Annotated in this window: 102 protein-coding genes, 2 tRNA genes and 7 pseudogenes (1 of these 111 only partly in view); 42 read left to right on the top strand and 69 right to left on the bottom strand. The window is 64.3% G+C overall.

The genetic code is table 11. From position 1 onward, the window contains the following. The 9 genes in view from ACTHQV_RS06285 to arsH are tightly spaced (at most 59 nt apart) and all read left to right on the top strand, a layout consistent with a single transcriptional unit that may run on beyond the window. On the top strand, positions 1-243 hold the end of the coding sequence (locus ACTHQV_RS06285) for an efflux RND transporter periplasmic adaptor subunit (RefSeq protein ID WP_440489005.1). 990 nt of this gene lie to the left of the window's left edge; the window shows 243 of its 1,233 coding nt (coding positions 991-1,233); its start codon lies off the left edge, out of view; its stop codon occupies positions 241-243. Positions 244-254: 11 nt separating this feature from the next. Next, a complete protein-coding gene (locus ACTHQV_RS06280; RefSeq protein WP_145147269.1) occupies positions 255-3,392 on the top strand; it encodes an efflux RND transporter permease subunit in 3,138 nt (1,045 codons plus the stop codon). Between the two features lie 9 nt (positions 3,393-3,401). Continuing rightward, on the top strand, positions 3,402-3,752 hold the full coding sequence (locus ACTHQV_RS06275; protein ID WP_145147267.1) for a DUF3147 family protein: 351 nt from the start codon (positions 3,402-3,404) through the stop codon (positions 3,750-3,752). Positions 3,753-3,811: 59 nt separating this feature from the next. Continuing rightward, positions 3,812-4,144, top strand: coding sequence for an ArsR/SmtB family transcription factor (locus tag ACTHQV_RS06270; RefSeq protein WP_145147265.1), 333 nt, complete (start codon positions 3,812-3,814; stop codon positions 4,142-4,144). 11 nt (positions 4,145-4,155) lie between these two features. Continuing rightward, a complete protein-coding gene (arsC, locus tag ACTHQV_RS06265) occupies positions 4,156-4,584 on the top strand; it encodes an arsenate reductase (glutaredoxin) (protein ID WP_145147263.1) in 429 nt (142 codons plus the stop codon). Further along, positions 4,584-5,870, top strand: a complete 1,287-nt coding sequence (locus ACTHQV_RS06260; protein ID WP_145147260.1) for an arsenic transporter — start codon at positions 4,584-4,586, stop codon at positions 5,868-5,870. Before arsC ends, ACTHQV_RS06260 begins: the two co-directional genes overlap by 1 nt. After that, positions 5,867-6,190, top strand: a complete 324-nt coding sequence (locus tag ACTHQV_RS06255) for a YnfA family protein (RefSeq protein WP_145147258.1) — start codon at positions 5,867-5,869, stop codon at positions 6,188-6,190. Before ACTHQV_RS06260 ends, ACTHQV_RS06255 begins: the two co-directional genes overlap by 4 nt. After that, on the top strand, positions 6,187-6,621 hold the full coding sequence (gene arsN2 / locus ACTHQV_RS06250; RefSeq protein WP_338062054.1) for an arsenic resistance N-acetyltransferase ArsN2: 435 nt from the start codon (positions 6,187-6,189) through the stop codon (positions 6,619-6,621). The genes ACTHQV_RS06255 and arsN2 overlap by 4 nt, the downstream gene beginning before the upstream one ends. Beyond that, complete coding sequence (gene arsH, locus ACTHQV_RS06245) at positions 6,621-7,364, top strand: arsenical resistance protein ArsH (protein ID WP_145147256.1); 744 nt, start codon at positions 6,621-6,623, stop codon at positions 7,362-7,364. Before arsN2 ends, arsH begins: the two co-directional genes overlap by 1 nt. Positions 7,365-7,496: 132 nt before the next feature. On the opposite strand, the gene ACTHQV_RS06240 is transcribed toward arsH, so the two are convergent. Together ACTHQV_RS06240 and ACTHQV_RS06235 are read right to left on the bottom strand one after the other, a co-directional pair. Further along, positions 7,497-9,653 (bottom strand): NAD(+) synthase, encoded by a 2,157-nt coding sequence (locus ACTHQV_RS06240; protein ID WP_145147254.1) that lies wholly within the window; start codon positions 9,651-9,653, stop codon positions 7,497-7,499. A 62-nt stretch (positions 9,654-9,715) separates the two neighbouring features. Continuing rightward, positions 9,716-10,981: a sodium:proton exchanger gene (locus ACTHQV_RS06235; RefSeq protein WP_440489004.1), complete on the bottom strand. Its 1,266-nt coding sequence runs from the start codon at positions 10,979-10,981 to the stop codon at positions 9,716-9,718. A 129-nt stretch (positions 10,982-11,110) separates the two neighbouring features. Here ACTHQV_RS06235 and ACTHQV_RS06230 point away from each other — a divergent pair, with 129 nt between their 5' ends. The 3 genes and pseudogenes from ACTHQV_RS06230 to ACTHQV_RS06220 form a co-directional block, all read left to right on the top strand. Next, positions 11,111-11,509 (top strand): MerR family transcriptional regulator, encoded by a 399-nt coding sequence (locus ACTHQV_RS06230; RefSeq protein ID WP_145147252.1) that lies wholly within the window; start codon positions 11,111-11,113, stop codon positions 11,507-11,509. A gap of 67 nt (positions 11,510-11,576) precedes the next feature. After that, positions 11,577-12,350, top strand: coding sequence for a transporter (locus ACTHQV_RS06225; RefSeq protein ID WP_162527094.1), 774 nt, complete (start codon positions 11,577-11,579; stop codon positions 12,348-12,350). A gap of 165 nt (positions 12,351-12,515) precedes the next feature. Next, a pseudogene (locus tag ACTHQV_RS06220) lies at positions 12,516-12,875 on the top strand (retropepsin-like aspartic protease); the annotation flags it as partial. Positions 12,876-13,403: 528 nt separating this feature from the next. Here the strand turns inward: ACTHQV_RS06220 and ACTHQV_RS06215 are convergent. The 13 genes and pseudogenes from ACTHQV_RS06215 to ACTHQV_RS06155 form a co-directional block, all read right to left on the bottom strand. Next, a pseudogene (locus ACTHQV_RS06215) lies at positions 13,404-14,984 on the bottom strand (efflux RND transporter permease subunit); the annotation flags it as partial. Next, complete coding sequence (locus tag ACTHQV_RS06210; RefSeq protein WP_440489002.1) at positions 14,981-16,450, bottom strand: efflux RND transporter periplasmic adaptor subunit; 1,470 nt, start codon at positions 16,448-16,450, stop codon at positions 14,981-14,983. The pseudogene ACTHQV_RS06215 and the gene ACTHQV_RS06210, both read right to left, overlap by 4 nt. Next, the gene (locus ACTHQV_RS06205) at positions 16,447-17,661 is read right to left on the bottom strand and encodes a TolC family protein (protein WP_440489399.1); all 1,215 of its coding nucleotides are present in this window, start codon (positions 17,659-17,661) and stop codon (positions 16,447-16,449) included. The genes ACTHQV_RS06210 and ACTHQV_RS06205 overlap by 4 nt, the downstream gene beginning before the upstream one ends. A gap of 107 nt (positions 17,662-17,768) precedes the next feature. Then, complete coding sequence (locus ACTHQV_RS06200; protein WP_440489000.1) at positions 17,769-18,128, bottom strand: hypothetical protein; 360 nt, start codon at positions 18,126-18,128, stop codon at positions 17,769-17,771. 38 nt (positions 18,129-18,166) lie between these two features. Continuing rightward, the gene (locus ACTHQV_RS06195; RefSeq protein WP_440488999.1) at positions 18,167-18,613 is read right to left on the bottom strand and encodes a DUF411 domain-containing protein; all 447 of its coding nucleotides are present in this window, start codon (positions 18,611-18,613) and stop codon (positions 18,167-18,169) included. Between the two features lie 58 nt (positions 18,614-18,671). Further along, positions 18,672-19,046, bottom strand: coding sequence for a DUF305 domain-containing protein (locus ACTHQV_RS06190; RefSeq protein WP_145147241.1), 375 nt, complete (start codon positions 19,044-19,046; stop codon positions 18,672-18,674). Between the two features lie 81 nt (positions 19,047-19,127). Then, positions 19,128-19,718: a DUF305 domain-containing protein gene (locus ACTHQV_RS06185; RefSeq protein ID WP_203234455.1), complete on the bottom strand. Its 591-nt coding sequence runs from the start codon at positions 19,716-19,718 to the stop codon at positions 19,128-19,130. Beyond that, positions 19,718-20,428: a PepSY domain-containing protein gene (locus tag ACTHQV_RS06180; protein WP_440489397.1), complete on the bottom strand. Its 711-nt coding sequence runs from the start codon at positions 20,426-20,428 to the stop codon at positions 19,718-19,720. Before ACTHQV_RS06180 ends, ACTHQV_RS06185 begins: the two co-directional genes overlap by 1 nt. A 35-nt stretch (positions 20,429-20,463) precedes the next feature. Next, positions 20,464-21,609 carry a copper resistance protein B gene (locus ACTHQV_RS06175; protein ID WP_440489396.1) on the bottom strand — a complete coding sequence of 382 codons (1,146 nt, stop codon included), beginning with the start codon at positions 21,607-21,609 and terminating at the stop codon, positions 20,464-20,466. A 62-nt stretch (positions 21,610-21,671) separates the two neighbouring features. Continuing rightward, positions 21,672-23,648, bottom strand: coding sequence for a copper resistance system multicopper oxidase (locus tag ACTHQV_RS06170; protein ID WP_440488998.1), 1,977 nt, complete (start codon positions 23,646-23,648; stop codon positions 21,672-21,674). Positions 23,649-23,695: 47 nt separating this feature from the next. Next, a complete protein-coding gene (locus ACTHQV_RS06165) occupies positions 23,696-24,289 on the bottom strand; it encodes an RNA polymerase sigma factor (RefSeq protein ID WP_440488996.1) in 594 nt (197 codons plus the stop codon). Further along, positions 24,286-24,726: a periplasmic heavy metal sensor gene (locus ACTHQV_RS06160; RefSeq protein ID WP_440488994.1), complete on the bottom strand. Its 441-nt coding sequence runs from the start codon at positions 24,724-24,726 to the stop codon at positions 24,286-24,288. Before ACTHQV_RS06160 ends, ACTHQV_RS06165 begins: the two co-directional genes overlap by 4 nt. After that, entirely contained in the window at positions 24,723-24,995 is a 273-nt protein-coding gene (locus ACTHQV_RS06155; RefSeq protein WP_440488993.1) for a hypothetical protein, read from the bottom strand. The genes ACTHQV_RS06160 and ACTHQV_RS06155 overlap by 4 nt, the downstream gene beginning before the upstream one ends. A 119-nt stretch (positions 24,996-25,114) precedes the next feature. On the opposite strand from ACTHQV_RS06155, the gene copC reads away from it, so the two are divergent. Continuing rightward, positions 25,115-25,486, top strand: coding sequence for a copper homeostasis periplasmic binding protein CopC (copC, locus tag ACTHQV_RS06150; RefSeq protein ID WP_440488992.1), 372 nt, complete (start codon positions 25,115-25,117; stop codon positions 25,484-25,486). A gap of 2 nt (positions 25,487-25,488) precedes the next feature. After that, positions 25,489-26,418 (top strand): copper homeostasis membrane protein CopD, encoded by a 930-nt coding sequence (gene copD, locus ACTHQV_RS06145; RefSeq protein WP_440488991.1) that lies wholly within the window; start codon positions 25,489-25,491, stop codon positions 26,416-26,418. A gap of 34 nt (positions 26,419-26,452) precedes the next feature. On the opposite strand, the gene ACTHQV_RS06140 is transcribed toward copD, so the two are convergent. Beyond that, a complete protein-coding gene (locus tag ACTHQV_RS06140; protein ID WP_145147227.1) occupies positions 26,453-26,785 on the bottom strand; it encodes a four-helix bundle copper-binding protein in 333 nt (110 codons plus the stop codon). Between the two features lie 415 nt (positions 26,786-27,200). Between ACTHQV_RS06140 and ACTHQV_RS06135 the strand changes: the two genes are divergently transcribed. Both ACTHQV_RS06135 and cueR read left to right on the top strand, forming a co-directional pair. Continuing rightward, positions 27,201-29,462 carry a heavy metal translocating P-type ATPase gene (locus tag ACTHQV_RS06135; protein ID WP_238995164.1) on the top strand — a complete coding sequence of 754 codons (2,262 nt, stop codon included), beginning with the start codon at positions 27,201-27,203 and terminating at the stop codon, positions 29,460-29,462. After that, positions 29,459-29,854 carry a Cu(I)-responsive transcriptional regulator gene (cueR, locus tag ACTHQV_RS06130; protein ID WP_145147225.1) on the top strand — a complete coding sequence of 132 codons (396 nt, stop codon included), beginning with the start codon at positions 29,459-29,461 and terminating at the stop codon, positions 29,852-29,854. Before ACTHQV_RS06135 ends, cueR begins: the two co-directional genes overlap by 4 nt. 341 nt (positions 29,855-30,195) lie before the next feature. On the opposite strand, the gene ACTHQV_RS06125 is transcribed toward cueR, so the two are convergent. The 5 genes from ACTHQV_RS06125 to ACTHQV_RS06105 all read right to left on the bottom strand — a co-directional run bounded on the left by ACTHQV_RS06125 (position 30,196) and on the right by ACTHQV_RS06105 (position 37,535). Continuing rightward, positions 30,196-30,804, bottom strand: coding sequence for a cation diffusion facilitator family transporter (locus ACTHQV_RS06125; RefSeq protein WP_145147222.1), 609 nt, complete (start codon positions 30,802-30,804; stop codon positions 30,196-30,198). After that, on the bottom strand, positions 30,801-34,028 hold the full coding sequence (locus ACTHQV_RS06120; RefSeq protein WP_440488989.1) for an efflux RND transporter permease subunit: 3,228 nt from the start codon (positions 34,026-34,028) through the stop codon (positions 30,801-30,803). The genes ACTHQV_RS06125 and ACTHQV_RS06120 overlap by 4 nt, the downstream gene beginning before the upstream one ends. Positions 34,029-34,031: 3 nt before the next feature. After that, positions 34,032-35,192, bottom strand: coding sequence for an efflux RND transporter periplasmic adaptor subunit (locus ACTHQV_RS06115; protein WP_440488988.1), 1,161 nt, complete (start codon positions 35,190-35,192; stop codon positions 34,032-34,034). Further along, positions 35,189-36,454, bottom strand: a complete 1,266-nt coding sequence (locus tag ACTHQV_RS06110) for a TolC family protein (protein WP_440488987.1) — start codon at positions 36,452-36,454, stop codon at positions 35,189-35,191. Before ACTHQV_RS06110 ends, ACTHQV_RS06115 begins: the two co-directional genes overlap by 4 nt. 418 nt (positions 36,455-36,872) lie before the next feature. Next, positions 36,873-37,535 carry a cation transporter gene (locus ACTHQV_RS06105; RefSeq protein ID WP_440489395.1) on the bottom strand — a complete coding sequence of 221 codons (663 nt, stop codon included), beginning with the start codon at positions 37,533-37,535 and terminating at the stop codon, positions 36,873-36,875. Between the two features lie 69 nt (positions 37,536-37,604). On the opposite strand from ACTHQV_RS06105, the gene ACTHQV_RS06100 reads away from it, so the two are divergent. Continuing rightward, a complete protein-coding gene (locus ACTHQV_RS06100) occupies positions 37,605-38,024 on the top strand; it encodes a MerR family transcriptional regulator (protein ID WP_440488986.1) in 420 nt (139 codons plus the stop codon). Positions 38,025-38,215: 191 nt separating this feature from the next. Here ACTHQV_RS06100 and ACTHQV_RS06095 read toward each other — a convergent pair. The 6 genes from ACTHQV_RS06095 to ACTHQV_RS06070 form a co-directional block, all read right to left on the bottom strand. Continuing rightward, a tRNA-Lys gene (locus ACTHQV_RS06095) sits at positions 38,216-38,291 on the bottom strand. Between the two features lie 114 nt (positions 38,292-38,405). Further along, the gene (gene rodA / locus ACTHQV_RS06090) at positions 38,406-39,542 is read right to left on the bottom strand and encodes a rod shape-determining protein RodA (protein WP_440488985.1); all 1,137 of its coding nucleotides are present in this window, start codon (positions 39,540-39,542) and stop codon (positions 38,406-38,408) included. Further along, complete coding sequence (gene mrdA / locus ACTHQV_RS06085) at positions 39,539-41,575, bottom strand: penicillin-binding protein 2 (RefSeq protein WP_440488984.1); 2,037 nt, start codon at positions 41,573-41,575, stop codon at positions 39,539-39,541. Before mrdA ends, rodA begins: the two co-directional genes overlap by 4 nt. Beyond that, a complete protein-coding gene (gene mreD, locus ACTHQV_RS06080) occupies positions 41,572-42,072 on the bottom strand; it encodes a rod shape-determining protein MreD (RefSeq protein ID WP_440488983.1) in 501 nt (166 codons plus the stop codon). Before mreD ends, mrdA begins: the two co-directional genes overlap by 4 nt. Next, complete coding sequence (gene mreC, locus ACTHQV_RS06075; protein ID WP_440488982.1) at positions 42,069-42,968, bottom strand: rod shape-determining protein MreC; 900 nt, start codon at positions 42,966-42,968, stop codon at positions 42,069-42,071. The genes mreD and mreC overlap by 4 nt, the downstream gene beginning before the upstream one ends. 17 nt (positions 42,969-42,985) lie before the next feature. Continuing rightward, positions 42,986-44,026 carry a rod shape-determining protein gene (locus ACTHQV_RS06070; protein ID WP_056451917.1) on the bottom strand — a complete coding sequence of 347 codons (1,041 nt, stop codon included), beginning with the start codon at positions 44,024-44,026 and terminating at the stop codon, positions 42,986-42,988. A gap of 140 nt (positions 44,027-44,166) precedes the next feature. On the opposite strand from ACTHQV_RS06070, the gene mutL reads away from it, so the two are divergent. From mutL to ACTHQV_RS06040, 6 genes are all read left to right on the top strand, one after another. Next, complete coding sequence (gene mutL, locus ACTHQV_RS06065) at positions 44,167-45,951, top strand: DNA mismatch repair endonuclease MutL (protein WP_440488980.1); 1,785 nt, start codon at positions 44,167-44,169, stop codon at positions 45,949-45,951. Between the two features lie 10 nt (positions 45,952-45,961). Continuing rightward, positions 45,962-48,130 carry an aldehyde oxidoreductase molybdenum-binding subunit PaoC gene (paoC, locus tag ACTHQV_RS06060; RefSeq protein WP_440488979.1) on the top strand — a complete coding sequence of 723 codons (2,169 nt, stop codon included), beginning with the start codon at positions 45,962-45,964 and terminating at the stop codon, positions 48,128-48,130. Between the two features lie 103 nt (positions 48,131-48,233). Then, positions 48,234-48,632, top strand: a complete 399-nt coding sequence (locus ACTHQV_RS06055; RefSeq protein ID WP_440488977.1) for a DUF2946 family protein — start codon at positions 48,234-48,236, stop codon at positions 48,630-48,632. Positions 48,633-48,685: 53 nt separating this feature from the next. Further along, on the top strand, positions 48,686-50,881 hold the full coding sequence (locus ACTHQV_RS06050) for a TonB-dependent receptor (protein ID WP_440488976.1): 2,196 nt from the start codon (positions 48,686-48,688) through the stop codon (positions 50,879-50,881). Positions 50,882-50,895: 14 nt separating this feature from the next. Next, positions 50,896-51,969: a PepSY-associated TM helix domain-containing protein gene (locus tag ACTHQV_RS06045; RefSeq protein ID WP_440488975.1), complete on the top strand. Its 1,074-nt coding sequence runs from the start codon at positions 50,896-50,898 to the stop codon at positions 51,967-51,969. 420 nt (positions 51,970-52,389) lie between these two features. Continuing rightward, positions 52,390-53,103: a hypothetical protein gene (locus ACTHQV_RS06040; RefSeq protein WP_440488974.1), complete on the top strand. Its 714-nt coding sequence runs from the start codon at positions 52,390-52,392 to the stop codon at positions 53,101-53,103. Between the two features lie 39 nt (positions 53,104-53,142). Here ACTHQV_RS06040 and ACTHQV_RS06035 read toward each other — a convergent pair whose 3' ends face one another. The 5 genes from ACTHQV_RS06035 to ACTHQV_RS06015 are packed head-to-tail and all read right to left on the bottom strand — an operon-like array spanning position 53,143 to position 58,073. Next, the gene (locus ACTHQV_RS06035) at positions 53,143-53,292 is read right to left on the bottom strand and encodes a hypothetical protein (RefSeq protein ID WP_440488973.1); all 150 of its coding nucleotides are present in this window, start codon (positions 53,290-53,292) and stop codon (positions 53,143-53,145) included. 6 nt (positions 53,293-53,298) lie between these two features. Further along, positions 53,299-54,138 (bottom strand): DUF4336 domain-containing protein, encoded by an 840-nt coding sequence (locus ACTHQV_RS06030; RefSeq protein ID WP_440488971.1) that lies wholly within the window; start codon positions 54,136-54,138, stop codon positions 53,299-53,301. 31 nt (positions 54,139-54,169) lie between these two features. Further along, positions 54,170-55,777 (bottom strand): HAMP domain-containing sensor histidine kinase, encoded by a 1,608-nt coding sequence (locus tag ACTHQV_RS06025; protein ID WP_440488969.1) that lies wholly within the window; start codon positions 55,775-55,777, stop codon positions 54,170-54,172. Beyond that, positions 55,774-56,499, bottom strand: coding sequence for a response regulator transcription factor (locus tag ACTHQV_RS06020; RefSeq protein ID WP_440488968.1), 726 nt, complete (start codon positions 56,497-56,499; stop codon positions 55,774-55,776). Before ACTHQV_RS06020 ends, ACTHQV_RS06025 begins: the two co-directional genes overlap by 4 nt. Then, positions 56,496-58,073 carry a DUF4153 domain-containing protein gene (locus tag ACTHQV_RS06015; RefSeq protein WP_440488967.1) on the bottom strand — a complete coding sequence of 526 codons (1,578 nt, stop codon included), beginning with the start codon at positions 58,071-58,073 and terminating at the stop codon, positions 56,496-56,498. Before ACTHQV_RS06015 ends, ACTHQV_RS06020 begins: the two co-directional genes overlap by 4 nt. 147 nt (positions 58,074-58,220) lie before the next feature. Between ACTHQV_RS06015 and ACTHQV_RS06010 the strand changes: the two genes are divergently transcribed. Then, positions 58,221-58,781 (top strand): YkgJ family cysteine cluster protein, encoded by a 561-nt coding sequence (locus tag ACTHQV_RS06010; RefSeq protein WP_440488966.1) that lies wholly within the window; start codon positions 58,221-58,223, stop codon positions 58,779-58,781. Positions 58,782-58,795: 14 nt separating this feature from the next. Here ACTHQV_RS06010 and ACTHQV_RS06005 read toward each other — a convergent pair whose 3' ends face one another. From ACTHQV_RS06005 to ACTHQV_RS05950, 12 genes are all read right to left on the bottom strand, one after another. Then, the gene (locus ACTHQV_RS06005; RefSeq protein WP_440488964.1) at positions 58,796-59,593 is read right to left on the bottom strand and encodes an NIPSNAP family protein; all 798 of its coding nucleotides are present in this window, start codon (positions 59,591-59,593) and stop codon (positions 58,796-58,798) included. Positions 59,594-59,788: 195 nt separating this feature from the next. Beyond that, a complete protein-coding gene (locus ACTHQV_RS06000) occupies positions 59,789-60,379 on the bottom strand; it encodes a hypothetical protein (RefSeq protein WP_440488962.1) in 591 nt (196 codons plus the stop codon). Between the two features lie 57 nt (positions 60,380-60,436). Then, positions 60,437-61,213 (bottom strand): nucleoside triphosphate pyrophosphohydrolase, encoded by a 777-nt coding sequence (mazG, locus tag ACTHQV_RS05995; protein WP_440489393.1) that lies wholly within the window; start codon positions 61,211-61,213, stop codon positions 60,437-60,439. Between the two features lie 70 nt (positions 61,214-61,283). After that, positions 61,284-61,889 (bottom strand): retropepsin-like aspartic protease family protein, encoded by a 606-nt coding sequence (locus tag ACTHQV_RS05990; RefSeq protein WP_440488961.1) that lies wholly within the window; start codon positions 61,887-61,889, stop codon positions 61,284-61,286. Continuing rightward, the gene (locus ACTHQV_RS05985) at positions 61,886-62,650 is read right to left on the bottom strand and encodes an MBL fold metallo-hydrolase (protein ID WP_440488959.1); all 765 of its coding nucleotides are present in this window, start codon (positions 62,648-62,650) and stop codon (positions 61,886-61,888) included. Before ACTHQV_RS05985 ends, ACTHQV_RS05990 begins: the two co-directional genes overlap by 4 nt. Beyond that, positions 62,647-63,426, bottom strand: coding sequence for a TatD family hydrolase (locus ACTHQV_RS05980; RefSeq protein WP_440488958.1), 780 nt, complete (start codon positions 63,424-63,426; stop codon positions 62,647-62,649). Before ACTHQV_RS05980 ends, ACTHQV_RS05985 begins: the two co-directional genes overlap by 4 nt. Next, positions 63,423-64,970: a methionine--tRNA ligase gene (gene metG, locus ACTHQV_RS05975; RefSeq protein ID WP_440488957.1), complete on the bottom strand. Its 1,548-nt coding sequence runs from the start codon at positions 64,968-64,970 to the stop codon at positions 63,423-63,425. The genes ACTHQV_RS05980 and metG overlap by 4 nt, the downstream gene beginning before the upstream one ends. Before the next feature lie 11 nt (positions 64,971-64,981). After that, positions 64,982-65,968 (bottom strand): AAA family ATPase, encoded by a 987-nt coding sequence (locus tag ACTHQV_RS05970; protein ID WP_440488956.1) that lies wholly within the window; start codon positions 65,966-65,968, stop codon positions 64,982-64,984. Continuing rightward, positions 65,965-66,591: a dTMP kinase gene (gene tmk / locus ACTHQV_RS05965; RefSeq protein WP_440488954.1), complete on the bottom strand. Its 627-nt coding sequence runs from the start codon at positions 66,589-66,591 to the stop codon at positions 65,965-65,967. The genes ACTHQV_RS05970 and tmk overlap by 4 nt, the downstream gene beginning before the upstream one ends. Beyond that, positions 66,588-67,754 carry a D-alanyl-D-alanine carboxypeptidase family protein gene (locus ACTHQV_RS05960; RefSeq protein WP_440488953.1) on the bottom strand — a complete coding sequence of 389 codons (1,167 nt, stop codon included), beginning with the start codon at positions 67,752-67,754 and terminating at the stop codon, positions 66,588-66,590. The genes tmk and ACTHQV_RS05960 overlap by 4 nt, the downstream gene beginning before the upstream one ends. 17 nt (positions 67,755-67,771) lie before the next feature. After that, positions 67,772-68,521 carry an SPOR domain-containing protein gene (locus ACTHQV_RS05955; protein WP_440488951.1) on the bottom strand — a complete coding sequence of 250 codons (750 nt, stop codon included), beginning with the start codon at positions 68,519-68,521 and terminating at the stop codon, positions 67,772-67,774. Then, a complete protein-coding gene (locus tag ACTHQV_RS05950; RefSeq protein ID WP_440488949.1) occupies positions 68,518-69,540 on the bottom strand; it encodes a lytic murein transglycosylase in 1,023 nt (340 codons plus the stop codon). The genes ACTHQV_RS05955 and ACTHQV_RS05950 overlap by 4 nt, the downstream gene beginning before the upstream one ends. Positions 69,541-69,656: 116 nt before the next feature. Here ACTHQV_RS05950 and ACTHQV_RS05945 point away from each other — a divergent pair. Beyond that, positions 69,657-69,746, top strand: a tRNA-Ser gene (locus ACTHQV_RS05945). A gap of 493 nt (positions 69,747-70,239) precedes the next feature. Here the strand turns inward: ACTHQV_RS05945 and ACTHQV_RS05940 are convergent. The 6 genes from ACTHQV_RS05940 to ACTHQV_RS05915 form a co-directional block, all read right to left on the bottom strand. Beyond that, on the bottom strand, positions 70,240-71,310 hold the full coding sequence (locus ACTHQV_RS05940; RefSeq protein ID WP_440488948.1) for a LacI family DNA-binding transcriptional regulator: 1,071 nt from the start codon (positions 71,308-71,310) through the stop codon (positions 70,240-70,242). Beyond that, positions 71,310-72,791, bottom strand: coding sequence for a tryptophan halogenase family protein (locus ACTHQV_RS05935; protein ID WP_440488947.1), 1,482 nt, complete (start codon positions 72,789-72,791; stop codon positions 71,310-71,312). Before ACTHQV_RS05935 ends, ACTHQV_RS05940 begins: the two co-directional genes overlap by 1 nt. After that, positions 72,788-73,795, bottom strand: coding sequence for a cupin-like domain-containing protein (locus tag ACTHQV_RS05930; protein ID WP_440488946.1), 1,008 nt, complete (start codon positions 73,793-73,795; stop codon positions 72,788-72,790). Before ACTHQV_RS05930 ends, ACTHQV_RS05935 begins: the two co-directional genes overlap by 4 nt. Further along, the gene (locus ACTHQV_RS05925; RefSeq protein ID WP_440488944.1) at positions 73,788-74,495 is read right to left on the bottom strand and encodes a SapC family protein; all 708 of its coding nucleotides are present in this window, start codon (positions 74,493-74,495) and stop codon (positions 73,788-73,790) included. Before ACTHQV_RS05925 ends, ACTHQV_RS05930 begins: the two co-directional genes overlap by 8 nt. Further along, on the bottom strand, positions 74,488-76,023 hold the full coding sequence (locus ACTHQV_RS05920) for a tryptophan halogenase family protein (protein ID WP_440489391.1): 1,536 nt from the start codon (positions 76,021-76,023) through the stop codon (positions 74,488-74,490). Before ACTHQV_RS05920 ends, ACTHQV_RS05925 begins: the two co-directional genes overlap by 8 nt. A 71-nt stretch (positions 76,024-76,094) precedes the next feature. After that, a complete protein-coding gene (locus ACTHQV_RS05915) occupies positions 76,095-79,073 on the bottom strand; it encodes a TonB-dependent receptor (protein ID WP_440488943.1) in 2,979 nt (992 codons plus the stop codon). A gap of 372 nt (positions 79,074-79,445) precedes the next feature. Between ACTHQV_RS05915 and ACTHQV_RS05910 the strand changes: the two genes are divergently transcribed. After that, a protein-coding gene (locus tag ACTHQV_RS05910; RefSeq protein ID WP_440488941.1) for an IS5 family transposase occupies positions 79,446-80,272 on the top strand; the annotation gives its coding sequence in 2 pieces (ribosomal slippage) (positions 79,446-79,656 and positions 79,656-80,272; 828 coding nt in all). A 430-nt stretch (positions 80,273-80,702) separates the two neighbouring features. On the opposite strand, the gene ACTHQV_RS05905 is transcribed toward ACTHQV_RS05910, so the two are convergent. From ACTHQV_RS05905 to ACTHQV_RS05895, 3 genes and pseudogenes are all read right to left on the bottom strand, one after another. Continuing rightward, entirely contained in the window at positions 80,703-81,011 is a 309-nt protein-coding gene (locus ACTHQV_RS05905; protein ID WP_440488940.1) for a hypothetical protein, read from the bottom strand. 18 nt (positions 81,012-81,029) lie between these two features. After that, positions 81,030-81,366 (bottom strand): annotated as a pseudogene (locus ACTHQV_RS05900) (IS110 family transposase); the annotation flags it as partial. Positions 81,367-81,791: 425 nt separating this feature from the next. After that, on the bottom strand, positions 81,792-82,712 hold the full coding sequence (locus ACTHQV_RS05895; protein WP_440488938.1) for a VOC family protein: 921 nt from the start codon (positions 82,710-82,712) through the stop codon (positions 81,792-81,794). A gap of 267 nt (positions 82,713-82,979) precedes the next feature. On the opposite strand from ACTHQV_RS05895, the gene mgrA reads away from it, so the two are divergent. From mgrA to ACTHQV_RS05870, 5 genes and pseudogenes are all read left to right on the top strand, one after another. Further along, positions 82,980-84,059, top strand: coding sequence for an L-glyceraldehyde 3-phosphate reductase (mgrA, locus tag ACTHQV_RS05890; protein ID WP_440488936.1), 1,080 nt, complete (start codon positions 82,980-82,982; stop codon positions 84,057-84,059). Between the two features lie 261 nt (positions 84,060-84,320). Next, on the top strand, positions 84,321-85,058 hold the full coding sequence (locus tag ACTHQV_RS05885; protein ID WP_440488935.1) for a chromate resistance protein ChrB domain-containing protein: 738 nt from the start codon (positions 84,321-84,323) through the stop codon (positions 85,056-85,058). Between the two features lie 84 nt (positions 85,059-85,142). Further along, a pseudogene (gene chrA / locus ACTHQV_RS05880) lies at positions 85,143-86,536 on the top strand (chromate efflux transporter). A gap of 452 nt (positions 86,537-86,988) precedes the next feature. After that, positions 86,989-89,136, top strand: coding sequence for a hypothetical protein (locus ACTHQV_RS05875; RefSeq protein WP_440488933.1), 2,148 nt, complete (start codon positions 86,989-86,991; stop codon positions 89,134-89,136). Next, entirely contained in the window at positions 89,133-90,080 is a 948-nt protein-coding gene (locus tag ACTHQV_RS05870) for a hypothetical protein (protein ID WP_440488931.1), read from the top strand. The genes ACTHQV_RS05875 and ACTHQV_RS05870 overlap by 4 nt, the downstream gene beginning before the upstream one ends. A gap of 472 nt (positions 90,081-90,552) precedes the next feature. Here ACTHQV_RS05870 and ACTHQV_RS05865 read toward each other — a convergent pair whose 3' ends face one another. Continuing rightward, complete coding sequence (locus tag ACTHQV_RS05865) at positions 90,553-91,149, bottom strand: hypothetical protein (RefSeq protein WP_440488929.1); 597 nt, start codon at positions 91,147-91,149, stop codon at positions 90,553-90,555. Positions 91,150-91,160: 11 nt separating this feature from the next. Between ACTHQV_RS05865 and ACTHQV_RS05860 the strand changes: the two genes are divergently transcribed. The 3 genes from ACTHQV_RS05860 to ACTHQV_RS05850 are packed head-to-tail and all read left to right on the top strand — an operon-like array spanning position 91,161 to position 93,126. Then, complete coding sequence (locus ACTHQV_RS05860) at positions 91,161-91,751, top strand: toll/interleukin-1 receptor domain-containing protein (RefSeq protein WP_440488927.1); 591 nt, start codon at positions 91,161-91,163, stop codon at positions 91,749-91,751. A 36-nt stretch (positions 91,752-91,787) separates the two neighbouring features. After that, a complete protein-coding gene (locus ACTHQV_RS05855) occupies positions 91,788-92,159 on the top strand; it encodes a TIR domain-containing protein (RefSeq protein ID WP_440488925.1) in 372 nt (123 codons plus the stop codon). 13 nt (positions 92,160-92,172) lie between these two features. Beyond that, on the top strand, positions 92,173-93,126 hold the full coding sequence (locus ACTHQV_RS05850) for a caspase family protein (RefSeq protein WP_440488924.1): 954 nt from the start codon (positions 92,173-92,175) through the stop codon (positions 93,124-93,126). A gap of 35 nt (positions 93,127-93,161) precedes the next feature. Here the strand turns inward: ACTHQV_RS05850 and ACTHQV_RS05845 are convergent, their stop codons facing one another. The 3 genes from ACTHQV_RS05845 to ACTHQV_RS05835 are packed head-to-tail and all read right to left on the bottom strand — an operon-like array spanning position 93,162 to position 96,490. Further along, positions 93,162-94,205 (bottom strand): ComEC/Rec2 family competence protein, encoded by a 1,044-nt coding sequence (locus ACTHQV_RS05845; protein WP_440488922.1) that lies wholly within the window; start codon positions 94,203-94,205, stop codon positions 93,162-93,164. A 49-nt stretch (positions 94,206-94,254) separates the two neighbouring features. Further along, positions 94,255-95,406, bottom strand: coding sequence for a S8 family peptidase (locus ACTHQV_RS05840; protein ID WP_440488921.1), 1,152 nt, complete (start codon positions 95,404-95,406; stop codon positions 94,255-94,257). Positions 95,407-95,437: 31 nt separating this feature from the next. After that, positions 95,438-96,490, bottom strand: a complete 1,053-nt coding sequence (locus ACTHQV_RS05835) for a patatin-like phospholipase family protein (protein WP_440488919.1) — start codon at positions 96,488-96,490, stop codon at positions 95,438-95,440. Between the two features lie 374 nt (positions 96,491-96,864). On the opposite strand from ACTHQV_RS05835, the gene ACTHQV_RS05830 reads away from it, so the two are divergent. The 4 genes and pseudogenes from ACTHQV_RS05830 to ACTHQV_RS05815 all read left to right on the top strand — a co-directional run bounded on the left by ACTHQV_RS05830 (position 96,865) and on the right by ACTHQV_RS05815 (position 100,160). Then, positions 96,865-97,278: a TIR domain-containing protein gene (locus ACTHQV_RS05830; RefSeq protein WP_440488918.1), complete on the top strand. Its 414-nt coding sequence runs from the start codon at positions 96,865-96,867 to the stop codon at positions 97,276-97,278. A gap of 27 nt (positions 97,279-97,305) precedes the next feature. Then, entirely contained in the window at positions 97,306-98,259 is a 954-nt protein-coding gene (locus ACTHQV_RS05825) for a caspase family protein (protein WP_440488917.1), read from the top strand. Between the two features lie 608 nt (positions 98,260-98,867). Beyond that, positions 98,868-99,278 (top strand): DUF4383 domain-containing protein, encoded by a 411-nt coding sequence (locus ACTHQV_RS05820; RefSeq protein ID WP_440488915.1) that lies wholly within the window; start codon positions 98,868-98,870, stop codon positions 99,276-99,278. Positions 99,279-99,301: 23 nt separating this feature from the next. Beyond that, positions 99,302-100,160, top strand: a pseudogene (locus ACTHQV_RS05815) (glucose 1-dehydrogenase). Between the two features lie 565 nt (positions 100,161-100,725). Here the strand turns inward: ACTHQV_RS05815 and ACTHQV_RS05810 are convergent. Continuing rightward, positions 100,726-101,235: a MucR family transcriptional regulator gene (locus tag ACTHQV_RS05810; protein WP_440488914.1), complete on the bottom strand. Its 510-nt coding sequence runs from the start codon at positions 101,233-101,235 to the stop codon at positions 100,726-100,728. A gap of 303 nt (positions 101,236-101,538) precedes the next feature. On the opposite strand from ACTHQV_RS05810, the pseudogene ACTHQV_RS05805 reads away from it, so the two are divergent. Beyond that, positions 101,539-101,628 (top strand): annotated as a pseudogene (locus ACTHQV_RS05805) (IS5 family transposase); the annotation flags it as partial. 713 nt (positions 101,629-102,341) lie between these two features. Here ACTHQV_RS05805 and ACTHQV_RS05800 read toward each other — a convergent pair. The 9 genes from ACTHQV_RS05800 to ACTHQV_RS05760 all read right to left on the bottom strand — a co-directional run bounded on the left by ACTHQV_RS05800 (position 102,342) and on the right by ACTHQV_RS05760 (position 108,699). Next, positions 102,342-102,593 (bottom strand): hypothetical protein, encoded by a 252-nt coding sequence (locus ACTHQV_RS05800; protein WP_440488912.1) that lies wholly within the window; start codon positions 102,591-102,593, stop codon positions 102,342-102,344. Between the two features lie 21 nt (positions 102,594-102,614). After that, complete coding sequence (gene tnpC / locus ACTHQV_RS05795) at positions 102,615-104,225, bottom strand: IS66 family transposase (protein ID WP_440488911.1); 1,611 nt, start codon at positions 104,223-104,225, stop codon at positions 102,615-102,617. A gap of 59 nt (positions 104,226-104,284) precedes the next feature. Next, positions 104,285-104,632, bottom strand: a complete 348-nt coding sequence (gene tnpB, locus ACTHQV_RS05790) for an IS66 family insertion sequence element accessory protein TnpB (RefSeq protein WP_440488910.1) — start codon at positions 104,630-104,632, stop codon at positions 104,285-104,287. Beyond that, positions 104,629-104,922 carry a transposase gene (locus ACTHQV_RS05785; protein WP_440488909.1) on the bottom strand — a complete coding sequence of 98 codons (294 nt, stop codon included), beginning with the start codon at positions 104,920-104,922 and terminating at the stop codon, positions 104,629-104,631. Before ACTHQV_RS05785 ends, tnpB begins: the two co-directional genes overlap by 4 nt. Positions 104,923-105,010: 88 nt before the next feature. Then, positions 105,011-105,304 (bottom strand): hypothetical protein, encoded by a 294-nt coding sequence (locus tag ACTHQV_RS05780; RefSeq protein ID WP_440488908.1) that lies wholly within the window; start codon positions 105,302-105,304, stop codon positions 105,011-105,013. A gap of 166 nt (positions 105,305-105,470) precedes the next feature. Next, complete coding sequence (locus ACTHQV_RS05775) at positions 105,471-106,031, bottom strand: recombinase family protein (RefSeq protein ID WP_440489389.1); 561 nt, start codon at positions 106,029-106,031, stop codon at positions 105,471-105,473. A gap of 122 nt (positions 106,032-106,153) precedes the next feature. Then, positions 106,154-106,486 carry a hypothetical protein gene (locus tag ACTHQV_RS05770; RefSeq protein WP_440488906.1) on the bottom strand — a complete coding sequence of 111 codons (333 nt, stop codon included), beginning with the start codon at positions 106,484-106,486 and terminating at the stop codon, positions 106,154-106,156. 42 nt (positions 106,487-106,528) lie between these two features. Then, the gene (locus ACTHQV_RS05765) at positions 106,529-107,053 is read right to left on the bottom strand and encodes a hypothetical protein (RefSeq protein ID WP_440488905.1); all 525 of its coding nucleotides are present in this window, start codon (positions 107,051-107,053) and stop codon (positions 106,529-106,531) included. 2 nt (positions 107,054-107,055) lie between these two features. Further along, positions 107,056-108,699 (bottom strand): hypothetical protein, encoded by a 1,644-nt coding sequence (locus ACTHQV_RS05760; protein ID WP_440488904.1) that lies wholly within the window; start codon positions 108,697-108,699, stop codon positions 107,056-107,058. Between the two features lie 449 nt (positions 108,700-109,148). Here ACTHQV_RS05760 and ACTHQV_RS05755 point away from each other — a divergent pair, with 449 nt between their 5' ends. The 3 genes from ACTHQV_RS05755 (at position 109,149) to ACTHQV_RS05745 (ending at position 112,377) form a co-directional block, all read left to right on the top strand. Beyond that, a complete protein-coding gene (locus tag ACTHQV_RS05755; RefSeq protein ID WP_440488902.1) occupies positions 109,149-109,997 on the top strand; it encodes a glycoside hydrolase family 19 protein in 849 nt (282 codons plus the stop codon). Positions 109,998-110,043: 46 nt separating this feature from the next. Beyond that, positions 110,044-111,540 (top strand): pYEATS domain-containing protein, encoded by a 1,497-nt coding sequence (locus ACTHQV_RS05750; RefSeq protein ID WP_440488900.1) that lies wholly within the window; start codon positions 110,044-110,046, stop codon positions 111,538-111,540. 519 nt (positions 111,541-112,059) lie between these two features. Further along, positions 112,060-112,377: an IS110 family transposase gene (locus ACTHQV_RS05745; RefSeq protein WP_440488899.1), complete on the top strand. Its 318-nt coding sequence runs from the start codon at positions 112,060-112,062 to the stop codon at positions 112,375-112,377. On the opposite strand, the pseudogene ACTHQV_RS05740 reads toward ACTHQV_RS05745, so the two are convergent. Then, positions 112,318-113,278: pseudogene (locus tag ACTHQV_RS05740) on the bottom strand (IS481 family transposase). The gene ACTHQV_RS05745 and the pseudogene ACTHQV_RS05740 sit on opposite strands and share 60 nt — an antisense overlap. Positions 113,279-113,680: 402 nt before the next feature. Beyond that, positions 113,681-113,937 (bottom strand): hypothetical protein (locus ACTHQV_RS05735; protein WP_440488898.1); only part of this gene is annotated, 257 nt, incomplete at its 5' end.

The raw sequence follows: 113,937 nt of genomic DNA, 5'->3' as shown, positions 1-113,937 counted from the left end.
GTCGACCAGCGCACGGTGCCGCTGGCGGTCCGAACGGAAGCGCTCCAGCAGTTCCGAGATTTTCGTGTCGTCTTTGCCAAGGTGGGAAACACCTATGAGGTCCGGATGCTGGAACTTGGTCGGGAAGGGCCGGAGTGGACGGAGGTGCTGGGTGGGCTGAAGCCCGGCACGACCTACGCTGCGAAGAACAGCTACGTCATCAAGGCTGATATCGAGAAGTCCGGCGCGAGCCACGATCACTAGGACGACAGCCCATGCTCGAACGCATCATACGGCTGTCGATCCGGCAGCGCTTCGCGGTTCTCGCGATAGTCCTTCTCCTCGCCGCACTCGGCGTCTGGGCGTTCGGTCGCCTCAAGATCGACGCCGTACCGGACATCACCAATGTCCAGGTTCAGATCAACACGGAAGCGCCCGGCTTCTCCCCGCTCGAAGCCGAACAGCGGGTCACCTTTCCGGTCGAGACCGCCATCGCGGGCCTGCCGGGGCTGCAATATACCCGCTCGGTCTCGCGCTATGGCCTCAGCCAAGTGACGGTCGTGTTCGAGGACGGGACCGATATCTACTTCGCCCGCCAGCTCGTGAATGAGCGGCTGCAAGGCGTCCGCGGCACGTTGCCTGCCAACGTCGAGCCGGAGCTGGGACCGATCGCCACGGGTCTCGGCGAGATCTTCATGTACACGGTCGAGGCTCGCCCTGGTGCGGTGAACGACGCGGGCAAGCGTTACACGGCGCAGGACCTGCGCACGCTTCACGATTGGGTTGTGCGCCCCCAGCTCCGCACCGTTCCAGGCGTTACCGAGGTCAACTCGGTCGGGGGCTATCGGCGCGAATATGTGGTGGCGCCCATCCCGGCGCGGCTCTCCGGATTCGGACTTAGTGTCCAGAACCTCGTCGCCGCGCTGGAGAAGAACAACGCCAATGTCGGCGCAGGCTATATCGAGCAATCCGGCTCGCAATATCTAATCCGCGTTCCCGGCCAGGCTGCAAACGAACGCGATCTGTCTGGCATCATCGTCGCCTATCGGCAGAACACGCCCATTCGCGTCGCCGATGTGGCCGATGTTGAGATTGGGTCAGAGCTACGGAACGGTGCCGCAACCAAGGACGGCCGCGAAGTGGTGCTTGGCACCATCTACATGCTGGTCGGCGAGAACCCGCGCAACGTGAGCCTCGCGGTCGCCGAACGCCTGGAGGCGGTCAACCGCTCGCTGCCAGGTGGGGTGGTGGTCAACACCGTCTATGATCGCTCGAAGCTGGTCGATGCAACGGTCGGCACGGTCGAGAAGAACCTGGCCGAGGGCGCGTTGCTCGTCATCGTCGTGCTGTTCCTGCTGCTCGGCAATATCCGCGCCGCGCTTATCACCGCGGCCGTGATCCCGCTCTCTTTCCTGATGACGATCACCGGCATGGTGGCGTCCGACACGTCGGGCAATCTAATGAGCCTCGGCGCGCTCGACTTCGGCCTCATCGTCGATGGCGCGGTCATCATCGTGGAGAACTGCCTGCGCCGCTTCGGTGAGGCGCAACATCGGCTCGGCCGCCTGCTCGAGCGCGACGAGCGGTTTGACCTAGCGGCGTCGGCGAGCGCGGAAGTGATCCGGCCCAGCCTGTTCGGCATCGCGATTATTACCATCGTCTATTTGCCGATTTTCGCGCTCGAGGGGGTGGAGGGGAAGACGTTTCACCCGATGGCGTTCACCGTCGTGCTGGCGCTCTGTGCCGCAGCGCTGCTTTCGCTTACCTTCGTTCCCGCCGCGGTCGCGACCTTCGTCACCGGCCGGGTGAATGAGAAAGAGAACCGCGTGATGCAGGCGGCGGGGAGGAGCTACCGCCCGCTGCTTGCATGGGCGCTGCGGATGCGCGTGGCTGTGGTAGCCGGAGCGGTCGCATTGGTCGTGATCAGCGGCATCGCCGCGACGCGGCTGGGATCGGAGTTCATTCCCAACCTCGACGAGGGCGACATCGCTCTCCACGCGCTTCGTATCCCCGGTACGAGCCTCAGCCAGGCAGTGGCGATGCAGTCGGCGCTGGAGCGGCGGATCAAGCAGTTCCCAGAAGTCGAGCAGGTGTTCGCCAAGATAGGCACCGCTGACGTCGCGACCGATCCGGTGCCACCGTCGGTCGCGGACACCTTCATCATCATGAAACCTCGCCGCGAATGGCCCGACGCGCGCAAGCCGAAGGCGCAACTCGTCGCGGAGTTGGACGCGGCAGTGCAACAAGTGCCTGGCTCGCGCTACGAGTTCATCCAGCCCATCCAGATGCGGTTCAACGAACTGATCGCCGGTGTCCGCTCGGACGTGGCGATCCGGGTCTATGGCGACGATCTGGAGAAACTCGCGAGGGTGGCCGCCGATGTGTTGGGCCTCGTCTCGGGCATCGAGGGATCGCAGGACGCGCAGACTGAACAGGTGACCGGACTGCCGCTCATTCAGATTCTGCCTGATCGGTTCGCACTTACTCGACTCGGCCTCAACATCGCCGATGTACAAGCGGTGGTTGCCGCCGCGACCGGCGGGACTCGGGCAGGGCAGATATTCGACGGCGATCGGCGCTTCGATATCGTCGTGCGCTTGCCCGAGCGACTGCGCCAGGACCCGTCCGTGCTCCAGCGCCTGCCGATCCCGTTGCCGAACGGCGCAGGGTCGGTGCCGCTATCTGAAGTCGCCACGATTGAGCGCACGACCGGCCCGAACCAGATCAGTCGCGAGGACGGCAAGCGCCGGGCGGTCGTCACCACCAACGTGCGCGGTCGCGATCTCGGCTCTTTCATCGCGGAGACGCAGGCGAGGATTGCCGCCGAGGTCGATCTGCCGGCGGGATACTGGATCGACTATGGCGGCACGTTCGAGCAGCTTCAGTCCGCTTCCACCCGGTTGAAGGTCGTCGTTCCGCTGGCGCTGCTGCTGATCTTCGGGTTGCTCGTCGCGCTACTCCGGTCGGTCAAGGACGCGCTCATCGTGTTCTCGGGCGTGCCGCTTGCGCTTACCGGCGGCGTCGCCGCGCTGCTGATGCGGGGCATTCCGTTCTCGATCTCGGCCGGCGTCGGCTTCATCGCGCTGTCGGGCGTGGCGGTCCTGAACGGGCTCGTCATGCTCACCTTCATCCGCCAGCTTCGCGAGCAGGGTGAGCCGCTTGACGAGGCAATCCGCCACGGCGCGCTCACCCGCTTGCGGCCGGTACTGATGACGGCGCTGGTGGCGAGCCTTGGCTTCGTGCCGATGGCGCTTAACGTCGGGCTCGGTTCCGAAGTCCAGCGCCCGCTCGCCACCGTTGTCATCGGAGGCATCATTTCGTCGACACTGCTGACGCTGCTCGTGCTGCCGGCGCTCTACCGGATTGTCCATGGCAGCCGACGAGCCGCCGTTCCACAACCCGCGGCGGCCTGAGAGGAAAACATGCTGTACCTCGCGATCAAGGCTCTTATCTCGGGCATCATCATCGCGGCCGTGTCGGAGATCGCGAAACGGAGCCCCGGCTTCGGCGCGCTGGTTGCCTCCCTGCCGCTTGTTTCCGTGCTCGGCATGATCTGGCTGTGGCGTGATACGCATGATCGGGTCGGCATGGCTGCTCATGCGCATGCGACATTCTGGTTCGTGTTGCCGTCGCTGCCGATGTTCTTGCTGATCCCGGCGCTGCTCAATCGAGGAGCGCCCTTCTGGATAGCACTCGTTGTCAGCTGCCTGCTTACGATCGCGCTATATGGCGCAATGATCTGGTTGGCACCGCGTATCGGACTGCGGCTCTGAGATGGCAGGACCGTCCGGTTCAGACTAGTCATTTTCCACATATCCGCTAAGCTGGATGTATGGAAAACAAGTTTGCCATCTCTGCCCTAAGAGCGCTCGCGCAAGGCACGCGCCTTGATGTGTTCCGGCTGCTCGTGCGACACGAACCGGACGGCATGGCAGCGGGTGACGTCGCCCGTCAGCTCGACGTGCCGCAGAACACCATGTCCGCACACCTCGGCATCCTCGCGCGCGCCGGCCTCGTGCGATCCGAACGACGCAGCCGCTCGATCATCTACCGCGCTGACCTGGACGGGCTGCGCGCGCTCACCCTGTTCCTCGTCAAGGACTGTTGCGCCGGCAATGCCGAGCTGTGCGCGCCCCTCGTCGCCGAACTCGCCCCCTGCTGCTGAAAGGACGTTTCGTGCCGGTCGACATCGTTATCTACCACAACCCCGAGTGCGGCACGTCGCGCAACACCCTTGGCCTGATCCGCAATGCCGGCATCGAGCCGCATGTTGTCGAATATGTGAAGACTCCGCCAGCGCGCGCGCTGCTGGTCCAGCTCATCGAACGCGCCGGCATCACTCCGCGCGACCTGCTGCGTGAGAAGGGGACTCCTTACGGGGAGCTGGGCCTAGGCGACACGTCGCTGCCCGACGATGCGCTGGTTGATGCGATGATGGCACACCCGATCCTCATCAACCGGCCGCTGGTCGTTTCTCCCCTTGGCGTGAAGCTATGCCGTCCTTCCGAAGCCGTTCTCGATCTGCTGCCAGCCGACCAGCTCGGTGCGTTCGCCAAGGAAGACGGAGAGCAAGTCGTCAATGCCTCGGGCCAGCGCCTCGCCTGATGCTCCTTGCCGTCCTGATCTTCGTCGCCACGATCGCGCTCGTCATCTGGCAACCCAAAGGCCTCGGGATCGGATGGAGCGCAATGGGTGGGGCTGTCGTGGCGCTCCTCGCGGGCGTCGTCACGCTATCCGACGTGCCGGTAGTGTGGGGCATCGTCTGGAATGCGACCGCTGCGTTTGTTGCGATCATTGTCATCAGCCTGCTGCTCGATGAAGCCGGGTTCTTCGAGTGGGCAGCGCTCCATGTCGCACGCTGGGGCCGGGGACATGGCCGCCGGCTCTTTGTCCTCATCGTTTTGCTCGGCGCGGCGGTGTCCGCGCTGTTCGCCAATGACGGCGCGGCGCTGATCCTGACGCCGATCGTCATCGCCATGCTGCGAGCGCTGGGCTTCAAGGACAAGGCAACGCTAGCATTTGTCATGGCCGCTGGTTTCATTGCCGACACCGCGAGCCTGCCGCTCGTCGTGTCGAATCTCGTCAACATCGTGTCGGCAGATTTCTTCAAGATCGGCTTCGGCGAATATGCGTCTGTGATGGTGCCTGTCGATCTGGTGTCCATCGCGGCAACGCTCGGCGCACTCCTGTTGTTCTTCCGGCGCGATATCCCGGAGACGTACGACGTGGGGGCACTTCGGTCCCCGTATGAGGCGATCCGCGACGCGCCGACGTTTCGGGCGGGATGGATCGTCCTGGCGCTGCTGCTCGCCGGATTCTTCCTGCTCGAGCCTTTGGGCGTGCCCGTCAGCGCCGTCGCCGCTGCCGGCGCAGTCCTACTGCTGGTGATCGCGGGGCGCGGCCATGTGATCGAGACACGGAAGGTGCTGCGAGGCGCGCCATGGCAAGTCGTGATCTTCTCGCTCGGCATGTACCTCGTCGTCTACGGCCTGCGGAACGCCGGCCTGACCGATCACCTCGCCGCGCTGCTCGATCGCACGGCACAAGGCGGTGTGTGGGGTGCGGCCTTCGGAACGGGCATCATTGCAGCCGTCCTCTCGTCGGTGATGAACAACATGCCGACCGTACTCGTCGGGGCGCTGTCGATCGACGCGGCGCACGCGACCGGCGCGGTCAAGGAAGCAATGATCTACGCCAACGTAATCGGTTGCGACCTCGGCCCGAAGCTCACGCCGATCGGCTCGCTTGCAACGCTCCTGTGGCTCCACGTGCTTGGTCAAAAGGGCGTGCGGATCGGATGGGGCTATTACTTTCGCGTAGGCGTCACACTGACCGTTCCGGTGCTGCTGGTTACGCTCGGCGCCTTGGCTTCAAGGATCGCCATCGGATGACAGCCTTGATCTATATCGGTGCAGCGCTTGCCGAAATCGCCGGATGCTTCGCGTTTTGGGCGTGGCTCCGGATGGGCAAGGCGCCCCTCTGGTTGGTCCCCGGCATTGCGTGTCTGATCCTGTTCGCCTGGCTTCTGACCCGCGTCGACAGTGATGCAGCGGGGCGGGCCTATGCCGCTTATGGCGGCATCTACATCTGTGCCTCCCTGCTTTGGCTGTGGAGCGTGGAGGGCATCCGTCCCGATCGCTGGGATGTCGGCGGCGCTGCCCTGTGCCTGATTGGAACCTGTGTGATCCTGCTCGGGCCGCGTGCTGCGTGACGGCGCTGATCGCCACACGCCTCGATCCGAACGAGCTGACGGGACTGGCATGGCTCCTCAATACCGCAAGCCTCCCCAGTGCCGATCTCGCGGAGACTGACCGCGTCTTCTTCCGGTTCGATGCGGATAGCCTCGTCGGTTATGGCGGTCTCGAAGGCGAGGGAGCCGACCGCCTGCTCCGCTCCATTCTCGTCGTCCCCGATCGTCGAGGCGCCGGCATCGGCCGAACGCTGGTCGCGGCGCTGGAACAAGAAGCGCGCGGACTGGGCGTGGAGCGATTGCATCTGCTGACCACGACCGCGGCCGTGTTCTTCCGCGCGCTCGGCTATGCGGCTGCCGATCGGCATGCGGCACCCTCGGCCATTGCCGCCACGCGCGAGTTCACCTTGCTCTGCCCCGCCTCGGCTACTTACCTCGTGAAAGCTCTCTGATGCCGCTTCGCACCCTTACCGATCCCGACATTCTGCCTGCGCTCGATCCGGCATTTATCCGCCATCGCCCTGCTGAGGATCTTGGGCCGACCGAGCCTGCCCCACGCATCCTGCTACTCTATGGGTCGCTACGCGAGCGCTCCTTCTCCAGGCTTGCCGTCGAGGAAGCCGCTCGCCTGCTGCACCTGCTTGGTGCCGAAACGCGCATCTTCGATCCATCTACGCTGCCGCTTCCCGACCAGGTAGCCGGCGACGATCATCCCGCCGTCCACGAACTGCGAGAGCTGTCGATGTGGTCGGAGGGTCAGGTCTGGTGCAGTCCAGAGCGGCACGGCCAGATCACCGGCATCATGAAGGCCCAGATCGACCATCTGCCGCTCGAGATGAAGGGCATGCGCCCGACGCAAGGACGCACGCTAGCCGTCATGCAGGTGTCGGGTGGGTCGCAGTCGTTCAACGCGGTCAACACTCTGCGCCTGCTCGGTCGCTGGATGCGGATGTTCACGATCCCAAACCAGTCTTCGGTCGCAATGGCTTACAAGGAGTTCGACGAAGCGGGACGCATGAAGCCGTCGAGCTATTATGACCGCATCGTCGACGTTATGGAGGAACTGGTGCGCTTCACCGTCCTCCTGCGCCCCCATGCGGTCCAACTCGTGGACCGCTATTCGGAGCGAAAGCAGGCCGGCGTTCCCGTCGATGCCGCAGCCGATCTGTCGGGCATCGCCATTGCCCGAACCTGAGGCCCTGATCGCGCATCTCCTGGCCCCAGCAGCGGTGCGCTCGCAGTAGCGAATGACGCACACCGCTCTGTATCCAATTATCCAGCCTTGCGGAGCGCTCCAGCCCTGATCCTCGATTAGGAAGTGCGGACGTCATCGGACAATGGGCTTGGCCTCGGTTGCCACCGGAGTGGATGCTTGCGTCGCGAGATCCTCTCCCACAGCGTCAAGGCCTTCGGGCACGTTGCGACGCAGCTCGTCGATCCAAACCTGTCCAGGTGCATCCGAAGGCATGCGCCAGTCGCCACGCGGCGACAGCGATCCGCCGGTCGTGACCTTGGGTCCATTCGGCAGAGCAGAGCGCTTGAACTGGTTAGCGAAAAAGCGGCGTAAGAACACCTCAAGCCACGCGCGAATGGCGCCCAACTCGTAGGCGCGCTTTTGCTCCTCGGGAAACCCCGGCGGCCAGCTTCCCGCACCGACGTCCTGCCAAGCGTGGAGTGCCAGAAAGGCGATCTTCGAGGGTGGTAGCCCGAACCGGGTGAAATAGTAGATCCAGAAATCGTGGAGCTCATACGGTCCGATCTTGCCTTCGGTGCTCTGCGATTCTCCTTCGCTCGCCTGCGGGATGAGCTCGGGCGAGATCGTAGTCCCGAGAACGTCCAGAAGGACGTCTGTGACATTGGTATCGAACAGCCGGTTCGACGCCGTCCACCGGATGAGGTGCTGAATGAGAGTCTTCGGAAGCGAGCCATTCACGTTGTAGTGGCTCATCTGGTCGCCCACACCGTAGGTGCACCAGCCAAGTGCAAGCTCCGACATGTTGCCGGTGCCGAGCACCAAGGCGTTACGCTGGTTGGCAGCTCTGAACAGAAGATCCGTCCGGAGTCCTGCCTGCACATTCTCGAACGTCGTGTCGTAGACCGGTTGCCCCATCGCGAACGGGTGCTGCAAATCCGCTAGCATCTGGTTGGCAAGCGGCTTGATGTCGATCTCCTCGGCGGTCACACCGAGTCCGCTCATCAGGGCGTGGGCATTGAGCTTTGTCCTGGCGCTGGTGGCAAACCCAGGCATCGTGAAACCGAGGATGTCGGTCCGAGGACGCCCGAGCAGATCGAACGCCTTTGCCGCGACGATCAAGGCATGGGTTGAATCCAACCCACCGGATACGCCGATGCAGATCTTGGCTATACCGGTTGCTTCCAGCCTCCTCGCAAGCCCGCTGACCTGGATGTTGAACGCCTCGTAGCAGTCCTGGTCGAGACGGGCCGGGTCGTCGGGTACGAAGGGGAAACGATCGATATGTCGTCGCAGCCCGAGATTGCCCAACGGCGGATCAAGATGGAAGGACACGCGACGGAAACGCCGGTCGGGCATCCCGTTTGCAATAGCGGCCTCGTTGAACGTGCCGGTCCGCATGCGCTCTAGTTGCAGCCGCTCGACGTCGATGTCCGCAACGACCATCTGGGAGTCAACGCTGAAACGGGGTGTCTCCGCGATTTGAGCTCCCAGTTCGTATATGCAGGCCTGTCCGTCCCAGGCAAGATCAGTGGTCGACTCGCCATATCCGGCCGCGGAGTAGATGTAGGCTGCCCAGCAGCGTCCGGACTGCAGCTCGCAGAGTCGCCGCCGTGTGTCCGCCTTGCCCACTACGATGTTGCTTGCTGACAGGTTCGTCAGGATCAGCGCGCCGGCGAGCGCAGCAAAGTCGCTTGGGGGCGCAGGAGCCCAAACGTCCTCGCAAATTTCAATGTGGAAGATCAGGCCATCGACGTCATCAGCCTGAAACAGCAAATCCATGCCGAAAGGAACCGGATCGCCGCCAACGGAGATTTCGCCACGCACGTCACGCCCGGAGGCGAACCACCGCTTCTCATAAAACTCACGGTAGTTGGGCAGGTGGCCTTTTGGTACCACGCCAAGGATCCGGCCCCGGTGCACGGCGACAGCACAATTGTAGAGCCGCCCCTCACGACGGAGCGGCGCACCCACCAGAAGCACCGGATGAAGATCGCAACTTGCAGAGACCAGGTCGAGAAGCCCTCGCTCAACCTCGTCGAGCAGCGCCCGCTGCAGGAAGAGGTCATCGATCGAGTAACCTGACAGCCCGAGCTCCGGGAAGACCATCAACGCAACGCCTGCATCGCTTCCCTCCCGAGCGAGCGCCAGCGTCGCTTCAAGATTAAACGCGGGATCGGCAATCCTGCAGGTGGGACGGCAGGCAGCCACCCTCACAAAACCTTGTTGGTAGATCGACAGGAAGTCGGCTGCTTTACGAGCTCCCTGCCTATGTCGGCTCGTATCGAACATCACTTTTCTCCGCGACGAATGGGTCGAAACCGCGATTTGCGGCTGGGCAGGGCGCAGCTGGCTTAGCCATACGGACGGGCTCGCCCCAACCCTCTGAACAGCGCGGCAAGAGCTTGGATGTTCGTCAGCATCAGGATCGCCGCCAGCGCCAGATAGCCCCAGCCCAGCCATGTCAGACTGCTGATGATGCGAGGCTCGTCACCTTGCCAGATTATCGCCAGTGCCACCTGAATGACAAAAAGGATCGCGAGGGCGGCCGCGCCCATCCAACTAAGCCGAAGGCGGAGCAGTAAGCCGATCCCGAACAGGGATTGAGCTGCCGTCAGAAAAAACTCCTCATGCTGACGTGCATCGAGTGGCAAGCTGGTGAGATGCCCTGCACCCAGACCGACCGCCAGCGGCAGCATGCCGACGAGGAGAGTCCACTGATTGATCTTGTCGGACATCATGGTTGCGAGCCCGGATTCAGCCCGAGCTGACATTACGAACAATGCTGCAACCACGACGGCAGGTGCTTCGCTCGCAAGCGGCGCAAGCCACTGTATCAGCAAGAACTCATCGAAGCCCAGCAGGCGGCCCGAGTCGATCATGGACTCGGCAAAGGGCTCTGCTGAGGCAAGGATGATTACGGCGGCAACGAGCGTCAGTGCCCCCATCGCAAGCCACTGACGCGTGGGCGAAAGCAGCAGCAGCGCAGCGGCCGGGCCTGGCTCGTCATCTTCGTCCTCCTCCTCGCCAGACTCCTTCCTGCTGGCCTGCCACATATACAGCCCGAACATCGCGATCAGGACGACGGTATCGATCGGGGTGATCCGACCCTTGGCCACGATCCAGAAGGCGTAGATGCTCGGAAGCAGAAGGAAGAGAATTTCGGTGCGATTGGCGGGGAGGAGCTGGATGGCGCGTTCCCGCGTGCGATACCAATGAAGTAGCACAAGTAGCGGCCAAGCAAGACCGACGAGCAGTCGGTTCGCGCCCGTCATGTTTGCCGCCGCATAATGTACGTAGTTGGAGCCCGGACTCGCACCTGCCGAGTAGGCGTAATAGAAGTCCACGGCATATTCGGGGAGAACGGTGATCAGGGCGATGATCGCTACGATCAGCCCCGCCGATATGCGCTTTTCAGCGGCTTCCGCCCCCCATGACAGAAGAAAGCCTGACGCAAGAATGGCAGCACCGAACGCTGCAGTGTCGAGCAGCGGATCAGGGCGCCAGCCTTCTATCCGCAAAATAACCGCCGGGACCATCGCTGCGCCGGCAATTGCTAGCAACACCACGAAACGGCCCAGGGACGGCGTGCGCTGGGCGCTGATCAGATCGCTTGGCACGGGCACCTCATTGTCAGAATTTTACAACCGCAGGCATCGCCTGTGCCGCATCATCAACCTTCCCTACATTCTACAGTAGCTGTAGAAGCAAGCGCATTGTAATCCCGGCAGCAGAAAGCGGGCATTCGAATGCAAATTGGCGAACTGGCGAAAGCCACCGCGACCAAGGTCACGACGATCCGCTTCTATGAGGGCATCGGCCTACTCGGCCGTCCCGCTCGCACGACCTCAGGCCGGCGCACTTACGGGGCGTCGGACACCGATCGTCTCAACTTCATACGAAACGGTAGGCGTCTCGGTTTTTCTATCGACGAGATCCGCTCCTTGCTCGCACTCGCCGATCAGCCAGACCGCGACTGTGGGGAAGCCACTGAGATCGCATCACGTCATCTCGCCGACGTCGAGGAGCGCCTTCGCCAGCTAGGCGCGCTGCGCGATGAACTGGCTGCAATGAGCGCAGCCGGATGTTCCGCCAAAACGATGGCCGAGTGTCGGGTTATCCAGGCTATCGCTGGACCAACCGCCTAACCCTGAACCGAGAACGGAAAATCACGTGATGCCACTACGGAGCCTCTGCGCCTCAACAGCCCTCCTGATGGTGGCGACAATCGGGATGGCAACGCCCGCTATGGCGGATCCGTCCGATGACTACATCAACGCCGATCGGCCTGGCATTGCGGACGGCAGCACAACCGTTGGAAAGAATCGCTTCCAACTGGAGACCGCAATCCAGGCCGAGTTTCGTCATGATGGCGATGAACACGAGCGGACAATCTTCTTTCCGACTCTGCTCCGCCTCGGCTTTGCCGATAAGGTCGAAGTGCGGATTGAGGGAAACACCTATTCATGGATGAGGCAGAAGGACCCCACCGATACATCACATTCGGATGGCTTCGCTCCCACGTCGATTGGGCTCAAGTACAACTTCGTTGATGCTCCGGAAGGCTCGAGGCAGGTCTCGCTCGGCGCAATTGCTCGAATCTTTCCACCGTCTGGCTCTGGAGAGTTCCGGAACAGCAAGACGACGGGAGATTTCAGGATGGCAGCCGACTGGGCGTTTGCCGACAACTGGTCGCTGAACCCCAACATCGGCGTTGGTGTCTTCCAGGACGACTCCAACCGCACCTATACGGCAGGGCTTGCGGCTGCCACGTTGAACTTCAATCCCAGTAAGACGCTGAACTTCTTCGTGGATACCGGCATCCAGGCTCCGGAGGAGAAGGGTGGCAGAGCGTCGGTCATCATCGATGCAGGCGTGGCTTACATCATCGGCCACGACATCCAGCTAGATCTCAGCGTCGGAACCGGCGTTGCCGGTTCAACGACGCCACATCCATTTCTCGCCGCTGGCTTCTCGAAGCGGTTTTAGGTGACCTCGCACCTCTCTCACATCGAGGCTTGCTCCTCCAGTGACTGTAGCATGTAAGTGAGACTGAACGCGCTACGAGAAGTAGGAATCGATTGAATTGTGGTGAAACGCAGCGTCGAAACGGCACCAAGCGGGCTGGTTGGTCGGCGGACTGCACTGGCTCGCATGGGTAGCGGAGTGATCGCGACATTGATGCCGTTTCGATCGTGGGGGCAGCCGGCCAACCGCCAGCAGCCTTGGCGAGGCTTCGCTGCGAAGCCGATTTGGCGCACCCTGAATATCGGAACAGGCGACACCCTGATCGCGACGGCAACCGTGTCCGGCGCCGTGATCGAGGCGGTCCTGGACAGCGGCAGCGGCGCAACGATGATCAGCAAACCGCTAGCCGCCAGGCTCGGCATGACCAAAATGGAACCGCGAAGGATCAACGGTCTGGGTGGCAAGGCCGAAGTTGGCCTGGTTCGCAACGTCGAGGTGGTGCTCGCCGGCCAGGCGCGTGTCCTGCCGTTCGCAATCGTGGCCGATCTCGGGGCGATCTCGGCCGCTTTCGGTCGACCGATCGATATGATGCTCGGAGCCGACGTCCTTGCCGGCGGCTGCGTTGCCCTGGACTTCGCAACCAGACGTTTCGCTTTTGAGAAATCGGGCAGCTTCGCTCCCAGCCCTGATTGGACGCCTTTGGTGCTCGGTCACGGCACCAGAAAAGAGCTGTTCGTGTTCGCGTCGGTTGCTGGTCTGGACCCGGTTCCGTTGATGCTCGACTTTGGCAGCTCGTCAGCCTTGATGTTGTCTGGGGCGTATGTTGAGGCCCAATCCCTCCTGGCCGGAAAGGCCAACTCGACAGCCGCTCTTGGCGGCGTCGAGGGGGTGCACATCGTCAAGACCTTCACCGCCGATAAGGTCAATCTGGGCACGCTCCAGGTAGCCTCCGTGCCGGCGATTGCCCATGATCGCTGGACATCCGAAAGCACCGTGGGAAACATCGGCATGCCGCTGTTGGGGCAATTCGATATCGTGCTCGACATTTCTCAGGGGCGATTGTGGTTGCGGCCTAGGGCGGTAGAGGCGGGTCAGGCTACGGTTGATGACATTATCCTGCTCGGCAGGAATGCGCCCACGGATCAGCCAGCCCATCAGCACCGGAACCAGCGTGATCGACAGAATGGCGGCTGCCGCCATCGCATAGCTCTTGGTGAAGGCGAGCGGTGCGAACAGCCGGCCTTCCTGAGCTTCCAGGGTGAAGACGGGCACGAACGAGAGCGTGATAATGACCAGGCTGAAGAACAGCGCCGGACCGACTTCCGCGGCAGCGTCTGTGATGACCTGCCACCGCTCCTCGCCGGCGAGCGCTCGGCCAGGGTGGTCATGCTCCCAATGCTCGATCCGCTTATGCGCGTTCTCGATCATGACGATGGCCGCATCCACCATCGCGCCGATTGCAATGGCAATACCGCCGAGAGACATGATGTTCGCGTTCACGCCCTGAACCCGCATGACGAGCAAGGCCGCGAGCACACCCAGCGGCAGGGTCACGATCGCGACCAAGGCCGATCGGACGTGCCACAGGAACAGCCCGCACACGATCGCGACGACAACAAACTCCTCGAGGAGCTTGCTAGACAGATTCTCGACCGCGCGATCGATCAGTTGCGACCGGTCGTAGGTGGTGACGACCTGCACGCCGGGGGGAAGGCTTCGCCTCAGCTCGACCAGCTTGGTTTTCACCGCCTCGATCGTCTCCCGGGCGTTCTTGCCTTGGCGCAGGATGACGACACCGCCCGCTACCTCTCCCTCGCCATTGAGATCCGCGATGCCCCGTCGCATCTCAGGGCCGATCTGGATGGTGGCGACGTCGCCCAACGTCACCGGGACACCGGCCCCGGCGACCCTCAGCGGAATTGCGCGGAAATCATCGACGGTACGAAGATAGCCCGACGCGCGAACCATATACTCCGCCCCACCCATCTCCAGCACCGAACCGCCCGCCTCCTGATTGGCGCGGCGGATGGCTTCCACCGTCTGGGCGTGGGTGACGCCTAGCGAAGCAAGCCGGGTCGGGTCGAGCAGCACCTGGTACTGCTTCACCATGCCCCCGATGCTGGCCACTTCAGCGACACCGGGGAGGGTTTTCAACTCGTAGCGCAGGAACCAGTCCTGCAGCGATCGAAGCTGAGACAAGTCGTGGCGGCCGCTGCGGTCCACCAACGCATATTCGTAGATCCAGCCCACACCGGTGGCGTCCGGGCCGAGGGCGGCCTGTGCCCCTTGTGGCAGCCGACCTTGAACCTGGCTCAGATATTCGAGCACGCGGGAGCGTGCCCAATACAGGTCCGTGCCCTCGTCGAAGATCACATAGACGTAGCTGTCGCCGAAGAAGGAATAGCCGCGCACGGTCTTGGCGCCGGGCACGGAGAGCATGGTAGTGGTCAGCGGATAGGTAACCTGGTTCTCCACGATCTGCGGCGCCTGGCCCGGCCAGCTTGTCCGGATGATGACCTGGGTATCCGATAGATCGGGCAAGGCATCGACGGGCGTGGCCCGCAGCGCGAACACGCCGGCGATGGCAAGTGCGAGCGCTGCCAGCACAACAAGGAACCGGTTGGCGACGGACCAGCGGATAATCTTGACGATCACCGGCTGCGCTCCTGCATGATGCGGCGCAGGGTCGGGCCTTCCGATGGCTGGTCGAAACCGAACCGAACACGATCTCCCTTCTTGTAGCCGCGCAGCAGGGCGGGATTGGCAACGCGGAAGCTCATCGTCATCGCCGGCCACCCGATCGCCGGCACTGGCTCATGAGACAGCGTTATCGAACTCGCGTCCAACGTCTCCACACGCCCGACTGTCTCATAGACTTGACCAGTCGCAGCCGACGGCTGTTTTGGTTGCGGCTTCGCTTCACCGCCGATCGGCCGCGCATCGAGGCCTGCAAGGCTGGCCTCGGAATCGATCAGGAACTGGCCGGATGCCACGACCTTCTCGCCCTCGGCGAGCCCCGCAAGAATTTCTGTTTTCCCGCCACCTTCGGTGCCTGTTCGCACTTCAGCGGGTCGGAACCGCCCGCCGGGGCCAGCGAGCATGACGAGCATGCGGCGACCGGTGCGGATCACGGCCTCGCTGGGCACGAGCAGCCTATCGCGTGAATCCTGCCCGAGTGCGACGCTGGCGAACATGCCCGGCCGAAGCCTGCCGCCTCTGTTGGCCAGTTCGATCCGCACGGTGATCGTGCGGGTTTCGGCCTGCGCCTGAGGCAGAATGGCAGTGATCCGGCCTGCGAAGGTCTCCCCCGGGAAAGCCGCAAGCGTGGCGGTTACGGGAGTACCGACGCGCAGCGTGCCGGCGCCCGCCTCGGGGACGGCCGCGTTCAGCCAGACAGTGCCGAGCCCGTTCACCTCGGCGACGGTCTGCCCCTGGGCCAAGGTCATCCCCTGCCGCACGCTCAGCGTTTTGATAACACCGCTAATCGGCGTGCGGATCGTCGTGCGTCCGCCGGTCGAGCCGGTCATGCCGAGGAGAGTCATGCGTTGGCGCGCAGCCCGTGTCAGGGCGGCATCGCCCGTGCGCCGAACCGCCTCGTACTCGGCTTGCGCACCCACCCACTCGGGGACGAGAAGGTCAGCGAGCGGCGCTCCGGCGGGTACCACGTCACCCGGTGCGCGTGAATAGACGCGTTGAACGAAGCCGGCGCTACGCACTTGGACGACGGCGAGGGTGCGCTCGTTGAAGTCGATGCTGCCCGTCACGGTCACTGAATTGCTGAGCGTCCCTCGCTCGGCCGACACGATCCGCGCTCCAAGGCGCTGGATGCTGCCAGCGTCGATGGTGACTCCCGGCGTGGCATTCGCGACGGCGCCATCATCGGCGTATCGGGGGATCGTCTTCATCCCCATCGACGAGAGACCCGGACCGTCATGATGCTCGGCCGGGATCATGGGGTCATACCAGTAGAGAATCTTGCGCTGGTCCGGTTGGGCCTGCTGCGCTGGCGAGCTGGCTGTGTTCCCAAGCCGCGCGATACCGAAACCGATGCCGCCCGCCAAAAGGGCAAGCGCACCCGCAGCAGTTGCGAGGCGGGCGCGGGTCATGTTCGTGCCGCTCATCGGTCGTCGCTCCCGAAGGTGATTGTGAGCCGGACCGCATCGGAAGCGACATCCGCCTCGCGATCGAGCGCCGTCAGTTCGGCATCTGCAAACGCAGCCTTGGCATCGATGACGTCGGTGAGGCTTGCCCTACCGGCCGAGTAGCTGGCCGTCTCTAATTCGGCTCGCTCCCTAGCGAGTGGAAGAAGTACGCGTTGCGCCCGCTGCCACTGACTGTGATGCATCTCATGGTCAGCCAGAGCGGCCTCGAGGTCGGCCGCGAGAGTACGTCGCGTTTCCTCGCGCTGCGCCTCCGCCTGCGCTTCAGCAGATTGCCGCGCCGCTATGCGCGGGTTCTGGCGTGACCGTGCGAAGAGCGGCAGGCTCATCGACACGCCGGCCGATATCATATCCCCATAGCGAGGATCGCGGCGCTGATACGCTACCTCGGCACCCCAATCCGGACGCTTCTCCGCCCGTGCTGCGTCCACATCGGCTTGGGCGCGACGAATGCCAGCGTCGGCAGAAACCATTTCGGGATGCTGCTCAAGCGCTGCCCGCAGGCGTACCGGCGCCAAGTCGATCGCCGGCACGTCTCCTGCGATCTCGGGAGCCTGTACGCCCGTCCAGCGGGCCAGCATGGCGCGGGCACGCGCAACTGCGGCTACCAGCTCGTCGCGTCGATCCTCTAGACCGGCAATGGCCTGATCGATCCCCAAGCTCTGAGCCGGCCGCGACGTGCCGGACGCAACTGCCGTTCGCGCGGCAGGTGGGAGTGCGCGCAGCGACCTGATGATCGCATCGATCGCTGCCAACCGTCGGCCGGCATAGGCAAGGTCGATCCATGCTTGTCCCGCGCCCAACCGGATCTGGCGGAGCTTGATCTCCTGGGATGCTTGAGCGGTAACGATTGCCGCCCGGGCCTGCGCCTGCGCGGCGTGGCGCTTCGCAAGGTTGGGCAAGTCCTGCTGAAAACCGACCCGCCCCATCGTCATGTCGTCACGCGACAGCGAAAAGGCGGGAGGTCCCGAAATGGGATAGTTATCGATCCCGATCGATAATCGGGGATCGGGAAGGCTCCCGGCAGCGCCGGCCTCCGCTTGGGCAGCCGTGACCCCCGCGCGTCCTGCGGCTGCTCCGGGGGCGTTTGCAACCGCCCCGCGTATCGCTTGGTCGTAAGTAAGAGATTCTGCGTGTGCGGCACTCGTTGAAAGCGCCGCCACGGCCAGCATCAAGGATGCGCGCATGGCTAAGTCCGTCTGGTGGGAGTGATACGATCACGCGCTCTCGCCCACGCCCCTTTGTGGGGACGCAGATGCAAGACCGCGATCGGGTCAGCTCAGACGGTGGGCGGTTGGAGTTCCGGCATTAGGTCGCGCCCGGCCAGGGGTGCATCCACGGCGCGGTAGGCGACGGGAGGCAGGGGAACGCGTGGTGCCGGCAAAGGGAGGCGGTCCTGGATGGTCATGGGGATCATGCATCCCATCTGAGCGATGCATGCGAGCGTAAGCCCTTTGCAGGGCTGCTCGTGCACGGCCTTCGGCATTCCCTCCATGCCGGCGCAGTCCATGCCGGACGGCATGGCATGGCTCGCTTCCATCTTCGGCGCGAGCGCCGGTCCCCCGGCATACGCAGCCTGCTGACCGAACAGGCCAAGCAGTGCTCCCAAGAGGAGGAAAAGGGAAAGATGACCTTTCACAGTCATACGGTCGGGCGTGGACGTGTGGGTGTCAACGACTATCCGCCGTGGTGGGCGAATACTCGCCGGCCACTCGGTCCGAACGCAACGACGTCGTAGGGCTGGGCCTTAAAGCCCGGCATTTCCATGCCCGGCGAGCCCATCGGCATCCCGGCAACCGCGAGCCCCGTCACACCCTTCGGGTGCGTTGCCAGAGCCCGCTTCATATCGGCGATCGGCACATGACCCTCGAAAGTCATGCCGTCGATGATGGCCGTGTGGCACGAGGCTAAGTCCGCAGGTACGCCCCGGGCCTTCATGAACGCGGGCCGGTTCGCGTCGTCGACGACGCGGACCGCGCGACCGAACTGAGCCTTCACCTGCTGCGCCCACTTCTCGCAACATGGGCAGCCCGGATCGCGATGCATCAGAACCGGCCCGGCAGCCACGGCTGCAACCGGCATGGCGAACGCTACAACAGCGGCGAGAAGGCGGGTGCGGGTCATATCTGTTCCTAGATGGCCGCGCCACGGCAGGCCAGCCCTGCGGTGAAGTGGTGGCCGATCACTGTGCAGCCTTGCCGTGCGCCCGCAGCCAGGTGTTCAGCTCGCCGACTTCCTTGTTCTGCTCGGCGATCGTCTTGGTCGCCATCATGCGAACCTTTGCGTCCTTGGTTTCGCGCAACACAATCTGCGACATGGCAATGCCACCGCGATGATGCTCGACCATTTTGCGGACCCAAGTCTCGGTCGCATCGGCACCCATGGCCGACATCATCTTCTGATGCATCTGCATTTCAGAGGGCGGATAGGGGTTCGCCGGCGTCGGCTGCATCATCTGACCGTGGTTCATGCCAGAATGATCCATGCTCTGCATCTGGGCGATGGCCGGGGCGGCGCCGAGTGCGGCCGCGAGGGCCAAAACAGTCATCTTCTTCATCGTGTCGCTCCTGTGTAAACACCCCCACTCACAGGAGAGATACGGGCGCGGCGACCGTATCCCTCACGCCCGTGATCGAATTCAGCGGATCGGCTGAAGGGTATTAACTCCTACGCTCTCATCAGTTTCAGGCGGGGGAGGGGGAACCTGCTTGTCACGATAGGAGGGTAGGTCGGGCGCATTCGCAGGCGTAGGATTTGCCTCGAGCCTGGCAATGGCCCGCTTCATCTGCGTGATCTCACGAACCTGGGCATCGATGATTCCGTCGGCCAGCTTGCGCACCTCGGGGTCTTTGATGTGCGCGCGCTCGCTCGTCAGGATCGCGATCGAGTGGTGCGGGATCATGGCTTTCATCCAGCTCACGTCGTCCACCGTTTCCTGGCTGCGGACGAGCCACAGCGCGAGCGCGAACACCACGATGCTACCCCCGATGATTGCGGCATTCGTCCGCTTGTTCTTGTACATCGACCACATGAAGAGGAGCATGATGATCGCCATCGTGGCGCCCATCACGAACGCCATCCAGAACCGTGTCTGGCTAAATTCGATATGCCCGAGGGCATAGACGTTCACGTACATCAACCCGAACATGACAACGGTCGAGGTCGCCACCATCGCTGCGAAGCGACCGTAGCCCATCTTCATGTCCATCTTGCCTTGGTGGTCATCCATCATGCGACTCCCTGTCTGGAAATATGCCCCCCGGCTTTGCGGCGCGCCCGTCTCGGCCAGCGCATGAAGAGAAGGATCGCGCCCGACACTGCGAAGACGAGACCGCCTGCGGCAAAGGCGTTGAGCCACGGCGTGTTGAACCGCTCGTGCTCGGTCCAATCCATGATGTGGAGGCCCCAGAAGAAGTCGTACAGCCGCCACGTTCCTGTCCGGACCGACGTGAGCCGTCCCGTGTCGGCCGCTACATAGATGCGGGTGGCGTCATCGTCGGCGAACGTGACACGCCAAGCTGGCAACGCCCCGCGATACTCGGTGCTGGCTCGTTCGACCCGCTCGATGGTGGGCGCAGGCACACCAGCCCCCCGATACGCCTTCTGAGCGATCGTCCTGGCTACCCTAGCATCCAATGGTGGAAGTGGTGCAGCCGTGCGAGCGTCCAGCAGACGGATGTGACCATCCACAAGCTGTGCCTCGACGATCGGCCGCCCGAGCAGCATGCGGTGCTGAAGCTGGCGGACCGGCGCTCCGGCCGAGGCGAGCAAGGCAGGCAACGGTGCGAAGCCTTGTGTGCTCGACAGCGCCGGCTCGGCGTTCCGTTCGATCCGATGATCGCCGTGCACGGTGTCGATTGGGAGCAGGCTCATCACAAGGCCGCTGGTGAACCAGACGATCGCCTGCGCACCAATCAGGAGAGCAAGCCAGCGGTGGATCTTGCTCGCTCCGAGGTGGAGGCGAAGCCGCGGGCTCAGAACCAGGTCCTCACGCCGGCGACGAAGCTGAAGCCGCCCGTGTCGTCACGCCGCGACCGCGAGAAGCGCGCCGTGTCGCCGAACTGCCGTTCCCACGACACGCCGATATAGGGCGCGAACTCACGGCGGCCCTCGTAGCGAAGCCGCAAACCGGCCTCCAGGTCCGTCAGCCCCGAGCCGATCCCGGTCTCCCGCACGTCCTGGGCCGCGAAGTTGGCCTCCACCCTGGGCTGGAGAACGAAGTAGTTGGTGATGCGCTGGTCGTAATAGCCCTCGGCGCGGGCGAGCACGTCGCCCTTGTCGGAGAGGAACAGCGCACCCTCGACCTCGAATTGATAGGGTGCCAAGCCCTCGATCCCGATCGTCGCATAGGTGCGCGAGGGATTGGGCTTGAAGTCGTAGCGGACGCCGGCCTGGAGGTTCCAATAGGGATCGAGGGCGTGGCTGTAGAGCGCCTGCAGCTCGGCGCTTTCCAGCGCCTTGCCGAAGCTCCCTTCGCCTTCCGACTTCAGCCAGAGCCGGTTCACATCGCCTCCGATCCAAGCCTCGCCATCCCAGCGATAGCCATCGCTTCCCTTGCGGGCCTGATACTCCGCGAGATTGAAGAGCACCTGATAATAGGTCATCCCGCCATGCTCGCGCCGCAGATCGTTCTCGCGCGAGCTGGCCATGGCATCCGCCCCCCAGAAGCGATCGGCGAGATGATCGCCGGACGGCGCGGGAGCGGGCTTGTTGCCCGGAGGAAGGTCGGTCCCGACCTTGGCGCCTGCCTGGCTACCCTCCATCGCCATACCGGGCATCGCGCTCATGTCATGCCCGGCATGCGGGTCCTGCCCCGCTGCTGCCGGGGAGCCCATACCGGGCATACCGGACATATCGTGGCCGGCGTGCGGGTCCTGGGCGGGCGCGGCCTGCTGCCCGCCCATGTACATGCCCTGCATCCCGCTCATGTCGTGACCGGCGTGCGGATCGGCCGTCCGAGCCGGTGCGGTCGGCGCACGACGGGGGGCCGCGCGCCGAACAGGGGCCTTCCGTTTGGCCGCAGGTTTCGCGGCTGCTTTCCGCGCGGGCTTGGGGGTCGCCTTGGCGGCGGGCTTCGCCGGCATGGTCATCCCCGGCATGTTGTGCATGGAATGATCCATGCTCTGCCCGAACACTGGGCTGGCGACTGCCGATGCGAGGCCGACAAGGAGGAGCGACCGCTTCACGCTGCTGCCTCCCCGGCCTTGCGGACCTGGACGACGCGCATCATCCCTGCGTGCATGTGGTAGAGCATGTGGCAGTGGAACGCCCAATCGCCTTCCTCGCCGGTCACGTCCCAGCTCACCGTGCCGCCTGGCTGGACGAGCACCGTATGCTTCCGGGGCGCGTATGCGCCTTTCCCCGTCACCAGATCAAAGAAGTGACCGTGGATGTGAATGGGGTGGCCCATCATCGTGTCGTTGATGAGGGTGACGCGCACCCGCTCGCCGTGCAGCAGGGTGATCGGATCGGGGCTCTCGGACAGCTTCTCGCCATCGAAGCCCCACATGTACCGTTCCATGTTGCCGGTCAGGTGGAGCTTGATCTCGCGCTCGGGTGCCCGCGTGTCGGGATTGCGGTCTAGGGCAACCAGATCGCGATAGGTCAGCACGCGGTGACCGACGTTCTCCAGTCCCTGACCTGGCTCGCCGGTGCGATCGACCGGCATGCCCGAAATGGTCTGGACACCCGGACCCTTCTTCACGCCCGGGGCCTTCGAAAAATCGCGCATGTTCATGCTGCCCATGTCCATGCCGGCCATCGACTGCCCATCCGTCATGCCCGGCATCGCACTGGACCCGTGATCCATCCCGGCCATCGCGCCACTCTGAGCTTGGGGCGCTGTCATCCCGGCCATGGCGCCAGCAGCAGCGCCGGCCCCGCCATGGTTCATCTGGGAATGGTCCATGCCCTGCATCGAACCGGCACCCGCTCCATGGTCCATCGTGCTGTGGTCCATGCCCGCCATTGATCCGGCCTGCGCGCCAGTCACACCGCTCTCCATGCCCTGCATGGAGCCGTGATCCATGGTGCTCATATCATGACCGCCCATGCCCATGTCTTTCATGGTCGCGAGCGGGCGCTTGCGCAGCGGTGGGACTTCGGCCGCCATGCCCTCGCGGGGTGCGAGCGTCGCGCGCGCCATGCCGGAGCGATCGACGCTTTCGCCCACTAGCGTATAGGCGCGCATGTCGGGCGGCGTGACGATCGCGTCATAGGTCTCGGCAGGACCGAACTGGAACTCGTCAATCTCGAGGGGGCGCACGTTCAAGCCATCGGCCGCGACGATCGTCATCGGCAGGCCGGGGATGCGGACGTTGAAGGTCGTCATGGACGATGCGTTGATGAAGCGGAGCCGCACCCGCTCACCCGGCCGGAACAGCGCTGTCCAATTGTCCTTGGGACCATGGCCGTTGACCAGATAGGTGTAGGTCGAGGCGGTCACGTCGGCGACGTCGGCGGGGTCCATCCGCATCTTGCCCCACATCAGCCGCTCTTTGAGCGGCTGATCCTTGCCCGCCAGCAGCCCGCTTAGGGTCTGGCGCTGGCGGTTGAAGTAGCCCGACTCCTTCTTGAGGCGGTCGAACAGATAGTGCGGGTGCTGGAAGCTGTGGTCGGACAGCACGATCACGTGCTCGCGATCGAACTGCACCGGGTCGGGGTTTTTGGGATCGATCAGGATCGGCCCGTAGTGCCCCTCCTGCTCCTGGAGCCCCGAGTGGCTGTGATACCAGTAGGTGCCGCTCTGGATGATCGGGAACTCGTAGGTGAAGGTCGAGCGCGCGGGGATGCCCGGGAAGTTGATGCCGGGCACACCGTCCATCTGGAAGGGCACCAACAGCCCATGCCAGTGGATTGACGTCTCCTCGTCAAGCTCGTTCATGACATGAAGGCGGACCTTCTGCCCCTCGCGCAAGCGAATGAGCGGCGCAGGCACGGTGCCGTTGATGCCGATCGCATGGCTCTGCCGCCCATCGATCATCATCATCTGATGCGCGACCTTCAGCGTGATGTCGTCGCCCGAGACCGTCGGCAATGGCTTGGCAATGCCCGCGGACACCGGCTGCGCCCACGCCGGCATGTACGCCGACAGCGCAAGGCCGCTTCCGGCTAAGGTGGCACCGCGCAGCACTTGGCGGCGGTCGAGTACGCGCGACATGGAAGCTCCTCGTAGGGTGGGACCGCTATCGGCCCGTCTCACCCCTTCTACGCGTCCCGCACGCCTATCCCTTGTCCGGCACCCAACTTTTCGAGGAGGCGCGAGCGGGCACGGTAGAGGCGGGTTTCGACAGCCTTCTGGCTGATCCCCAGCACCTCGGCGGTTTCGGCTTGGCTCATACCCTCGATGGTGCGCAGCACTAGAGCCTCTTTTAGATTCATGGGCAGAGCGGAAATGGCATCTGCTACCCGGTCCAACTCCTGGCGGTCGGCTGCGCCGTCGTCGATCGCCACCTGGTCGTCCACCACAGCTTCGGCCCGATGATCGATGGGGCCCGCAAAGGAGAAGAACCGGCGCACCGTGCGCTTTCGCGCCCAGTCACGACACTTGTTGATGGCGATCGTCGAAAGCCACGCCTTCATGGCGCGCTGCCCGTCGTAGCGCGAAAGAGCCTGGTGTGCGGCGACGAACGTCTCCTGCACGAGGTCGAGCGCTTCGTCCGGTTCGCCGACGCAGGCCCGCGCGAGCCGGAACACCGGCTGTTGGTAGCGCCGCACGATTTCGGCAAAAGCGGCGTGCCGACCTGCAATGCTGAGCGTCGCCAGCTCGCCATCGGACAGCGTGGTCCAGTCGAGGCTCACCCCTGGCCGTCGGTGAGCGCCTTCACCACCGCAGCATCGAATTGGGAGGTCTGATCGGCCCGCAGAAGCTGCCGCATGGCGAAGATGTGCGCCAACGTGGCCTTCTGCAGCTCGCCCATAGCGGCATGGCTCTGATCGACCGCGGCCGTGACCCGTGGGCCGTTGCCGTGCTCGGCCTCGATCGCCTCGGCGAGCCGGGCATTGGTCGCGCGCAGCTCCAGCTCGAGAGCGCGCCGTTGCACCGCGAACCGGTCCTCCAGAACCTTCAGCTTAGCCTGCTGATCGGCATTGAGTGCGAGCTTGTGGTGCAATACCTCGTGCAGGGCGGCACCCGGCTGCTTGGGATGGGGCAACAGCGCACGTCCGACGAACACGCCCCCGATCGCAGCGAGAAAGGCGAGCACGACACACAGAACGACGCGCTTGGTCGAGGTCACGGCTCGCCTATCAGCAAAGTCGAGGGTGCGAGCGGCGAGGCCCCGCCGAGCGGTGCGAGCGACACCGCTGGGCTCGCGGTCGCGGGAAGCTCCGCGCCGATCATGCCGATCGCCAATGCCGCAACCGTCACCACACCGATGCCGAGCCCGGTCTGTCGCACGACCGGCCGGGTGCCGATGCGCGCGAGAACACGTGCTTCGACGTCGTCCAGAGCGGCCGGAACAGGTGCTCCCGCCAACCTCGCCAACGCTCTGTCCAGATCATCCATGTTTTCCACTCCGCCCCTCTAACACTGGTTACGCAGCGCTGCCCATCATCCCTCACCGGTCGCGTGAGGGGTGCGCACCTGTGCCGCGTAGAATGGACAGAACACCACGGAGTAACCTCATGCGTCGCGCCCTAGTCCCTGCCGCCCTTGCCATTCTCGGGCTCGCCAGCGCCGCCCAGGCTCACCCTAAGTTGCTGTCCGCCTTACCGGCGCCGAACGCGACGGTCGCCAAGCCCGCGCGTCTCGCGCTTCGGTTCAGCGAAAAGCTTATGCCGAAGTTCTCGGGCGCGGATCTCATGATGACCGCGCATGGCGGCACCTTGCACCCGCCGATGAAGGTCGCAGCTGCAGCCGGAATTGCCAAGGATGGCCGCACGCTCATCGTCACACCCAAGGCGCCGCTCGCCGCGGGGCGCTACAGCGTCGCATGGCATGTGGTCTCGGCCGACACGCACAGGATCGCCGGGAACTTCGCCTTCGCGGTAAAGTAAGGGTGAACACCGACTGGCCGTTGATCGCAGTCCGCTTCGCGCTTTATGCGACGCTGAGCGGACTGTTCGGCCTGTCGGCATTCTGTCTCTACGGCCTCAAAGCAGGCGAGCGCGTCAACGCGCTCGCATTGCGCCCTTGGCTCCTCGGAAGCGGCGTGCTCGGCCTCCTGTTCTCCGGGATCGCCCTTGCGCTGCTCGCGGCATCGATGGCCGGGGCGCCGCCCTGGCCGATCGATCAGGAGGCGATCGGGATGCTCCTCTCCGGGTCCGCAATGGGCACAGCGTGGGAAGTGCGCGTGGCTGCGCTCGCGGTGGCCTCGATCGCGGCCCTCGTGGCAGCCGGTCGCGTTACTTTGCTCGGCCTAGTGGCGTTCGCTGCGGGCGTGGCGCTCGCCACGCTTGCCTGGACAGGGCACGGCGCGATGGACGAGGGCGCAGTCGGCTGGGTGCATCTGGGCGCGGACATTCTCCACCTGCTCGCTGGCGGGGCCTGGGCCGGAGCCCTGCTCGGGCTCGTGCTTCTCGTCGCCCGGCCGGTTGGCCGCATCGATGCCACCCATCTGACGCTGACGCACCGCGCACTGCAGAGGTTCGGCTTGGTGGGCACGATCCTGGTCGGCACGATCGCCGTCACCGGTATGGTCAATGCCTGGTTGCTGGTCGGCCTTGCCAATCTGCCGAACGTCACAGCTACGGTCTACGGCCAGCTTCTGATCGCCAAGCTCGCCCTCTTCGGCGCGATGCTCGCGCTTGCGTCGTTCAACCGCTTTCGGCTTACGCCGGCGTTCGAGCGCTCGATCACCGCGGTCGATCATCATGGCGCGCTTCGCGGCCTGCGGCGCAGCCTCGCAGTTGAGGCGAGCTGCGCAGTGGCGATCCTGGCGCTCGTCGCATGGCTGGGAACACTCGAACCGCCTGCTTCGGCGATGTGAGGGGCGGGCGGCCGAATGCCGCCCGCCTCGCCGCTCAGGCGGCCATCTTCTCGCATTCCTCGGCGCAACGGTTACAGGCCGCGACGCAATCCTCCATGCCGGCGAGCCCTTCGCAACTCGCCGCGCACGCCCGGCAAATCTCGGCGCACTCGCGGCAGATATGACGATGGTGTTCGGATTTGCGGGCCATGAAGTCGATCGCGACTGCGCAAATCTGCGCGCAATCGGCCATAATTTTCATGTGCTGCGGCTCGGCGTGCTTCCCACCTGCCTCAAGGCAGTGGTTCATCGCCATATAAAGACAGGTGATATGGCATTCGTGGCAGGCGTCCATGCACGCCTTCATCGCCGGGTCCATCTGATGCATCGGTCATTCTCCGTCTTATCCCCGCCCTAAAGGAGATACGCGCCAGATCGCACTTTCCCTCGCCTGCTTGGCCCTTTTCGAGGGGCAACGCCTTCGGCCGCGTAGCTCATATTAGGCGGCTTGGCCGCACGGTCGCGGGTTAAGCTCGACCTGGCCTTGACCCTGACACGGTGTCAGACCCTACATGCCTCCGGGTCGAAGGAGTTACGCCATGAACGATCCTCATTCTCATGCCCATACCGGGGGTTGCGGCAGCTCAGCAAAGTCAGCCGAGCCGGCTGCCGAGCCCGCTTCATGCTGCTCTGGGGCCTCTACCGCGTCAGTGCCAGTCGAACAGGCCGGCAAAATGGGTGGCTGCTGTTCGGGACCCAAGGTGCCCGGCGACGCGACCAAGGTAACGGACCCGGTGTGCGGCATGGCGGTCGATCCAGCGAAAACGGCGCACCATGCCGAGCACGCCGGCCATGAATATCATTTTTGCAGCGCCGGGTGCCGGACCAAGTTCTTGGCTGATCCGAACGCCTATCTCGGCGATAAGCCAAAACCTGAGCCAACAGCGACGCCAGGGGCGATGTGGACGTGCCCGATGCACCCGCAAGTCCGCCAGGAAGGGCCGGGGACGTGCCCTATCTGCGGCATGGCGCTCGAGCCCGAAGAACCGTCGCTCGACGACACACCCAACCCCGAGCTGGTCGACTTCACACGCCGGCTGTGGGTGGCCGGCGCACTGACGATCCCGCTCCTCGTCGTTTCGATGTTTGCCGAGATGCTCGGCATCAATGTCGTCAGCCCCACGGTCTCGCCGTGGGTCCAGCTCGCGCTAACCGCACCGATCGTGCTGTGGGCGGGCTTGCCGTTTTTCGAGCGAGGGTGGACCTCGATCCACACCCGCCATCTCAATATGTTCACGCTGATCGCAATCGGGGTCGGCGCGGCCTTCCTCTACAGCGTGGTCGCGACGCTCGCGCCAGGCCTGTTCCCCGCGACGTTCCGGATGCACGGTGGGATGGTTCCGGTCTATTACGAGGCGGCCGGCGTCGTGGTGACGCTGGTGCTGCTCGGGCAAGTGCTCGAGCTGCGCGCCAGGGCGGCAACCGGGCGCGCGATCCGAGCCCTCCTGGATCTCGCTCCCAAGACAGCTCGGCGGTTGCGGACTGACGGCTCCGAGGAAGAGGTCGGTCTTGCTGACGTCGCCGCTGGCGATCGGCTGCGGGTCCGTCCCGGCGAAGCGATTCCGGTCGATGGCGTGGTGGTCGAAGGCCGTTCGTCGGTCGATGAATCCATGCTCACCGGCGAACCCGCGCCAGTCCTCAAGGGCGTCGAAGCGGCTGTCACCGGGGGAACGGTGAACGGCACGGGCAGCCTGGTCATGGAAGCTCGCGCGGTCGGCTCGGATACGATGCTGGCGCGGATCGTCCGCATGGTCGCGGAAGCGCAGCGGAGCCGCGCCCCTATTCAGGCGGTCGCCGATCGGGTTTCGGGATGGTTCGTACCGCTGGTCGTGCTGATCTCGGTGGTGACGTTCGTGGTATGGTCGCTAGTCGGCCCTGAGCCGCGCATGGGCCATGCCCTGCTCAACGCTATCGCCGTGCTGGTCATCGCCTGTCCGTGCGCGCTCGGGCTCGCCACACCCATGTCGATCATGGTCGGCACCGGGCGGGGCGCGGCAGCCGGGGTGCTGGTCAAGAATGCGGAAGCCTTACAGGGGTTAGAGAAGGTTGATACGCTCGTCATCGACAAGACGGGCACGCTCACGGAAGGCAAGCCTAAGCTGGTCGCGATCGAGACTGTCGGCGCAGTCGCGGAAAACGACATGCTCGCGCTTGCCGCGGCCGCCGAAGGGCAATCCGAACACCCGCTCGCTCACGCGATCGTCGTTGCCGCTAAAGAGCGGGCATTGCAGCTCCGCACGGTAGCGGACTTCGCCTCGCAAACCGGCCTGGGTGTCAGCGCCACGGTCGACGGCCGCTCGGTCGTCATCGGCAATCCCGCGCAAATGAGCCGGATCGGCGCTGATCCCAAGCCGGTCGATGCCGCGGCTGATCGTCATCGTAGCGAGGGCGCAGGTGTCATCCTGGTCGCGATCGATGGGGCGCTCGCTGGCTTGCTGGCGGTCGCCGACCCGGTGCGGGCATCGGCACGCGACGCCATTGCCGCACTTCGCAAAAAGGGCTTGCGCGTCGTCATGCTCACCGGCGACAATCGTGGGACCGCGGATGCGGTCGCGCGCGCGGTAGGCGGTCTCGATGACGTGCGCGCCGATCTGCGGCCGGAAGACAAAGCGCGCATCATAGGCGAGCTGAAGGCAAGCGGCGCCAAGGTCGCGATGGCCGGCGACGGCATCAATGACGCCCCGGCGCTTGCCGCTGCGGACGTGGGCCTGGCGATGGGCACCGGAACGGACGTGGCGATCGAAAGCGCCGGCATGACGCTCACGCGCGGCGATTTGTCGGCGATCGTTCGGGCGCGCAAGCTCGCACACGCAACGATGCGCAACATCCGCCAGAACCTGTTCTTCTCGTTCTTGTTCAACGGCATCGGCGTGCCGGTTGCGGCCGGGGTGCTTTACCCCGTCGCCGGCATTCTGCTCTCGCCGATGCTAGCCGGTGCGGCGATGGCGCTCTCGTCTTTCACTGTCGTTCTGAACGCGCTGCGGCTCAACGCGGTGAAGTTGTGAACATCGGAGCGGCGTCGGACGCCAGCGGCGTCTCCCAGCGCATGATCCGCCACTATGAGAAGATCGGGCTCGTTCCCGCACCGCCACGGCGCGGGAGTGGGTATCGCGACTATAGCGAAGCGGACGTTCATCGGCTGCGCTTCATCGCCAACGCACGCGATTTGGGATTCCCTATCGATGACATTCGAGCGCTCCTCGGCCTCTGGTCGGACCGGGAGCGATCTAGTGCGGACGTGAAGACGGTAGCTGAGGCTAGGGTTGCCGAGCTTGCCCGGAAGATCGAGACCCTCGAAGGCATGCGGCGTTCGCTCGTGTATCTCGCGGGATCGTGCCACGGTGAGGATCGTCCAGACTGCCCGATCCTCGATCGCCTTGATGGAAGCGGGCGTTGAGATGTTGAACCGGAACCGGCGTGATAGTCCGATTTACGCCTTGGAACCCGGCAGAGGTCCGTCCCGCTTCGACCTCGACCCATGCTTTACCGTGTCTCGCAAGGCCGCGTTGGCGAGGGCAGGGTAATTCGAAAAAAGAGCAGCCCGTCCACGGACCCCATCCACCGTACGTCTCATCCCTTCGCAATCGTCGCTAGAGTTTGTCTGGCGGCCACGCGCTGGCGGAGCTCCGCATCGGCCTCCTCCGTCCAGCGCCGCCCCTTTCCCGTTGTCACCTAAGGTCTCAAGGATGCCGGTGCCCGGTGTCGCGTGGGCGTGTTCGCCATGGTCATGACCGGCGCTCACTGATCCGTATCTTCTGTATCCGCGTCGGAGCGGGCATCATGCAGGATCTCCAGGCCGCCTTTCACCGCGATGGCGGCGACAGCAACGCCAACGACGAGGTCCGGCCAGTTCTGCCCAGTCCAAAGGACGATCACGCCGGCTAGGATGATGCCGCCGTTAGATACGAAGTCGTTGAGGCTGAAGGTCGTGGCCGCTCGCATATTCACGTCGGGCTCGCGCAACCGCTTCAGCAGCCACAAACAGACCCCGTTCACGAGCGCCGCGACGATCGCCATCCCGATCATCGTGGGGCCGAGCGGTTCGCTTCCCGAAAAGTAGCGCCGCCCGGCATCAAACAGCACACCAGCGGCGAAGAGCAGCAGCAAGACGCCCGATGTCAGCGCTGCCCCTCGTTTCCAGGCCTGTGAGCGCGAAAGGGCGAGCAAGCTGATGATATAAACGAGTCCATCAGAGGCGTTGTCGAGGCCGTTCGCGATCAGAGCGCTAGAATCCGCGGCTATGCCGGTCACGCCGAAGCCTACCGCCAGCCCCAGATTGAGCAGCAGGACTATCCAGAGCGTCCGGCGCTTTTCGGCCGTGGCGAGATCAAAGCTTTCCTCGCTCATGCCGGGATCTCCTCACCAGTAGGCGCGGCCTGCTGATCGTTGTTCGAGGTCGGCAGCATGCGGCTGCCGAAACGGGCATAAAGCGTTGGAAGCACAAACAACGTAAGCAGCGTTGCAGAAATCAGGCCACCGATGACGACGGTTGCGAGAGGTTTCTGCACTTCCGCTCCAGCACCGTGCCCCAGCGCCATCGGCACGAAGCCCAGTGAAGCCACAAGAGCAGTCATTGCGACAGGCCGAAGACGGGCTAGTGCGCCCTGATGCGCCGCAAGTGCTCGATCCATGCCTTGCCGCATCAGGTCGTGGATCGACGACACCATGACCAAGCCGTTGAGAACGGCAATTCCCGACAAGGCGATGAAGCCAACTGCTGCAGAGATGGAGAACGGCATACCGCGCAGCACGAGCGCCAGGACCCCTCCTACCAGCGCTAGCGGAACGCCGGTGAACACGATCAGTGCGTCCCGAACGGAACCGAGCGCCCCGTAGAGCAGGAACATGATGACGACGAAGCAGATCGGCACCACGATTGCCAAGCGATCACGTGCAGAGGCGAGGTTTTCGAACTGGCCGCCCCATTCCAGGTAACTCCCTGCTGGCAGCTTAACCTGGCTGTCGATCGCTGCGCGGGCATCGGCAACGACACCAGCGACGTCACGGTCGCGCACGTTCGCCTGCACCACGACGCGCCGCTTGCCGTTCTCGCGGCTGATCTGGTTTGGCCCATCGACAACGGCGATATCGGCCACGGTCGAGAGCGGTACGAAGCCGCCGGCGGCAGTCGGCACCGGCACCTGGGCGACGGCCGTGAGGTCAGACCGTGCGCTTTCTGCCATTCGGATCACGACCGGGAAGCGACGATCCCCCTCGAAGATGATGCCCGCCTGCCTTCCGCCGATTGCTGCGGCGACCGTGTCCTGCACGTCGCCAGCGGTCACCCCGACACGCGACATTGCGGTTCGGTTCGGCCGGATATCAAGCATCGGCAGTCCTTCAGTCTGCTCGACCCGCACGTCTGCGGCGCCCCTCGTGCGGCGCAGGATACCCGCGATCCGATCTGCGGTGGCATTCATCTCGCCGAAGTCGTCGCCGAACACTTTGATGGCGATGTCGCCGCGGACACCTGCGATCAGCTCGTTGAAGCGCATCTGGATCGGCTGAGTGATCTCGTAGGCGTTGCCAGGAAGGGTCGAAAGACGCTTTTCGAAGCGCTCTATCAGCTCCTCTCTCGTGAGATCCGGCTCTGGCCATTCCTTCTTCGGCTTCAGGATAACGAACGTATCCGTGGCGTTCGCCGGCATCGGGTCAGATGCGATCTCAGACGTGCCGGTACGCGAAAAGGCGAAACGAACTTCGGGTGCCTTCGCGAGAGCCTTTTCCACCTGGAACTGCATGGCCTGACTCTGGTCGACCGACGTACCGGGAATACGTACAGCCTGCACGAGGATATTACCTTCGTCGAGCTGGGGCAGGAACTCCTGCCCCAAAGTCGTAAAGGCAGCCGCCGCGAGTGCCAGAGCCCCCACCGCGACACCCATGGTCAACGTCGGGCGCCGCATCGCTGCATCGAGGCCCGGTTCGTAGCGCTGCCGGAGGAACATCACGGCCCGGCTTTCCTTCTCCTCCACACGCTTGCTCAGCCAAATGGCGATCGCTGCGGGCACGAAGGTTAGCGAGAGGATAAAGGCGAACACGAGCGCGATGATGACGGTGAGTGCCATTGGCTCGAACATCTTGCCCTCGACACCGGTGAAGGTGAGCAAGGGCGCATAGACGAGGATGATGATCGCTTGACCGTAAACGGACGGACGGATCATTTCACGAGCCGAGGCCGCCACCAGTTCAAGCCGCTGCGCCAATGTCAGAACGCCGTCACGGCCATGCTGCGCTTCCGCGAGACGCCGCAATGCATTCTCGACGATGATGACGGCACCATCGACGATCAGGCCAAAATCGAGCGCGCCCAGGCTCATCAGATTTGCCGAAACGCCGGCCTCCAACATGCCGATGCTGGTGAGCAGCATCGTGATCGGGATGACGAATGCCGCGATCAGCGCCGCCCGGAAATTTCCTAGAAGTGCGAACAACACGACGATGACCAGCACCGCGCCTTCGGCGAGGTTGCGAGCAACCGTAGAGATGGTGGAGTTCACCAGCTCGGTCCGGTTCATGACGGGCTTCACAACCACATCGACCGGCAGCGATCTGCCGATTTCCGTCAGGCGTTCCGCCACCCCGGTTGAGACAGTGCGGCTATTCTCGCCGATCCGCATAACTGCAGTCCCGACCACCACCTCGCGACCATTCTCGGACGCCGAACCCATGCGGAGAGCCTGACCGGTCCGAATGGTCGCGATCTGGTTGAGCAGGATCGGCACACCTTCCCGGGTGGCGATGACGGTGCGGGCAAGCTCATCGGCATTGCGCACGCGCCCATCGGAACGCACCGCCAATGCTTCGCCATTACGATTCACGACGCCGGCACCGGCGCTGGTGTTGTTGCGCTCCAGTGCGGTCGTGAGGTCCTGGAATGTAAGGCGCATCGCCGCCATGCGCTGCACATCGGGAACAACGAGGTATTCCTTGGTATAGCCGCCAAGGGAGTCGACCCCGGCCAGCCCCTCCGTGCTCTTGAGCTGGGGGGTGACGATCCAGTCCTGGACGGTACGCAGGTAGGTTGCCTTGTCAGCGTCGTTGACGAGATGATCGCCCTCGGGCGTGATGTAGCTGCCGTCGCGCTGCAGCCCAGGCTCTCCGTTGCGGTGGCGAACCTGATCCAGCTCACGGTATTCGACGGTCCACATGAAGATATCGCCGAGCCCGGTCGCGATCGGTCCCATTTCGGGGTTCACACCCTCGGGAAGGTCTTCCTCTGCGGTCCGCAGCCGCTCCGCCACTTGCTGACGGGCAAAGTAGATATCCGTCTTCTCGGTAAAGACGGCCGTGACCTGAGCGAAGCCGTTGCGGCTGAGCGAACGGGTATATTCGAGGCCGGGGATGCCGGCGAGCGCGGTTTCGACCGTGAACGCGACCTGCTTCTCGATCTGATCGGGGGAAAGGGCAGGGGCGACGACGTTGATCTGCACCTGGTTGTTGGTGATGTCGGGAACAGCGTCGATCGGGAGCTGGCGCAAGGCGCCGATCCCGAGCAGAGCCGCGGCGACGGTGAGAAGCAGGACAAGCCAGCGTTTCTCGACGGAGAGGGTGACGATGCGACCGATCATGGCTCAGTCCTCGTCCCCGCCTTCGCCCTTGCCGAGTTCGGCCTTGAGCGTGAAGCTGTTGGTAGAAGCGATCCGCTCCGAGCCGGTGAGCCCGGACGTGACGACGACCTGACCGCCATTGGTGCGCCCCAATGTCACTGGTGTCGCCCGGAACCCGGTCGGGGTACGCACGAAGACGAATGACTTGTCATCGATCATCTGCACCGCGGCCGATGGCACCGCGACGGTGCGATCCCCGGTCGCGGGAACGAGGATCGACACGTTCACCGTCTCGCCGACACGCCAAGTGCTGCCGCCATTGTCGAGCGTGACGATCACCGGCACCAAGCGTGTGGTTTCGTCCAGAACGGGAGAGACGAAGGTGACGCGCCCTTCCTGACGGCGACCCGCGGCTGTCACCTCGACGCGCGCGCCGGGCGTCACGCGGCCTGCATCGCTCGGCACTAGCGACGTCGCGACCGTCACCTTGGACAGATTGGCGACCCGGAAGAGCTCGGCATCGGCCGCGACTGTCTGCCCAAGCGTGGCCGAGCGCGCGATCACCTGACCGGCGATCGGCGAGCGCACCGCGATGCGGTTGAGCGCACCGCCCCCGCTGCCGGTTGCGGACAATTGCTGCTGCGCCAGGCGAAGCGCAATGCTGGCTTCCGTGGCGGCGGTCCGCGCCGCAACGAGATCCTGTTCCGGCGACACGCGCTCGGCGAACAGTCGCTGCTCGCGACGAAGGTTCGATTGCGCGAGGGCGGAGCGCGCGCGAGCGGCCTCTACCTCCGCTTTGAGCGACGCCGCTTCGCGGCTTTCGATAATGGCGAGCGGATCGCCGCGACCAACGGACTGGCCGAGATTGCGGGTCAGCGAGACGAGACGGCCACCTACCGATGCCGACACGACCTGTACGCCCTGCGGATCACCCTCGATCGTTGCCGACAGCTCGATCGCACCGGCGACGCCACCTACCGTGGGTCGGGTAACCTCGATCCCGGCGTCGGCGATCTGCGGCGCGGATAGTGTGACGACGTCCTTCGGACCTTCCTTGGCCTCGCTGGCCTTGGCACCTTCCGTCTTTTCGGCTCCGGCTTCACCGCTGCTGCCGGCTCCACCGCATCCAGCAAGAATGAGGGCCAAGGTCACGGGCGTCAGCGCCCGCATGATGATCTTTGTCATTGAACGTTTTCCTCAGACGAGGGCGCGGCAGCGACGAGCCGTTCCAAGCGTGCTTTTGCGTCGTGATAAGTGGCGAGCGCGTCGATCGCGGCAGTGCGTGTCTCAGACAGGGTTCGTTCGGCATCAAGCAGGTCGAGCTGGCCGAATTTTCCCTCTCGGTAACCGATCCGGGCGATGCGAGCGGCCTCGGCTGCCGCTGCCAGTACCGGTCCGCTCGCATTGCGAGCGGAGGTAGCGGCATTCGCCACTTCGGCCTGAGCATTTGCAATGTCCTGCGCCGCATCGAGCTTGGCGGCACGCTGCAAGGCCTGCGCTTGATCGCTTTGCGCACGCGCTTGGGCGATAGCTGCCCGACCGTTGTTGAAGACAGGAAAGGGGATGGAGACCCCGAAAACTGCGGCGACATCATTGGTCGCCTCGAGCCGTCGCGCGCTCGCGCTCAGCGTCACGTCTGGAACGCGCTGCGAGCGAGCAAGCCGAACCTGTGCCTCTGCCGTCGTGGCGTCAGCACGGGCCGCGGCCAGCGCCAGCGTGCCGGCGGGTTCGATCGGCCTCGCAGGTCCGAAACCCTCGACACGATCATACCACGCGAGATCCAGTGGCCCGTTCACGGGCTGACCAATCCGACGCGCGAGATTGGCTCGCCCCACCTCGGCAAGCCGCTGTGCACGCTCCACTGCGGTCTCTGCGTTGATGCGAAGCACATCGGCACGCTGCTGTTCAAGCGGTGACGCACGTCCCGCCTGCACGCGGACACCAGCTGCACGCAGTGCCTCACGGGCTATGCCGGCCTGTTCGCGCGCGGTGACAAGGCGGCGCTCGGCCGATGCCGCCTGAATGTAGATCTGGGTAACTGCGAGCCGGAGATCGGCTTCGGCGAGCGCCGTCCCGACCCGCGCCCGATTGCCGATTGCGTCTGCGACGGCAATCCGTGCGGATCGCTTGCCCCCAAGCTCGATCGGGAGCGACAAGCCGGCTGTCGTTTCTGCACTGCGCAGACCGCGATATTGCCCGCTTCCTGCGACATTCTCGGTTTCAGCAACGATCGACGGGTTGGGGCGGTAGCCGGCGACGGTACGCCCCGCCTCGGCCGCTCGCACCCCTGCTGTGGCAGCTTCGAGGCTAGGCGCAGTTGCGCCGGCGAGCGACAGCGCTTGCTCCAGCGTGAGCGGGGGACTGGTCGATGCCGGCTCGGATGATTGCGCATGCGCGATCGATGCGCACGACGCCACGGCCAGTAAGGCCGCGATAATACGGGACATGGTGACGAACTCCTGGCGAACCTGGGATGCCGCACGCGATGGGTGCGGCGAGTTAAGCGCCCGTCAGGCTTGGGGCGGTCTCAATGCTGGGTCCGAAGGCACCGGCACCATCGGATCATGGTTCCAAGACCCATGCGCCATAGGCAGCCCATCTAGAGAGGCGACGAGACCTGCCTCAAACGGTACACCAATGTGATGGCCGTGGCAGCCACCATGATGGTGCGGGTAGGACTTGTCAGCATCGGCCGGCACTTGGTCCCCGTCACTAGCGCTATGCTCAAGCGCGCTGGCGGCGGTGAAATCAACGCATCTCACACCTTCGGTCGCGTGCGCGACCGATCCCAGCCCGAGCGACAGCATGAGCATCAGACAAAGGAACAAGGCAGTAACCCGATGCATTGGCCTTCGCCGTAGCAACTTAACGACTCCCATGTAACGGCTGCCTGTAATCCGAAGGAACAGGTGTCGGCCCGGATCGCAGTTCGCCGTGTGCCTGGCGCATAATCTGGAAGCCGCCGGACAACCCAAGCGCTGCCATCAGCACGGCGACCATGAGATCAGGCCACGCACTGTTGAGGCCAAAGACACCCCCCGCAGCTAGTACCACCGCGATATTGCCGATCGCGTCGTTGCGCGAACATATCCAAACTGAACGCATGTTCGCGTCGCCGCTGCGGAAGCGATACAACATGACCGCGACCAAGGCGTTCGCGACCAGTGCAGCAACTCCTACGATACCCATAACCTCGGCATGGGGTACAGTGCCGTGGAGCGCACCCCAACCCGCCGCAAGCAGGACATAGAGCCCGAGCAGCGCAAGCGTCGCTCCCTTCAGCATCGCTGCGCGCGCGCGCCAAGCTATCGCCATCCCGGCGACACCAAGGCTGATCGCGTAGTTGGCGGCATCACCGAAAAAGTCGAGCGCGTCGGCTTGGAGCGCTTTCGAACCGCCCGTGATGCCGGCGACGATCTCGACTGCGAACATACCGCCATTGATGGCGAGCGCGATCCACAGCGCGCGCCGCCACTTCGGGTCGTTGAGGGTGCCCGCGTTGTCGGACGCGCAGCTCGTACAGGCCATGTTCGCCACCTCGATAGAATCGATCTGGCAGCCTATATGCACCCTCTAGTCGCTAGAGGGTCAAGCGCTGTGTCTGAGAAACTGACGATCGGGAAACTGGCCTCGGCAACGGGCACCAAGGTCGAGACGATCCGCTATTACGAGCAGATCGGCTTGCTACCGGCACCAGCGCGGTCGGCCACCAATTACCGGACCTACGAGGGCGAGCATCTCCGGCGTTTGTCCTTTATCCGTCGGGCACGCGATCTCGGCTTCTCGATCGATCAGGTGCGCGAGCTGATGGGGCTCGCCGACCGCCGCGAGCAATCCTGCGTGGCGGTGGACGTGATCGCAAATCAGCACAGGGACGTGATCACGCGAAAGATCGCCGATCTAACGGCCCTCGCTGGCGAACTGGACGCGCTGATCGACTCCTGTAGCCGCAACACCGTCGCCGATTGCAGGATCATCGAAGCCCTTGGTCCGAGCGTGGAACCTCTGTCACGTTAAGCACGCGGACCGTAGGCCAATTCTCGATCTCAGATCAAAAGCAACAGTGTGCCGTCAGAAGGCCCTGGAGGCACTTCGGCGACAGCGCAGTCACGTAGACATGCAATGGCCGTGACCGAGCGGCTGATACCTAGCCTGTTACCTAGGCGGCTTCTTGAGGATCGTTCGGGAGGCCTAAGTCATTGAAAAAGTGGTGGACGCACTTGGGCTCGAACCAAGGACCCGCTGATTAAGAGTCAGCTGCTCTACCAACTGAGCTATGCGTCCGTCGCCTGCGCGATGGGGCGGATCGGTTTGGGGCCGTTCCGCCGTTGGAGCGGCGCCTTTAGCGAACCTTGGCGGCGAAGCAAACCCTATTTTTGTGCGCGCGGAAAATATCGGTCAGAACCGCACCCGCTCGCGGTTCTCGCGGTCGATCGCCATCAGAATGCCGATACAGCCGAGCACCGTCATCTGTGCCGACCCGCCATAGCTGACCAGCGGCAGCGGGATGCCGACCACCGGGGCGAGCCCCATTACCATCATCAGATTGATCGCGACATAGAAGAAGATCGTCGTCGCGAGGCCACCCGCGACCAGCTTCGAAAACCGCCCCTCCGCCCGTACGCCGACACCCACGCCCCAGCGGACCAGCAGGATGAACGCGGTGATGAGCAGCACGCCGCCGACCAGTCCCCATTCCTCCGCCATCGTCGCGAACACGAAATCGGTATGCCCCTCGGGCAGATAGTCGAGATGGCTTTGCGTGCCGTTCAGGAAGCCCTTGCCAAAGATCCCGCCCGATCCGATCGCGATCTTCGACTGGCTGATGTGATAGCCGGTGCCGAGCGGGTCGCTTTCCGGGTTGAGGAAGATCAGCACCCGGTTGCGCTGATAGTCATGCAGCAGGAAATTGAACGCGAGCGGCGCGGCGATCGCCAGCGCCAGCGCGCCGCCGACGAACAACCGGATCGGCAGCCCGGCAAGGAACATGACGGTCAGCCCACCCGCGGTAATCATCAGCGCGGTGCCGAGATCGGGTTGCAGCATCACCAGCACCACCGGCACGCCCAGCATCGCCGCCGCCGGCCAGACTGCACCGAACCGGCGTATCTCACCCGCCGGCAACAGTTCGTAGAAGCGGGCAAGTGCCAGCACGATCGCCGGCTTCATGAATTCGGACGGCTGGACGCGGATGAAGCCGAGGTCGAGCCAGCGCTGCGATCCCCCGCGCACCGCCCCGGCCAGCTCGACCAGGATCAGCATGATCGTGATGACCGCATAGGCCGGCAGCGCGAGGTCACGCCAGAAATTTAACCGGATGCGCGAGATGCCGATCGCGGCGAGCAGGAAGATGGCAAACGCGATGCCCTGCCGCGACGCCCATGGCTGGAGACTTCCACCCGCGGCCGAAAACAGCACGACCAACCCGAAACCGCCGATCGCGAGCAGCAGGAACAGCACCCGCCACGGCAGTTGCGCCAGCGGGGCGGGGACGAAGCCCAGTCCGTGCGAGGTCGTCTGGTTGATGCGTTTCATTCGGTGCGCTGGGTTTCGTTCGATTGGGCGACGGCGGGGTCGGGTTCGATCTGGTTGGCGACGGCAGAGTCGACGACATTGGTCGTCGCGCCCTCGACATCGGCGGGCGTGGCGGGGACGCTCAGCACCGGTGCCTGTTGCGCCGCCTGGAAACTGCGCCACTGTGCCGCCATGCGGGTATCGATGTCGCCGCCCCATTCGCGCTCGAGCGGCTCGAGCCGCGCCATCGCCTTGTCCCGGTCGAACAGCCACGACAATATGTCGCTGGCGATCGGCGCGGCGGTATAGATATGGCCCGAATGTTCGAGCACCACCGACACCGCATAGCGCGGCGCGTTGGCCGGGGCATAGCCGATGAACAGCGAATGGTCGCGCATCTTGAACGGCAGCGCGCCGTCGCCCAGCACGCCAGTGCGACGTTCGGCCATGGTGATGCGGCGAACCTGCGCCGTGCCGGTCTTTCCTGCCAGTTCGATACCGGGCAGGCCCTGAAACCGGGAACGCCCGCCGGTACCGCCACCATTGATGACCGCCCAAGTCGCCTTGTGCACGGTGTCCAGCATCGCGGGATCGATGTTCATCAAGGGTGCGGGGCGGTGCGGCGTGTCGAGCAGGAGCCGCGGCACGACCCGTCGCCCTTGCGCGATCCGAGCCGCCATCACCGCCAGTTGCAACGGATTGGTCAGCACATAGCCTTGTCCGATCGAGGCGTTGACCGAGTCCGCGACGGTCCATTTCTGCTTGTACTTGCGCAGCTTCCACGCGCTGTCGGGTACCGTTCCATAGCGCTGCGACTGGAAGGGGAGTTCATATTCCTGCCCCAGCCCCATCGCGCGCGCCACTGGCGCGAAGCGATCATAGCCCAGCTCGCGCGCCATGGTGTAGAAATAGATGTCGCAGCTCTGCGCGACCGCTCCGACCATGTCGAGCGGCCCGTGCCCGCCGCGCTTGTGACAGTGAAAGCGCCCGGTGCCGACTTGCAGCACACCGGTGCAGTTGACCCGACGATGCGGGTCGATGCCGGCCTGCAGGATCGCCAGCGCATGCATCGGCTTGACCGTCGATCCCGGCGGATACAGACCCTGCAACGTCTTGTTCATCAACGGAATATGGTCGTCGTCCGACAGCATCTTCCATTCCAGCCGGCCGATGCCGTCGGAAAAGCTGTTGGGATCATAGGCCGGCATCGACACCATCGCCAGCACGTCGCCGGTCACCGCGTCCATTACCACTGCCGACCCCGAATTGGGGCCGAGCCGCCGCGCGGCGAATTCCTGAAGCCCGAGATCGATAGTCAGCCTGACGTTCTTGCCCTGCTTGTCGGGCCGGGTTTCCAGTTCGCGCACGATCTGCCCGCGCGCCGTCACCTCGACCCGCTTCGCCCCAGCCGTCCCGCGCAGGTCGGATTCCAGCGTCTTTTCAAGCCCGTCCTTGCCCAGCTTGAAGCCCGGCGTCACCATCAGCGGATCGCGCGACTCCTTGAACTGCTCGGCAGTGGCGGCACCGACATAGCCGGTTAGATGCGCGACGGCGGCCCCGGGGGGGTAGCTGCGCGAGAAGCCGCGCGTCGGCTGGACCCCCGGCAGTTCAGGCAGGCGGACGCTGACCGCCGCGAAGCGTTCCCAGTCGAGATTCTCGGCAACCTGCACCGGCGTGAAATTGCCCGCGCGCTTCAGGTCGGTCTGGATGCGCGCCATGTCCTCGGCGGTCAGCGCCAGCAATTGCTGCAACTCGCCCAGCACCCGCGCGCCATCCTCCATCCGGTCGGGGATCAGGTCGACGCGGAAATCGGTGCGGTTATTGGCGATCGGCGCGCCGTGCCGGTCGATGATCCATCCCCGCCGCGGCGGGATCATGGTCAGGTTGACGCGGTTGCTTTCGGCTAGAAGGTTATAGCGCTCGTTCTCGGCGACCGACAGCCACGCCATGCGCGCGGCCAGCACCACGCCGACCGCCGCCTGCGCGCCGCCCAGCACCATCGCCCGCCGGGAAAAGCTGAACGCCTGTGCGGCTTCGGTGACGATCCTGCTCATTCATCCTCACGGCCCGCAAGTGCCGTACATAGCCGGGTGGCCAGCGGAAACAACGCCACCGATACCACGATCTGCAGCAGCAACGCGGTGTCGACATGCGCCGACAGCCGCGTCGCGAACGCCCGCCCCGCCGCCAGCGTCAGCGCGATCGCTCCGCCCGCCAGCAGCCAGTCCTGCCAGAAATCGCGCGTCACCAGCCGAGTATCGACCAGATCGAGCATCAGCGAACATATCTGCCACATCAGGACGGCGCTGCCCAGCGGTTGTCCGCTCACCAGGTCATCGAACAGGCCGAGTGGTGATGCGGCCCAGACCGACAGCGCGCCCGGCCGGAACAGCCGCCAGCCGAGGAACATCAGCAGCCCGAATGGCGGCAGGAACGGCACCGACGCCACCACCGGGATCAGCGTCACCAGCGATCCGGCGAGAATGCTGAGAACCGCCTTGCGTGTCAGGACGCGATCGTTGCGATCGTCGTCGGGCCCCAGCAGCTTCATTCGGCGGCGGGCTTGGGGGTAGGGGTGGGCGAGGTTGTCGGGCGCGGCACCGGTGGTTGCAGGAACGCGCGCTCGACCAGCGCGAAGTCGAGCGCGTCCGGTTCGGCAAAGACCCGCGCTGGCGCCACGTCGCGCTGGCTGCGCGACACGCGCGCCACCGGAATGCCCGGCGGGTAGATGCCGCCGGTGCCCGAAGTGACGAAGACGTCGCCGGCCAGCAACGGCGCATTGACCACGCCAGCGGTCCGGACCTCGACCTCGCCATTACCCAGGCCCGCCACGATCGCCGACAGCCCGTCGCGCGTGCGGCGGACCGGCACGATGCTTTCTGGGTCGAGGATCAGCAGGACGCTGGCGGTGTTCGGGCTGGTTTCGACAACCCGGCCGATCAGCCCGTCTGGGCCGCGCACCGGCTGTCCGCGCAGCACACCCTGCGACGATCCAGCATTCAGCGTGGCGTAGCGCCGCGTGCTGCCCGCCGAACTGTTGACCAGCCGCGCGGCGACCACCGGCGACGCCGACCGGTCGCGCAGGGCGAGCAGCGTCCGCAGCCGCGCATTCTCGCGGTTGAGCGTCCGCGCCTGCATCAGATAGCGTCGCGTCGCTGCCTCGCGCGCGCGCAGACGGCGGTTCTCGTCGACCGCGCCGAAATAGTCGCCGATCCCGCGCGGCACCGCCGACACGCCGTCCCATACCCAGTCGAGCCCGGTGGAGACCGGCGTCGTCGCCTCGCGCACCGCACCGCGGAACACGGCAAAGGCGCGCGGATCGATGATCGAGATGAGGAGCAGGATGGCACCGACCAATGCACCGCTCGCCGCCAGCACATAGCCGGCGAACACCGTATACTGCGCCCGCCGCGAGAAACCCGGACGGTGGTTGCGCGGCGGCGCCATGCCCCCAAACCCCTCTGTCAGACGGCGAGCAGGACGCCCTTGTAGATCGGATCCTCCAGCGCGCGCCCGGTGCCGAGCGCGACGCAGGTCAGCGGATCTTCGGCGACCGTCACCGGCAGGCCGGTCTCGTCGCGCAGCACCTCGTCGATGCCCTGCAACAAGGCGCCACCGCCCGTCAGGACGATACCTTGATCGACGATATCGGCAGCGAGTTCGGGCGCGGTGTTCTCGAGTGCGATGCGCACGCCCTCGACGATCGCGGCGACTGGTTCGGACAGCGCCTCGGCGATCTGACCCTGATTGATCTGGATTTCCTTGGGCACGCCGTTCACCAGGTCGCGACCCTTGATGTAGATGAGCGTGCCGATGCCGTCCGCCGGCGGCTTGGCGGTGCCGACCTCCTGCTTGATCCGCTCAGCGGTCGCTTCCCCGATCAGCAGATTGTGGTTGCGGCGGACATAGCTGACGATCGCTTCGTCCATCTTGTCGCCGCCAACGCGCACCGACGTCGAATAGGCAAGGCCCCGCAGCGACAGTACCGCGACTTCGGTCGTGCCGCCCCCGATATCGACGACCATCGACCCGATCGGTTCGGTGACCGGCATGTCGGCACCGATCGCGGCGGCCATCGGCTCCTCGATCAGCCATACCTGCGATGCGCCGGCATTCGACGCGGCGTCGCGGATCGCGCGGCGCTCGACGCTGGTCGATCCCGACGGCACGCAGATCACGATCTGCGGCCAGCGGATGAAGCGACGCTGGCCATGCACCTTTTGAATGAAGTGTTTTATCATCTGCTCGGCGACGTCGATGTCGGCGATCACACCGTCGCGAAGCGGGCGAATCGCTTCGATCGATCCGGGCGTCTTGCCCATCATCAGCTTGGCGTCGTCGCCGACCGCCTTGACCCGCTTGACCCCATTCAGCGTCTCGACCGCCACCACCGACGGTTCGTTCAGCACGACACCGCGACCGCGGAGGTACACTACCGTGTTGGCGGTGCCGAGGTCGATCGCCATATCATGCGACATGAACTTGAAGAAACGCGAGAAGGCCATCGATACTTCCGTCCTTGTCCGCGTGTCCCGACGCGGCGGTTCGCAGCTTGTACCTCGACCCGTCCGACCAGATTTCGGGTCGGTTGCCAAAAGGCGGTTGCGGGTCGCGGGATGGCGCCGCTTGGGCTAGAGCGACCCCCATGTCAATACGCCGTCTCCCGGAGCATCTCGTCAACCGCATCGCCGCCGGGGAAGTGGTAGAACGCCCCGCTTCCGCGCTGAAAGAACTGGTCGAGAACGCTATTGACGCCGGGGCCAAACGTATACTGGTTCGCCTGGCCGGTGGCGGCATCGACTTGATCGAGGTTAGCGACGATGGTTGCGGCATGGGACCGACCGATATGGCGCTGGCGCTCGAACGCCATGCGACCTCGAAGCTGCCCGACGACCGTATCGAAGCGGTCACGACGCTCGGTTTTCGCGGCGAGGCGCTGCCCTCGATCGCCAGCGTCGCGCGCCTTGCGATCGAAAGCCGGCCGGCGGGTGCCGAGGGCTGGCTGCGCACCGTCGACAATGGCGAAGTGGTCGAGGATCGGCCCGCTGCCGTGCCGCCGGGCACTCGCATCCGGGTGGAGGGACTCTTCGCCCGCGTGCCTGCGCGCCGGAAATTTTTGCGGTCGGCCCGGTCCGAATTCGCCGCCTGCGTCGATCAGGTCCGGCGACTGGCGATGGCACGGCCTGACATAGCCTTCGCCCTCGAACATGACGGGCGGCGGGTGCTGGGGGTACAGGCCGGCGAGTCGCGGCCCGAACGGATCGCGGCGCTGACCGACCGGGCGCTCGCCGCCAATTCGGTCGGGCTCGACTGGGAACGCGAAGGTATTCGGCTGGGCGGGGTGGCGGGGCTACCGACCTTCCATCGTGGTGTCGCCGATCACCAATATCTGTTCGTCAACGGCCGCCCGGTAAAGGACCGGCTGCTGTCGGGGGCGGTGCGCGGCGCCTATGCCGAGATGCTGGCACGTGATCGCCATGCGGTGGTCGCGCTGTTCCTCGATGTCGATCCCGATCTGATCGACGTTAACGTCCATCCGGCCAAGACCGAGGTGCGCTTCCGCGATCCGGCGGCGGCGCGCGGGCTGATCGTCGGTGGCCTGCGCCGTGCGCTCGACGATGCCGGCTTCCGCGCGGTGCAACGCCCCGCCGAGGAGGCGATGGCGGCATGGACGACCGAGCCGGTCGGTCCGTCAGCGCCGTTCGCCCCGTCCGCGCTGCCGCTGCCCCCGCTGGCGGAGGCGACCGCGTCGTCGGGCTTCACCTTTCACGAACGGCGCCCGACCTTCTTTGCCCCGCCGCCACAGGCGCGTGCCGAGGTGGCGGTCGAACCGCCGCCCGCCTCGACCCAATTCCCCCTGGGCGCGGCGCGCGGACAAGTCGCGCGGACCTATATCGTCGCCGAGGCCGAGGACGGGCTGGTGCTGGTCGACCAGCATGCCGCGCACGAACGGCTGGTGCTCGAACGGATGCGCGCGGCGCTGGCCAAAGGCGGGGTCGCGCGACAGGCGCTGTTGATCCCCGAAGTGGTCGAACTGGACGAGGTCGCCTGCGACGCGCTGGAGGACAGGGCCGGCGAACTGGCCGAATTCGGGCTGGAGCTCGAACGCTTCGGCCCGCGCGCGATGCTGGTGCGCGCCGTCCCGGCGGTGCTGGGGCAGGGCGACGTCATCGGCCTCGTCACCGATCTCGCCGACGAGATCCGCGCGCACGACGCCGCGCTGTCGCTCAAGGAACGCATCGACCATGTCGCCGCGACCATGGCCTGCCACGGTTCGGTCCGTGCCGGGCGCATCCTGTCGGTCGCCGAGATGAACGCGCTGTTGCGCGAGATGGAAGTGACGCCACATTCGGGCCAGTGCAACCATGGCCGCCCGACCTGGATCAAGCTGGCCCATGGCGATATCGAAAAGCTGTTCGGCCGGAAATAGGAAGCATGTCATGAAGTTCACCGAGGCCGCCGGCCCCAACCCGACCGATGCGATGCGGATATTGGGCCGCCCGACCGACCGGATCGAAGGACCGCTGAAGGTCACCGGCCGCGCGACCTATGCTGCCGAATTCGCGGTGCCCGACATGGTCTATGGCATGATCGTCACGACGACGATCGCCAGCGGCCGGATCGTCGCGATCGACACCGCCCGGGCGCTCTCCGCGCCGGGCGTGCTGGCGGTGGTGACCCATGACAATGCCGGGCCGCTGGCGCTCGGCGACGATCACAAGCTGCCGCTGCTCGCCGGTCCGCAGGTCGACCAGTTCGGACAAGCAGCGGCACTGGTCGTCGCCGACAGCTTCGAAGCGGCGCGTGCCGCCGCCCGGCTGGTGCGGATCGACTATGCCGCCGACGACGGTGTGTTCGATCTGGCGGACGCGAAAGACGGTGCCGAGCGCAATTCCTCGCACGTCCATGGCGATTTCGAGCGGGCCTTTGCCGATGCGCCGGTACAGGTCGATGCGACCTATACGACACCCGATCATGCCCATGCGATGATGGAGCCGCACGCCTCGATCGCGTCGTGGGACGGCGACGAACTGACGCTGTGGACCGCGAACCAGATGGTCGACTGGGCGGCACGCGATATGGCCAAGGTGCTCGGCATCCCGAAGGAGAAGGTACGAATTATCGCCCATCACATCGGCGGCGGCTTCGGCGGCAAGCTATGGGTCCGTGCCGATGCGGTCCTGGCGGCGGTCGCCGCGCGACAGGTCGAGCGTCCGGTAAAGATCGTGCTAACGAGGCCTCAGGTCTTCAACAACACCCCGCACCGATCGGCGACGATCCAGCGGCTGCGGCTGGGTGCGACGCGCGACGGGCGGCTGACGGCGATCGGCCATGAAAGCTGGTCGGGCGACGTCGCTGGCGGCAGTCCCGAAGGGGCGGGGGCACAGACCCGGCAGCTTTATGCCGCGCCGCATCGCCGCGTCGACGAATGGCTGGCGACGCTGAACCTACCCGAATCCAACGCGATGCGCGCACCCGGCGAAGCGGTCGGCATGATGGCGATCGAGGCGGCGATGGACGAACTGGCCGAACGGCTCGGCATCGATCCGGTCGAATTGCGCATCCTGAACGATACCCAGGTCGATCCCGAAAAGCCCGAGCGGCGCTTTTCGCACCGCGACCTGATCGGCTGCCTGCGCGAAGGGGCCGAACGGTTCGGCTGGAACGCGCGGGCCGCGACGCCGGGCACGCGCCGCGATGGGCGCTGGTTGGTCGGCATGGGCATGGCCGCGGCGTATCGCGGCAATATCGTGCTCAAATCGGCTGCCCGGGTCGGCGTGGACGACGAAGGCCGGGTGACGGTCACGACCGACATGACCGATATCGGCACCGGCAGCTATACGATCCTTGCCCAGACCGCCGCCGAGATGCTGGGCGTCGATCTCGACCGGGTCACCGTTCGACTGGGCGAATCGACTTTCCCGATCTCGGCCGGATCGGGCGGGCAGTTCGGCGCGAACAGCTCGACGGCGGGCGTCTATGCCGCCTGTGTGGGCTTGCGCGACCGGATCGCCGAGGCGGCCGGGTTCGAACCGGCCACCGCCCGCTTCGCCGATGGCCGGGTCTGGTCGGGCAACAAGTCGGTGGCTTTGGGCGAAGCGGCCGGCGGGCAGGGGATCGAGGTCGAGGACCGGATCGAGTTCGGCAACCTGACCCGCAAGTTCGTGCAGGCGACGTTCGGCGCGCATTTCGTCGAGGTCGGCGTCGATGCGGATACTGCCGAGGTCCGGGTACGGCGGATGCTGGGCGTGTTCGGGGCCGGTCGCATCCTGAACCCGAAATCGGCGCGTAGCCAGATATTGGGGGCGATGACGATGGGTGTGGGCGCGGCGCTGACCGAGGAGCTGGTGATCGACCCACGCCTCGGTGGGTTCATCAACCACGACCTCGCCGAATATCATCTGCCGACCCATGCCGATATTCCACATCAGGAGGTCGTCTTTCTCGACGAGGAGGACCCGCTGTCATCGCCGATGAAGGCAAAAGGGGTCGGCGAACTCGGCATTTGCGGCGTCGGTGCGGCGGTGGCCAATGCGGTCTATAACGCATGCGGCGTGCGGGTGCGCGACTATCCGATCACCGTCGACAAGCTACTGGCCGGGATGTAGATTTCCGCGATTTTCCAGCGGCGTAACCTGTGTCAGCGACAATTGCTGACCAGGGCGGAATGTCCGAGTGACAGGGGTGGCATAGCGCGATAGGCCCGGTCGGGTGCGGATCGTTCGGCATCTTCTGGCGCAACGCCACCTTGCCGTGGCGCTTTGCGTGGCGGCGTTGTTGCTCAAGCTGATCGTGCCGACCGGCTATATGCTGGGCATCGACCATGGCCGGGTCGCGATCACGGTCTGCCCCGGCACGATGCCCGCCAAGCCGGTGATGCACCATGGCGATATGGTCGGGCATCACGCTCCAGCCGACAAGGGCAAGGCCGAACTGCCATGCGCCTTTACCGGGCTGTCGGCGGCGGCGCTCGGCGCGATCGATCCGATCCTGCTGGTCACGCTGATCGCGTTCGTGCTCGCCACCGGGCGGCGGGCGTTCGTTCGACCGCTACCGGTACGACCGGCCTATCTGCGACCGCCGCAACGCGGACCGCCACGCTTCGCCTGACCCGCCGTTACGTGCCGTTGCCGGCGCGTTCCTGCCGTCCGTCGGAGCCTTTCATGATTTCCATCCGTTTATGGGGCGGCGCCGCGGCGTCGTGCCTGTTCCTGCCTGCGCCCGTCATGGCGCAGGTCCGCGATGCCGGTGAGGCGACAATCGTCGTCACCGGCCAGCGCGATCCGCTATACCTCGACACTTCAACCGATACCGCCAGCCGGCTGAACCTGTCGGTGCGCGAGACGCCGGCCAGCGTCGACATCCTGACGCAGGAGGATCTGCAGCGACGTGGGCTGCGCACCGCGCGCGAAATCTTTGCGGCGGTCACCGGCGCAGTGTCGGGCAATGTGCCGGGCAACCCGGCGGTCATCAGTCTGCGCGGCTTTTCGGGTAATGCGGTGTCGATCCTGCAAGACGGGGTCCGCGTCTCGACCTCGACGGTCGTGCAGCGCGATACCAACAACTGGCATTACGATCGGGTCGAGGTGCTCAAAGGCCCGGCATCGGTCCTGTTCGGCGAAGGCGCGCTTGCGGGCGTCGTCAACAAGGTCACGCGCAAGCCGGTGCCGGGCGAACGCCGGCTCGATACGCTGGTTTCGATCGGCAGCTTCGACACGGTCTTCGCGGCGGCGGGGGTGAATTTGCCGGTCGACCGGACGCTCGCCGTGCGTGCCGATGCCAGCTACCAGCGATCCGACAGCCTGTACGATGTTGATGACAATGCGACTTTTTCGGCCGGGCTGACGGCCAGTGCGCTGTGGCGGCCGGGCGATCGCCTGTCGCTGCTGATCGCGGTCGATCATTTCGAGGACCGCTACGACGCGACCTATCAGGGCCTGCCGCTGATCCCCGGCCGGTTCGCGCTGCGCCCGACCGATGCGGTCGTTTCCGCCGATGGTCTGGTCGCCGACGGTGCGCTGCGGCGGCGGAACTACAATCCGGCGGGCGCCGGGTCGGGTGCCGACGAGACCACGTTCCGCGGCCGGCTGGACTGGCGGATCGGCGATGGATGGACCGCCGCGATCGACCTGACCGCTTATACCGCCGATCGCAGTTTCCTGCTGGCCGATGGGCAAAGCTTCGTCGCGCCGAGTGCCGCCTTTCCCGGCGGCAGTTTCCGCCAGACCTATCAGGACTTCCGCCACGATCATCGCTTCTGGAACGCGCGCGGCGTGATCGGCCATGATGGTCGCATCGCCGGCTATCGCAACCGGTTCAGCATCGGCATCGAACGGAACGCCACCGACTTCATCAGCCTGCGACGGCAGGCGGCGGCGGACGCGCTTCCCGCCGTCGACGTCCGCAATCCGGTTCGCCCGATCCTGCCGCTGGGCCTGCGCTTCGCCAGCGACGTCACCTTCGACTCGCGCCTCCACCAGCTGTCGGTGTTCGCCGAGGATGCGCTGAACCTGACCCCCAATTGGTTGCTGGTCGGCGGCGTGCGCGTCGACCATATCGATCTCGACCGCACCACCATTCAGAACGCGACCGGCGCGCGCGATCGCAACCGCCCGCGCTTCGATCCCGTCTCATGGCGGATCGGATCGACATGGGAAGCGACCCCCGGGGTCACCCTCTACGGCCAGTTCACGACGGCGGTGTCGCCGGTATCGTCGATCCTGCTCGCCTCGATCGCCAACAGCCGTTTCCGCCTGACCAGCGGCGATGCCTATGAGGTCGGCGTAAAGGGCAGCGCCTGGGACGGTCGCGTCGCCCTGACCGCCGCCGCCTATCGCATCGGACAGCGTGACATCCTGACCCGCGACCCGGCGAACCCGGCGCTGACCGTACAGGGCGGGCGGCAGTCGTCGCGCGGTGGCGAAGTGTCGCTTGTGCTGACCCCGGTCAAGGCGCTGAACCTGTCCGGCGGCGTATCCTATACCGACGCCCGCTATGACGAACTGTCCGAACTGGTCGGCGGGGTACGGGCCGACCGGCGCGGCAACCGGCCGATCAACGTGCCGGCGACGACACTGAATGCCGCCGCGCGCTATACCATCGCTGATCAGGTGATGGTGGCCGCGTTCGTTCGGCACGCGGGCGACTTCTATACCGACACCGCCAACACGATCCGCGTCGCCGGCCACAGCGTATTCGACGCCAGTGTTTCGCTGCCGGTCACGTCGCATGCGACGCTGACGCTGCGCGGACGCAATCTCGGCAACGCCTTTTACGGCGAATATTCGGGCTATCCGACCACCAACATCTATATTGGTGCGCCGCGATCGTTCGAAGCCGCCTTGTCGGGACGGTTCTGATCGTGGCGGACAGGATGTCGCAAACCCGGCGCTTGGTCCGCCGCGTCCATCTCTGGCTCGGGCTGGGGATCGGGCTGTTGTTCGCGCTGCTCGGGCTGACCGGATCGGCGCTGGTGTTCTACACCGCGATCGACGCCGCGCTGCATCCGGCGATCCGGACCGAGCGGGCGACCGTCGACCTGCGCTCCCCCGCCTGGGACCGCGCACTCGCGACCGGCCGGGCATGGCGCAGCGATCCCGACGGCAAATGGACGCTGGAGGTGACGGGCGAGGGCGGGCCGATCCCGGCGCGCTATTATCCGGCACCGGGTCGTCATGCCGACCGGACGATGCTGTGGTTCTCCGCCGATGGTCGCCGGATCCTGCGTGCCGAGCCATGGGGCGGTTATCTGATGAGCTGGCTCTACCAGCTGCATATGCAACTCCTCGCCGGCGATCTCGGCATGGCGATCGTCGGCTGGTCGGGGGTCGCCATGCTGGTGCTGCTGACCAGCGGCATCATCGCATGGTGGCCGCGTGGCAGCTGGCGCAAGGCGCTGGCGTTCAAGCGGGGCGCAGCACCGATCCGCCGCCTGCGCGACCTGCACAAGCTCGGCGGGCTGTGGAGCGGGGGCCTGCTCCTGATCCTGACCGGCACCGGTGTCCTGCTGGCCCTGCCCGAGGTCAACGCCGCGCTGTTCGCGCCGAGGCCGCTGCCCTCGCCGCGTTCGTCGGGACCGGCCGACACATCGCTCGTGGCTGCGTTCGCGACCGCGCGGCGGGTGTTTCCCGATGGCCGGATCGTGTTCGTCGACGTGCCCAACAGGGCGACGTTCCCGATCCGCGTCCGGCTGCAGCTACCCGGCGATCCGCATCCGCGCTTTCCAGGGAGCTACGTTTTCCTCGATCAGCGACACGGCCGCGTACTCGCAGTCCATGACGTATGGCACGGCGGGCGTGGCAGTGCGATCGTGGCGTGGGTACGCACGCTGCACGACGGGACGGTCGGCGGTCTTCCGACCCGCATCCTCGCGCTGCTGGTCGGGCTGATGCCGACGGTGCTCTTCGTCACCGGCTTCCTGCACTGGCGCACCCGCCAACGTCGTTAGCATGGGATAGCGGACGGTGGTTTTCGCCACCGTCCGGGGAACGCTTGACCCGACCGGGCTTTGTCGCGGCATCGTCGGGCAGCGCCCATGCTGTCGGCAGCCACGGGTGCAATCCAATGTCGCGGCCGTCCAAGTTACTTCTCGCTTACCTTGCCGTTGCCGCCGCAGTGGCGATCCTGTTGCTGCGGATATTCTACAACACCGGACCGCATTGACCCGACAATCGCTCCGGCAACTGCGGAGAACGGCCGGCCAATTGCCGCAGGCGCCATCGTTAATATTTCGCTAACTTTTCGATTCACCGCAAAATATTGTTTCTTTGGAACCGCTTGCGCGGGCCGGGGTTTTCCGGTTCGAACATTAGGCCTGCCACACGGGAACCTCCGGGGCTTGGCCGAATGGCATTCGTAAGGGGGAACCATGCCGAACAACAATTCACTGATCACCACCGCTGCGTCGACCGTGCTCGTGTCGAACGGGACCAACGATGTCGTCACTGGCTACGACATCGCCACCGCCTATATCGTCAGCAACGGCAATGTCGGCGACGACACGATCCTGACGTTCCGCAAGAACGACTCGCTGATCAACTATCGCTCGATCGGCGACAGCGTCGATGCCGGAGAGAATGGCTTGATCGACGTCGACGGTCCGGGCGGCGCGGACCAGTTGTCGTTGGTCGCGGCCGATGGCGGGGTCGTCAACCTGCGCTATCTAGGGTCGAAGGACGGCGGCCATGCCTATGCTGACGCATCGGTTCGGCTCGAGGGCTTCACCGAAGGCAAGGTCACCAACGACACGTTCGATGCATCGTCGGGCAAGTTCACCTTCTTCTACGACAACGCGCTCGGGCTGAACCTGGGCTTCGACACGATCAACGGCTTCGGTGCCGACGATCGTATCGTCACCACCCGCCAGATTTTTGACAGTGACGACAACGCCACGATCGGCTTCGGCAGCAACAATGTTCTCGACTTGTCGGGCGAGGGCGGTCCGAAGTCGAGCGACGGCATCCGCCATCCCGGTGGCCAAATTGACCTGAACGGCGTCGGCCACAACATGCTGTCGATCGACTTCCTGGGTCAGGAAACGGTCAACGGCGTGACCTATTATCATTACGGGATCGACGGCTGATCTAGGCGTCCGGCAGGGGTGCGCCCCTGCCGGAACCGGTCAGGTCAGCGACGACCGGCGCGGGGGATCCTTCTCCGCGTCGGTCTTCGGCTGATCGCGGTCGAGCGTATCGCTCGGCTTGCGCGCATCGCCCTTGCGTTGATGCTCGGTCGACAGATTGGCGTCGGGTTCGGTTGGTTGCATCGTCATCACTCCTCAAAAAGACTGATCGTCGCTTTCCACAAGCCAGTCGAACGCACGGGCCAGCCGCGCGGCGCCATCGCGCTCGAAGATCGTCCCGTGCGCGAACACGACCCGCTCGGGCTGAAGCGCGATCATCGCCCGCACCGCTGCTTTCGCCGCATCGCCCCCCAGCCGCACCGGTATCCGCAGATAGCGCGCGGTCGTGCCCTGCGTCGCCGCAGCCGCCTGCATCAACATCCGCTGGACCGGCGGCAGCTTGTCCGGCTCCAGATTTTCGATCAGGTCAACGAGGATCAGGGTCCGGCTCGGCCGGTGCAGGAACCACATCTCGCTGAACCCCGCCGCCCCGGTGACGACGCCCTGTTGCAGCGCGTCGGCCCATTCGGCCGGCGGCGTATCGTCCAGTTCGCGATCGATACGCAGCCCCGACGCGCGAACCTGTGCCCGATCCGACAGCCCCGGCGCGCTCCACATCGTCGTTGCCGGATAAGCGCGCTGCCAATCGGCGATGAACGTCCAGTGCGCGACGTTGGGCGCGACCAGATGTCGGATCGTACCCAGCTCGGCAACCGCTGCGGCCAGTTCGGGGCTGTAGCGGGTCGGCGAATGCAGGATCAGGTCACCATCGCCCAGCCGCACGATCGTCATCCGTACCGGCAGCGTCAGCCCCATCGCGTTGATCGGGCCGCCGTCGACGACCCAAATATCGTCGGTGAGGGGCTTGGGGCGGTCGAGCGGCGGATAGGCCGGGTCCGGATCGGCATCGCCGGCGCTACGCAGCAGCGTCCATAACCCCACCGCGGCGACGCTCGCGCCGCCCGCCATGATGATCGCCTTGGTCCGGTCGCGCATGCGATCTCCCGTATGTCCTGATTTCAATGACTTACGGTTGACGCGCCATCCGGTTCCCTGGGGCGGCCGGATCGATCGGCAGGGCGAGCAGGAAACACGCCCCCTGTGCTGCCTCGCCCAGCGTCAGCGTACCACCATAGGCCTCGACCAGCGATCGCGCGATTGGCAGCCCCAGCCCGGTACCGCCCGCCTCGCGCTTGGTCGTGAAGAACGCCTCGAAGATGCGATCGCGATCGGCGGGCGCGATGCCGCGGCCATCGTCCGCCAGATCGATGACTACATGGCCGTCCTCGACGATCGCGGAGACGGTTACGACCGACGCCCCGGCCTGTCGCGCATTGTCGACCAGCGTCGTCAACACCGCCTCCAGCGTCCGCGCGTCGATCGCCAGTGGCGGCAGCGCGTCGGGCAGCGCGGGTCGCACCGCGAAACCATCCCCCGCCAGCCCGTCCGCGACCATCGCCAGCACCGGCGGCAGCGCCGCGCCCGCCGTCGCGCCCGGCCGGTGCAGATCGGCCTTGGCCAGCTCCATCAACCGCCGGACCAGCCGCGACAGGCGTTCGGCATCGACCGCCATGTTGCGCAGGAACTGGCGGCGATCGGCGGGGGTCATGTCCGCCTCATGATCCTGCAACAGCTCGATCGCGCCGCTGATCCCGGCCAGCGGCGTCTTGAACTCATGGCTGACCGACGATGCGAAATCGCGCAGGTAGCGCGATCGTTTGTCGATGCTGTCGGCCATCACCGCAAAGTCGCGGAACAGGTCGCGGATCTCGACGACCTGGAGCGAGGGCAGGTCGGTTGCCGCCGGTCGTCCCGATGCCAGCGTCCGCGTCGCCCGGCTCAACCGCTCGATCGGCCGTACGATCGCCCGCGACAGCGTCGCGGTCAGCACGATCAGCGCGCCGAAGATCAGCACGATGCCGAGGACGATCTTGCCGCGATCCTCGTACATCCCCTTGAACAGCGGACGCGGCGATCGCGACACCAGCAACACGCCGCGTACCCGTCCGTCGACCACGATCGGCCGGGCGTGGTGCAGCCGCAGGTTCGACGCCCGGCTCAACCATTCAAAGGCATAGCGTGACACATAGCCGCCATTCTCGCGCAGTACGGTCGCCGGTCGCCCGGCCAGCGCCGACCGCACTTCCGGCAGCGTCCGGAGCGAACGCCCGGCCTCACCGCCGTTGAGCAGCGTCCCGTCGGCATCGAGCATCAGGATCGATGACAGCGTCGTCCGTTGCGTCTCGGCGATTGCCGGCAGCAGGCGACGGGCCGTCTCGACTGCATCGGGTTGTGGCTGAATCGGCAGAGCGCGGGCGGCGGGGCGGGGCGGCAGGATCGGCGAAGCTCGCAGGTCGACCTCGCTCTGCGGATCATAGGGACCGGGCGGTGCGATGACGCCGAGCGGCGCCAGTCGCGCGGTTTGCCACAGCACAGCCGCGCTCGCTGCGAGTGCTGCGCTTTGCGCCACCAACTCGCCCTCGGTGCGGCGGACCAGCGCATTCTCGTACACTCGCAGGAACAGCGCGCCGAAGCCCGGCAGCGCCGCGACCAGCAGCAGCGTGCTGAACAGGATCGTGCGCAGCCGCAGCACCGGCCAGTGCCGGGCGATCGCTGCCTTCGCCCGCGCGATCATGTCGCGGCGACCGGCTCCCGGCAGCCACCCAGCCGATAGCCGACCCCGGCGCGCGTCTCGATCAGGTCGGCACAGCCCGCCTCCGCAAATTTCCGGCGCAGGTTGCGGACATGGCTGTCGATCGTGCGGTCGGTGATCGCGAAGCCCGGACCATGCAGCCGGTCGATGATCTGGTCGCGTGAGAAGATGCGCGACGGCATCGACGCCAGCGTGCGCAGGATCGTGAATTCGGTCACGGTCAGCGCAATCTCCTGCCCCATCCAGTGCGCGACCCAGCCTTCGCTGTCGATGGTCAGCCCGCCATAGCGAAAGCTCGCCACCGTCTCCGCGCGCGGCGGATGCGCGGCGGCGCGGCGCAGGATCGCCATCGAGCGCGCCACGACCTCGCGCGGGGAAAAGGGTTTCACGACATAATCGTCGCCGCCGAGCTCGATCCCCAGCACCCGGTCGATCTCGTCGTCGCGCGATGACAGGAACAGGATCGGCAGGTCGCCGACCGCGCGCAACCGGCGACACACCTCCAGCCCGTCCATGCGCGGCATGTTGATGTCGAGCACGATCAGGTCGGGCGGATCGCGCGTCACGCTGGCCAGCGCGTCCTCGCCATCGCCCGCCTCGCGCGTGGTTAGCCCCGCCTTGCCGAAGGCGAAGACCAGCAACTGGCGGATGTGCGGATCGTCGTCGACGATCAGGATCGAACGCGGCATGGGACACAGGATCATGGCCGCGCCTCCACTGTCAATGTGGAGGTGACCGGGGCGGCCGGGGCAGGGGGCGGTTTCAGGCGACCGTCGCACCTGCGGTCGCCACCGGGCATCGGCAGCTTGGCGGGCAGATCGGGAAACGCCGCCCGTGCCGCCGCCAGCCGCCGTTCGCCCTGCCACGTCCATCCGCCATTGCCCAACCGATGGTCGAGCGCGAACAGCACCGAGCTGCGGACATAGCGAACCCGGTCGCGCAGCGCCGGATCGATGTCGCCCCGCTGCTCCAGTTCGATCAGTGCGGGCAGTGCGGAGTCGCCGAGCATGTGCAGATAGCAGAGGTCGAGCGCCGCACCGCGTCCGCCGACGTCGCCGGCATGGCGCGCATTCCACGACGCGACGAACGCGGCGCTGTCCGTGAGCGCGAAGCCGCTGAGCACCAGTCCGGCGGCGGCGAGATTGACGTTGATGAGCCAGCCGGCGCTCCGCCCCTTCAGCAGCCGCCACAGGATGAAGGTCAACCCGCACCCGACCAGCGCCATCCATGCCAGCGCCGCCAGCCGCAGCCCGGTCTGCGAATAGGCCTCGATATAATCGACCGTGCGGACGATCGACGAGGCGACGAGGATCAGGTTCTGTGCGATCCACAGCCCGACCAGCCGCTGGATCGCGGGGATCGCGGCGGTCCGCGACCCCGGCCGCAGCGTGACCAGCACGAACAGCGCGGCGAGCAGTGCGGTCGCGATCAGCGGATAGGCGCCACGATGCGCATAGTCGGCCAGCGTGATCCCGGCCGGCATCGGCACCCGTCCGCTCAAATAGGCGATATCCATCGCATTCTGCACCGCGAACAGCAGGTTGAACGCGATCAGCGAGCGACGCACCGATGCGACCGTGACGCCGGGCAGGGGCAGGTCACCGTTGCCGTCGAACGTGCCGACGATCGGCTGGATCGGGCGCGGGTGCAGCAGGCTCCACGCCGCGATCAGCACCATGATCCCGATCATGATGCGGACGACATCCACATCCCAGACACCCGGTCCGGTTAGTCGGTCGATCCATTGTGCCAGCACCGGATTGGCGCCGACGAACAGCAGCAGGATGATACCGCTGCCGATGACGGGCAGGGCGATGCCGTGCAGGTTATCCGACAGGCTGAACCGACTGCCTGACCGCGCACGCCGCACCCGGCGCCAGCGGACCAGATCGATGATCGGCGCGACGATCGATCGCAGCGCATGTGCCGCCAGCCGCTGGAACCAGCGCCAGCCATCGTCGAACGTGCCGGTCGCGGGCAGCAACACCATCATCCCCGCGGCGATCCAGTAGAGCGTCCATGGCAACGGCCCCGGATCGCGCACCATCTGCATCGCGAAAACGAACGCCGCGACGCCCGCGACCCAAGCCCGCCGGTCGCGCCAAATCGCCGGGCGGCACGCGATGGCGAGCAGCAGCAGCGCCGCCAGCGCGAACCCGGTCTGCCCACCATAGGCCCCCTGTTGATAGAACAGGAGGTCGCCGGCCGTCACCGCAGCGATGGCGGCGACGACGCTCCAGACGAAGCGGCGGCGTTTGCAGGCGTTGACGAATTGCATGGGCGTCTCCGGTTGATCCGGGACGGGCATGCACCGCCGCGCCTGCAGGCCATGCGGTCGCCATCGTGCGGATATCGGCTTCGCTCGGTGCAGATTTCGTGCAGGGCGGCGGTTGCCTTTTGGGTTGCGGCTCGGCAACCGGGGGCGATGCACGACGCCGCCAATCTCGAAACGAACATGCTCGGCCCGGTGCTCGCCGATCGATCGTGCGGCGATTGCACCGCCTGCTGCACCGTGTTGCAGGTCGCCTCGCCCGACTTCGCCAAGCCCGCCGGGGTGCCGTGCGCGCACCTGACCGCGACCGGCTGCGGCATGCATGCGGTCCGCCCGCATATCTGCCGCACCTGGTTCTGCGTGTGGCGACGCCAGGCGGACCTGCCCGATGCGGCGCGACCCGATCGTTCGGGGCTGCTGGTTTCGATGAATTTCGTGCCGAAACCGCAGAATTGTTTCGAAGGGGTGTCGATCAACGTCCGTCTGCTGGCGGGCAGCGACGCGATCGAAAACGGCATGGCCGCGCGGGTTCTGGACGTATTGTGCGACTATCTGATCCCCGTCTGGTTCAGTGACGGTGATAAGAAGATGCTGATGCACCCCACCCCCGACATCGCCCGACTGGTCCTGTCGGGAGCGCCCGCCCCGGCGGAATTACAGGACGAAGTCGCGGCTTGGCGCGAACAATATGGGATGTTCGCGCCCGATCGGTGACGGCGCGCCGGGCGTCAGAGTTGAGAGTAACGCATCGGGCTCAAGATCATATTGTCGATCCCGCTTACCGTTTCCGCTAGCCCAGGCATCGCGATCAGCCGCTGCCACGCCGGGTCCGCGCCGAACGCCTTCCAGCTGCGGTCGCGAGCGGCAAGGTCGGGGAAGGTGAGCAGATAGGTCAGGCTCGGCAATTGCGTGCCGGTGAGGTCCTGCGCGAAGAAGACCGGGGTCAACCCGGTCCGGCGGAAAATTTCGATCTCCCCGCCGCCCTCGAACATGCCGATCTTCGTCGCGCCGGCCTGTTCGCTATGGCTGTGATAGGTGCGCAGTTCGAAGATGCGACTGCCCTTCGCCGCCGGCACCTCGATGTGAGGAAACTGGCCGAAGGCGCGCATCAGCTTCACGTCGAGCGCTACATAGGGTGGATCGCCGGGCGTGGCCGCGGCAAATGCGGCCGCCGCCTGCTTATAGGCCGGATCGGCAGCCAGCCTGTCGGGCAGTGCCAGCAGATCGGCGAGCGATCGATGCGGGATTAGTACATGGACGCTCGGGCTGCCGGGACCGATCGCGACCCCGAACGCCCCGATCGGTCCGGCACCGGCACGACGCGCTGCCGGAATGAATGCACGCTCAAGGTAGTCGTCGAACCGCTGCTTCATCGGTCCGTCGAGCAGATGATAGGTCCGCAGTTCGTAGAAGTCGGGCGCGGTCCCCGCCGTCCGGGCCTGTGCAGCCGCTTCGCCGCTGGCGAGCGCGAGGCCTGCTGTCGCCACGCCCGTGAGGACCGATCGCCGGTCCGTCCTATATGCCATAGCTTCCCCCCCTAAAACTTTGGGCCAAAGGAGCCGATGGCGCGGTGGCCGTCAATCAATTGGATCAATCCCCACACCACACGACCAAAGTTGTGCGACGAAAGCGCCGATAACGGCAACCACGCGATCTTCATCGTCGGCGGCGCGTCGCGCGGGGAGGGGGTTCCGATAGAAACGACCGCCGCTACCCACAGATTACTCGGCCGGCGACGTCTGCAACCGGCCTGAGTCGTCCTGGAGCAGCCAGAAGCGGGTATGGCGTTGCAGCCGCGGCAGGATGATCCATTGCAGCGTCGCCGTGAGGATGAGCGACGACGGCAGAAGCTGCAACGGTAGTGGCACATTGGTCAGCACCATCCGCACGACGGTGCTGACCAACAGCAGCACCGGGAACACCGCCAGCCACGTCGTGACGAAGCGTTTCCATTTGCTCGCGCTCGCGTCGCTCGGGAGGTCGAAGGCGACACGGTTGCCGGTAGCGACCTGACGCAATGCCGTGGAGAAACCATCGGCAATAGCGACATGCGCGACCACCGCGTCGCTACGCTGCCATGCCTCGGCAGCGGTCATATCGTCGAACCGGAACAGCAGATGCTGGAACCCGGCGGTCTGCCCGAGGCGGATCGCGGCGCGATAACCCGGTGCAGCACTCGCCAACGCATTCAGTTGTTCGACCCAGCGTTCGAAATCCGCTTCGTGTCCGGCACGGAGCGCGCGACTGGTGATGACGGTGGTGGTTGCAGCGGGAGCGAGTGGCATGGCGGCGAGAACGAGCGATACTGCCATCGCGTTTCGGGCGAACGCGTACGTTGCCGTTCTGTCGCCGGGATGAGGGCGATCGCGTCAGCCTTTCGCCCGCTGCCAGGCCGCTTCCTGCTCGGCGAGGGCACGTTCGGCAAAACCGGTATCTTCGGCCTCCATCGCTTTGAAACGACGTTCGAACTTTCCGTTCGCGGCACGCAGTGCGGCTTCGGGATCGACGCCGAGATGGCGTGCCCAATTGACGACCGAGAAGAGCAGGTCGCCGACTTCCTCGAATCGGTCTTCGTCGGTCGTCGCCTGTTCGACTTCGGCAAGCTCCTCGTCGATCTTCGCCCGCGGACCACTCGCGTCGGGCCAGTCGAACCCGACGCGGGCGGCGCGCTTCTGCAGCTTTTCCGCGCGGGCCAGCGCCGGCATGCCCAGGGCGACGCCCGCTAACGCACCGTCCTGTCCCGGTTTTTGCCGACGTTCGGCCGCCTTGACCTGTTCCCAGAGGTGATGGCCGCCGGTTTCGCTGTCACCAAAGATATGCGGATGGCGCCGCTCCATCTTGTCGCTGATGGCATCGACGACATCGCGCAACGCGAACTGGCCGGCTTCCTCGGCGATGCGGCTGTGAAAGACGACCTGGAGCAGGAGATCACCCAGTTCATCCTTCAGATCGTCGATATCGCCACGCTCGATCGCGTCGGCCACTTCATAGGCTTCCTCGATCGTGTAGGGCGCGATCGTCGCGAAGGTCTGCGCGCAATCCCATTCGCAACCACGCTTCGGGTCACGCAGCCGCGCCATGATCGCGACGATCCGTCCGACCGTATCGCCGGACGCAACGGACGGTTTGCTTTCGGGCGATGTGATCGCAGGAGCGGTATCGAGCGGGTCCAAACCTATCTCCAAGCCAAATGCTTAATCGAACCGATAATAAACATTATGTAAAATTATCGGCTTCGAGGACCAGCGTACTGCGTTCCACTCGCCAACTCCCCAGCCGCGACAGGAAGTTCATCCCGATCACGTCGAGGTTGCCGAATGCCGGCGACACCACCACCGGCAGGTCGCGCGTTTCCAGCGACCCGATGCGGACCGTCTCGATCCGACCACGTGCCGCTTCGACCATGCCGTTGGCGGTAGTGATGACGACCGGCGGCACTCGTCGCGGCGTGACGCCGATCGCCCGGGCGGTCGCTTCCGAGATCGCGGTCGTCGTCGCACCGCTGTCGATCAGCATCCGACGCTCCACGCCGTTCAGGCGTGCGGTTGCGTAGAAATGGCCGTCGGGCGACTGCCGAATGCGGACGGTATCGCCTTCGACCATCTGCTCGGTCAGGCCGAGTTGGTTGCCGAGGTCGGTCGCGGCTTCGGACAATCGCGACCAGTTGCTGAAGGCGAGATACAGGATCGCGGCGATGATCGCCCAACCGATGACGGCGCGCAGAACGGCGCGCGCGGGCGGCCGCCGGACCAGTAGCGACGACAACGGTAAGGTCAGCGCAAGCAGGCCGAGCAAGATATAGACGCCGCGATCGTCGCTCACAGCGTCAGCTCCAGCCCATCATAGCCCGGCTCGACCCCGGCCGGCAGACTGGCCATCAGCGTCGCATAATCCATCGAATGGTCCATATGGATCAGCACCGTCCGCTTGGCCTCGCACTCGCGGGCGAAGGCCAGCGCCTCGTCGAGTGACGGATGCGTCGGGTGCGAAGCGATCCGGAGCGCATCGACCACCAGAATGTCGACGCCGCGGTACAGATCGACCATCGCCGTCGTCACTGCGCTGAAATCGGTGGCATAGCCGATCGCCGCGCCTTCGGCATCGAAACGCAGGCCGGCCGAGAAGATCGACCCATGCGGCTGATCGGTACAACCGATCGCAATCGGACCGATCGTCATCCGATCGGGCAGCACATCGGCGGTCACCGTCGCGCGGTACCCCTGTCGTCCGGCAAAGACATAGTCGAACCGCGCCGTCAGGCTGGCCAGCGTATCGGCGCGGGCAAAGCCGCGGACGGTCGCGCGCTGGTTATGGAACAGCTGCCGCAGATCGTCGATGCCGTGGCAATGATCGGCATGGTCGTGGGTCCACAGCACCGCATCGACCGTCGCGACGTCCGCCGCCAGCAACTGCTCGCGCATGTCCGGGCCGGTGTCGATCAGGATGCGCGTACCTGCATGCTCAACCAGCGCCGACACCCGCGTACGGCGGTTGCGCGGCTCGTTCGGGTCGCAGGCGCCCCAATCGTTGCCAATCCGCGGCACGCCGGACGACGTGCCCGAGCCGAGGATGCGAATCTTCACGCCAGCGTCTTGGCGAACAGCGTGTGGAAATTGGCGCGGGTCGCGTCAGCCAGCGCTTCGGGTTCCTCGCCGCGCAACTGCGCAAGGAAACGGCAGGTGTCGGCGACGAAGGCCGGTTCGCCCTGCTTGCCCCGATGTGGAACCGGGGCGAGGAACGGCGCGTCGGTTTCGATCAGCAGCCGGTCCTGCGGCAGTTCCTTCGCAACCGCCTGCAATGCCTGCGCACTCTTGAAGGTCACGATGCCCGAGATCGAGATGTAGAAACCGAGATCGAGCGCGATCCGGGCGAGTTCGGCCGATCCGGTGAAGCAGTGCAGAACGCCGGGGAAGGCCCCCTTCCCCAGTTCGTCGCGCAGGATCGCGGCGGTATCCTCCTCGGCATCGCGGGTATGGACCACGATCGGCAGGCCGGTTTCGCGACAGGCGGCGAGGTGCGACCGGAAACTCGCCTGTTGTGCGCCGCGGTCGCTATGGTCGTAATAATAATCGAGACCGCTTTCGCCGATGCCGACGACGCGCGGATGCGCTGCCGCCGCGACCAGACGCGCGGTATCGACGTCGGGATGCTGATCGGCTTCGTGGGGATGGATGCCGACCGTCGCCCAGACATCCGCTTCGCGTTCGGCAGTGGCGATCACCGCATCCCATTCGCTTTCGCGGGTGGAAATGTTGAGCATCGCCACGACGCCTGTATCGCGGGCGCGGGTCAGGATTTCGCCCTGATGCTCGGCTACGCCCTTGTAATTCAGGTGGCAATGGCTGTCGGCCAGTTTCATGCCGGTTCGGTCTCCGCGATCGTCAGTCGGGGGAAGATGGGGGTCGGCGGGGCCATGCGGAAGCCCGCGCTGCGTGCTTCGTCGTACCAGCGGTGATTGCCGAGCGCGTCATGGCCCTGCCCCGCCTGATTCAGTAGCTCGAGCAAGGCGTTGGCGGAGGCGGGCACGACGGGCACGATCGTGATGGCGAGGTCGCGGATCGCGCGGACCAGCGTGCCGAGCACGGCGTGCATTCGGTCGGGATCGGTCTTGCGCAGCGACCAGGGCGCTTGCACGTCGATATACTGGTTGCAGGCGAACACGCCGCGCATCCATGCCTCAAGTGCCTGACTTAGTTGGAAGTTGGCGAAGTTGCCACGGAAGGCATGGGTTGCCTCCGCGATGGTCGCCAGCAGGTCGGCGTCGGCGGGGTCGCTGCGGCCGGGTTCGGGGAGCGCGCCTTCCAGATTTTTGGCGATAAATGAGAGGGTTCGCTGGGCCAAGTTGCCGAAGCTGTTGGCGAGGTCGCTGTTGGCCCGCGTGACGATCGCTTCGTCGGAAAAGGTGCCATCCTGTCCGAAGCTGACATCGCGCAGCAGAAAGTAGCGCAACTGGTCGACGCCGTAGAGGCGGGCGAGCGCCATCGGATCGACCACGTTACCGGTCGACTTGGACATTTTTTCACCACGGTTGAGGAGGAAGCCGTGACCGAACACCGTTTTGGGCAATGCCAACTTCGCCGACATCAGGAAGGCGGGCCAATAGACCGCGTGGAAGCGGACGATATCCTTGCCGATCAGATGCAGCGCCGCCGGCCAGTAATGGTTGGGCGTGTCGGGATATCCGGCACCGGTCAGATAGTTGGTGAGCGCATCGACCCAGACATACATGACGTGGCCGGGACTGTCGGGCACCGGCACCCCCCAATCGAAGCTGGTGCGCGATACCGACAGGTCGGTCAGCCCGCCCTCGACGAAGCGCAGCACTTCGTTGCGGCGGCTTTCGGGTTGGATGAAGTCGGGGTTGGCGGCGTAGAAATCGAGCAGGGGCTGCTGATATTTCGAAAGGCGGAAGAACCACGTCTCCTCGGCGGTCCATTCGACCGGCGTCCCCTGCGGCGACAGGCGCACCCCGCCCTCGCCATCGGTCAGTTCCTTTTCCTCGTAAAAGGCTTCGTCGCGGACCGAATACCAGCCTTCATAGCGGTCGAGATACAGGTCGCCGGCATCGCGCATCGCGATCCAGATCGCTTGTGACGCGGCATAATGCTGCGGTTCGACGGTGCGGATGAACCGGTCGTACGAGATGTTCAGTTCACCGGCCATGTCGTGGAAATAGCCCGACATCTCGTCAGCCAGCGCGCGCACCTCGACACCGCGGTCGCGTGCGGTCTTGACCATCTTCAGCCCGTGTTCGTCGGTGCCGGTCTGAAAGAACACGTCACGCCCGGCCTGGCGGTGGAAGCGGGCGATGGCGTCGGCGGCGATCATTTCATAGGCGTGGCCGATATGCGGCCGGCCGTTCGGGTAATGGATCGCGGTGGTGATGTAGAAGGGATCGGACATGGTCCGAGGCTCTAGGCGAAACGTCGGCCCTGCGCCAGTCGGGCAACGAGGCCCGCCATTTCGAACACCGTCGTCTCCGCCACCAGCGACAGCGCCGGTGCCATCGATGCCAACGCGCGGGCCTTGTCATAGGCGTCGAGCGCATCGCGCAGCGCGGGGCCGGTGCAGGTCCGCGCGGTCGCCGCGATCAGCGCGGGGGCACGGTCGAGGAACACGGCGTAGCGCGGCTGTGCGGTCTTGCCGGCCAGCGACTTGGCGAGGCGCGAGCGGATGCGGTTGTCGGCGTCGCCGGTTTCGGCAATCTCCGAAAGGTCACGGTCGAGGGCGGCAACCGACAGTCCGGCATAGGCGAGCGCACGGCCGGGCGAGCCATCGGCGGCGGCCACCAGCGCGGCAACCTCGGCCGGGTCGGTGTCGGGCAGTTCGGTACGGATGACCGCCGCGACCTGATCGTCGGTCAGCGGTTCGAAGCGCAACTGGCGGCAGCGCGAACGGATCGTTGGCAGTAGCCGTCCGGGCGAGTGGCTGACCAGCAGGAAGATCGTGCCGACTGGCGGCTCTTCGAGGTTCTTGAGCAGCGCGTTGGCACCGGGACGTTCGAGGTCGTCGATCGAGTCGATCACGATCACCCGGCGCGGCGACAGCGCGGGCTTGGTTGCGAACAAGGGTTGCAGGGCGCGGACCTGATCGATCTTGATGCTTCGGGCAATATCCTGATCGGGCTTGTCGGGGTCCTTGGGCAGGCGGACCAGTTCGCGATAGTCGGGATGTGCGCCCGCCGCGATCAGCGCGGCGACGCGGTGGTCGTCGCCGATCTGTCCATGCATCCGGCTGCGCCCGTCGAGCGCGGTGGCAAGCAGGCGCAGCGCCATGTCGCGGGCGAAGCTGCCCTTCCCCACCCCTTCGGGCCCGCTCAGCAGCCATGCATGGTGCAGCGATTCCCCTTCGGCAGCGGCGATGAACGCCTGCCGCGCGGCATCATTGCCGATCGGGGTCATGGCAGCAGGTCGGCGATCGCTTCGATCAGGCGTTCGGTCACCGCCGAAACCTCGCCCGACGCATCGACGCGGCGCACCCGGTCGCTTTCGGTCTCAGCGATCCGGTCGAAGGTCGCCGCGACCGAGCGGTGGAAATCATCGCCGCGCGCCGCGAACCGGTCGGCTGCCTCGCCATCGCGGGCACGCGCGCGCGCGTCCCCTTCGCCATCGGGCAGCGTCAGCAGCAGCGTCCGGTCGGGTAGCAGTCCGCGCGAGCCGAAGGCGTGGAGCGCGAGGATCGCGGCATCGTCGATGCCCTGCGCCCCCTGATAGGCGCGGGTGCTGTCGATGAAGCGGTCGCAGATGACCCAACTGCCCGCCGCGACCAGCGGGTTGATATGTTTCTCGACATGATCGGCGCGGGCGGCGGCGAACAGCAGCGCCTCGCTATGCGCGCTCCAGCGGCGCACCTCACCCTGCATCAACAGGTCGCGGATCGCCTCCGCCCCTTCGCTGCCGCCGGGTTCGCGGGTCAGCACGGCGTGAATGCCGCGCGCTTCCAGCGCGGCAACCAGCGCGCGGGCCTGGGTCGATTTGCCGACCCCTTCCCCGCCCTCCAGCGTCAGGAACCGCCCGGCGCTCAAGCGAACAGCGAGGTCAGGTTCGCCCAGATTCGGCCGAAGAAGCCGGCCTCGGCCACGTCCTTTTCGGCGACCAGCGGCATGCGCTGTTCACCGGTATCGGGCGACGAAATCACCAGATCGGCGATATGCTGGCCCTTGGCGATCGGTGCCTTGATCGGGCCGCGATAGACGACCTTGGCGGTGATCGGGCTGTTGGTGCCGGCGGGCATCGTCACGGTCAGCGCCTTGGGCGCGACGAGGCCGACGGTCGAGGAATCGCCCAGCTGCACCTCGGCGGTCTCGACCTTCTTGCCCGCCGCGACGATCGGGCGCGCGCGCCATGCACCGAAGCCCCAGTTCATGAACTTGACCGATTCGGCGATACGCTGGTTCGAGCTGGTCAGGCCGGCAAGGACCATCACCAGACGGCGGCCATCCTGTTCGGCCGATCCAGTGAAGCCATAGCCGGCTTCCTCGGTATGGCCGGTCTTCAGACCATCGGCACCGCGCACCCGGCCGAGCAGCGGATCACGGTTCGCCTGAGTAATCGCAGCGCCCTCGCCCAGCGTCTTGCCCCAGGTGAAATCGGTCTTCGAATAGAATTTCTTGTAGAGTTGCGGATGGTTCTGGATCGTCGCGCTGGCGAGCTTCGCCAGGTCGCGCGCGGTCACATAGGTGCGGCCTTCGTCAGGCCAGCCATTCGACGTGCCGAAATGGCTGTTGGTCAGGCCCAGTTCCTTGGCCCGCTGGTTCATCAGGTTGGTGAAGGCTTCCTCCGACCCGGCGATCTTTTCGGCGAGCACGACGCAGGCGTCGTTCCCCGACAGGACGATGATGCCGTAGAGCAGGTTTTCGACGCTGACATTCTCGTTCACAGACAGGAACATGGTCGATCCGGCCTGCGGACCGTGCCATTTCCGCCACGTTTCGGGCGATACGGTCGCCATGTCGCTGAGCTTCAGATCGCCCTTCTTGATCAGTTCGAAGGCAACATAGGCGGTCATCATCTTCGCCATCGATGCCGGCGGCATGCGGCGATCGGCGTCCTTGGCATACAGCACCGCACCCGACGACAGGTCGGTCATGAACGCGACCGGGGCCGGCGTGTCGAACGGCGGCGCGGCGGCGATGCCGGGGGTAGCGATGGCGATGGCGGCGATGCTCGAAAGGGCGATCTTACGCATGGGGCACGTGGTTCCGTTCAGTCCTGGGCGATGATCCGGGCGTCGGCGAAGCCGCGACGTGCGATGGCGGCACGGGCGGTTTCGGCGGCGGCTCGGGTGGTGAATGGGCCTGATTGCACCCGGTACAGCCTGCCCGCCGAACGTACAACGCCGTCGACGGATTTTGCGAGGGCGGCGGCGCGGGTTGCGTCGGACAGGGCGGCGACCTGTACGAACCAGCGGCCGGTGGTGGCGGGCTTCGGCGGCGGGGTAGCGGGTTTGGCTGGAGCTGCAACGGGGGTGGCCGGGCGCGGCGTCGGCTTCGGCGCGGCGGCCAAGGTCATCGGCGCCGGTGTCGACGGCAGCCGTCGCCGGAGCGCGGCGAGCAAGGCTGGCGGCGCGGCGAGGCGGGGCACTTCGTTGCCGGCGCGGATCGCGGCCTGCTCGGCGGGCGATGGCACGGCGGGGCGGATGCGGATTTTCGCATTCCTCTGATCGAACACGCCGATGGCTTTTGCTGCGGGACCGGACAGCGATACGACGTTGTCCGCCGTCAAGGACGGGTCCCGCTCGACCAGCAGGACGACGGTCCTGCCGCTGTCGAGTGCGGTGACTTCGGCATAGCTGCCGCTCGCCAGCGTGCGATGGCGGACCGTCATACCCACCCCGTGCGTGTCGTCGACCCGAGCGCTGCCGACCTCGTCCAGCAGTTGCGCATGGACGACCGGCGGCGTTTCCTGCGCCGGCACCTGCCCAGCTGCGGCAAGGAGCAGCGCCGCGAAACTCATTGCGCGACCGCGTCGGCCAGCAACCCGACCGACAGTGCGTAGAAATTCGAGCAGTTATAGTCGAGGATAACGCGGTAGTTGCCGGTGAGCAGATAGGCGGTCTCGCCCGGACCATCGGGTTCGATCAACGTCGCCTGGATCGTCGGGTCGAGGCGGCGGCCGTCACTGGCAACGACGCCCAGGGCCTGCCATTCGGCGAGCGAGCGCCACTGGCTGTGCCGGGCGAAGACGCGCGGGCAGCGCGGCGACACGCTGCGTGGGGTCAGGATCGACCGGTCGAAGCCGGCCGGGACCTCCACCGCAAAGCCCCAGGGCTGGCCGGGGCGCCAACCGGCATCGACGAAATAATTGGCAATCGACGCCAGCGTGTCGGCCGGGTTCGACCAGATATTGGCGACGCCATCGCCATCGCCGTCGCGCGCCAGGCGGAGATAGATGGAAGGCAGGAATTGCGGATAGCCGAATGCGCCGGCCCAGCTCCCCTTCAACCGTTCGCGCGGCACGCCGCGGTCGATCATCTTCAGCGTGGCGATGAATTCGGGTTCGAACAGGCTGCGGCGGCGCCCTTCATAGGCGAGCGTCGCCAGGCTGCGTGGCAAATCGAAGTCGCCGGTATAGCTGCCGTAATTGGTCTCGTGCCCCCAGATGGCGACCATCACCGATTCGGGGACGCCGGTCTGTTGCTCGATCGCGGCCAGCCGCCCGCGCTGCGCCTGGTAGGCGGTGCGGCCGCGATTGATCCGCGCGGCATCGACATGGCGGATGCGGTACGGGGCGAAGCGCGAGACGGTGGTGGTAGACGACGAACCGGGCTGTTGCCGGTCGAGTTCGACGACGCGCGGATTGTAGGTGAGCGTGGGCAGGACGGAATCGATCGTGTCCTGTCGCACCCCTTGCGCGCGAGCTCGCACCGCGACCTCGCGCAGATAGGACTGGAACCCGTCGGCATCCTGTGCCGCCGCCGACCCGCCGGCCATCAGGGTCAGGAGCGCCGCCAACCCCGCCTTCGCAATACGCATACACAGCCCTCCGCTACGCCGATCTTGTGGCACAGGGGCTCACGCGGATGAACCCCCTCCTGCGACAAAGGCTTGCACAACGACGCCGACCCGCATTAGGCGGATCGAACGCCAGAGGAAGAGTGTCCGAGTGGTTTAAGGAACCGGTCTTGAAAACCGGCGAGGGTGCAAGCTCTCCGTGGGTTCGAATCCCACCTCTTCCGCCAACGCGTCGTACCAGTTGGGCTGGTACGGTTCGATTTCCGAATGATGCCAAAGGCTTGAGCCTAGCGCGAGCGTCTATAGACGGACAGAACGCTCGGTATGACACTCCGCTGGTATCGCGGGCGTCTCTCTTCCTGAAAAGTAAGCCTGCAGGACGGTCCAGACTCAGCTCTTTGAACCACTTCCCGTCGTTGCCTCCGCTTGCTTGTCTCCAAATTCAGACATCTGTTCAGGCCCTCTGCAGTGGCGCTGTCGGTCAGCGAACTTCCCCCGTTCACCCGATCCGATTGTTCCAATTGGAACCGATCACCCACCGGTACTTTTCGGTAGACCCTCCCGGCACCGAAACTCTCGCGTTTCTTTGCCTTTGAAACGGGGTCTTTTATAAAACGACCCCTTTTATGCTCGATTTGATCATCTATAGTGAACCAAGAGTAAGGCGAAGCCGCCTCGGCAGCAGACTTGCCATTCCAACCAAATGGAGGGATCGCGCTTTCAACTCATGGGATTGAACGACTCACCTCGCCACGGTCCGGTTGAGGCTCGCAGCGTAAGTTCGGCAGGCACGGATACCGCGGCTATCTCCACATTGTCATCGCGTTGCTCTGCGAGAATACCTTCGACGGCTAAGCGAGTGACCGAAGCAATCGGTTGCGTCACCGCTGTCAACGGCGGCGAGGCAAAGCGAACGATTGGTGTATCGTCAAAGCTAATGATTGAAAGGTCATCCGGGACAGACAGTCCGCGGCTCCGCGCAAAATCGAGTGTCGCAACAGCCATTTGGTCACTGCTAGCGATGATTGCCGTCGCCGGGTCAACGTCGTTTAGCATTGCCTGTGCCGCTATTAGCCCACTGTCGTAGCCGAAATCCCCTTGTTGCAGCAGGTCGTCGGCCAGACCGGCTCGCGCCATCGCTGCACGCCAGCCCGTCTCGCGCCAGCCACTTAGTTCGTAATCACTTGCACCCGTGATAAATCCGATCCGGCGATGACCCAGCGCAATGAGATGCTCTGTCGCCTCGCCTGCAATTGCCTCATCACCCATTGTCAGCGAAAAACCGGGGCCGGGGGTCAACGACCCGATGCGCGCGATGCTGATGCCTTGCCGTTCCAGAAGATCGAGAATCGTAGGATCCTGCGAATGCGGTGGCGTCAGGATGACACCGTCAGGCCGCAGCGCGCCGATGGCCCCCAGCAATTCGCGTTCGATATGGTCGCTATGCGTATCGACAAGTTCGAGGATCAGGCGATAGCCATGGCTGCCGCAGGTCAGCATCCCGCCCAGCAGCATCTGGTCCACCCAGTCGGTACCCTCGCGATTCTGCCAGCCGGCGATGGTGCGGTCGCGGTCGTTGAGCGCCAGGATCAGGCGCGATTTCGAGCCGCCCATGCGCTGCGCCGCGATCAGCGGGACATAGCCCAGCCGAGTGATCGAACCGCGCACCAGCTCCGCCATTTCGGGGCGGACATTGGGTTCGTTGTTGATGACCCGGCTAACCGTCTGCAACGACACGCCCGCATCGGCCGCGACATGCTTGATCGTCACCGCCTGACGCCGACGCGGCATCAGGGGTGATCCGCCGGACAGTAGCGCGCAACATAGTCGCCATGCGGCGGCATCGTCGCAACGGTATCGGCGACCTGCCGCCGGATCATCGACAGTAACCGGTCGAGTTCGCGGTCGCTGAGCTTCCCCGCGATCGGATGATGCGCCTCTGGTACGATCCCCTGCCCCATCATCACCTGCACCCAGCTATTCTCGCCGAACAATTCCTCGTTCCGGCGGAATACCCGTCCGCTCTGACGGAACAAGTCGATTTTCTGTTGCAGGCTGTCAGGCACGTCCATTGCGGCACAGTGCCGCCAGAACGGGGAATCTTTGCGGTCGGTGACCTTGTAATGCAGGATCAGGAAGTCGCGGATTTGCTCCATGTCCTGCAATTGCTGGTCGTTGAATTCGGCCACGTCGGCGGGGTTCACATGCCCTTGCGGGAACAACCGGAGCAGGCGCAGCACGGCGCGCTGGATCAGGTGGATACTGGTCGATTCCAGCGGCTCCATGAATCCGCCCGACAGGCCGATGGCGACACAGTTGCGATGCCATTGCCGCCGCCTCGCCCCTGTTGTGAAGCCCAGGAAATTGGGTTCGCTCCTAACCCTACCCTCGACATTACCGAGCAACCGGTCGAGCGCGGCGTCGCGATCCAGATAGCGGCTGCAATAGACGATGCCGTTGCCGACCCGGTGCTGCAACGGAATGCGCCATTGCCACCCGGCATCATGCGCCATCGCGCGGGTATAGGGCAGCGGCGGGCAGACGCTCTCGGTCTGGACCGCGATCGCCGCGTCGCACGGCAGCCAGTGGGTCCAGTCGTCATAGCCAGCGTGCAGCGCCCCTTCGATCAGCAGCGCGCGGAAACCGGTGCAATCGAGGAACAGGTCGCCCTCTACCCGGCGATCCCCGTCGAGCAGCAGCGCAGCGATATCGCCGGTCCCGGCGTCCAGCTCGACACGGGCGATACGGCCCTCGATCCGCTGCGTGCCGTCACGCTCGGCCATGGTGCGTAGGAACTGGGCATAGCGGCCGGAATCGAGCTGATAGGCATAGTTGGTCGCTTCGCCCGGCAGATGGGCGAATCGGCCCTGCAACGCCGCGACCAGTTCGGTGCAATAGTCGTCATAGGGCTGGTCGTGCCCACGTGTGCATCCGTTCAGCCAGTAATGCTGGAATCCCGCCGCCCAATGGTCGCGACCGGTGGTACCGAACGAGTGGAAATAGCGGCTGTCAGCGGTCCGCCAACCGTCGAACAGGATGCCCAGCTTGAAGGTCGCGGCAGTGGCGGCCATGAACTCGGCCTCGCTGATGCCGAGCAGCCGGTTGTAGGTGACGAGCGGCGGGATGGTCGATTCCCCCACCCCGACTGTGCCTATCGCTTCAGATTCGACCAGCGTCACCTGAACCATATGGCCCATGGTCCGGGCAATGGCGGCAGCGGCCATCCAGCCGGCAGTCCCACCGCCGGCAACCACGACGCGGGTCACGCTCATTTCGCCAGCTGCCGCAGCAGGAAGCTGCGCAGCCGCCCGGCACTGTCGGCGGTCAGCGGGTCGAGCACGCCGCGCCCGCCCTCCGGGATATGCGCGGTCACCGCATCGTCGTTGGTGAAGACATAATAGTCGAACACCGCGCGCCAATGCGCCTTCTGATCGTCAGGCAGGTCGCGAATGGCGAGGATCGCATGGTGCAGCGCGTCCTGCGGCTGACCCAGCCAGCGCTGCTGGTCGCGCCACCAATAGTTGACGAGGATGTTGAACGGCGCCAGCCCCTCGACATGATGCCACCACAGCGACGGGATGTGGATCGCATCGCCGGGGCCGAGTTCGGCGACCTGCGCATGGGCCAACGCCTCGGCAAAGCGGGGATGGTGGTCGAAGTCAGGCCCGCTGAAATCGACCATCGACACCGCCCGTCCGGCCGGCGTGTTGTCGAGCGGCCCGAGATGAAGATTGGCGAACTGCTCGGGCGGAAACAGCGTGAAGCGCCGCCGCCCCGCCGCGACGCAGGCAAGGTTCGCGGGCAGGTCGTTATGCGCGGCGATGCGGGTGCGCGTGCCGATCCAGATGCTGGCCAAGGGTTCGCGCGAACCGAGGTCGACGCGGTTCGCCTCGTCCAGCCCTTCGAAAAAGCCGCGCATGTCGATCGAGGCGAGATAGATCGGCCGGGGATCGGTCGATTGCTCCACCCGGCCCATCTCCGCCAGGATATCAGGCAGCTTGGCGCGGACGGTCGCGAAGTTCATCGCCATCGCGTCGTCGTAGAACAGCCGGCCGCCGCTCCCCGCCTGACCCACCGACACGGTGAAGGGGATGTCGCGGTGATGCCGGACCAGATAGTCGCGCGCCGCCTGCGACGACTGCTCAGCCGCCTGTACCAGCGGCCAATCGGCGACGAGCCCGCGGACCACGAACGGCGCCTTTGCCTCGCGCAGCAGCCGGTCGAGCGCGGCGGTATCGGCCACCTCGACCTCGGCGATGAGGGGGAGGTCAGCCATGCCGGTTCTTGCGCGCGATCAACGCCGGCAGGTTGGCGAGCGAGGCGATCGCCATGTAGATCGGCAGCAGATGGCCGTCTGCATTCAACCGGCCGAGCGTCGCGGCATCGAGTTCGGCCACCCCCTCCTCGGCAATGGTGTGGAACCCCACCAGCCGGTTGGTCGATCCGTTGTCGAGCGTGACCTCCAGCGTGAACGGTTCGAGCAGGTCATAGCGGTCGAGCGCACCCAAGAACGCCGCTGATCCGCGATAGCCGGCGTCCAGCGAACCCAGTCGCTCGAGGATGACTTCGAGATAGGGCGACGGCCGCCCCTCCCGATCGAAAATGCGGACACCGTCGTCGGTCGAAATTCGCGGGCTGGCGAGATCGATCACCGCCTTGGGCGTGGCATCGCCGTCCGGCGCGCCGCCGATCAGGAACGGCTGAATATCGATCGACAGCGGCAGGTAGGGCGCGTCCCAGCGGCCATCGGCGAGGAACAAATTCTCGCCCGCATCGAACCCGAACAGCGCCAGTGCGACGAAGCCGTCGCGTTCGCGGTTCTGGCGGAACAGGATCGGGTAGCTTCCTTGCACCTGCCGGAACTCGTCGGGCACGATTAGCGCGGTCATTACCCCGTCGCCGAGCACAACCGAGCGTTCGCGGCGAACCCGCAGGTCGCGATGCGCGGCGACGTTCAGCAGTTGATGGTCAGACATGGGCAATTCCGGCAGGAGGAGTGAGCGCGCGAAGATAGGCGCGGTTGGTCGGCAGGCTGGCGGCGAGCGTCCGGGCGCGTTGCCGCACCTGCTGCAGCGCCGCTTCGGCACCGGGGACTTCACGCAGCGGCCCGGCGGGCGGCGGAGAGAACCCCATGCCATACAACACATATTGGTGGCTGGCGGCCGGGAACACCTCGTCGGCATGGGCGAAGTCGGCAGGCGATGGCGGCTGCGTCCGCCACAGGTCCAGCTGTTCCTTCAGGGAGGCGGTCCAGCTCGCCCGGTCGCGATGCGCCCGCCAATAGGGGGTTCCGCGTTCGCTCAGCGCATAATGCAGTTTCAGGAAATCAACGATCCGGTCCCAACGATAGCGGAACAGCGCGTTGAACCGCCGCGCGCGCAACGCCACCGCCCCTCGATCCACCGGAAAGCCGTCGAGCAGCGCATCGATCGACAGCTCTATCAGCACGATCGCCGACGCTTCGAGCGGTTCGAGGAAACCGGCGGACAGGCCGATGGCGAGGCAATTGCCCTGCCAGAACCGCTCGCGATGCGCCGAGCGGAAGCGCAGCTGGCGGAACGACGGACGGGCGAAATCGACGCCCGGCGCAGTGCGTGACAGATAGGCACGCAGGGTCGCTGCCGCCGCATCGTCGCTCAAATAGTCGGACGCATAGACGCAGCCGACGCCGCGCCGGCTTGGCAGACCGATGTCCCAGAGCCAGCCGGCATCGTGCGCCGTCGCGTTGGTCTGCGACGCGATCGTGCTGTCGGGCGCGACCGGTACCTGCACTGCCAGCGCCCGGTCGTTGAACAGGATCGGCGTGCGATCGATCGACCCCACCCCGTAATGCCCGCCGATCAGCAGCGCGGCATGGCCGGTGCAATCGAGAAACAGGTCGCCCGCGATCCGCCCCGATTGCCGCGTGACGACGGCGGCGATATCGCCACCCTCCCCCGCCTCGACCGCCGTCACATGATCGCGGACATGGGTTACGCCCAGCTGGTTGCAGGCGGTGTCCCGCAACAGTCCGGCGAACTTGCCCGCATCGAGGTGGTAGCCGTAGTTGAGTGCCCCGGCATAGGGCGGCATCGCCAGCTGGCGCGGGGCCAGGTCCTCGGCGCAGATCGCCGGCTGCGCACAGACGGCTTCGGCCAAACGTCCGGCCGTCCATGCCCGCACCAGATCGGCGGCGGGCAGGTCCGCTGGCGCGGTGAAGGGATGGTAATAGAAATCATCGTGCGCGCCGCTGCGCCATCCGTCAAAGCGCGATCCCTGTTTGAACGACGCATCGGCGGCGCGCAGGAAGGTCGCTTCGTCGATTCCGATACGCGCCAGCGTGCCGCGCATGGTCGGCCACGTCCCCTCGCCCACGCCGATCGTCGCGACATCGGGCGATTCGACCAACGTGACCGACAAGGGTGCCTCGGCGGACGGGTCGGCGGCAGCGGCGATGCGACACGCCGCCAGCCAGCCGGCGGTACCCCCGCCGACGACCACGATCCGTCTCACCCGCTGCGTCACGCGATACTGGTCCCGTATTCCGTGCTCTGGCGGCGCATCGCTATGCGCCACCCGGCCCCTTTCCCGTGCGGTCAGAAGGTGAAGCGCACGCCGCCGGTATAGCGCGCGAAGCCCGGCTGCGCGAACGTCACGAAGTTTTCGTTGCGCCGATGGCCGCGACGACCTTCGCCGGTCAGGTTGATCGCTTCGGCGAACAGCGTCAGCCCCTGGCGAAACTCGTAGCTGACGCTCGCGTCGATCTGGCCATAGGCTTCGATATAGGTCGGGTTGGGGTTGCCGCCAGCGTAGAACTTGTCGCGCCAGTTATAGGCGACACGCCCCTGCAACCCCGCCTTGTCGTAGAACAGCACGGCGTTCGCACTGTCGCTCAAACCGGCAAGCGCAAACTGTCCGATATTGGGGTCGAGCGAGTTGTTGAACTTCGCGTCGCCGCGCACGATCGTGTAGTTTAGGATCGTGCCGAAGCCGGTGTTCCAGAAGCTATGCTGGATCGCGAATTCGAAGCCGTCGAGCGTTGCCGTCTGGTCCGAATTGAACGGCGTACCGACCCGGAAGTCGACCAGCCCATCTTCCGGCAACCCCAGGATACGGCCGGTATAATAGCCGTTGACGTCGAGGATCGGCTGCCCCGCCGCGTTGCGCGCGACCTCGACCCCTTGCGTGAAGTTGCGCAGGATATAGTCGCGGATGCGGCCGGTGTCGGTAGTGCCGCCCAGCGCCGCCTGCGCCGCGCGGAAGCGCGGACCATCGGCCGGATCGCGCAGGTCGAACGCCGAACGCTGCACCTCCTGCGAATTGATGAAGTTGCTGACCTTCTTGCGGAAATAGCCGGCCGACACATAGCTGGTCGGGGCGTAATACCATTCAGCCGACACATCGATATTCTTCGACCGGAACGGTACGAGGTTAGGATTGCCCTGCAACCCGCCGCCACCGGCGATGCCGAACTGGCGGTTGAGTGTCAGGCCGCCCTGCAAGCTGTTGTAGTCGGCGCGGGTGATGGTGTGGCTGTACGATCCGCGCAGCTTGACGTTGTTCAGCACCTCTATGTCGAAATCGACCGCCGGCAACCAGTTGTCGTAGCTGCCCTTGTTGGTCAGGAAGTTGCTCTGGTTCGAATAGACGATATTGAATTCGCCCTGCGCGACCCATGCCGTGCCGACCGGGATCGGCGTCAGCGAGGCCGAGCTGACTGTCGTCTGGTCATAGCGCACACCTGCGATCAGGTGCGCACGGCGGTCCAGCAGGTCGAACGTGTTATTGACCTGGATGAAGGGCGAGATCGTCTTTTCGGTGATGCGGCGATCGGCCTCGAACGGGGCCAGGCAGTTGCCGTCGCCGCCGCAGATGCCGAACTTCTGGTCGAGCAGGCCGACCATGCGTTCGAAATCGAATTTGTAATAGGCCGGGATGATCCCGTCCTTCGCCCCGTCGACGCCCCGGAACTTGTCGGGCAGCGAGACGCGGGTGAACAGGTCGTCAGGCAGGTCCGCCGGGGTGCCGACGCCGCCCCAGGTATCGTTCTGCACGAACCCGTAGGCCGAGCGGACCTTATTGTTAACGTACGAGAAGCCGAAATCGATCGAATCTAGGAAGTCGCCGTCATGGTCGTAATGACCGCTCAGCTGCACCTGGTTGATCTCGTCGCGGAAATACGCGTTGCGGAACGAATTGCCGGTCGCGTTGATCAGCGCAGGGTTCAGCGCGTCGACCCCCGGCTGCATCACGTACGAGAGGACCGGGAGGTCTTTGGTGAAGTCCACCGTCTGCGACGCGACGCCGAAGATCGCCGAGCCGACCGAGGTGCTGGAGCCGAACTGGTTCGTCGGCTTTGATTCCGCGGTCGAATGATGCGCGTCGAGGGTGACGGTGACGCCGCCCGGCGCCGTCCACTTCAGGTTGCCGCCCAGCGACTTGTTCTCGCTGACATTGGCAGTCAGCGAGCCGCTGTACGACAGGTCCTTACCCGGCCCGAAGCGTTCGGTGTAGAAGACCGGGCCGGCGGCGGGACCGTCGGTCCACTCGCTCGACGTATCACCGAAGTTGAACCAGATGCCGACGCTGCTGTCGCGCGCCTCGACCTTGTTGCGCGAATAGGTGAAGTCGACCGTGGCGGTCAGCGATTCGACCGGGCGGTACTGCAGGACGACCTGTCCGTTGATCCGCTCACGACGAATGTCAGTCAGGTTGTACGCCGCGCTCTGCGGCACTTCGTACACATCGGTCGGACCCGGACGGTTGATGACGTTCGGCCCTTCCGCGCCCAGCGTGCCCCAGTCATTCTCGGTACCGAGGAAGGAATTGCCGAACCCGACCGACCCGGTGTTCACGCTGGCGTTGCGCTTCTGATAGCTGCCTGACACCAGGAAGCCGAACTCGTCCTCGCTGCCGAAGGTGCTGCTGAACACGCCCGACAATTCCGGCGTGATCTGATCCTTGCCGTTCTGCGACGTGTCGATCATGCCTTTCGCCGCGACCGAGCCACGGATGCCAGGACGGTCGAGCGGGCGTGGGGTCTTGATGTTGATCGTCGAACCGATGCCGCCCGACGGCACGGCTGCGCGGCCGGTCTTGTAAACCTCCACGCCAGCGATCCCTTCGGACGCAATGTTGGCGAAATCGTACGAACGTGACGCGGGTGCGCTGGCGCCGTCGCCCAGCGTCGAGGTTGGCAGCTGACGGCCGTTTAGCACGACCAGGTTATATTCAGGGCCGAAGCCGCGCACGGTGACGGTCGAGCCTTCGCCGTTCGCGCGGTCGATCGAGACGCCGGTAATACGCTGAAGCGATTCAGCGAGGTTGGTGTCGGGAAATTTACCGATATCCTCGGCGCTGATCGCGTCGACCACACCCTGCGCGTTGCGCTTGATGTTCAATGCATCGCGGAGACTAGCGCGGATGCCTGTGACGAGAATTTCGTCACCTTCCGCTCCGGGCGTTTCCGGAGTCTGGATTTCCGAATCGCCAGGCTGACCGAGCGTTGCAGCCGCGTCTTGCGCGAAGGCGGGTGCTGCAACAGCGACTAACGTGCCGGCCGAAGCCCCGATCATCCAACGCGAAACGGTGCAAGTGGCGCTGCGACGCATATCATTCCTCCCCCGGATTTCCAGCGCCCTGTATTTATGCGCCAATTGAGAACGTTCACTCAATGAGGTGTTGAACCGAGTCAAGTACCACTCAATGACCATGTGAACATTCTCACGAAGGTGATGCGCAGCAGCCACGGTGCCATTGGCGCAAAAGAACACGCCGTCATTCCACGGTTTCGACGACTGCATGACGTAGAAGCATCCGTCGAATAACGCATAGCGCCGGAACGCCACACTCTCCTCGGCCTTCCTCAGAGGCTGACCGGGAAAGGGGTTGGATGGCCTCGCCATGTGTGATTCGATCGTGGTTGCGAAGCTACGAAAGGATCGACGATGGTTTGGAATGAGGCCACCCGGGAGCGGTATCGCCGGGACGAGGGTCGGTGTGCAAGCGACTTGAGTGCGGCGGAGTGGCGGGTATTGGGTCCGCTTCTGCCGCCGCCGTCGGTTCGTGGCCGACGGCGACGGACGCCGCTGAGGCGGATCGTGAACGCGTTGCTGTATTTGCTATGGTCTGGATGTCCGTGGCGTGGTCTGCCGCGTGATTTTCGCCGTTCACGACCGTACAGTATCATTTCTACCGCTGGCGCGATCAGGGCTGGTGGCCCCGGATCAATGCGTTGCTGGTGGCACGTTCGCGGATGCTCGAGGGACGCGATCCTGAACCATCGGCCGTGGTGATCGACAGCCAGAGCGCGCGTACCACCGAGAGCGGCGGTCCGCGCGGGTTCGATGCCGCCAAGAAGGTCAAGGGTCGCAAGCGCCACATCGCAACCGATACGTCAGGCCGATTGATCGAGACGCGTATCACCCCGGCAAACGTGCAGGACTGCCATGGCGCCGTGCCGTTGCTCAAGGCGCTGGCCGCCCGGTTTCCCGGCCTGCGCCATGCCTATGCCGATCGCGCCTATCGCGGCAACAAGCTGCTCGACGCGGTCGCCGATCCGCGGCCATGGACCATCGAGATCATCACCCGCTCGCAACGCGTCGGGCACTTCGTTCAGGAACCGCGACGATGGGTCGTCGAGAGGACTTTCGCATGGCTCGGTCGAAACCGACGTCTCGCCAAAGACTATGAAGCCTCCCAACAGTCACAGGAAGCCTGGTGGAACCTCGCGTCTGTCAAAACCCTCACGCGACAAATCGCCAGAACACAATAACGAGTCAGACTCTCAGGATCGTAGAACAAGGGGTTTTTTGACGAGTTTTTAAACCATGAACGGTTGGCACGCTTGTTCTACCATATCAACGCGCCAAGGATTACGCAGGTTGTATGAAAAAGCCGCCACAACCGAAACCAAGCGGCAGCTGGCCAGTGCGATGACCCATGTTTGGACGGCCCTCCGTTGGCAAGTACGACTTCGCCTAGCATTGCTGGTTGGTGCGGCCATGTGTCCGACCTGTTGGTGCGGCGCATGGTGCCGCTGGCCGTAATGCCATTCGCGCGTCTCGGGTCCCGATCACTTCCGCGCACTCGAGGTGCTTGGGTCATTATGGGTTTTCCCGATCCGGCGGTTCAGCCGGCTTGTAGCATTAGCTCCTGATCGCCCTTTCCAACCTCGTCAGGCGCGGTCGCCCGCGCCGTGTTCCTTATGCCGCCAGCGGCTCACGATACCGCTCACCGCGGGCCATCATCGCCCAGATCATGCGGGCGTTCTTGTTGGCGAGCGCGACCGCGGCCACTTTGGCCTTCCGCCGAGCGAGCAGCATCTCCAGGCAGAACCGGGCATCGGCCGGCACCCGCTCGTCAGTCGGGTCGGCGATGACGTCGAGGAGCTGCTCGATGCCGTTTCTGCCGATCGGTGCCGCGATCCCGAACTCGGCCAGGTGCGCCCGCATCGCGTTCGACAACTGCGTCCGTTGGCGATTGAGGATCAGGCGAACACGATGCAGCATCATTGCGCTGCTGCTAGGGCGACTTGATGCCGACGAAGCGCATCGTCGGCCGGGTCACCGCCTCGCAGATCGCCTCCGCATCGGCCGCGTCGTTCTTGCCGCGCTTGACGTACGGCTTCACGTACTGCGCCGGCATCAGCTTCACATCATGCCCGAGCACAACCAGCTCGCGTGCCCAGTAGTGCGAGGTCGCACACGCCTCGATCCCGATCAGACACGGCGGTAGCTTGGCGAAAAACTTCAGCATGCGCCCACGGGTCAGTCGCTGGCGGATCACCGCCACGCCCTCCGCGTCGACGCCATGCACGTGGAACACGTTCTTCGCGAGATCTAGACCTATCGTAGTGACGCTGCCCATCGTGGTTCTCCTTCCGGCTCTCCGCAGGTCATCCTGCGGGAGGGTTGGAGAGCCGTCCACGTCATCAGTTGCGGACGTTCGAGATTGTGATTAGTCGGTCCGACCTTGGACGTTCGTTCATGCTTATTGCGAAGGGTATTAAGGTCGCCCGCCGAGCGGCCGAATGAATGAGGACCGATCTACCTTCTAAGAGACTCGCGGGGCGAGTGCGGGCCAAGGAAGCCTCGGCCGCAATGATCGCAGCGGCGCTCCGTCATAAATCAAGGTCAATTAGTACGTAGGCCGGCGCCGGTTGCGAAGCGGCACCAAACTACAAACGGTGGTTCAAGTCTTTTCAATCACTACCCAGGCTCGAACGTTCGTAAGGCGGAGCTGACCGATTTGACCGGTACGCTTGGACGGTCGCGGTTTCAGCAGCAGTTTGATCAATGCGTCGGGCTTTCGGCAGTAAATGGTGAACAGCATGGCTTGGTGACGGGCTGGAACTCCATCAGTTCAACACGGGTGCCGTCGGGATCATAGAGATTGGCCTGCCACTTACCATCCAGTCCCATCTGCGGTCCGTCATGCCGGGGGCTGAGCCGGTTCTCACGGTAGAGTGTCGTAACCGCAGCCTGCATGTTGGGTACGCCGAGGGAGAGGTGATTGAGGACGCCCAACTGGCTTGCATCGACCTTGTCCAACGGTACGTCGGAACCAGGCCCGATCATCATATATTCCAACCAGTCGCGGCCATCCGGCGTCTGCTGTGACACCCAGTCAACCTTGTCCGGTTCGAAAGCGCCGAACCAGTAAGGCCGGAAACCAAGGATCTGTCGGTAGAAGCTGTCCTGCTTCGCCCGGTTGTGTACCGCATAGCCAAGGTGGATGATCCGACCACTAATTGCGCCCGGTATCGGCGCATTTGCGCTGGTTGCTGGCTGGACAAACTGGACCTCGTTACCCTCCGGGTCGAACGTAGCGAACCAAAGCTCCCCGTCAGCACCGCGTTGAATGCTGCCAAGCTTCGCGACCCCCCGCTGCGTCAGCCAGGCACGCAGGCCTCGCGCGTCGACGGTCGTATAGGCAACATGGGCCAGCCTGCTTATTCCCTTCTTCGCCGGAAGAGGGATGACTTCAACAAACTGGCGCCCACTCAGATAGTAGCGCACGCCCGCAACGCTTTCCGGATCGCTACCCCGCTTTGCGCCCAGCACGTGCGTATAAAATTGATCGGCCTTGCCCATGTCCCTTGCATAGACGGCCAGATGGGAGATGCCGGTGATTGCCGGCCGCGGTTCGGGTGCGACCGATGCGCCAAGCAGCATCACGGCTGCCGCTGCAAGCATCACGATCCGTGCTCTCATCCACCTGCTCCCCCGAACGATCAGAAATATCGCTCATTCGCTGTAACTTAGAAAAACTGCGTCGTCCTGTCACGCGAATGAGCAAGTCCGGGCCCGCGGCATATGGCATCAAGCCGCGCCAGGAGTTATGGCTCCTCTCCCGATCCGACAGGACGATGATGGCCGGCGTCGGCCAGCTTCTGTGATGTCGACTGGCCTTTAAGATCTGCGGGTCCGTATTGAAACGCTATCTTAGTTGTGCGTTGAGCGTCCTGAAAAGGAGCCGCCATGCCATTCGACGTTCCATATTCCGCATCGCCTGATCGCTATGACGGCCATATGCCCTATCGACGCACCGGCCGAAGCGGTGTCAGACTGCCCGCGATCAGCCTAGGCCTATGGCAGAATTTCGGCGGCAGCGACGTTTTCGAGACGGGGCGTTCGATCCTTCGTCGCGCGTTTGATCGCGGCGTCACCCACTTCGATCTCGCCAACAATTATGGCCCGCCTTATGGATCGGCGGAGGAGAATTTTGGTCGTGTGCTTGCCAGCGATTTCAGCACGCATCGCGACGAGCTCGTCATCTCAACGAAAGCAGGCTGGGACATGTGGCCCGGCCCGTACGGCGATATCGGCTCGTCGAAGAAATATCTGATAGCCAGCTGCGATCAAAGCCTGAAGCGCATGGGTCTCGACTATGTCGACATCTTTTATTCCCATCGTGTCGATCCAACGACGCCACTCGAAGAAACAATGGGTGCGCTGGTCCAGCTCCATCGTCAGGGTAAGGCGTTGTATGTCGGCCTCTCTTCCTACGAACCTGGACTGACCCGCAAGGCGGCACAAATCCTGGCCGATGAAAAGGTACCACTGTTCATCAACCAGCCCAGCTACTCGATTCTCAACCGCTGGATTGAGCGCGAGTTGCTCGACACGCTCGAAGACCTTGGTACCGGCTGCATCGCCTTTTCCCCACTCGCGCAAGGTATGCTAACGGACAAATATCTGAATGGCGTTCCGAAAGACGCGCGGGCAAACCGCGGCGGATCCCTCGCGACGACATTGCTGACCGAACAGAATCTGGATGCCATCCGTGCCCTCAACGATATCGCAATCGCGCGCGGTCAGACATTGGCGCAAATGGCCATCGCGTGGGTGCTGCGCGACCCGCGCGTCACTTCAGCGCTGATTGGCGCGCGCACCGTCGAGCAACTTGACGACTCGCTCGACGCAGTCAGGACGCTCGACTTCTCGACGGCCGAACTCTCCGCTATCGACACGGCAGCCGAAGATGGCGGCATCAATCTTTGGGCTGAATCGTCGAATATCGTTAGCCTGCCCTCCGCACAAGGCGTGTCGCTATCCTGACCAAGCTATCCACAGACATTCTTTAATAGCGTGCCAAGGAGCAACTGACTGGTTGCTGGAACGACCCAATTCCGGTCATTGCGGGCGCATCCTCGCTCCTCCAACTTCGGACATTCGTTCATGTCACGGAAGACGCTGGGCGCGCGAGGACGATTGACATCCCATGATGAGCATGGCTGATTAGGGGAATGGGGATGGCGATCTCCCCACGAGGCGTCAGCTAAAGAATCGCGTCCAGCACGAACACGCAAGGGACGCGGCATGCCTGCTCCAAACGCCATCGCACCGGACAAACTTGCCCGCCTTGTCGCATCTGCCAGCGCGCCCCGTATTGTCGATCTGCGCGACGGACCGACAGAAGCTATTCCGGGATCACTGTTTCCAGCTCACCCCGATCCGACCCGATGGGGGTATGCCCCTGGATCAACCGCCGCACTTGTGGACGCTGATGGCAGTGGGCCGGCGGTTGCCGCGGCGGCTATTCTTCGAAGCGAGGGTGTCGCGGCCGAAGTGCTGGAAGGCGGATTTGCCGCATGGGCGGCAAGCGCGCTGCCTACGGTTTCCCTGACCCATCTCCCACCGCGGCATGACGATGGCCGCACATGGTGGGTCACGCGGGCGCGACCCAAGGTCGATCGCATCGCCTGCCCCTGGCTGATCCGGCGGTTCGTCGATCCGGAGGCACGCTTTTTGTTCGTAGCACCCGGCGAGGTGCTGACTGTCGCCACCCGGCAGCAGGCCGAGCCGTTCGACGTCGCGGACGAAGGCGTGTTCTGGAGCCATCGTGGCGAGCGTTGCACCTTCGACGTGATAGTCGAAGCCTTTGGGCTGGACACGCATGAACCGCTGGTCCGCCTCGCTACGATCGTGCGCGGTGCCGATACCGATCGCCTCGACTTGGTGCCGGAGGCGGCGGGACTCCTCGCCATTCTCGCTGGGGCTGTCGCGTATTCACAGCGACGATCATGTCCAGCTCGAAGCCGGCATGGCGGTGTATGACGCGCTGTATCGCTGGTGCCGCGACGCGCAGGGCGAAAAGCACAACTGGTCCTCGCATCAGGCGACGCGCGCCAAGGTGTCGGCATGATCGCGGTGACGGCGGAAGCCGCTACCCCGGTGCGCCCGGAGCCGGTCACGCTCGGTCAAGCCTTCTGGATCTGGCTGCGCATTGCCATGCTCTCGTTCGGGGGGCCGGCCGGACAGATCGCGGTCATGCACCGCATCCTCGTCGACGAGAAACGCTGGATTGGTGAACAGCGGTTCCTGCACGCTCTCAACTACTGCATGTTGTTGCCAGGGCCAGAGGCACAGCAGCTCGCCACCTACATCGGGTGGCTGATGCACCGCACCAAGGGCGGCATCGTCGCCGGCGTGCTGTTCGTCATTCCCGGCGCAGTTGCGATCATGGCGCTCAGCTGGATCTATGTCCTCTACGGTCGCGTCGGGATCGTCTCAGCGCTGTTCTTCGGCCTCAAGTGTGCCGTGTTGGCCGTCGTGCTCCAGGCGGTGGTGCGGATCGGCGGACGAGCGCTCAAGTCGACACCGGCAAGGGCGCTTGCGGCGCTGGCGTTCGTTCTGATCTTCTTCGTTGGCGCGCCATTCCCGCTGATCGTCCTGGGTGCCGGTCTCATCGGATGGCGGTCCGCCCGGCAGGGCAGCACGGCTTTCAGGGGCGGGGGGCATGGCGCATCCAAAGGCGCGGTTGTTGCCGACGCAGACACCCTGCTCGGCGAGAAGTTGCCCGCCCACGCGCAGCCGACCTGGGCTGAAACGATCTGCACAGCGCTGGTCTGGCTGGCACTCTGGCTCGTACCGGTCGCAACGCTGCTGATCGCGCTTGGTCCCGATGACGTCTTTAGCCGCATCGCGACGTTCTTCTCGACGATGGCGATGGTCACTTTCGGGGGTGCATATGCTGTCCTCGCCTATGTCGCGCAGCAGGCTGTCGAAAGCTATGGCTGGCTAGGGCCAAAGGAGATGCTGGATGGCTTTGGCATGGCGGAGACGACGCCTGGGCCGCTCATCATGGTCCTGCAATTCGTTGGCTTCCTTGGTGCCTTTCGCGACCCCGGCGGGCTATCGCCGTTGGTAGCCGGGACGCTGGGCGGTCTGCTCGCGACATGGGTGACGTTCGTGCCGTGCTTTCTGTGGATCTTCCTCGGCGCGCCATTCATCGAGCGGCTTCGCGGCAACGTCGCAGTCGCCGGTGCGCTTTCCGCCATCACCGCGGCGGTCGTGGGCGTCGTCCTCAACCTCGCCGTTTGGTTCGCGCTCCATACCCTGTTCCGGGAGACGACGATGGTCGCAGCGGGCCCATTCCGCTTCGATGCACCGGTGTTGACTAGCATTGATCCGGCAGCCTTCGTCCTTTCGCTGGGCGCCGCCCATGCGATCTTCCTGACGCGGGCGGTGTCATCACTACCTTGCTGGCGACGTCTGCCGCCGGCTTGGCGCTCTATGGCCTCGGAGCGGTCTGATGAAGCACCGGGAGAAGTCATCAAATTCGATTGGCGCATTCCGCTGCGACGGAGGGTCGCAGCGGTTCGATAAGCCTGGTTGACCTACCAAACTGATGAAATAGGGGCGCTTCCTATGGCGCAGCTCGATAGCAGCGAGGACTCAGAACCAGTCACCCAAGGTAGTTTCGGGCTGCCCAACTTCGGCGATTTCGAGACGCGCATCCAGTGTTGGCGATTGCCGAGCGCAGACAATTTGCTCAGCGATGCAGCCGACAGGCTGGGGCCAGTAGCGCCGTAACAGCCGACATTGAGCCAGTCGAGCGCCGGCCTCACAACTTGTCGTTGGTTCCTTCGGGAGCAGGACCACATCATTGCGCCCATCGTCACGATGATTACAGGCGTGCGCCTCCGCTAAAGCTGTGTCATGCTCATCGATAAATCCGTCGCGGATGCGCAGTCGGGAGGTGACCTTGACTTTGCCGGCAAATATCCAAAGCATCGACATCAGCCAATGGGAGAATGTCGCTCCTGACGACTTCCGGCGTACCGATGGTCTTCTCGAGGGCCGTCGTCTGGAAGCGGGCGAAGCGTTGAAATACTCCCGCTTGGCAGGACGCAGCTACGACGAGATCGCCTACCGCTTTTCGAGCTGCCATTCTCACGGGGGCCCGGTGGGCCTCGCCTCCACGCTCGCCGAGCGCGAAGTCCGCACGCGGCGCGACGCGGCGCCGCGGGACCTCGACACGGTCGCTTCCGAGCTCACCTTTTTGGCGCACAGGCCGCTCGCAGTTCCTTCGGGTGTCGCAGGGCGGTTCCGCTATGAAATTCGCGACCGGGACTTGATCAAGCTGATCCAGACCGGAGGCGGATCGCCGCTGCCCGACCTGATCTTCTCTCTTCGCGATCCGCCGGACATGATCGACCGGATAACGACCTTCCGCGATGAGCCGACCAACATCTCGCGGGTCGTCTCAGACCTACAGCTCGATGCGGTCTGGCTGCCGCTGACCGATCTCATCACTTTCGGGCGCTTTCCCGGCTTCGAGGAGTGGAACCACGCCGCGCGCACGACGATCCAAGACGATCATCACTACGTCTTTGTGTCCCACCGGTGGTCGACTCCGGATCATCCCGATCCCGACGGGCGGCAGTGCCGAATGCTGCTCTGGCAAGTCCTGACCGCCTTGCTAGAGGCGATCGACACGGCAGCGACGCGCGGCTTGCGCAATCCCCGCGGCTTCGCAGCGGCCCTTGGACATCCGGTGGGTGTCTATGCCGGAGACTTCGCAGAAGCGATTATTGTCAACCTGCTGCGGCCGAACTGCAACGCGGAAGAGCTTGAGGCGGCTGCGGCCGCGGCCTGCCGCATCCTTCCGGATTTGGAAACCGTGGACGCCGCGGCGGGCGTCGACCACGAAAGCTTTGAGCGGCTCCGCCGCGCGATCGGCGAATTTCCGGAACTTGCGCGTCTAGCCGATCGGATGCGGCTGTGGATCGACTACAGCTGCATTCCCCAAGCTTCGGAGGCCGCCGACAATCTCATCGCGGTGGCGCTCGAGCGGCTGTCCGCCGTGCAGGTGATGGGCAGCACCGTCATCATGCTAGACGATCCCTTTGACTACCTAAGCCGGGCGTGGTGCACCCTCGAAGCCGGCATCTCGGATGGGCTAATCGGCCAGAGTTACTTGATGGCTGGCACAAAGGAGATCTCGACGCCGCAGGCAGCTGACCGGTCGAGCTTTCAGAACCTGATGGCGGATCGCGCCCATCTCATCTGGCGGGCAACGCTCGATACCATGGTCTTCGGTGTCCAGGACGGCCGGACCAGCATCGAGCGGCTTGGCTTGAGCATGACAAAGGCGGAGGACGCCGATCACGTCCACCGCCAGCTCGTCGAGCTGCCTGCTCCGCAAAAGGTGCATGTCGACTCATCGGAGCTGCTGACCGGCGCGCTCCCCGTCTTCCGCAGGCAAGCGCTATCAGGGCCTGCAAGCCAGGGCACGATCGACATCGCGACGCCCATCGAACCGCCGCTGTCGCTTGATTGGAGCGGTGCTCTACAGATCGACGAATGGGGCGGCGCAACGCCCGCCAGTCACTATCGCTCCTTCGGAACCTTCGCAGGGACCGCAGAAGGCCCGACCTGCCACGTCACGATCCTGGCGAGTTGCGAGGGCGAAGCCGTCCTGATGTCCGCTTGGACGCTCGAGCGGATCGGCATCTTGAGCGACGCGCTGGGTCTGTCCGTGCCTTCGATATCCTGGCTGGCTTCGGACATTGCGCCCGTCGGCGAGTTCGTCGACGGTAAGCTCGTCGTCGTCGAGGCGTCGGCCGACGCCTTGCTCGTCATCGCCAGCGAGGCCCGCTTCTCTTATGGCGACACGGCCAAGTGGCTGCTGCGATCGGCGGTGGATGCGGGGCTCCACCTGCATGTTCTGCTGGTCGATCGCGCTGTGGACAACCTGCGTAAGCTTTATCACGGCCGCGAGACGCCGGAGAGCCGCGGCGGCGCGCACGCCGAGCCGCAAATTCTCGCCGCGTTGACCGGCGGCATTTTTCGCGGTCAGCTCACGATGTTGCTCGACGCCTTGCACTTGGGTCCGGAGGACCGACAATGAGCTTGTTGAAGAAACTATTCGGCGGATCACTGGGCAACAAGTCCCTGAGCGACGAGGCGCTGAAGATTGCGGCTTTTCGTCACGCCGTCGGCGGCGATCGAACGGGCCTCAAACAGCTATTGCACGGCCAGGCCGACCGGATCGAAGCACTGTTCGCAACCTGGCGACAGGTTCCGGCGGAGCTTCGTGACAACCCGTCCGATATACAGGACTACGGATCTTGCCTGGTATTCATCGCCGAGTTCCTCAAGGACCAGGGCCGGCCCGGACCTTGGGAAAGCCTGATGGGCGAAGGCCCCAACGGTTCGCCGATCGAAGAGCTAAGCGGGCGCATGGAACATGCCGAAACGCTCCGCGTCGCCGGGCTGTTCGCCGAACAGATCGCCTGCCTGAAGGCGTGGATGCGGGACGCCGAGGGCTTGAGCGGGCCCTGGATCGACGATCTGCGCGCCAAGGTCATGGGCGCGCTCGGCCAGGCCGAACTGACGGTCGGGAATCTCGACGGCGCGCGCGATTGGACAGTACACGCGCTCGAGACCTGTGAGGCGAACGGCGATAGCGAGGGCGTTCGCACCTATTCGACCAATCTAGCGATTATCGACGCCTTCGCCTTGCCGCCTCATCCAGCCAAAGCCGATTTGCTGCTCGCCCAGCGGCTGAGCGACAAGGGCCGGTATGCGCAGAGCAATGGCGTTCTGGATGCAATCCTCGACCATTTCGACGACGGGACGGCCGACAGGTGGGTGCATCGCGGCAAGTTGCTCGGGCTGCAAGGTTTCAACCTCGCCAAGCTGCGCGAATTTGATCGCGCGGCCGAAGCCACGCAGGTCGCGGCGGATCATTGCCGCGCGCGAGGGGACAATGACGGCGCGGTGATCTACACGATCAACCTCGCCGCCATAGCTGAACTGGCCGCCAAGGACCATGCCCCGCACCCCCCCTGACCATCGGCGGATGGATGCTAGCCGGAACGCCCGTCTTCGCAAGACACAGCTCGACCGGATTGTGTCGTGCCGCTGACGTCCTGCCGGTAACTTGAGCCGGACGTTGATTGGCCTGTACGATGGTGAGCGATATGCCGGGCGGGTGGCCACTAGCTAATTGTGGTTCCGCGAATGGAACAGGCGAGACTGGCGGTCCTTGTGGGTATCGACAAATACGAGGCGCACGATACGCTGCCTGACCGACGCGGGAGCGGTCGCGGACCCCCTGTCCATCAATCGCGACCGGTTCCCGAACTTCACCTGCGAACTCCTGACTTCTGATTCCACGCGAGTCACCCTCGCAGCCCTGCGGAAGCGTCCAGATCAGGCCGTCCTCGCCAACGTGCATCTGATCGGTCGGCGACTTCCCATCGATGAAGCGCCATGCCGTAGCGCCAGATGCCAGGACTGAACACCTAGGCTCTGTCAGCGCTCAGAAGCGTGAGATCGCGCGTGTGATTGGCTGGAGGTGAACGACGCTCCGTCCGATCGTGCGAGCATGAGTAACGATGTCGGCGGTGCCGCCCGACCCATGTGCGCCCTCCCCGTCCCAGACTGCTAGCAAAATCTCGCATTCGTCGGCGACGCGGATCCCCGCCGCTAAGAACGCGGCTTCGTCGTCTTCTGCCGGAGGCATGCGCTCCACCTTCGCGGCCGACAACAGATGCCGGTAAGCGGTAAGCGTTTCGCCTTCGAAGTAGGTCTCGTAATTGTCTATTGGAATAACTGCAGTGAGGTCACCCCCAAGGCGCAGCACCTCCTCGGCGAAGACCTGGTCCGCACCGCGCGCTAAGGACGACAGTCCTCGAAGAGGCGCCTTTCCACGCTCTAACTCATGGCCGATACTGGCGCGTACCCAATCCCAATCAATGCCCTCGCGCTCCTGGTGCCCGGTTATGCCAAAAATCACCGTAACTTCCTTTCTTTGTAGCCTACCATAACCTTCGTCGATCGAGAAATTGCCTAGCCAGTCGAGCTCCCCTTGCGGGAAATGACCATCTTCAACGCCACCTCGGTCGAGTGGTGCCATCGCCATTCGCCGTGGAAGAACGCGCGATCTTGCAGCGTATCGGACTTATCTCGAAACAAGGCTATTGCGCACATGCTGCAGCTGTCCGATCAACAAGCGGCACCAAGCATGGCGGGGCGACCTTGAAAATCTTCCTATCACACCAAAAAGCCGACTCCGAGCTTACCGCGCGTATCGCAGCACGCCTGAAGATTAATCATGGCCTCGACTGCTACCTCGACTCGATCGATCCATACGTCAGCGGATCGGTGGAACGCCTCGCTGACCACATCCGAAGCGAGATGGGCAAGTGCACGCAGCTGCTGGCGGTCGTCTCGCCATCCACCGCAAACTCACAGTGGGTGCCCTGGGAAATTGGCATGGCGACCGAGAAGGACTTCCCACTCGCGACCTTCTCGGGCGGCAACGCCCTGCCACCCGAATTCCTTCGTAAGTGGCCCTACCTGCGCACCGACGCCGACCTGGACAAGTATGCGGCGGCCACAAAGTCGGCCCGGCAGACATTCACGCGCAAACGCAACATCGGCATCAACGAAACCGCGTCGACCCACGACGCGACGCGTGAGTTCTTCACGACGCTCCGCGCGTCGCTGGGGCAATAACGCAGCGAGATTGAAGCTACCGAGAGAGGAAGACCGATGGCTGACAAGAAGACAATCTTCGTCGCGTTCCCGATCGAGGACGAGGACATGCGAGATCTGCTGCGTGGACAGGCCATCAACGCTAGTACGCCATTCGAGTACATCGACATGTCGGTGCGCGAGGCGTACGACTCTGGTTGGAAGGACAAGGTTCGCACGCGGATCCGCCGGTCGCACGGCGTGATTGCACTTATCACAAAGAACTCGACCACGTCTTCTGGCCAGAAGTGGGAGGTCGAATGTGCCAAGGAGGAGGGCAAGCCGATCCTCGCGATATGGCCCAAGTCCGACGACCGTACATCGTTTCCCGGACTGACCGCGAAGCCGTGGTCGCACCCGATCATCGCCACCTTCATCGACTCGCTCTAAACCGGAGCCCCGCATGACACGCAAGGCGCTCATCGTCGGCATCGACCACTACGACGCCGTTCAGCCGCTGCACGGCTGCGTCAACGACGCCCATGCGGTGAGGGCCGTGCTGGACCGCCACGCCGATGGTACAACGAATTTCGACACGCGGATCGTCACTGGGACAGGTCCGGCGGATGCCGTGGGACGAGCGCAGCTCAAAGAGGCTATACGCGAGCTTTTCGGCGGCAAGGAGGACACCGTTCTTCTTTACTTCGCAGGGCACGGGCACGTGGAAGCAACTGGCGGCTACCTGTGCGCCAGCGACAGCCGGTCGGGCGACGACGGCATCCCGCTGTCCGAGATCCTAACGCTCGCCAACAAGTCACGCACGGGCAACAAGGTCATCATCCTCGACAGTTGCCACTCCGGCGTCGCGGGCACCAGTCCCGACACCGGTAGCGCCATCCTCGCCGAAGGGATGACGATCCTGACGGCGTCGGCTGCCGACCAGTACGCGACCGAGGCCGACGGCAGCGGAACGTTCACGAACCTTTTGATCGACGCGCTCAACGGTGCCGCCAGCAACCTGGTCGGCGACGTCACGCCCGGCAGCGTCTACGCGCACATCGACCAGTCGCTCGGGCGATGGGGCCAGCGCCCCATCTTCCGCACCAACGTCGAGAGCTTCGTCTCCCTGCGCAAGGTACAGCCGCCGATCGATCTCGACGTTCTGCGGCGGATCGCCGAGTTCTTCCCATCCCCCGCTCACGCCTTCGCGCTCGACCCCTCCTACGAGCCCGAAGGACCGTGCCCTGACGAGACCAACAACAAGGTCTTCGCCATCCTGCAGAAGTTCAACCGCGTGAACCTGCTGGTGCCGGTCGACGCGCCGCATATGTACCACGCGGCCATGGAGTCGAAGTCCTGCAAGCTGACCGTGCTGGGCGAGCACTACCGTCGGCTTGTCGAGAAGGGGCGGATCTAGGAAGCAGCAGACTGTGCCGTTCGTCGTCCACCGCCCTAGACGTCGACCTCGAGCGTCCCCTGCGGGTCCCCGAAACGGCAGACGTAGTCCCACCGGTTCTTCAGCGCGGCACCGTCCCACGGTCGCGTACGATCGCTCGCGTAGTTGAAGTGCAGCTCGCGCGGGCCGGGCGGCGCGAAGGCGAGCATCCGGGCGATCGCCTCCGGATCGGGATGGCGGTGGCGGGTCCCGTCAGTCGAGATCGCGAACCGGCGGCAGTCGAGGAGCTCGACGACCTCCCGCGTCACATTGGCGCGACTGCCATGGTGCGAGACCTTGAACAGGTCGACGCGGAGGCGACCGCCCTCCGCCCTCGCCAGCGGCGCGATCGACCGGACAAGGGTATCGGGATGGGCGTCGCCGGCGAGCAGCACGCGCCGACCCTTATGCTCAACAAGCAGCGCTATGCTGGAGCCATTAGGCACCTCGGCGTCGGTCTTGCCGGGTGCCGCCAAAACCTCGACGTCGAGCGGGTCGGGCATCGGGGCCCGGGACAGCCTGCCCGATCGCGCCAGCTTCACAGGATCGTGGTCGGCGCGCCAATCGGCCCACCTGCGACGCATTGCCTCGACCCCGTCGCCGTCGGGCCCTAGCACAGTGACCTGTAAGCCGGGTATGCCGCCGTCAGCAGGCGCAGTTGCGACCGAGATCAGGCCATTGGCGAAGCCTCCGTTCAGCGGCCAGCCCAGCCTGGCGATCGCGGCGGCGTACCGGTCTCCCTGCGCTATGCTGCGGGCGGCCAAGCCACCCAGAGATTCGAACGAATTGTACCACACCCGCGCCGGGGCGATCGGCGGTTCGGCGTCGCTCAAGTATTTCAGCCCGCCCTCGATGTGGTCGGCGTCGACATGGGTAAGGACCAGCAGCTCGAGCGGCTCACCGGCCTCCCGGATTGCCAACAGCCTCGGCCGCAACGCGGCGTAGGTGAACGTGCGCCCGCCGTCGACGACCGCGTGGCGCAGCGAGCCGGGGTCGCCCCAGCTCAGAAGCAGGCAGTCCCCATCTCCTGCTGGCAGCATCGTCATGCGGAACACGCTCATGCCCTTCCGTGCCTTGACGCGTAGGCCGCGCCAGCCTGCCGAGGTCGATTCATGGTGCCCGGACCAGTCCCTCGCCGACGTCCTCCTGACCGGTGTCGGCCAGCCCCTCGCGGGTGCAACTGGCGACGACCTTCGCGCCGACGTTGAAGGCGCCCGCCGTGCCCCTCGCCGCCACCGACTGCCACCAGAGCGCAGCCACACCGGCAATGTGAGGACACGCCATGCTCGTGCCGCTCAGCGACCGCAGGCCACCGTCGGGCCAGGCCGAGAGGACGTCGACGCCAGGGCCGGACAGCTTGGCGCCGATGTTCGAGAACTCCGCCACCGACAGTCCGCCCACCCCGCGCCCGAGGGCGGCGACGGAGAGCACGTCGTCGGCCGCGGAAGGCAGCGACGCCGCTATCCGGAACTTCGGGTCGACTTGGCGCTCGCTCTCGTTCCCCGACGCAGCGACGACTAGGACGTCCCTGCCGAAAGCCCGTCCGGCCTTCAACTCCGACATCACGGCGTTGAACATGATCAGGTTGGCGCGGTACGCCTCGAGTGCGGTGGAGGTCGCGAGACGAATGGGCCATCCCTGTCCCTCAAGATCCTCCACCAGACCCGGAAAGTCGAACCCAAGCGACATCGAGATCACGTTGGCGCCGCCGGCGCTCGCCCAGTGCATCGCGTCGAACACCATCTCGGAATCGCCCGAGCCGTCGTCGCCGAGCACCTTGCCTATGAGCGCGCGGCGCACGCCCCGCGCCACGCCGATGCGGATCCCCTCCACGTCCTGTCCGAAGATCACGCCTGCACAGTGGGTCCCATGCCCCAGCGCGTCCTGCATCCCCTCCCCGGTGAAGTCGCGCGTTTCTAGCCTGATTCCCTTGAAGGCCGGATGTTCTGCGTAAATCCCGGTGTCCAGCACCGCCACGACGATCCCCGACCCGTCAAAGGCGGACGCGTCCGCGCCGACGGCCGAGATGCCCCAGGGCTCACCCGCCGCGCCCTCGGCCGCCAGCGGCCGGATGAGCCGGGTTGGCATCACCGGGGCCGATGCGACCACCCCGGGATCGCGCGCGAGTTCGGCCTCGTCGGATGCATCGAGCACCTCGGACGAAATCGATGGCGCCGCGCGTTCGGCCGCGCCGAAGCTCTTGGTCGAAAAGCCGTCGCGCCTCCCGACGTCCGGCCTACGCAGGATGACGACCTTCCTCACGGCCGTCCCCCAGCTTGTCTGCCGATGCCGATCACAGCGGCGCGTCGGGGAACGGGAACCCCGTTGCTGCCTGGACCCCGGCATCGTGGTGCGCCCTAACGGCGGCATCGCTAATCGCGTAGCCCCAGTTGGCCAACCGCCGCTGGAGCTCCGGCGGCATCCGCTTGAGCCGCGTTGGCGTCTCGGCCAGCGCCACGCAGGCGCTCCGTGGGCACGCGAGCCGCATCTCGACGCCGTATTCGGCGGGATCAGTCCGTATGCCCCAATAGGCACCGTCCCGGACGCTGTCGATGAACGAGCCGATCAGCTGCCGCTTGCGCAACGCCCGCACCTGACCGTCGACGACGTCGAGGACTCGCTTCGCCTGTTGCGCCCAGTCGCCCGGCGGCGAGGCATCGTCGGAGCTGCGGCCACCGCCGTCGGACACGAGCAGCGTCCGGCAGCGCTTCCAAGCCGTCTCGAGCCCTAGGTTGTCGTAGACGCCGCCGTCGGTGAGGCTGACGTCGCGCCTGAACTCGTCCCCGAGGCCCGGCTCCGACACGTCGAAGTCCGACGGCTCCACGTCGAGGACGTAAGGCGATAGCACAGGCGGGAACGCCGAGGAGGCGGCGACCGCGTCAGCCAGCCTTAACGTCGGCCGCTCGATCGAGCCGACGCGCCAGTCGCGCATGTAGGACTTGGAGAACCGCCAAAGCGAGCCCGATTCGAGGTTTGTCGCATTAATGACGAAACGGGGATCGTCCGGAAGATCCTGGAGTGTCGCCCCTTTGAACAGCACATCGTCGTACACGGCCGCGACTCGCTGACTGACCGTCCCCGGTAGGAACACGCCACCCAGCACCGCCCCGCGGTCGACCGTCCTTGACGCGAGCCGCATCACCGGCGCAGCGACGAGATCGGCAAAGGACCCCCCGGCAACGAGCCGCCCCCAAGCCAGCGCCAGCACGCCCGCCGTAATTGATCCGCCAGACACCGAGGACACCCGCGTCGCTTGCGCTAGTAGACCGAGCTCGTGCAGCCGCCACAGCGCGCCGACATGGAACATCATCGCCCTGTAACCGCCGCCCGAGAGGCAAACGGCCACGCCGTCCGTCGGAGTTCCAACGCCCCGGTCATGCACCGGAGCGCTTACCACGCAAATACCCAACTGGTGACGGTTCCGCACGCCCGGATATCTTGATGGTGCGGGCCGCAGCGCAGCGGCGTGTCGATCGTGGCCATCATTTTATAATAGACCTTTCGTCGATGATTCTTGCAATGGCGTATTTCGCTCTATCCAATCCTATTTGTCGAATGCATGTTGTCGGCCCCGGCGAGCAGTGACACAACCGTCACGGAATAAGTCGGAACATCATTCACGAGCTGCGGTGCCATAGGTGCCAAGTGCGGCGGTTCGGGCGAAAATCTCGGCTCGACCCGGCGTCCGGTAACGTAGCAATTATGTGGGAGCGAGACGAAATGGCGAATCCCAGAGCGTTTATCAGCTTCGACTTTGACCATGACGAGACATCGCGCATGCTCTTCGTCGGTCAGGCCAAGAACTCCAAGACGCCATTTGCTATTCAAGATTGGTCCTCCAAGAGCGCGCTTGCAGAGGCGGAGTGGGAAAAGGTCATCAGCGCCAAAATTGGTAAGTGCAACATGGTCATCGTGCTCGTCGGAAAGACGATGGCTAGCGCGTCTGGCGTCGCGAAGGAGCTGGCGATGGCCAAGCTACAGGACGTTCCGGCTTTCGGAGTCTACGTGGACGGCGCAAGCACCTCGAGCAACTTGCCTGCAGGCCTGCCCCGCAATCGCACCATCGCTTGGAAGTGGGACGACGTCGCTGCCGCAATCACTCAGATGATGGGTGAAGGAAAGAACAAGGTCTAGAGCGTGATCTTGCCGAAGCGAGCGCTGTTGGTCGGCATCGACGAGTACGACAGTCCCGAGGTCAAGAACCTGCGAGCATGCGTCTCTGACACGGTCGACATGCGCGACACCCTCGCGCGGAATGGCGACGGCAGCGTGAACTTTGACTGCAGGATGCTGACAGGTCCCGGGTCATCGAGCGTGACGCGGGCCCACCTCAGGCGAAGATGGCGCGAGCTGTTCGCCGACTTCAGGGGCGACATTCTCTTCTACTTCTCGGGCCACGGGACGCCAGGTGACGTTGGTGGCTACCTCGTCACCCAAGACGCTATCGAGGACGACCCCGGCCTTCCAATGAACGAGCTGATCGATATGGCGAACAAGTCGCCCGCCGCGACCGTGCTGGTGATCCTCGACTGCTGCTACAGCGGCACGGCGGGCAACGTGGACGCCGCGCTAGGCTCGCTCGAGCATAAGGCTGTCCTTCGTGAGGGCGTCACGATACTTGCCGCCTCACGGCCGACGCAGGAAGCGATGGAGGTGGGCGGCCACGGTGTCTTTACCAGACTGGTTCTGGGCGCGCTCCGCGGCGGGGCTGCCGATGTCAGGGGGCGCGTCTCAGCCGCTTCAATCTACGGGTACGTGGAAGCAGCGCTTGGCGCGTGGGGTCAGCGACCCGTCTACAAGTCGCATGCCGGCCACCTGGGCCCCGTGCGGACGAACCTGCCCAAGGTCTCCGACGCCCAGCTTCGCGAACTCGTACAGCACTTCTCGGCAGTTGACGACGTTTATGCGATGGACCCGACCTACGAAGAGACGGAGCCGGTCGCGAACTCCGAACACGTCTTAATTTTCAAAAAGTTCAAGGCATACCAAATAGGAGGCCTACTGTGCCCAACAGAGGGGACGGACCTGTACTGGGCAGCAAAGCGGAGCCAAGGGGCCAAACTGACGGAACTCGGTAAGTTCTATCACGAGCTAGTCGCAACCAACCGGATTTGACCGGGAGTAATGCGTCACGAAAAGTTTTTCGGCGTACAAGCACGGCTAGACCTCGCTTGACCGCGTCTCCCGCCTGGACTCCGGTTGGGGTAGAAACCCTTTTCGAAGATTTTGAAATCTCGGCCTCTTGTGCAAGATGAAGAGTGATCCCTAAACCAAGGCCTAAGCGAGCCCGCATCTACCCAACGCGGGTAGCTTCACGTTTGCGTGCGAAACCCGTTATGTCGCGAGCTCTGCTCGCGGCCATTTGCATAATGACCGAGATGAGAACGCGTAGCTTTCGATCATCAGAGCTGAACGAACGGGCATTTATACCATTTTGGCGCTCCAAAGCAGACAGGCAGCTTCCCACCACTATTCGCCTGTTCCGCAGATGGATCGTAGCGATTACCCGATTGATACGATTGACCGGATCAATGATGCGTTCGCAAACACGCAGGGCCGACGGCGGACGGACGTGATCCCCATTAAGCTAAGGATTTGAGCGCTGTTGAAATTGCATTTTATTCAAACATGTTAACCTTTCGGCTTCTGCCGGAACGACCCGCCGGACGACCCGTTAGCCCATCGACGCGGCATGTGGTCGTAGCGCTTCGAAAGTATAGCAGATGCGGATCAGCAGCTTTGCAGCTTTGTACGGGGTAATCTTTCTTCTGGCAGGCGTCGCCGGTTTCGTGCCGGGCCTGTCGCCCGAACATATCCATCCTGGTGTCGTGGTGACCAGTGCATCGCGCCTCGCGTTCGGAATGTTCCCCGTCAATGTGCTGCACAATTTAGTGCATATCTTGTTCGGCTTGTGGGGCCTGTTGGCGGCACGCAGCGTCGGTAGCGCGCGGCTTTATGCACGGATGGTGGCAATCCTCTATGGCGTGCTGACCATTGCCGGCCTCGTGCCGGTGCTCAATACGCTGTTCGGGCTGGTACCGCTGTACGGTAACGACATCTGGCTGCATGCGTTGCTGGCGATTATTGCCGGCTATTTCGGTTTCGTCCATTGCGACCGCGTCGACGCGCGCTGAATTCTCTTCACGGAGCATATTGCATGACCGACCGCCCCACCCCGCCTTATCCCGAACAGCAGCAATCCATCCCCGGCCAGACCGACGCCATGGACCCGCGCCCTGATCATGGCGAGGACAGTTACAAGGGGTTGGGGGCGCCTTGCCGGAAAAAAGACGATCGTCACCGGTGGTGATAGTGGCATTGGCCGCGCGGTTGCAATTGCCTTTGCCCGGGAAGGGGCGGATGTGCTGATCTCCTATCTAAACGAGCATGAAGATGCTGAGGCCACGCGCCAGTTGGTTGAGGCGGAAGGGCGGCAAGCGGTGCTCGTTGCGGGAGACTTGTCCGATCCGGCGCATTGCCGCGATGTTATCGCGAAAGCGGCAGCGGCGTTCGGTCAGATTGACGTTCTGGTAAATAACGCTGCGCACCAGCGGACCTTCGATAAAATTGAGGACATTCCTGATGAGGAATGGCAGCAGACCTTCGCCACCAACATCCACGCGATGTTCTATCTGTCGAAGGCGGCGCTTTCGCATATGGGCGAAGGGGCGTCGATCATTAACACGACCTCAATCAACGCGCAGGACCCTAGTCCGCAACTGCTCGCCTACGCGACGATCAAGGGCGCGATCAACAACTTCACCTCGGGCTTGGCGCAGATGCTGGCCGATAGAAAGATCCGCGTGAATGCGGTGGCACCAGGGCCGGTGTGGACGCCACTAATCCCGTCGACCATGCCTGAGGAAGCAGTGAAGTCGTTCGGCGAGAACACCCCCCTCGGCCGAGCCGCACAGCCCGCTGAACTGGCACCGCCCTATGTGATGCTGGCTAACGATGAGGCCAGCTACATCACCGGCGCGACGATACCGGTGACCGGAGGGCGGGCGTTCCTCTGACCACAATGGCGCGTATCAGAACTGGTTCAGGCCATGGGTGACCTTTCGAGCCGGAGGCATCTGCGACAGGAGCGATTGTCATGGACATATCAACCACTACCCTGACTGAGCGGCTCGCCCGAACTCTTGCTGGGCTGGACCACAGTGCGAACGCCGCAGGCACAAAATCGTCGGCAGCGACGAGCGTGGACGAAACATGGCATGCCTATACATCGTTCAGGCGGACGCTATCCTGCGTACGATCCGGGAGCCGTCTAAAGCGATGTCCTCCGTCGGCGATGTCGAGACTTGATCTAATATGATCAATGCGGCGGTCACGGAGTCGGAACGAATCTAACGGCGTATCAACTGAACGGCGCTATGTAGGCGGCGGATACGCGAGCGATCATATGACACAACTTATTTAGTGAGTTCTAATTATATAACATTCCACGCCTTACTGGAACGTGGGGTCCATGCTTCGACAAGCGACTATGGTTGTTCTTGGTCGCAAATGGCCCCGCCAGCTGCGAATGCCTGGCGGTGGCCACGACCTGTAAAACACCTACCCTACACCGATCGGCTCTTAAACGTCGGCGGCTTCGGTCTTCTTTGCTCCCCGACGACGCTTTGGCGATTCCACAGTAGTAGTGTCTGCAGGCGCAGACTCGTCTGAGGCGACCTTGGCCTTGCGTCCGAGACCAATCCGCTTGGCCATGTCGCGGCGGCTCTCACTGTACGTCTCAGCGACCATCGGATAGTCGGCCTTTAGGCTATAGCGAGCGCGATACTCGTCCGGCGTAAGGCCGTGCCCGGAAAGGTGGCGGCGAAGCGTCTTGTACGGCTTGCCGTCGATCATGCTGAGGATGTGATCTTTGCTGGAAAGGGATTTTCGAACCGACACGGCCGGCATGTACTCAGGCTCCGCAGGCGTCAAAGAATTATCTTCGGCCGGCGCGCCAAGACCGGTCACCGTTGCATACATTGACTGCAGGAACGCAGGAACGTCGTCTGCTGCTACCCGTGTATTGGAGTTACCCAACCAGGCGATGGTCAGTTCGGTTGCCAGTTCGGTGGCGTTGGTTTCGGTAGTCATTGGATTTTTCCGATATTGGATCGATCGTTGTTCGACGAACAGTTACATATCGAGCAGCTTGATGGAAGCGCTCACACCGGACGGAGTGTGGTCTGCCAGACCATTATTGGCAAGCCGTGGAAAAGCGTAGAATTCCGGATCGCGAACGCTTTGAGCCATTCGGCCTGATAACTACGACCGGTCAGCTCGGCGGCAAAACGGACGGGTCTGCGTGGACAAATACAGCCGTTTGCTTGACGCTGAGGGTCGGAACCCATTGTTGTGCGCGTTGCGATTTGATTCAGGTTCCGCAAGGTGACCGGGATAAGCGACCGGTTTTGGCCGACGGACGAGCAGATCGATCGGCTGCGGCTGAGCTTTCCCAAAAGCCATGGCAAGCCTCCGGCGGATGACTGACGGGTGCCGAGCGGTATCGTCTTCGTCAACCGCAACGGGCCGCGCGTATTAGACACCATTACATACAGATTGGTTCGTCCGGTTTCGTACGCTGCATCGGCTTATCGTATTGCGATATATGCATAATCTGCAGGCAACGGTACGTGGCGCTAATGAAAATTCTCGGCGCCTGCCAAATCGGTGATCTGGAAGCCTGTCGCGATAACCTCCTGGAATCGCTGATGGCATGTGATCCAGTCCTGACAGGCAGTTACGCCCAAATCCTTTGGGACACCTACCAGTGGCTTGCCCCCCGGATTGAGCGAATGAAACACGGGGACGGCATGGTCGCTATAGATGCTTAAGCCAATGGGTCGATCATCGATCGACAACGAGCGCTGGATGGTGAACCCGGATGGGCTGCGTGACGAAAGATCCCGAACTGCCTTGCTGTAGCCCAGTCGGAATACGCGGATGCAAAAAAGGGCTGAGCGTCTCTATTGGGGGCAAAGACGCTCAGCACCAAGGCTTCGGGAGAGGATTGCTCCTTGGGACTGGTTAATCGACGGAAGTTAAGATTGAATGAGCGTTGGGCCGGTATGTTTCAAATAACTTGTCCGATCGCACACTGCGACACGCCCTCCATCACCGACGTCGGTAGTGCGCGTTCAACGTAAGCATCCGGGCAGGGCCGCGTTGCTCTTCGGAAAGCGGCTGCGACGCGCAGTCGTTTACCTTTTGACCCTCCACGTCAGGATGTCGTGAGTTTCGCCAGCAGCATCGCGGACATTCTTCATGATGCTGGTGACGGCCAAGCCTTCCGCCCGCAGAGCTAATTTGGTTTTGGCGAGCAGATGCATGGGGCGGTCAATTCCAGCCAGCCAGAGCGAAACATCGCTGATGGCACCACCCGCCTTTAGATGCGCTACTGCCCAGGCGGTTTGGTCATGCTCGGATTCGCATTGATAAAGTCTGTTGCCCATTTTCGCCCTCTGGTGCTGCGGTCATGCCGCCTGTGCGATGAGCTCCGATTTACACGAATGCCAGTTCCAGGGCAGCAATTCGTCAAGCCGGCCTTGGGGCAGGTCGGCGATACGGGCGAGCACGTCGGCTAGCCAAGCCTGCGGGTCTACGTCGTTGAGCTTTGCAGTGACAATGAGGCTGTACATGAACGCTGCGCGGTCGCCGCCCCGGTCGGAACCCGCGAACAACCATGCTTTCCTTCCGAGCGCCACACCGCGCAGGGCACGTTCTGCGGCATTGTTCGTCAGGCAAATGTGCCCGTCCTCCAGGAAGGCGGTGAAGGCCGGCCAATCCTTCAGTAAATAGTTGCACGCAGCCGCGACCGGGTTGTGGCGCGCCATGGCGGCGCGCTGAGCGCGCAGCCATGTGCCGAGGTCGGTCACCAGCGGCAGGCTCTGTTCCTGACGGACGACATGCCGCTCGGCCGCAGGCTTGCCGAGGATGGCGCGCTCGATGTCGAACAACGCATCGATCCGGAGCACCGCTTCGGCTGCAATGGGTGAGATGACCAGGCTCCCGCGCCTGCGCCGCACCTGACCGGCGACATCGGCCAGTTCGAAAAATTTGCGGCGTGCATGTGCCCAGCACAGTGCCCGGACCATCGGCGCAGGCAGCCGTTCGCCGCGGAATAGCGCATTGTACCCGGCATAGGCGTCAGCCTGCAGGATGCCGGCATATCCTTCCAAGTGCCGAAGCGGATGTTCGGCGCGTCGGTCGCGCGAATAGTGGAATAGCGCCGCCGGTGGTGCCGGCCCGCCATGCGGGCGGTCGTCGCGGACGTAGGTCCACAGCCGTCCGGTATCGGCCTTGCCTTTGGCAAGCACGGGCACCGTGGTGTCATCGCCGTGCAGGCGCCCGGCCCCGAGCACATGGTCCGCGATGAGGCGATGCAGCGGTGCCAGGGCCGCGGCACAGGCACCGACCTGGTCGGCCAGCGTCGACAGGCTGATGTCGACACCCTCACGGGCATACCGCTCGGCCTGCCGGTTCAGCGGCTGATGCTGGCCGAACTTCTCGAACAGCATCTGCGCGAGGAACTGCGGTCCGAACAGGCCGCGCGGCGTGACGTGGAACGGCGCGGGCGGTTGGGTCACGCTCTCGCAGGCGCGACAGGCAAAGCGTTCACGCACTGTCTGCACCACCTTCCAGCGGCGCGGCACGACCACCAGCGTCTCGGTGATATCCTCACCCAGCTTCGAGAGCCGGTCGGACCCGCAGCACGGGCAATGGGCAGGCGCGGCCACGACAACGCGCTCGCGCGGCAGATGGGCGGGCAACGGCTTGCGCGACGGGCGGGCCCTGGTGAACGGCTCGACACTGGTCCCTGCAGCCGCCCGTGCGGCCAGCACCTCCACCTCGCCGGCGGTCGTTTCCAGTTCCTCGAAGCCGAGTTCGAGTTGGTCGACGAGCAGGCGTCCACGCTCGGCACTGCGGCCGAACAATGCCCGGCGCATCTTCTCGTTCTGCAGTTCCAGCAGGGCGATGCGCGCTGCCAGATCGGCGTTGACCGCCTTCGTCCGTGCAGCGTCTGCCTCAGCCAGGGCAAGGGCTGCGCGTAGGCACGAGACATCATCGAAAGGCACTGCCGCCATGCCCGGCAGGATAGCAGAAGACCGGTATCAAGCCACGGTTTTCTGCCGTTTCTGACGCATTATCCCGCTGCGGTGGGGCGCCACGTCATGCGTGGATTGCGCCAGTCTATCGCCTCCAGCAGGCATGCCATCTGCGACGGCGTGATCGCCACCACGCCATCCACTGCCGCAGGCCAGATGAACCGGCCGCGGTCGAGCCGTTTGGCATACAGCGATAGGCCGACGCCGTCGTGCCACAGGATTTTCACCAGATCGCCGCGCCGGCCACGGAAGATGTAGAGGTCGCCGGCATGTGGGTCACGCCGCAGTCCCTGCTGAACCTGCAGCGCCAAGCCGTGCATGCCACGACGCATGTCAGTGTGTCCCGTCGCCATCCAGATTCGCGCACCGCCCGGAATGGCGATCATCGCGCCAGCGCGCCGATTACTGCCGTCACCAGCGCCGGCGACGCCCCCGCCGCGATGCGCACCACCGCACCAGCCAACTCCACCACCACCGCGTCACCTGTCCCGGGTCCGGCCTGTGGTTCTGGCGTCAATGTCACAGCGGCGAAGCCGGACACCGCACGGGTCATTTCCCGGCGCCACCGGTAGATTTGGCTTGCCCGCAAATCCGCCTGCCTCGCGATCTCCGCAACGCTCGCCCCCGGCTCGCACGCCGCCAAGACCAGTGCGCGTTTCTGTTCCGCCGTCCACATCCGGCGCCTCTCTACGCCTGAAATTACTGTCACCTGGGCCATCGCACCGTCGCTAACACCAGTGCAAACACCGGCGCTTGCACCAGTGCTACCTCCAGATCCCGTCAGTTCGAGGCAATGCGGCCTTCACCGAAGGGATACCGTTCAACCAGCGCCGGCGACGATGCTCTGGGCCGTCATGGATCAGGTGACAGCGTTGGCAGAGCGCTGCCAGCTGATCGAAGGCGCTATTGCTCGGATCATGGTTGAGGTGCGCACAAGCCAGCACCACAGGCGTCCAGGCACCATGATCGAGGATGTTCTTGATCGGACGCCGCACCCGCCGACCCTGACCGTTACGCCAGTATTGCCGCTTGCGGTCCCACCAGCGGCCATCGCCCATATGGAACACCCTCTGCCCGTGAGGGCGACCGCAATGCTCGCAGCAGCCCTAAGCACGCACGAAGCGGACATGGTGCGAAATCTGCAACCAGTCGATCGGGTACAGAAAGATGTGCTCCGGACGGATCGGCATCAGGCTGCCCATCCTGACGAGCTCGCCTGACGCATCAAACCAACGCCGCAGCAGTGAGCGCGCGATACAGCGTCGCGTGGTGACACTTGAGCAGCTTGGCAGCCTCCCGGACCGACGTCCCCTCGCTGACCAACCGCTCGCCCAATTTGATCTGATCGGCCGTCAGCTTGGGCGTTCGCCCGAAGCGGACCCCCCGCTCCTTCGCCGCTACCCGGCCGCTGCTGGTACGCTGGTGGATCAGATCGCGTTCGAACTCGGCGATGCCAGCGAATACCGTCAGCACCATGCGTCCTGCCGGCGACGTCGTGTCCGCCCATGGCTCTGCCAGCGAACGCAGCCCAGCGCCGGCAGCTTTCAGCTTCTCGGCAATGTCGAGCAGGTCACGGGTTGAGCGTGCCAGTCGGTCAACCCGCGTCACGACGACCGTGTCATCATGCCGGAGCTGCTCGATCATTTTGGTGAGCTCGGGCCGATCGCGTTTCGCGCCCGACACCTTCTCTTCGAACGTTCGGCGACAGCTAGCCTCTTTTAAAGCCGCGCGTTGCAGCCGCAGATCCTGGTCATCGGTCGAGACGCGGGCGTAGCCAATCAACATGTCGCGAATATGCATCAAAACACAAACGTTTTGCGGCAAACTTTTGCGGCGTCAAAACGCGCGGAAATGCGTTTGTGCGTCAGCTGTCGCAAAACTTAGAAGTTTGACGACAGCCTGGAAGTTTAGGCCGCAGCGATGGCGATCGCTTCGCCGATCAGCGTGTCGATCGCGTCAGACGCCCGGTTCCAGTTGTAAAGCGCCGCGACGCGTTGCCGAAGCTGCTCAATCTCAGCCGCGCTCGGTGGGTCGGCGACCGCTCCAGTCGCGATGATCGTCATGCGGGTATCACGCAGATCGGTCCGCCACGCACTTAGTTGCCGCAGGCGCAGGTCTGCGAGCACTGGATCGAACTGATGCGCGTCAAGCAGTACCGTGAGGGCATCGGTCGCGAAGTTGAGGGCCGCAATCTGCTCCTTAATCCGCTGGAGAGCGAGCGATTTCGAGGTACTTGCCATTTTCGGTAACCTCCATGTCTGTTGCGCGGCACGTTCCGACGATCATTTCACCTCTGTTTCCGTCGGCGCCTTTTCCTTTTCGATCTCCTTGAGCTTCGTGTTTACGCTGCTAAAGAATATGAGGAGTTCCTTGCCGTCGGGTGATCGCGTCTTCCGGAGTTGGTCGAAACCGATGACGACCTTGCCGAGAGAACCGAGTTCGAAGGATGGAGGATTACTGGCGATAGTCTTGACGGATGTGACTGGGGCGAGCGGATCGGCAAGTATTGTAGCGTCTCCCTCGCGGAATAGTGCCAGCTTCTTTGGGAGTGCGGTCTCACCTTGGAACTTCCAGTCCTGCTCGATCTGGTAAGAACTGTCCCGTGCCACTGCGGCCTGCTGCGAAAGTTCGGTCGCGCGCCCGTTAAACGCAGCGCGCTGGACGGCGAACCGGCTCTGCTGGGCGGCGGCGGCGATACTGAGGTTTGTCGCGACGGGAAGCGCTGACGAAGCCAGGGACATGACCTCCGCCGGGCGTCCGCAGGCGCTCACTGCGATCAAAGCTGCAAGGGGGATGATCAAGCGCATAATCACTTCACCGCGATCCCGCCGAGACCGGCGGCTTGGAGGAACTGAGCGACAGTGTCCGGGGTGATCCCACTTTTGCCATAAGCCTGGAGCTGGGCAGCCGCAGGCGCCAACACGGCATACGCCGCCTCGACGACCGCCTTTTCCCGGTCGAGCCAGGGCAAGGTCCGGCTCTTGGTCATGCCGTTGGTCAGCACGGTGGCCGGGATCACCCCACGGTTGACGCTCTCGGAGTAGCGACGCAGCGAATTGCTCAGCCCCGCATCCGTTTTGGTTGCCAACTCGTTCCGCGCCCCGGCCAGTTGGACGGCACGCTGCCGCAGGGCGACCAGACGCAGCTTGCTCAGGCGATCCAGTTCGGCGAGGCGGTCCGCTTCGGTCTTTGCAGTCGCCTGACGCATTCGCACATCGGCAAGAGCGACGAGGACACCCGTAATATCCGGCATCTTGCCCGCGCTGGCCAGACTATACTGCTCCAGCGCGCCGAATATCCGTAGCGCCGCCATCACTCGGCCGGCGGCCTTGGAGGCAGAGACGTCGGTCGGTGCGGCCGCCAACCCGTTGAGCGCGTCGCCGAGTGATGATCCTTGAATGTCGAGGGCGGTGTCGCGCACCAGAGCAAGGACGGCGACCTTGGTGAAATACTTGTCTAGCGCTCCAAGCGCGGCCAGCACGTCATCGGCGGACATGCCCTTTGCCTCCGGCACCGAAGCCTTGAGCGGTGCCGGCTTCGCGCAATTCGGATCGATGTTGTTGCTGGTCAACTTGTTCCAGACGTCCTTAAAGGTATCGGCCTTGAACACCGTGACCGCATCGCCCTTGGCCAGCACGTTCAACGCCGACTGCACAGCAGCAGCATCGGCGCGTACGTCTTGCGTGACGCTTCCGCGGTCGACCTCACACTTATAATATTCGTTGAGACTTTTCATCTGAGCCGCGACCGTCTTGGCGAGTACGTCCTGCGTCTCAAGAAGCAGTGCAATCTCGCGGACCTCGCTGAGTGCCTGCCCTATCATTCCGGCGTTCGACCCTGCCGGGTTTCCCAGAAGCGCCCAGGCGGGGCCTGCCAGAATAGACCGGGACTGGATGCGCGCCTCGTTCGCGGAGATCTCTTTGCAGGTATCGATGATTGCGTCTGACTCGTCAGTGCCTGCGCGCTGGGTGAACGCAACTTGGCCGCTTCCGTCTAAAGCGCAGTAGCTGCCCTTACCGCCCATTTCCTCGAAAATTGAGATCAGAGCAGCTCGGTTTCGAATAAGGCCCGCTCGCTCGATTTCATAGGAATTGAGCTGATGCGCCACGCTGACGAAGTCTACGAAGGCGATCGGTTTGGGCAGCGTCCCTGCAAGCTCCGACCATTCATCGTCGATCTGACTGGCGAGCAGCGTGAACGGATCCTCACCGCGCGCCTTAGCCGTGAGAATCAGCGTTATTAACGCGTCACGCTCGGCGAGCTCGCGCTGAACAAGGAGCGTCTGCTCGCGCGTAAGGGCGTCGACGAGATACGTGCGGTGCGCCTCTAACGCGGAAAGATGTGCCAGTCGCGCCTTATCTAGCTCGTTGGATATGAGCGCTGTGGCCTCTTCTTCGCTGGCACTGTGGAAGCGGACCTGGGCGGCTGCGATACCGCCTTGGAACATCGCCATGCATGCGGCAGCGACCGACCCCCAGCGCAAGAAACGTGTGATCGTCAGACGCCTCATAGCCCCCCCCGGACTCCCCAACAGCTCTAAGAGCTGCCACGAAGCCTCATGAACTTCATGCGAAGCGCAAAGTCAACCGGCTACAATTATTTCCAGCAATCTATAAGACTACATCTTTTAATGATACTCAGGTAAGATATCCTAAACCTACTACGTTTGGAGTATTGCAAGCAAATTCATAAAATGAATAATGCCGTTAATAGCGTAGGTGCTTAGCTATCATGTCTAAAACCATTACTGCGCAACGATGATGATACGGCGATGTTCGGCGCGCTTGGCGTTTCCCTCTTAACCGAGAAAATCCGACGCTGCCCTGCGCCTAATTATATGAGGCGGTCGGCATAGGTGCTGAATGCCCACCGTATCATACCGCAGTGATGATACCTACAGTGATGCGTGACGACTTTGAGGGGGTCGACTCGATGCTAACCATAGATCACCTAAAAAGTATCTTTCCGCGCGCCGACAGCAACACCATTGCTACCTTCGCGGAACAGGCGCCTGATGTCCTGTCGCGCTACGGCATCGATGCTACTCCCAACCGGCTGCATTATTTTTTGGCGCAGATTGGCCACGAGTCGGGTGGCCTGACCGTTGTGGAAGAGAAGCTCAATTATTCTGCGGAACGGTTGATGCAGGTGTTCCCCGGGCGATTCCCAACGCTCGCTAGTACTGCCGGATGCGCCAACAATCCTAAAGCGTTCGCCTGCGTTGTATATGGCAACCGGTTGGGAAACGGCCCCCCGGCTTCGGAGGATGGCTATCGCTATCGCGGACGCGGCTACATTCAAATTACGGGCAAGAACAATTATCGCACAATCGGTGCGATCATTGGTGTGGACTTAGTCACTAATCCCAACCTCGCCGGCAAGCTCGACCATGTATTAGAGGTGGCGTGCGGCTACTGGAAGTATCGCGCTATTAACTCCGCTTGCGACGTCGCTGATTTTGTTAAGACGACGAAACTAGTCAACGGCGGGATCATAGGGATTGATGACCGACGCGCCTGGCTCAACAAGGTGCGTGCCACGCTCGTCAAGCCGCCATTTAAGCAGCCCGAAGCCGCCACGGTGATCGCAGTGCAGCGAGCCCTGCGAGCGCGCGGCTTTACTGACATCGGGGCAGCGGACGGGATCGTGGGCAAGCGAACGGCCGCGGCAATCCATTTGCTGAGACATCGCAACGGAATGCCCGAAGGGCAGATCGACCAAACATTGCTTGATCTCCTGGAGATCTGCTGACATGTTCCCCTTTGGCGATTGGCGCCCCGCGCCCGATCCAAACGCTGTGCCGCGCACTGACGACGCGCGGGAAGATGGTTGGTTCGCGAACGAGACCGAGCGCGCAATCGGCGCGCAGGTATCCTTTGCAGGCACCAGCCTGGTTCTGTTACTGGTGCTGGGCGCGATACTACAGGCATGGAGCCATTTCGTCGGCTGGGCGATCATTACCGCCTGCTGTGCATCGCTGTTCGGCGTCATGCTTGGGCTGCTGTTCGGACTGCCCACGACGCAGCGGATTGAACTTGCGCGCACACCGGATGTGACGCCCGTGATCGCGCCGCCCCCGCCGGCCACACCGTTGTCCGCGACGCCAGCTGGTGAGGCGACAACCGTGGCTTTGGGGACAGCCGCTCCCGCAACTACACCAGTAGCGCCACCCGCACCGGCAGTAATTCCCTACGCTGAAAGCACGAGCCTTGAACAGGTCGCCGACTGGCTGACCAAAATAATCATAGGAATCACCCTGACGCAGTTCGCCAATTGGCAGGAAACGTTTCGCGTACTCGCGATCGACGTCACCGCTAATCTGAACAATAGCGCACCTGCGCTCGCGGCCTGCCGTACCCGTCTTACACGCGCTTTGGGATCGTCGGAAGCGACCGACATTGTCGACCGCTGCGGGCGGCTGAGCGGCGGTGCCATTCCCGGCGGCGTGCTAATACTTACCTTCGCGCTGCTTGGTTTCCTTGTCGCCTATCTATGGATGCGCCGCTATTTCATCATCGAAATGGTGGTAGCGCGTGACATCGCCGCTTCGGTCCTGCGCCAGCGCGAGCAGATTGCCGCGTCGGTCCTTCGTGCACGCGGGCAGAACGAGGAGCAGGTCCAGCTAGTTCGATTGCAGGCGTCTCTGGAACAAGCCCGCGCTGAGGCGGCAGCGAACCTCAGCGCGGCACAAGCAAAAACAGACGCTGCGATCGCCGCCCTTGAGACAGCGCAACTTGCCGCGCAGGACGAAGCACGTGTCGACGTCGCACGTGGTGCCGGCACGTTGCAATTGCGGAACGATGACGGCGATGCGACCGATTACGCGGTGGGCGCGCTGACTCGTGCACAGCAGTTGCTGCCCTCCAACGGGGCCGCGCAGGGCGTGTGCCGCCGACTGATTGAGATCATACATGCGGCGCCTCCGCCCTACCCCGACGACCCCTGGCGCGAGCAGTTTGGGCAGAAGATGGTCGACGAAAGCGCCAACGTCCGTCTGTCCGCAACCGTGGCGGCCCTGCCCTCCAATCCCAACTGCTTCGAGGTGACACTAATGATCGGGCCGCTTGACCTGTCGCGTCCAATGACCTTGTCGGGGCAAAAAGCGCTGTTCTTCCTCCACCCGACTTTCGGCCGCGATCCGCGCTCGGTGGCGTTCGGCCCGGACGGGCGCGCGGTACTGCCGCTAATTGCCTATGGCGCGTTCACCGTCGGCGTTCTGCTGGAAGACGGAACGCGACTAGAATTGAACCTTGCCGAGGTTGATGAAGCACCGGAACTATTCCGCATTAACTAATGATCGTAGTTATCACCTGACGAAAACATAATTTGTGGGTCTTGAGTATCTGAGCAACGGCGTCGTGGTAAGGGTCAGGACTCGTTGATTACAGCTACGAGATGACGGTGGCAGCGTTTGCATCGGCGAAAGCACGAAGCTTGTTGTTAATGCCGCCCCTTCGACAGGCTTATCTGTTGGATGGGGTGTAGCGTCTGTTTGCCTGAGCGGGGTGGCCACCCCGCTCAGGCGGTCGATGTGAGGCCGTTCGACAGGCTGGTCGGCAAAGACCGCTCCTGAGCGGGACCGCATCCGTCTTCCCAAACCCAGAACAGTTGCTTGGGGCCGTTGCGGCCCCCTCTCGACAAGCCTGGGAGACCGGGTCTTGCCACAATCCGACCTGTTTTTCGGCATCGATGTCGCCAAGGACGAACTCGTCTTTCGCCTCCACACTGCCGGTGCCGAATGGCGGGTCGGCAACGGCAAGGCGGGGCCCCCATTTTGTCACGTAAGCTGGCCCGACTGACCGATACCGCCGTTGTGCGGGTCGGTTTCGAGGCATCGGGCGGCTACGAGCGCGGGCTCGCGGTCATGCTCGATCGGCTCAAGCTGACAGCCTACCTCCTTGATCCTGCGCGGGTGCGCAGCTTTGCCCACGCTAACGGGCAGATTGCCAAGACGGACCCGCTCGATGCCGCGGTGATCGCGCGCTGCCTCGCGGGGCTGCACGTGCAACTCACCCCGCATGTTCATGATGCCCAGGCTATCAGGCTCGCCGAACACGTCCGCCTGCGTGACCTAGGTGTTCAGTCCCGGCATCTGGTGGATCGGGTCGACGATGAACCGGTCTGGTTCTGACGTCCAGATCTTGGCGACGTATTCGTAGGGGGTGAGGCCGCTGAGCGTCTTGAGCCGGCGGGCAAAGTTGTAGGCTGCCATGAAGTCGGCGAGGTGCGTCCGAAGCTGGTCGTGGCTCTCGTAGTGGAAGCGTTTGACGGTTGCCTCCTTGATGGTGCGGTTCATCCGTTCGACTTGTCCGTTGGTCCACGGGTGGTTCGGCTTGGTGAGCCGGTGTTCGATGTCGTTTGCCTCGCAGATCATGTCGAAGCGCATCTGGCGCGACCAGGCGGTGTTCCGGTTGCGCGGCTGCTCGGCGAACTGAATGCCATTATCGGTCAGGATCGTGTGTATCCGGTACGGCACGGCCTTCAGCAGGTGTTCGAGGAACTCCCATGCTGTGCGCCTATCGGCCTTGTCGACCAGCTGGGTGACTGCGAACTTGCTGGTGCGGTCAATGCCGACGAACAGATAGAGCTTGCCTTCGGCAGTCTGCACTTCGGCGATATCGATGTGGAAGAAACCAATTGGATAACGCTTGGAGCGCTGACGCTTGGGCTTGTCGCCCTCGACATCCGGTAGCCGTGAGATGCCGTGCCGCTGAAGGCAACGGTGCAGCGCTGACCGGGTCAGGTGCGGTAGCGACGGCTGCAATGCGTAGAGGCAGTCGTCGAGCGGCAGCAGTGTGTGGCGACGGAACGCCACCACCATTGCCTCCTCCGCCTCGGTCAGGGTCGTTGAATGAGGGGCCTTCGGCCCGGTCTTCAGATCCTCGACCGTCGCCCGCTTACGCCACTTCGCGACTGTCTTCGGGTTGATCCGCAGCTCCCGGCTCAGCGTCGCGAGCGAAGCTTGCGACAAGCTGTATTGCTGCTCGGACGGCGTGCGTGGTCGTGGCGCACCCATGACGTACCTGTCCCATGCGGCATCCTTCCATTCCAACGAAAGGATCGCACCATCAAACCGTGGGATCAAACACCTAGCTGTCGCACAGGCGGTCCAGCTCCGCAACCAGCGCGAGAACATCACCGATGCCACCATGCGCCGCCTCAGCGCCGCATAGGTCGCACGCCTTAAAGCGCTGATCCTGCGCCTCGAGAAGTCCATCGCGGCAGTTATGGCCGCCTCCCCGACCCGGCGACCGCGACGCCCCGCTGCGCACCGCACCCGAGGTCGCGCCCATCGTCGCCGCCTACCACTTTGCCCAAATGCCCGAACTGGGACGTCTCTCCAGCCGACAGACCGCCGCCCTCGCCCCTTCGACCGGCAAGACCCGTCGGCAGAAACGATGTTCCGGCGGCCTTCCCACCCTCAGACGATCCCTCTACCTCGCACCGCTCGCCGTCGTCCGCATCGGCAAAGGCCGCCTCGCCGCCACCGCAAAGCCCTGCGCGACGCCGGAAAGCCCTTCAAGCTCGCGATCGTCGCCACCATGCACAAGCTCATCGTAACCCTCAACGCCATTGTCAAACACCACGTCCCTTACCGTGCCGACTGAACACAGTGGACTTGCCTCGGCAAGGTGGAGAGTTCCCTTGAAGTGAAAGGCGAACTCAATGACGAAGCAGCGACGGTTCACGA

Source organism: Sphingomonas sp. SAFR-052 (genome assembly GCF_051965015.1).
Taxonomy (GTDB): Bacteria; Pseudomonadota; Alphaproteobacteria; order Sphingomonadales; family Sphingomonadaceae; genus Sphingomonas.
Note: the sequence above shows the minus strand (reverse complement) of the source record. Positions and strands in the feature narration are given on the sequence as shown.

Excerpts from the sequence above, each read along its gene's own strand:
- ACTHQV_RS06280 (WP_145147269.1), top strand. The coding sequence starts at position 255 with ATGCTCGAACGCATCATACGGCTGTCGATCCGGCAGCGCTTCGCGGTT.
- ACTHQV_RS06275 (WP_145147267.1), top strand. The coding sequence starts at position 3,402 with ATGCTGTACCTCGCGATCAAGGCTCTTATCTCGGGCATCATCATCGCG.
- ACTHQV_RS06270 (WP_145147265.1), top strand. The coding sequence starts at position 3,812 with ATGGAAAACAAGTTTGCCATCTCTGCCCTAAGAGCGCTCGCGCAAGGC.
- ACTHQV_RS06260 (WP_145147260.1), top strand. The coding sequence starts at position 4,584 with ATGCTCCTTGCCGTCCTGATCTTCGTCGCCACGATCGCGCTCGTCATC.
- ACTHQV_RS06255 (WP_145147258.1), top strand. The coding sequence starts at position 5,867 with ATGACAGCCTTGATCTATATCGGTGCAGCGCTTGCCGAAATCGCCGGA.
- arsH (WP_145147256.1), top strand. The coding sequence starts at position 6,621 with ATGCCGCTTCGCACCCTTACCGATCCCGACATTCTGCCTGCGCTCGAT.
- ACTHQV_RS06240 (WP_145147254.1), bottom strand. The coding sequence starts at position 9,653 with ATGTTCGATACGAGCCGACATAGGCAGGGAGCTCGTAAAGCAGCCGAC.
- ACTHQV_RS06230 (WP_145147252.1), top strand. The coding sequence starts at position 11,111 with ATGCAAATTGGCGAACTGGCGAAAGCCACCGCGACCAAGGTCACGACG.
- ACTHQV_RS06225 (WP_162527094.1), top strand. The coding sequence starts at position 11,577 with ATGGTGGCGACAATCGGGATGGCAACGCCCGCTATGGCGGATCCGTCC.
- ACTHQV_RS06210 (WP_440489002.1), bottom strand. The coding sequence starts at position 16,450 with ATGAGCGGCACGAACATGACCCGCGCCCGCCTCGCAACTGCTGCGGGT.
- ACTHQV_RS06205 (WP_440489399.1), bottom strand. The coding sequence starts at position 17,661 with ATGCTGGCCGTGGCGGCGCTTTCAACGAGTGCCGCACACGCAGAATCT.
- ACTHQV_RS06195 (WP_440488999.1), bottom strand. The coding sequence starts at position 18,613 with ATGACCCGCACCCGCCTTCTCGCCGCTGTTGTAGCGTTCGCCATGCCG.
- ACTHQV_RS06190 (WP_145147241.1), bottom strand. The coding sequence starts at position 19,046 with ATGAAGAAGATGACTGTTTTGGCCCTCGCGGCCGCACTCGGCGCCGCC.
- ACTHQV_RS06185 (WP_203234455.1), bottom strand. The coding sequence starts at position 19,718 with ATGGATGACCACCAAGGCAAGATGGACATGAAGATGGGCTACGGTCGC.
- ACTHQV_RS06175 (WP_440489396.1), bottom strand. The coding sequence starts at position 21,609 with ATGGATCATTCCATGCACAACATGCCGGGGATGACCATGCCGGCGAAG.
- ACTHQV_RS06170 (WP_440488998.1), bottom strand. The coding sequence starts at position 23,648 with ATGTCGCGCGTACTCGACCGCCGCCAAGTGCTGCGCGGTGCCACCTTA.
- ACTHQV_RS06155 (WP_440488993.1), bottom strand. The coding sequence starts at position 24,995 with ATGGATGATCTGGACAGAGCGTTGGCGAGGTTGGCGGGAGCACCTGTT.
- copC (WP_440488992.1), top strand. The coding sequence starts at position 25,115 with ATGCGTCGCGCCCTAGTCCCTGCCGCCCTTGCCATTCTCGGGCTCGCC.
- ACTHQV_RS06140 (WP_145147227.1), bottom strand. The coding sequence starts at position 26,785 with ATGCATCAGATGGACCCGGCGATGAAGGCGTGCATGGACGCCTGCCAC.
- ACTHQV_RS06135 (WP_238995164.1), top strand. The coding sequence starts at position 27,201 with ATGGCGGTCGATCCAGCGAAAACGGCGCACCATGCCGAGCACGCCGGC.
- ACTHQV_RS06125 (WP_145147222.1), bottom strand. The coding sequence starts at position 30,804 with ATGAGCGAGGAAAGCTTTGATCTCGCCACGGCCGAAAAGCGCCGGACG.
- ACTHQV_RS06120 (WP_440488989.1), bottom strand. The coding sequence starts at position 34,028 with ATGATCGGTCGCATCGTCACCCTCTCCGTCGAGAAACGCTGGCTTGTC.
- ACTHQV_RS06115 (WP_440488988.1), bottom strand. The coding sequence starts at position 35,192 with ATGACAAAGATCATCATGCGGGCGCTGACGCCCGTGACCTTGGCCCTC.
- ACTHQV_RS06110 (WP_440488987.1), bottom strand. The coding sequence starts at position 36,454 with ATGTCCCGTATTATCGCGGCCTTACTGGCCGTGGCGTCGTGCGCATCG.
- ACTHQV_RS06105 (WP_440489395.1), bottom strand. The coding sequence starts at position 37,535 with ATGGCCTGTACGAGCTGCGCGTCCGACAACGCGGGCACCCTCAACGAC.
- rodA (WP_440488985.1), bottom strand. The coding sequence starts at position 39,542 with ATGAAACGCATCAACCAGACGACCTCGCACGGACTGGGCTTCGTCCCC.
- mrdA (WP_440488984.1), bottom strand. The coding sequence starts at position 41,575 with ATGAGCAGGATCGTCACCGAAGCCGCACAGGCGTTCAGCTTTTCCCGG.
- mreD (WP_440488983.1), bottom strand. The coding sequence starts at position 42,072 with ATGAAGCTGCTGGGGCCCGACGACGATCGCAACGATCGCGTCCTGACA.
- mreC (WP_440488982.1), bottom strand. The coding sequence starts at position 42,968 with ATGGCGCCGCCGCGCAACCACCGTCCGGGTTTCTCGCGGCGGGCGCAG.
- ACTHQV_RS06070 (WP_056451917.1), bottom strand. The coding sequence starts at position 44,026 with ATGGCCTTCTCGCGTTTCTTCAAGTTCATGTCGCATGATATGGCGATC.
- mutL (WP_440488980.1), top strand. The coding sequence starts at position 44,167 with ATGTCAATACGCCGTCTCCCGGAGCATCTCGTCAACCGCATCGCCGCC.
- paoC (WP_440488979.1), top strand. The coding sequence starts at position 45,962 with ATGAAGTTCACCGAGGCCGCCGGCCCCAACCCGACCGATGCGATGCGG.
- ACTHQV_RS06050 (WP_440488976.1), top strand. The coding sequence starts at position 48,686 with ATGATTTCCATCCGTTTATGGGGCGGCGCCGCGGCGTCGTGCCTGTTC.
- ACTHQV_RS06045 (WP_440488975.1), top strand. The coding sequence starts at position 50,896 with ATGTCGCAAACCCGGCGCTTGGTCCGCCGCGTCCATCTCTGGCTCGGG.
- ACTHQV_RS06040 (WP_440488974.1), top strand. The coding sequence starts at position 52,390 with ATGCCGAACAACAATTCACTGATCACCACCGCTGCGTCGACCGTGCTC.
- ACTHQV_RS06035 (WP_440488973.1), bottom strand. The coding sequence starts at position 53,292 with ATGACGATGCAACCAACCGAACCCGACGCCAATCTGTCGACCGAGCAT.
- ACTHQV_RS06030 (WP_440488971.1), bottom strand. The coding sequence starts at position 54,138 with ATGCGCGACCGGACCAAGGCGATCATCATGGCGGGCGGCGCGAGCGTC.
- ACTHQV_RS06025 (WP_440488969.1), bottom strand. The coding sequence starts at position 55,777 with ATGATCGCGCGGGCGAAGGCAGCGATCGCCCGGCACTGGCCGGTGCTG.
- ACTHQV_RS06020 (WP_440488968.1), bottom strand. The coding sequence starts at position 56,499 with ATGATCCTGTGTCCCATGCCGCGTTCGATCCTGATCGTCGACGACGAT.
- ACTHQV_RS06015 (WP_440488967.1), bottom strand. The coding sequence starts at position 58,073 with ATGCAATTCGTCAACGCCTGCAAACGCCGCCGCTTCGTCTGGAGCGTC.
- ACTHQV_RS06010 (WP_440488966.1), top strand. The coding sequence starts at position 58,221 with ATGCACGACGCCGCCAATCTCGAAACGAACATGCTCGGCCCGGTGCTC.
- ACTHQV_RS06005 (WP_440488964.1), bottom strand. The coding sequence starts at position 59,593 with ATGGCATATAGGACGGACCGGCGATCGGTCCTCACGGGCGTGGCGACA.
- ACTHQV_RS06000 (WP_440488962.1), bottom strand. The coding sequence starts at position 60,379 with ATGGCAGTATCGCTCGTTCTCGCCGCCATGCCACTCGCTCCCGCTGCA.
- ACTHQV_RS05980 (WP_440488958.1), bottom strand. The coding sequence starts at position 63,426 with ATGAAACTGGCCGACAGCCATTGCCACCTGAATTACAAGGGCGTAGCC.
- metG (WP_440488957.1), bottom strand. The coding sequence starts at position 64,970 with ATGTCCGATCCCTTCTACATCACCACCGCGATCCATTACCCGAACGGC.
- ACTHQV_RS05970 (WP_440488956.1), bottom strand. The coding sequence starts at position 65,968 with ATGACCCCGATCGGCAATGATGCCGCGCGGCAGGCGTTCATCGCCGCT.
- ACTHQV_RS05960 (WP_440488953.1), bottom strand. The coding sequence starts at position 67,754 with ATGCGTAAGATCGCCCTTTCGAGCATCGCCGCCATCGCCATCGCTACC.
- ACTHQV_RS05955 (WP_440488951.1), bottom strand. The coding sequence starts at position 68,521 with ATGAGTTTCGCGGCGCTGCTCCTTGCCGCAGCTGGGCAGGTGCCGGCG.
- ACTHQV_RS05950 (WP_440488949.1), bottom strand. The coding sequence starts at position 69,540 with ATGCGTATTGCGAAGGCGGGGTTGGCGGCGCTCCTGACCCTGATGGCC.
- ACTHQV_RS05940 (WP_440488948.1), bottom strand. The coding sequence starts at position 71,310 with ATGCCGCGTCGGCGTCAGGCGGTGACGATCAAGCATGTCGCGGCCGAT.
- ACTHQV_RS05935 (WP_440488947.1), bottom strand. The coding sequence starts at position 72,791 with ATGAGCGTGACCCGCGTCGTGGTTGCCGGCGGTGGGACTGCCGGCTGG.
- ACTHQV_RS05930 (WP_440488946.1), bottom strand. The coding sequence starts at position 73,795 with ATGGCTGACCTCCCCCTCATCGCCGAGGTCGAGGTGGCCGATACCGCC.
- ACTHQV_RS05925 (WP_440488944.1), bottom strand. The coding sequence starts at position 74,495 with ATGTCTGACCATCAACTGCTGAACGTCGCCGCGCATCGCGACCTGCGG.
- ACTHQV_RS05915 (WP_440488943.1), bottom strand. The coding sequence starts at position 79,073 with ATGATCGGGGCTTCGGCCGGCACGTTAGTCGCTGTTGCAGCACCCGCC.
- ACTHQV_RS05905 (WP_440488940.1), bottom strand. The coding sequence starts at position 81,011 with ATGATGCTGCATCGTGTTCGCCTGATCCTCAATCGCCAACGGACGCAG.
- ACTHQV_RS05895 (WP_440488938.1), bottom strand. The coding sequence starts at position 82,712 with ATGAGAGCACGGATCGTGATGCTTGCAGCGGCAGCCGTGATGCTGCTT.
- mgrA (WP_440488936.1), top strand. The coding sequence starts at position 82,980 with ATGCCATTCGACGTTCCATATTCCGCATCGCCTGATCGCTATGACGGC.
- ACTHQV_RS05885 (WP_440488935.1), top strand. The coding sequence starts at position 84,321 with ATGCCTGCTCCAAACGCCATCGCACCGGACAAACTTGCCCGCCTTGTC.
- ACTHQV_RS05870 (WP_440488931.1), top strand. The coding sequence starts at position 89,133 with ATGAGCTTGTTGAAGAAACTATTCGGCGGATCACTGGGCAACAAGTCC.
- ACTHQV_RS05865 (WP_440488929.1), bottom strand. The coding sequence starts at position 91,149 with ATGGCACCACTCGACCGAGGTGGCGTTGAAGATGGTCATTTCCCGCAA.
- ACTHQV_RS05855 (WP_440488925.1), top strand. The coding sequence starts at position 91,788 with ATGGCTGACAAGAAGACAATCTTCGTCGCGTTCCCGATCGAGGACGAG.
- ACTHQV_RS05850 (WP_440488924.1), top strand. The coding sequence starts at position 92,173 with ATGACACGCAAGGCGCTCATCGTCGGCATCGACCACTACGACGCCGTT.
- ACTHQV_RS05845 (WP_440488922.1), bottom strand. The coding sequence starts at position 94,205 with ATGAGCGTGTTCCGCATGACGATGCTGCCAGCAGGAGATGGGGACTGC.
- ACTHQV_RS05830 (WP_440488918.1), top strand. The coding sequence starts at position 96,865 with ATGGCGAATCCCAGAGCGTTTATCAGCTTCGACTTTGACCATGACGAG.
- ACTHQV_RS05820 (WP_440488915.1), top strand. The coding sequence starts at position 98,868 with ATGCGGATCAGCAGCTTTGCAGCTTTGTACGGGGTAATCTTTCTTCTG.
- ACTHQV_RS05810 (WP_440488914.1), bottom strand. The coding sequence starts at position 101,235 with ATGACTACCGAAACCAACGCCACCGAACTGGCAACCGAACTGACCATC.
- ACTHQV_RS05800 (WP_440488912.1), bottom strand. The coding sequence starts at position 102,593 with ATGGGCAACAGACTTTATCAATGCGAATCCGAGCATGACCAAACCGCC.
- tnpC (WP_440488911.1), bottom strand. The coding sequence starts at position 104,225 with ATGGCGGCAGTGCCTTTCGATGATGTCTCGTGCCTACGCGCAGCCCTT.
- tnpB (WP_440488910.1), bottom strand. The coding sequence starts at position 104,632 with ATGATCGCCATTCCGGGCGGTGCGCGAATCTGGATGGCGACGGGACAC.
- ACTHQV_RS05785 (WP_440488909.1), bottom strand. The coding sequence starts at position 104,922 with ATGTGGACGGCGGAACAGAAACGCGCACTGGTCTTGGCGGCGTGCGAG.
- ACTHQV_RS05780 (WP_440488908.1), bottom strand. The coding sequence starts at position 105,304 with ATGGGCGATGGCCGCTGGTGGGACCGCAAGCGGCAATACTGGCGTAAC.
- ACTHQV_RS05775 (WP_440489389.1), bottom strand. The coding sequence starts at position 106,031 with ATGTTGATTGGCTACGCCCGCGTCTCGACCGATGACCAGGATCTGCGG.
- ACTHQV_RS05770 (WP_440488906.1), bottom strand. The coding sequence starts at position 106,486 with ATGGCAAGTACCTCGAAATCGCTCGCTCTCCAGCGGATTAAGGAGCAG.
- ACTHQV_RS05765 (WP_440488905.1), bottom strand. The coding sequence starts at position 107,053 with ATGCGCTTGATCATCCCCCTTGCAGCTTTGATCGCAGTGAGCGCCTGC.
- ACTHQV_RS05760 (WP_440488904.1), bottom strand. The coding sequence starts at position 108,699 with ATGGCGATGTTCCAAGGCGGTATCGCAGCCGCCCAGGTCCGCTTCCAC.
- ACTHQV_RS05755 (WP_440488902.1), top strand. The coding sequence starts at position 109,149 with ATGCGTGACGACTTTGAGGGGGTCGACTCGATGCTAACCATAGATCAC.